At 35.1% G+C, this 115,343-nt stretch carries 101 protein-coding genes, 2 tRNA genes and 2 other RNA genes (2 of these 105 only partly in view); 66 read left to right on the top strand and 39 right to left on the bottom strand.

The genetic code is table 11. The annotated features are described in order from the left end of the window. Window positions 1-441: the 5' portion of a DNA topoisomerase IV subunit A gene (gene parC / locus AAHI99_RS02120; RefSeq protein ID WP_342228038.1), read on the bottom strand. It extends 1,821 nt beyond the left edge of the window; only the first 441 of its 2,262 coding nucleotides appear in the window; the start codon lies at window positions 439-441; its stop codon lies off the left edge, out of view. A 162-nt stretch (window positions 442-603) separates the two neighbouring features. After that, entirely contained in the window at window positions 604-1,197 is a 594-nt protein-coding gene (locus AAHI99_RS02125) for an acyloxyacyl hydrolase (protein ID WP_342228039.1), read from the bottom strand. 232 nt (window positions 1,198-1,429) lie between these two features. Between AAHI99_RS02125 and rpmE the strand changes: the two genes are divergently transcribed. Next, window positions 1,430-1,678 carry a 50S ribosomal protein L31 gene (gene rpmE, locus AAHI99_RS02130; protein ID WP_342228040.1) on the top strand — a complete coding sequence of 83 codons (249 nt, stop codon included), beginning with the start codon at window positions 1,430-1,432 and terminating at the stop codon, window positions 1,676-1,678. A 94-nt stretch (window positions 1,679-1,772) separates the two neighbouring features. Beyond that, window positions 1,773-3,086, top strand: a complete 1,314-nt coding sequence (locus AAHI99_RS02135) for an MFS transporter (protein WP_342228041.1) — start codon at window positions 1,773-1,775, stop codon at window positions 3,084-3,086. Here AAHI99_RS02135 and AAHI99_RS02140 read toward each other — a convergent pair. Further along, window positions 3,069-4,262 carry a pyridoxal phosphate-dependent aminotransferase gene (locus AAHI99_RS02140; protein ID WP_342228042.1) on the bottom strand — a complete coding sequence of 398 codons (1,194 nt, stop codon included), beginning with the start codon at window positions 4,260-4,262 and terminating at the stop codon, window positions 3,069-3,071. The genes AAHI99_RS02135 and AAHI99_RS02140 overlap by 18 nt on opposite strands. Before the next feature lie 166 nt (window positions 4,263-4,428). Here AAHI99_RS02140 and uvrB point away from each other — a divergent pair, with 166 nt between their 5' ends. The 7 genes from uvrB to AAHI99_RS02175 all read left to right on the top strand — a co-directional run bounded on the left by uvrB (window position 4,429) and on the right by AAHI99_RS02175 (window position 10,858). Then, window positions 4,429-6,438: an excinuclease ABC subunit UvrB gene (uvrB, locus tag AAHI99_RS02145; protein ID WP_342228043.1), complete on the top strand. Its 2,010-nt coding sequence runs from the start codon at window positions 4,429-4,431 to the stop codon at window positions 6,436-6,438. A gap of 71 nt (window positions 6,439-6,509) precedes the next feature. Beyond that, window positions 6,510-6,584: transfer RNA gene (locus AAHI99_RS02150), tRNA-Val, on the top strand. A 21-nt stretch (window positions 6,585-6,605) separates the two neighbouring features. Then, a complete protein-coding gene (thrS, locus tag AAHI99_RS02155; protein WP_342228044.1) occupies window positions 6,606-8,534 on the top strand; it encodes a threonine--tRNA ligase in 1,929 nt (642 codons plus the stop codon). Between the two features lie 20 nt (window positions 8,535-8,554). Next, entirely contained in the window at window positions 8,555-9,118 is a 564-nt protein-coding gene (gene infC / locus AAHI99_RS02160) for a translation initiation factor IF-3 (protein ID WP_425288729.1), read from the top strand. Window positions 9,119-9,283: 165 nt separating this feature from the next. After that, window positions 9,284-9,478, top strand: coding sequence for a 50S ribosomal protein L35 (gene rpmI, locus AAHI99_RS02165; protein ID WP_339051108.1), 195 nt, complete (start codon window positions 9,284-9,286; stop codon window positions 9,476-9,478). 35 nt (window positions 9,479-9,513) lie between these two features. After that, on the top strand, window positions 9,514-9,870 hold the full coding sequence (rplT, locus tag AAHI99_RS02170) for a 50S ribosomal protein L20 (RefSeq protein WP_342228045.1): 357 nt from the start codon (window positions 9,514-9,516) through the stop codon (window positions 9,868-9,870). A 178-nt stretch (window positions 9,871-10,048) separates the two neighbouring features. Beyond that, window positions 10,049-10,858 carry a hypothetical protein gene (locus AAHI99_RS02175; protein WP_342228046.1) on the top strand — a complete coding sequence of 270 codons (810 nt, stop codon included), beginning with the start codon at window positions 10,049-10,051 and terminating at the stop codon, window positions 10,856-10,858. Between the two features lie 54 nt (window positions 10,859-10,912). Here AAHI99_RS02175 and recR read toward each other — a convergent pair whose 3' ends face one another. The 5 genes from recR to AAHI99_RS02200 all read right to left on the bottom strand — a co-directional run bounded on the left by recR (window position 10,913) and on the right by AAHI99_RS02200 (window position 13,883). Next, window positions 10,913-11,509, bottom strand: a complete 597-nt coding sequence (gene recR, locus AAHI99_RS02180) for a recombination mediator RecR (RefSeq protein WP_339051116.1) — start codon at window positions 11,507-11,509, stop codon at window positions 10,913-10,915. Window positions 11,510-11,539: 30 nt separating this feature from the next. Beyond that, window positions 11,540-11,881, bottom strand: a complete 342-nt coding sequence (locus tag AAHI99_RS02185; RefSeq protein WP_342228047.1) for a YbaB/EbfC family nucleoid-associated protein — start codon at window positions 11,879-11,881, stop codon at window positions 11,540-11,542. Between the two features lie 50 nt (window positions 11,882-11,931). After that, window positions 11,932-13,497 carry a DNA polymerase III subunit gamma/tau gene (dnaX, locus tag AAHI99_RS02190; protein ID WP_342228048.1) on the bottom strand — a complete coding sequence of 522 codons (1,566 nt, stop codon included), beginning with the start codon at window positions 13,495-13,497 and terminating at the stop codon, window positions 11,932-11,934. Between the two features lie 189 nt (window positions 13,498-13,686). Next, window positions 13,687-13,783: signal recognition particle sRNA small type (ffs, locus tag AAHI99_RS02195), an RNA gene on the bottom strand. A 10-nt stretch (window positions 13,784-13,793) separates the two neighbouring features. After that, window positions 13,794-13,883: transfer RNA gene (locus AAHI99_RS02200), tRNA-Ser, on the bottom strand. Between the two features lie 153 nt (window positions 13,884-14,036). Between AAHI99_RS02200 and AAHI99_RS02205 the strand changes: the two genes are divergently transcribed. Next, a complete protein-coding gene (locus tag AAHI99_RS02205) occupies window positions 14,037-15,623 on the top strand; it encodes a peptide chain release factor 3 (protein WP_342228049.1) in 1,587 nt (528 codons plus the stop codon). A gap of 172 nt (window positions 15,624-15,795) precedes the next feature. Then, complete coding sequence (locus AAHI99_RS02210) at window positions 15,796-17,028, top strand: response regulator (protein WP_342228050.1); 1,233 nt, start codon at window positions 15,796-15,798, stop codon at window positions 17,026-17,028. On the opposite strand, the gene minC is transcribed toward AAHI99_RS02210, so the two are convergent. Next, window positions 17,025-17,741, bottom strand: a complete 717-nt coding sequence (minC, locus tag AAHI99_RS02215; RefSeq protein WP_342228051.1) for a septum site-determining protein MinC — start codon at window positions 17,739-17,741, stop codon at window positions 17,025-17,027. The genes AAHI99_RS02210 and minC overlap by 4 nt on opposite strands. 98 nt (window positions 17,742-17,839) lie before the next feature. Between minC and AAHI99_RS02220 the strand changes: the two genes are divergently transcribed. Beyond that, window positions 17,840-19,501, top strand: a complete 1,662-nt coding sequence (locus tag AAHI99_RS02220) for an AMP-binding protein (protein WP_342228052.1) — start codon at window positions 17,840-17,842, stop codon at window positions 19,499-19,501. Between the two features lie 175 nt (window positions 19,502-19,676). After that, complete coding sequence (locus tag AAHI99_RS02225; protein WP_342228053.1) at window positions 19,677-21,353, top strand: hypothetical protein; 1,677 nt, start codon at window positions 19,677-19,679, stop codon at window positions 21,351-21,353. A 67-nt stretch (window positions 21,354-21,420) separates the two neighbouring features. Here the strand turns inward: AAHI99_RS02225 and AAHI99_RS02230 are convergent, their stop codons facing one another. The 6 genes from AAHI99_RS02230 to AAHI99_RS02255 all read right to left on the bottom strand — a co-directional run bounded on the left by AAHI99_RS02230 (window position 21,421) and on the right by AAHI99_RS02255 (window position 30,469). Next, window positions 21,421-22,833 carry an ATP-binding protein gene (locus tag AAHI99_RS02230; RefSeq protein WP_342228054.1) on the bottom strand — a complete coding sequence of 471 codons (1,413 nt, stop codon included), beginning with the start codon at window positions 22,831-22,833 and terminating at the stop codon, window positions 21,421-21,423. Further along, the gene (locus AAHI99_RS02235) at window positions 22,833-23,504 is read right to left on the bottom strand and encodes a response regulator transcription factor (RefSeq protein ID WP_339051129.1); all 672 of its coding nucleotides are present in this window, start codon (window positions 23,502-23,504) and stop codon (window positions 22,833-22,835) included. Before AAHI99_RS02235 ends, AAHI99_RS02230 begins: the two co-directional genes overlap by 1 nt. Window positions 23,505-23,838: 334 nt before the next feature. Beyond that, window positions 23,839-25,869 (bottom strand): NAD-dependent DNA ligase LigA, encoded by a 2,031-nt coding sequence (ligA, locus tag AAHI99_RS02240; protein WP_342228055.1) that lies wholly within the window; start codon window positions 25,867-25,869, stop codon window positions 23,839-23,841. Next, complete coding sequence (locus AAHI99_RS02245; protein WP_342228056.1) at window positions 25,862-26,503, bottom strand: cell division protein ZipA C-terminal FtsZ-binding domain-containing protein; 642 nt, start codon at window positions 26,501-26,503, stop codon at window positions 25,862-25,864. The genes ligA and AAHI99_RS02245 overlap by 8 nt, the downstream gene beginning before the upstream one ends. After that, window positions 26,503-30,045 carry a chromosome segregation protein SMC gene (gene smc / locus AAHI99_RS02250; protein WP_342228057.1) on the bottom strand — a complete coding sequence of 1,181 codons (3,543 nt, stop codon included), beginning with the start codon at window positions 30,043-30,045 and terminating at the stop codon, window positions 26,503-26,505. The genes AAHI99_RS02245 and smc overlap by 1 nt, the downstream gene beginning before the upstream one ends. 184 nt (window positions 30,046-30,229) lie before the next feature. After that, window positions 30,230-30,469, bottom strand: coding sequence for a glycine zipper 2TM domain-containing protein (locus AAHI99_RS02255; RefSeq protein WP_342228058.1), 240 nt, complete (start codon window positions 30,467-30,469; stop codon window positions 30,230-30,232). A 292-nt stretch (window positions 30,470-30,761) separates the two neighbouring features. Here AAHI99_RS02255 and dut point away from each other — a divergent pair, with 292 nt between their 5' ends. Continuing rightward, entirely contained in the window at window positions 30,762-31,217 is a 456-nt protein-coding gene (gene dut / locus AAHI99_RS02260) for a dUTP diphosphatase (RefSeq protein ID WP_342228059.1), read from the top strand. A 61-nt stretch (window positions 31,218-31,278) separates the two neighbouring features. On the opposite strand, the gene AAHI99_RS02265 is transcribed toward dut, so the two are convergent. After that, the gene (locus AAHI99_RS02265) at window positions 31,279-34,257 is read right to left on the bottom strand and encodes a hypothetical protein (protein WP_342228060.1); all 2,979 of its coding nucleotides are present in this window, start codon (window positions 34,255-34,257) and stop codon (window positions 31,279-31,281) included. A gap of 89 nt (window positions 34,258-34,346) precedes the next feature. Beyond that, on the bottom strand, window positions 34,347-36,482 hold the full coding sequence (locus AAHI99_RS02270) for a hypothetical protein (RefSeq protein ID WP_342228061.1): 2,136 nt from the start codon (window positions 36,480-36,482) through the stop codon (window positions 34,347-34,349). Window positions 36,483-36,961: 479 nt separating this feature from the next. Here AAHI99_RS02270 and AAHI99_RS02275 point away from each other — a divergent pair, with 479 nt between their 5' ends. Beyond that, a complete protein-coding gene (locus AAHI99_RS02275; protein WP_342228062.1) occupies window positions 36,962-38,047 on the top strand; it encodes a hypothetical protein in 1,086 nt (361 codons plus the stop codon). Here the strand turns inward: AAHI99_RS02275 and AAHI99_RS02280 are convergent. Genes AAHI99_RS02280 through gatC form a run of 8 tightly spaced genes read right to left on the bottom strand, consistent with a single transcriptional unit; the run spans window position 38,044 to window position 46,363 of the window. Continuing rightward, window positions 38,044-39,489: an NAD-dependent succinate-semialdehyde dehydrogenase gene (locus AAHI99_RS02280; protein ID WP_342228063.1), complete on the bottom strand. Its 1,446-nt coding sequence runs from the start codon at window positions 39,487-39,489 to the stop codon at window positions 38,044-38,046. The two genes, AAHI99_RS02275 and AAHI99_RS02280, sit on opposite strands and share 4 nt — an antisense overlap. An 18-nt stretch (window positions 39,490-39,507) precedes the next feature. Further along, a complete protein-coding gene (locus AAHI99_RS02285; protein WP_342228064.1) occupies window positions 39,508-40,368 on the bottom strand; it encodes an HlyC/CorC family transporter in 861 nt (286 codons plus the stop codon). Next, window positions 40,349-40,822, bottom strand: a complete 474-nt coding sequence (ybeY, locus tag AAHI99_RS02290) for an rRNA maturation RNase YbeY (protein WP_342228065.1) — start codon at window positions 40,820-40,822, stop codon at window positions 40,349-40,351. Before ybeY ends, AAHI99_RS02285 begins: the two co-directional genes overlap by 20 nt. Next, window positions 40,788-41,768: a PhoH family protein gene (locus AAHI99_RS02295; protein ID WP_342228066.1), complete on the bottom strand. Its 981-nt coding sequence runs from the start codon at window positions 41,766-41,768 to the stop codon at window positions 40,788-40,790. The genes ybeY and AAHI99_RS02295 overlap by 35 nt, the downstream gene beginning before the upstream one ends. Continuing rightward, entirely contained in the window at window positions 41,765-43,093 is a 1,329-nt protein-coding gene (gene miaB, locus AAHI99_RS02300) for a tRNA (N6-isopentenyl adenosine(37)-C2)-methylthiotransferase MiaB (protein WP_342228067.1), read from the bottom strand. Before miaB ends, AAHI99_RS02295 begins: the two co-directional genes overlap by 4 nt. A 10-nt stretch (window positions 43,094-43,103) precedes the next feature. Further along, complete coding sequence (gene gatB / locus AAHI99_RS02305) at window positions 43,104-44,576, bottom strand: Asp-tRNA(Asn)/Glu-tRNA(Gln) amidotransferase subunit GatB (protein WP_342228339.1); 1,473 nt, start codon at window positions 44,574-44,576, stop codon at window positions 43,104-43,106. Window positions 44,577-44,599: 23 nt separating this feature from the next. Further along, entirely contained in the window at window positions 44,600-46,057 is a 1,458-nt protein-coding gene (gatA, locus tag AAHI99_RS02310) for an Asp-tRNA(Asn)/Glu-tRNA(Gln) amidotransferase subunit GatA (RefSeq protein ID WP_342228068.1), read from the bottom strand. 18 nt (window positions 46,058-46,075) lie between these two features. After that, window positions 46,076-46,363: an Asp-tRNA(Asn)/Glu-tRNA(Gln) amidotransferase subunit GatC gene (gatC, locus tag AAHI99_RS02315; RefSeq protein WP_339051156.1), complete on the bottom strand. Its 288-nt coding sequence runs from the start codon at window positions 46,361-46,363 to the stop codon at window positions 46,076-46,078. A 224-nt stretch (window positions 46,364-46,587) separates the two neighbouring features. Here gatC and AAHI99_RS02320 point away from each other — a divergent pair, with 224 nt between their 5' ends. From AAHI99_RS02320 to AAHI99_RS02355, 8 genes are all read left to right on the top strand, one after another. Next, window positions 46,588-47,628, top strand: a complete 1,041-nt coding sequence (locus AAHI99_RS02320) for a rod shape-determining protein (RefSeq protein ID WP_342228069.1) — start codon at window positions 46,588-46,590, stop codon at window positions 47,626-47,628. A gap of 12 nt (window positions 47,629-47,640) precedes the next feature. Then, window positions 47,641-48,522, top strand: a complete 882-nt coding sequence (gene mreC / locus AAHI99_RS02325; protein WP_342228340.1) for a rod shape-determining protein MreC — start codon at window positions 47,641-47,643, stop codon at window positions 48,520-48,522. A 9-nt stretch (window positions 48,523-48,531) separates the two neighbouring features. After that, entirely contained in the window at window positions 48,532-49,017 is a 486-nt protein-coding gene (gene mreD, locus AAHI99_RS02330) for a rod shape-determining protein MreD (RefSeq protein ID WP_342228070.1), read from the top strand. Window positions 49,018-49,113: 96 nt separating this feature from the next. Continuing rightward, a complete protein-coding gene (locus tag AAHI99_RS02335) occupies window positions 49,114-50,316 on the top strand; it encodes an N-acetylmuramoyl-L-alanine amidase (protein WP_342228071.1) in 1,203 nt (400 codons plus the stop codon). 617 nt (window positions 50,317-50,933) lie between these two features. Continuing rightward, on the top strand, window positions 50,934-51,185 hold the full coding sequence (locus tag AAHI99_RS02340) for a hypothetical protein (RefSeq protein WP_342228072.1): 252 nt from the start codon (window positions 50,934-50,936) through the stop codon (window positions 51,183-51,185). 1 nt (window position 51,186) lies between these two features. Further along, the gene (locus AAHI99_RS02345; RefSeq protein WP_339051167.1) at window positions 51,187-51,396 is read left to right on the top strand and encodes a hypothetical protein; all 210 of its coding nucleotides are present in this window, start codon (window positions 51,187-51,189) and stop codon (window positions 51,394-51,396) included. Window positions 51,397-51,545: 149 nt separating this feature from the next. Continuing rightward, on the top strand, window positions 51,546-52,637 hold the full coding sequence (locus AAHI99_RS02350) for a glycosyltransferase family 9 protein (RefSeq protein WP_342228073.1): 1,092 nt from the start codon (window positions 51,546-51,548) through the stop codon (window positions 52,635-52,637). A gap of 113 nt (window positions 52,638-52,750) precedes the next feature. Then, window positions 52,751-53,506 carry a glycosyltransferase family 2 protein gene (locus tag AAHI99_RS02355; RefSeq protein ID WP_342228074.1) on the top strand — a complete coding sequence of 252 codons (756 nt, stop codon included), beginning with the start codon at window positions 52,751-52,753 and terminating at the stop codon, window positions 53,504-53,506. Window positions 53,507-53,698: 192 nt separating this feature from the next. On the opposite strand, the gene AAHI99_RS02360 is transcribed toward AAHI99_RS02355, so the two are convergent. After that, on the bottom strand, window positions 53,699-54,523 hold the full coding sequence (locus tag AAHI99_RS02360; protein WP_342228075.1) for a glycosyltransferase family 2 protein: 825 nt from the start codon (window positions 54,521-54,523) through the stop codon (window positions 53,699-53,701). A gap of 224 nt (window positions 54,524-54,747) precedes the next feature. Between AAHI99_RS02360 and AAHI99_RS02365 the strand changes: the two genes are divergently transcribed. The 5 genes from AAHI99_RS02365 to AAHI99_RS02385 all read left to right on the top strand — a co-directional run bounded on the left by AAHI99_RS02365 (window position 54,748) and on the right by AAHI99_RS02385 (window position 63,182). Continuing rightward, window positions 54,748-57,771: a YhdP family protein gene (locus tag AAHI99_RS02365; protein ID WP_342228076.1), complete on the top strand. Its 3,024-nt coding sequence runs from the start codon at window positions 54,748-54,750 to the stop codon at window positions 57,769-57,771. Between the two features lie 105 nt (window positions 57,772-57,876). Next, a complete protein-coding gene (locus AAHI99_RS02370; protein ID WP_342228077.1) occupies window positions 57,877-58,701 on the top strand; it encodes a hypothetical protein in 825 nt (274 codons plus the stop codon). A 59-nt stretch (window positions 58,702-58,760) separates the two neighbouring features. Further along, entirely contained in the window at window positions 58,761-60,206 is a 1,446-nt protein-coding gene (gene tldD / locus AAHI99_RS02375) for a metalloprotease TldD (RefSeq protein ID WP_342228341.1), read from the top strand. Window positions 60,207-60,218: 12 nt separating this feature from the next. Further along, window positions 60,219-61,967: a lipid A export permease/ATP-binding protein MsbA gene (gene msbA, locus AAHI99_RS02380; RefSeq protein ID WP_342228078.1), complete on the top strand. Its 1,749-nt coding sequence runs from the start codon at window positions 60,219-60,221 to the stop codon at window positions 61,965-61,967. A gap of 174 nt (window positions 61,968-62,141) precedes the next feature. Continuing rightward, window positions 62,142-63,182 (top strand): MraY family glycosyltransferase, encoded by a 1,041-nt coding sequence (locus tag AAHI99_RS02385; protein ID WP_342228079.1) that lies wholly within the window; start codon window positions 62,142-62,144, stop codon window positions 63,180-63,182. Window positions 63,183-63,325: 143 nt separating this feature from the next. Here AAHI99_RS02385 and AAHI99_RS02390 read toward each other — a convergent pair whose 3' ends face one another. Continuing rightward, entirely contained in the window at window positions 63,326-63,529 is a 204-nt protein-coding gene (locus AAHI99_RS02390; protein WP_342228080.1) for a hypothetical protein, read from the bottom strand. Between the two features lie 201 nt (window positions 63,530-63,730). On the opposite strand from AAHI99_RS02390, the gene AAHI99_RS02395 reads away from it, so the two are divergent. The 8 genes from AAHI99_RS02395 to AAHI99_RS02430 all read left to right on the top strand — a co-directional run bounded on the left by AAHI99_RS02395 (window position 63,731) and on the right by AAHI99_RS02430 (window position 73,076). Further along, window positions 63,731-64,567 (top strand): DUF692 domain-containing protein, encoded by an 837-nt coding sequence (locus AAHI99_RS02395; protein ID WP_342228081.1) that lies wholly within the window; start codon window positions 63,731-63,733, stop codon window positions 64,565-64,567. Then, entirely contained in the window at window positions 64,551-65,333 is a 783-nt protein-coding gene (locus AAHI99_RS02400) for a DNA-binding domain-containing protein (protein WP_342228082.1), read from the top strand. Before AAHI99_RS02395 ends, AAHI99_RS02400 begins: the two co-directional genes overlap by 17 nt. Continuing rightward, window positions 65,334-67,004 carry a CTP synthase gene (locus AAHI99_RS02405; RefSeq protein WP_342228083.1) on the top strand — a complete coding sequence of 557 codons (1,671 nt, stop codon included), beginning with the start codon at window positions 65,334-65,336 and terminating at the stop codon, window positions 67,002-67,004. A 137-nt stretch (window positions 67,005-67,141) separates the two neighbouring features. Then, entirely contained in the window at window positions 67,142-67,954 is an 813-nt protein-coding gene (locus AAHI99_RS02410) for an ABC transporter permease (protein WP_342228084.1), read from the top strand. Between the two features lie 13 nt (window positions 67,955-67,967). Beyond that, entirely contained in the window at window positions 67,968-68,711 is a 744-nt protein-coding gene (locus tag AAHI99_RS02415) for an ABC transporter ATP-binding protein (RefSeq protein ID WP_342228085.1), read from the top strand. Between the two features lie 306 nt (window positions 68,712-69,017). After that, window positions 69,018-70,559: a glycosyltransferase 87 family protein gene (locus AAHI99_RS02420; RefSeq protein WP_342228086.1), complete on the top strand. Its 1,542-nt coding sequence runs from the start codon at window positions 69,018-69,020 to the stop codon at window positions 70,557-70,559. A gap of 120 nt (window positions 70,560-70,679) precedes the next feature. Further along, window positions 70,680-72,233, top strand: a complete 1,554-nt coding sequence (locus tag AAHI99_RS02425; RefSeq protein WP_342228087.1) for a hypothetical protein — start codon at window positions 70,680-70,682, stop codon at window positions 72,231-72,233. 24 nt (window positions 72,234-72,257) lie between these two features. Beyond that, window positions 72,258-73,076: a glycosyltransferase gene (locus tag AAHI99_RS02430; protein WP_342228088.1), complete on the top strand. Its 819-nt coding sequence runs from the start codon at window positions 72,258-72,260 to the stop codon at window positions 73,074-73,076. Here the strand turns inward: AAHI99_RS02430 and rfbC are convergent. Both rfbC and rfbA read right to left on the bottom strand, forming a co-directional pair. After that, window positions 73,068-73,616 carry a dTDP-4-dehydrorhamnose 3,5-epimerase gene (gene rfbC, locus AAHI99_RS02435; protein WP_342228089.1) on the bottom strand — a complete coding sequence of 183 codons (549 nt, stop codon included), beginning with the start codon at window positions 73,614-73,616 and terminating at the stop codon, window positions 73,068-73,070. The genes AAHI99_RS02430 and rfbC overlap by 9 nt on opposite strands. Then, window positions 73,613-74,485 (bottom strand): glucose-1-phosphate thymidylyltransferase RfbA, encoded by an 873-nt coding sequence (gene rfbA / locus AAHI99_RS02440; RefSeq protein WP_342228090.1) that lies wholly within the window; start codon window positions 74,483-74,485, stop codon window positions 73,613-73,615. The genes rfbC and rfbA overlap by 4 nt, the downstream gene beginning before the upstream one ends. A 105-nt stretch (window positions 74,486-74,590) precedes the next feature. Here rfbA and AAHI99_RS02445 point away from each other — a divergent pair, with 105 nt between their 5' ends. Genes AAHI99_RS02445 through rfbB form a run of 3 tightly spaced genes read left to right on the top strand, consistent with a single transcriptional unit; the run spans window position 74,591 to window position 77,384 of the window. Continuing rightward, on the top strand, window positions 74,591-75,481 hold the full coding sequence (locus AAHI99_RS02445) for a glycosyltransferase family 2 protein (RefSeq protein ID WP_342228091.1): 891 nt from the start codon (window positions 74,591-74,593) through the stop codon (window positions 75,479-75,481). Then, the gene (rfbD, locus tag AAHI99_RS02450) at window positions 75,478-76,350 is read left to right on the top strand and encodes a dTDP-4-dehydrorhamnose reductase (RefSeq protein WP_342228092.1); all 873 of its coding nucleotides are present in this window, start codon (window positions 75,478-75,480) and stop codon (window positions 76,348-76,350) included. Before AAHI99_RS02445 ends, rfbD begins: the two co-directional genes overlap by 4 nt. Then, complete coding sequence (gene rfbB / locus AAHI99_RS02455; protein WP_342228093.1) at window positions 76,347-77,384, top strand: dTDP-glucose 4,6-dehydratase; 1,038 nt, start codon at window positions 76,347-76,349, stop codon at window positions 77,382-77,384. Before rfbD ends, rfbB begins: the two co-directional genes overlap by 4 nt. On the opposite strand, the gene AAHI99_RS02460 is transcribed toward rfbB, so the two are convergent. After that, the gene (locus AAHI99_RS02460) at window positions 77,374-78,249 is read right to left on the bottom strand and encodes a class I SAM-dependent methyltransferase (RefSeq protein ID WP_342228094.1); all 876 of its coding nucleotides are present in this window, start codon (window positions 78,247-78,249) and stop codon (window positions 77,374-77,376) included. The two genes, rfbB and AAHI99_RS02460, sit on opposite strands and share 11 nt — an antisense overlap. 543 nt (window positions 78,250-78,792) lie before the next feature. On the opposite strand from AAHI99_RS02460, the gene AAHI99_RS02465 reads away from it, so the two are divergent. From AAHI99_RS02465 to AAHI99_RS02505, 10 genes are all read left to right on the top strand, one after another. Continuing rightward, window positions 78,793-80,550, top strand: a complete 1,758-nt coding sequence (locus tag AAHI99_RS02465) for a glycosyltransferase 87 family protein (RefSeq protein WP_342228342.1) — start codon at window positions 78,793-78,795, stop codon at window positions 80,548-80,550. Window positions 80,551-80,626: 76 nt separating this feature from the next. Then, entirely contained in the window at window positions 80,627-81,730 is a 1,104-nt protein-coding gene (gene rfbG / locus AAHI99_RS02470; protein ID WP_342228095.1) for a CDP-glucose 4,6-dehydratase, read from the top strand. After that, window positions 81,724-82,143 (top strand): GtrA family protein, encoded by a 420-nt coding sequence (locus AAHI99_RS07580; protein WP_425288724.1) that lies wholly within the window; start codon window positions 81,724-81,726, stop codon window positions 82,141-82,143. The genes rfbG and AAHI99_RS07580 overlap by 7 nt, the downstream gene beginning before the upstream one ends. Further along, the gene (locus AAHI99_RS02475) at window positions 82,137-83,198 is read left to right on the top strand and encodes an NAD-dependent epimerase/dehydratase family protein (RefSeq protein ID WP_342228096.1); all 1,062 of its coding nucleotides are present in this window, start codon (window positions 82,137-82,139) and stop codon (window positions 83,196-83,198) included. Before AAHI99_RS07580 ends, AAHI99_RS02475 begins: the two co-directional genes overlap by 7 nt. After that, on the top strand, window positions 83,179-84,099 hold the full coding sequence (locus tag AAHI99_RS02480) for an FkbM family methyltransferase (RefSeq protein ID WP_342228097.1): 921 nt from the start codon (window positions 83,179-83,181) through the stop codon (window positions 84,097-84,099). Before AAHI99_RS02475 ends, AAHI99_RS02480 begins: the two co-directional genes overlap by 20 nt. A 42-nt stretch (window positions 84,100-84,141) precedes the next feature. Continuing rightward, complete coding sequence (locus AAHI99_RS02485; RefSeq protein ID WP_342228098.1) at window positions 84,142-85,065, top strand: FkbM family methyltransferase; 924 nt, start codon at window positions 84,142-84,144, stop codon at window positions 85,063-85,065. 1 nt (window position 85,066) lies between these two features. Then, window positions 85,067-86,005 (top strand): glycosyltransferase family 2 protein, encoded by a 939-nt coding sequence (locus tag AAHI99_RS02490; protein WP_342228099.1) that lies wholly within the window; start codon window positions 85,067-85,069, stop codon window positions 86,003-86,005. A gap of 70 nt (window positions 86,006-86,075) precedes the next feature. Further along, on the top strand, window positions 86,076-86,912 hold the full coding sequence (locus tag AAHI99_RS02495) for an aldolase/citrate lyase family protein (RefSeq protein WP_342228100.1): 837 nt from the start codon (window positions 86,076-86,078) through the stop codon (window positions 86,910-86,912). A 22-nt stretch (window positions 86,913-86,934) separates the two neighbouring features. Further along, the gene (locus AAHI99_RS02500) at window positions 86,935-87,603 is read left to right on the top strand and encodes an SDR family oxidoreductase (protein WP_342228101.1); all 669 of its coding nucleotides are present in this window, start codon (window positions 86,935-86,937) and stop codon (window positions 87,601-87,603) included. Continuing rightward, entirely contained in the window at window positions 87,603-88,655 is a 1,053-nt protein-coding gene (locus AAHI99_RS02505; protein ID WP_342228102.1) for a 3-dehydroquinate synthase family protein, read from the top strand. The genes AAHI99_RS02500 and AAHI99_RS02505 overlap by 1 nt, the downstream gene beginning before the upstream one ends. Here the strand turns inward: AAHI99_RS02505 and AAHI99_RS02510 are convergent, their stop codons facing one another. Both AAHI99_RS02510 and AAHI99_RS02515 read right to left on the bottom strand, forming a co-directional pair. Further along, a complete protein-coding gene (locus tag AAHI99_RS02510; protein ID WP_342228103.1) occupies window positions 88,656-90,482 on the bottom strand; it encodes a thiamine pyrophosphate-binding protein in 1,827 nt (608 codons plus the stop codon). Next, window positions 90,472-91,716, bottom strand: coding sequence for an aminotransferase class I/II-fold pyridoxal phosphate-dependent enzyme (locus AAHI99_RS02515; protein ID WP_342228104.1), 1,245 nt, complete (start codon window positions 91,714-91,716; stop codon window positions 90,472-90,474). The genes AAHI99_RS02510 and AAHI99_RS02515 overlap by 11 nt, the downstream gene beginning before the upstream one ends. A gap of 746 nt (window positions 91,717-92,462) precedes the next feature. Between AAHI99_RS02515 and AAHI99_RS02520 the strand changes: the two genes are divergently transcribed. The 6 genes from AAHI99_RS02520 to AAHI99_RS02545 all read left to right on the top strand — a co-directional run bounded on the left by AAHI99_RS02520 (window position 92,463) and on the right by AAHI99_RS02545 (window position 98,976). Then, complete coding sequence (locus tag AAHI99_RS02520) at window positions 92,463-94,295, top strand: thiamine pyrophosphate-binding protein (RefSeq protein ID WP_342228105.1); 1,833 nt, start codon at window positions 92,463-92,465, stop codon at window positions 94,293-94,295. Window positions 94,296-94,379: 84 nt separating this feature from the next. Continuing rightward, complete coding sequence (gene rfbF / locus AAHI99_RS02525) at window positions 94,380-95,189, top strand: glucose-1-phosphate cytidylyltransferase (RefSeq protein WP_342228106.1); 810 nt, start codon at window positions 94,380-94,382, stop codon at window positions 95,187-95,189. A 976-nt stretch (window positions 95,190-96,165) separates the two neighbouring features. After that, complete coding sequence (locus AAHI99_RS02530) at window positions 96,166-96,363, top strand: FkbM family methyltransferase (protein ID WP_342228107.1); 198 nt, start codon at window positions 96,166-96,168, stop codon at window positions 96,361-96,363. A 130-nt stretch (window positions 96,364-96,493) separates the two neighbouring features. Beyond that, window positions 96,494-97,426 carry a glycosyltransferase family 2 protein gene (locus AAHI99_RS02535; protein ID WP_342228108.1) on the top strand — a complete coding sequence of 311 codons (933 nt, stop codon included), beginning with the start codon at window positions 96,494-96,496 and terminating at the stop codon, window positions 97,424-97,426. 7 nt (window positions 97,427-97,433) lie between these two features. Beyond that, window positions 97,434-98,195 carry a phytanoyl-CoA dioxygenase family protein gene (locus AAHI99_RS02540; protein WP_342228109.1) on the top strand — a complete coding sequence of 254 codons (762 nt, stop codon included), beginning with the start codon at window positions 97,434-97,436 and terminating at the stop codon, window positions 98,193-98,195. After that, a complete protein-coding gene (locus tag AAHI99_RS02545) occupies window positions 98,179-98,976 on the top strand; it encodes a class I SAM-dependent methyltransferase (protein ID WP_342228110.1) in 798 nt (265 codons plus the stop codon). Before AAHI99_RS02540 ends, AAHI99_RS02545 begins: the two co-directional genes overlap by 17 nt. Before the next feature lie 135 nt (window positions 98,977-99,111). Here AAHI99_RS02545 and AAHI99_RS02550 read toward each other — a convergent pair whose 3' ends face one another. From AAHI99_RS02550 to polA, 6 genes are all read right to left on the bottom strand, one after another. Then, complete coding sequence (locus AAHI99_RS02550) at window positions 99,112-100,404, bottom strand: adenylosuccinate synthase (protein ID WP_342228111.1); 1,293 nt, start codon at window positions 100,402-100,404, stop codon at window positions 99,112-99,114. An 80-nt stretch (window positions 100,405-100,484) separates the two neighbouring features. Beyond that, the gene (locus AAHI99_RS02555; protein ID WP_342228112.1) at window positions 100,485-101,396 is read right to left on the bottom strand and encodes a protease modulator HflC; all 912 of its coding nucleotides are present in this window, start codon (window positions 101,394-101,396) and stop codon (window positions 100,485-100,487) included. A gap of 2 nt (window positions 101,397-101,398) precedes the next feature. Next, window positions 101,399-102,568: an FtsH protease activity modulator HflK gene (gene hflK, locus AAHI99_RS02560; RefSeq protein WP_342228113.1), complete on the bottom strand. Its 1,170-nt coding sequence runs from the start codon at window positions 102,566-102,568 to the stop codon at window positions 101,399-101,401. A gap of 226 nt (window positions 102,569-102,794) precedes the next feature. Next, window positions 102,795-103,976: a ribosome rescue GTPase HflX gene (gene hflX, locus AAHI99_RS02565; protein ID WP_342228114.1), complete on the bottom strand. Its 1,182-nt coding sequence runs from the start codon at window positions 103,974-103,976 to the stop codon at window positions 102,795-102,797. Further along, window positions 103,969-104,250 carry an RNA chaperone Hfq gene (hfq, locus tag AAHI99_RS02570; protein WP_339051247.1) on the bottom strand — a complete coding sequence of 94 codons (282 nt, stop codon included), beginning with the start codon at window positions 104,248-104,250 and terminating at the stop codon, window positions 103,969-103,971. Before hfq ends, hflX begins: the two co-directional genes overlap by 8 nt. A gap of 321 nt (window positions 104,251-104,571) precedes the next feature. After that, entirely contained in the window at window positions 104,572-107,271 is a 2,700-nt protein-coding gene (gene polA / locus AAHI99_RS02575; protein WP_342228115.1) for a DNA polymerase I, read from the bottom strand. Window positions 107,272-107,348: 77 nt separating this feature from the next. Here polA and AAHI99_RS02580 point away from each other — a divergent pair, with 77 nt between their 5' ends. From AAHI99_RS02580 to erpA, 6 genes are all read left to right on the top strand, one after another. Continuing rightward, on the top strand, window positions 107,349-108,431 hold the full coding sequence (locus AAHI99_RS02580; RefSeq protein WP_342228116.1) for a GMP reductase: 1,083 nt from the start codon (window positions 107,349-107,351) through the stop codon (window positions 108,429-108,431). A gap of 67 nt (window positions 108,432-108,498) precedes the next feature. Continuing rightward, window positions 108,499-108,897 carry a cytochrome c maturation protein CcmE gene (ccmE, locus tag AAHI99_RS02585; protein WP_342228117.1) on the top strand — a complete coding sequence of 133 codons (399 nt, stop codon included), beginning with the start codon at window positions 108,499-108,501 and terminating at the stop codon, window positions 108,895-108,897. A 38-nt stretch (window positions 108,898-108,935) separates the two neighbouring features. Next, complete coding sequence (locus tag AAHI99_RS02590; RefSeq protein ID WP_342228118.1) at window positions 108,936-109,481, top strand: hypothetical protein; 546 nt, start codon at window positions 108,936-108,938, stop codon at window positions 109,479-109,481. 29 nt (window positions 109,482-109,510) lie between these two features. Then, window positions 109,511-109,759, top strand: coding sequence for a succinate dehydrogenase assembly factor 2 (locus tag AAHI99_RS02595; RefSeq protein ID WP_342228119.1), 249 nt, complete (start codon window positions 109,511-109,513; stop codon window positions 109,757-109,759). Further along, the gene (locus AAHI99_RS02600) at window positions 109,749-110,174 is read left to right on the top strand and encodes a protein YgfX (RefSeq protein WP_342228120.1); all 426 of its coding nucleotides are present in this window, start codon (window positions 109,749-109,751) and stop codon (window positions 110,172-110,174) included. The genes AAHI99_RS02595 and AAHI99_RS02600 overlap by 11 nt, the downstream gene beginning before the upstream one ends. Before the next feature lie 113 nt (window positions 110,175-110,287). Beyond that, entirely contained in the window at window positions 110,288-110,707 is a 420-nt protein-coding gene (erpA, locus tag AAHI99_RS02605; RefSeq protein ID WP_342228121.1) for an iron-sulfur cluster insertion protein ErpA, read from the top strand. Here the strand turns inward: erpA and AAHI99_RS02610 are convergent. After that, window positions 110,704-111,822: an anhydro-N-acetylmuramic acid kinase gene (locus AAHI99_RS02610; protein WP_342228122.1), complete on the bottom strand. Its 1,119-nt coding sequence runs from the start codon at window positions 111,820-111,822 to the stop codon at window positions 110,704-110,706. The genes erpA and AAHI99_RS02610 overlap by 4 nt on opposite strands. Before the next feature lie 157 nt (window positions 111,823-111,979). On the opposite strand from AAHI99_RS02610, the gene rnpB reads away from it, so the two are divergent. From rnpB to AAHI99_RS02635, 5 genes are all read left to right on the top strand, one after another. Continuing rightward, window positions 111,980-112,346, top strand: an RNA gene (gene rnpB / locus AAHI99_RS02615) — RNase P RNA component class A. Window positions 112,347-112,528: 182 nt separating this feature from the next. Continuing rightward, a complete protein-coding gene (gene mraZ / locus AAHI99_RS02620; RefSeq protein WP_342228123.1) occupies window positions 112,529-112,984 on the top strand; it encodes a division/cell wall cluster transcriptional repressor MraZ in 456 nt (151 codons plus the stop codon). A gap of 10 nt (window positions 112,985-112,994) precedes the next feature. After that, the gene (rsmH, locus tag AAHI99_RS02625; RefSeq protein WP_342228124.1) at window positions 112,995-113,930 is read left to right on the top strand and encodes a 16S rRNA (cytosine(1402)-N(4))-methyltransferase RsmH; all 936 of its coding nucleotides are present in this window, start codon (window positions 112,995-112,997) and stop codon (window positions 113,928-113,930) included. Beyond that, on the top strand, window positions 113,927-114,268 hold the full coding sequence (gene ftsL / locus AAHI99_RS02630; protein WP_342228125.1) for a cell division protein FtsL: 342 nt from the start codon (window positions 113,927-113,929) through the stop codon (window positions 114,266-114,268). The genes rsmH and ftsL overlap by 4 nt, the downstream gene beginning before the upstream one ends. Before the next feature lie 65 nt (window positions 114,269-114,333). Next, window positions 114,334-115,343, top strand: partial view of a penicillin-binding protein 2 gene (locus AAHI99_RS02635; RefSeq protein WP_342228126.1) — the 5' portion only. It continues 745 nt past the right edge of the window; only the first 1,010 of its 1,755 coding nucleotides appear in the window; the start codon lies at window positions 114,334-114,336; its stop codon lies off the right edge, out of view.

Below are 115,343 nucleotides of genomic sequence, written 5' to 3' on the forward strand. Positions count from 1 at the left end.
TCCATCCGACAGTTCGTTGAGCAGGGCTTGGGCATAACGTGTTAAGCGTGATTCGGTATAACGCATGGCGGCAAAAGATTTGGGATCATCTTGAGAACCCCAGTTCCCCTGCCCATCAATCAGAGGGTAACGATACGAAAAATTTTGCGCCATTAACACCATGGCTTCATAACAGGGGCCATCACCATGTGGATGAAACTTACCTAAAACATCACCGACTGTGCGCGCTGATTTTTTATATTTTGCGAGTGCGGTTAAACCTAATTCAGACATGGCATAAATAATGCGTCGCTGTACAGGTTTTAGACCATCACCGATATGCGGTAAAGCTCGATCAAGAATGACATACATGGAGTAATCAAGATAGGCTTTTTCTGTAAAAACACGCAGTGCTTGATGCTCAATGGGTGAATGTACGGATGATAATTTGCTTTTGGCCATTACTTTATAGCCTCTTAAAAAAAAAGAACCCTAGTTCATTGGCGTCTTTTTGTAAGGACGATATTGGGTGGGCATGTTGAGGACAGCTTGTGTGCAGTATAAGATGATCATGATATTTTACAATATAGTTATTAAAAAATTTTTACAGTTTTTTAATAAGCTCTAAAACTCATAACCCAGCGTAAATAAATGTTTCACATCGATGCCTTGATTGGGGGGGTATAGACTGGCGTTCGAATAATGTAGATAGTGATAACTGAATGACCATGTTGCCGCTGTGCTTTTTCGCCACCGTAAACCCAAGCCCATTAAATCTTGAAAAGCAAATTGACCGCCCAGATTTCGATGACCCAAGTGATTATTAGAAAGCCAGCTCGCACCAATTCCTAGCTCGAGATAAGCTTGGGCAGATAATAGCCAATTTTCTCGACTTTGTAAGCGTATGAGTGGCGATATGGCCAAAATACTCATAGAACGAGGCTGATTAGAAAGAGGTGGGCTAGTATGCCAATTGGCATAGCTCAGATCCCAGTAGGCAGTTAAGTTTAAGCGGGATTTTGGAAAGCCTACCCATGGCCAAAATTGTTGAATAGCGAATCGATATCCTTTTAAATGATCAGGATTCCCTGTTCCATAGGAAATTTGTAATCCGTGTGTTGCTGCAGAGCTGTTTGCTGGAATCCAACTAATCAGTATTAAATTGGCATATAGAAAAAAGAAACAATTTTTTTTAGTTAAAATAGGTGAGATTTTCAATTAAACACTCCTTGTTGCATTAATTTTGTGGGTGATAAATTTTTCTTTAGCTTATAGGCTTTTATAGTGGACAACAATGTATGCTAAAAATACCCGTATTGTACTAAAATAACTTACATTTTTTCTAATAAAAATAGAGTTTTTAGAGTAGCTTGCCCGCCAAAAATTTTGTTTTATAATTTGTTCTGTTATAATGCCGGGCTCATTCTATTCAAGGGATATAAAAATTATTATGCAGCAAGATATCCATCCAGCCTATAACATAGTTACAGTTACATGTAGTTGTGGTAATAGTTTCAAGACTCGTTCTACTTTAGGTGAGCCCGCTCTTGCCATAGAAGTATGTTCAAAATGTCACCCTTTTTACTCGGGTAAACAAAGAATTGTTGATACCAGTGGTCGTGTAGATAAATTTGAACAAAAATACGGCAAACGTACCCTTAAGGTCACCAATAAGGCTGACCCAGCAGAAGCTGCTTAATTAATCCAACTTTGGTGGCTTGCTTAAGAATTAACCTTTAATTTTCAATTCGCAGGCCAATACTCGTTTATATTTTTCTGAGGGGTATGATTTTATGCCGAGAAAACGTATTGACCTTTTTCCCTGGTTAGTATGTGGCTTAGGGGCTTTTTTTTATTGTTATGAATATTTTTTGCGAATCTTGCCGAGTGTGATGACGGAAGATTTACTAAAAATGTTCAATATCAGTGGTGTAGCATTTGGAAATTTAGTTGCTTTTTACTACTACGCATACACGCCTATGCAATTACCCGTAGGCATGATGATGGATAGGTTTGGTCCTCGAAAGCTATTAGCTTTTGCATGTTTAGTTTGTGCTATAGGTACTTATTTATTTGCTCATCATTATCTGTCCACTGCACAAGTGGGTCGTTTCTTAGTGGGATTTGGTTCTGCATTTGCTTTTGTAGGTGTATTAAAGTTGGCTGCAATCTGGTTTCCGCCTTCACGCTTTGCATTCATTGCCGGCATGGCGACCTCTCTGGGAATGATAGGTGCAATGACGGGTGATATTATTTTATCTAAGCTCGTATTTTCTCTAGGATCTAATGTAACACTCTATATTGCTGCAACCGTAGGCTTATTACTCACGGTATGTTTATGGTATATCATCCCCGAAAGCAATGGCATGAAAAGCACAGAGGAATCTGCTACATCAGCGCTTACCTATAAAGCTTTCTTTCAAGCAGTGTTGAAATTATGTAAAAATCCGCAAATGTGGTTGGTAGGGGCCATAGGAAGTCTTTTATATTTATCGCTATCTGCATTTGCTGAAGTTTGGGGAATTCCTTATTTGATTCGAACCTATGGTTTATCAAACTCAACCGCGGCGCTTAATATTTCATTTATTTTTTTAGGATGGGCCATCGGAAGCCCTCTAGTAGGTTGGATCTCTGATAAAATAGGAAATCGACGCCGTCCCATTATTATCGGTGCTTTATTAGGCGCTTGTTTGTTTACTTTATTAATTTATTTCCCTTTTATTTCTCATCATTTTCTTGGAGTTCTATTATTTAGCTTTGGTCTTTGTAGTTCTGCGCAAATTATTGTTTTTCCTATTGCTAGAGAGTTGAATGTTCAGGGACTGGCAGGAACCGCGATTGCTGTCACTAATTTGCTGGTTATGTTGGGAGGAGCTTTATCTGAGCCTTTAATTGGTAAAGCTTTAGATGTACTAACGGGTACGCATGTTAGAGGTAATTTAATGGCTTTTTCGATAGAAAGCTTTCAACATGCGTTGTCAATTATTCCTGTTGCATTTGTTATTGCTGCCATATTGGCCGTCTTTGTCAAAGAAACACGAGGTGTTGTGGTTGATGCACCATTAAATGTTGTGGATAATGCGAGACCTTTAAGTCAGATGCATTAATGCAGTTTTTAATTGGACTAATGCTTTTTCTAGGCTGGCATTATCAAGTGCAAAAGAAAGACGTAAATAACCCGGTGCGCCAAAAGCTGAGCCAGGAACGGTAGCGACGTTCGCACTATTAAGCAAGTAATTTGCTAATTCATGATCAGAAGCAAACTTTTTATCGTTTCCAATAAAGGCGTGAAACGAAGGAAAGCAATAAAAGGCTCCTTGTGCGAGTAAACAATGCACTCCAGGAATTTGATTAAGCCCTTCTGAAAAAAATGTATGGCGTTGATGATAAATCTTATTCATAGCCTGCACGCAATCTTGATTACCGGTTAAAGCAGCGATAGCTGCAAATTGGGCAATAGAATTAGGATTAGATGTACTTTGTGATTGTATATTGGACATGGCGAGTATGACTTTTTTAGGTCCAGCCGCATAACCAATTCGCCAGCCAGTCATCGCATAAGCCTTTGAACAACCATTTAAAACTAATGTTCTGTCATATAGTTCCGGACATACATTGAGAATATTTTTGAAAGGCACATTATCCCAATAAATATGCTCATAAATGTCATCAGTAAGTATAAATACGGATGGGTGACGTAATAAAACTTCAGCCAGTTCATTAAGTTCTGTATGCGTGTAGACCATGCCAGTAGGGTTAGAAGGGCTATTAATTATAAAAAGCCGAGTTTTTTCATTAATCGCTGTTTCCAATTGCTCGGGTGTAATTTTTAAGCCAGACTTAATAGAACTGGAGATAAAAACCGGCTTTGCCTCTGCGAGTAATGCCATATCTGGGTAGGAAACCCAATAGGGTGCCGGGATAATAACTTCGTCACCTGGATTTAATAAAGATTGCATCAAATTATAAATAGATTGTTTAGCACCACTCGAAACAATCACTTGATCCAATGAGTAATTTAGTTGGTTTTGCAATTTAAATTTATCAACCACCGCTTGTTTTAAACGCATGATACCGTCGACAGCAGTGTATTTCGTGTATCCCTCATCTAAAGCTAAGCGAGCCGCTTGTTTTATAGGTTCAGGCGTATCAAAATCAGGCTCACCTACGGTTAGATTAATGATAGGTTTACCGCTGGCTTTAAGTCGATTGGCTGCTGCAGACAGACTTAAAGTAGGTGAAGGTTTAATTTGAGAAACGCGATGCGAGAGATTTATATGCATAGATTAGGTCTACTTAAGCTAAACTGGTGCTAATAGGGTCTTTATTATCGGTGAGAGCTTAATAATAAAGCAAGTGTGTTTCTGGAAATAATGACTTACTCCTCATTGCGAGTGCGAAGCGCGCGGCATCTAGGAAATTACTTACAACAATTGGATTTTTGGCTATATGTCTAAACCTTTTGAATTAACTTCAAACTTTAAACCCGCAGGCGATCAACCCATTGCGATCAAAGAGTTGATTCATGGATTGGAAGCGGGCTTAGCCTACCAAACATTGTTGGGTGTAACCGGTTCGGGAAAGACGTTTAGTATTGCGCATGTTATGCAAAAAATTCAGCGCCCGGTTCTGATTTTGGCGCCTAATAAAACCTTGGCAGCGCAGTTATATGGTGAGATGCGGAGTTTTTTTCCGCATAATGCAGTGGAATATTTTGTTTCTTATTATGATTATTATCAACCTGAGGCCTATGTTCCAACGACAGATACTTTTATTGAAAAGGATGCGGCAGTTAACGAACATATCGAACAAATGCGTTTATCGGCTACCAAATCATTGTTAGAACGTCGAGATGTTGTGATTGTTGCAACGGTATCTGCTATTTATGGTTTAGGTGATCCTAATACTTACATCGATATGATGTTACATATGCGCCGAGGCGATCAAATCGATCAACGTTTTATTTTAAGGCGTTTGACGGAGTTACAATATAGTCGTAACGACATGGATTTTCGTCGGGCTACTTACCGTGTGCGTGGTGATGTGATTGATGTTTATCCGGCGGAATCAGCAGAAGAAGCGGTACGTATTGAATTACTGGATGACACGATAGAGCATCTTAGTTATTTTGACCCGTTAACGGGTGAATTACTTAGACGAGTACCGCGTTTAACTATTTATCCAAAAACTCATTATGTAACGCCGCGAGATAAAATTTTAAACGCCGTTGAATCAATTAAAATTGAATTAAAAGAACGTTTGGCACAACTACAAACGGCTAATAAATTAGTAGAATTTCAACGTTTAGAGCAGCGTACGCGTTTTGATATCGAGATGCTTTTAGAGTTAGGATATTGTAATGGAATAGAAAATTATTCCCGATATTTATCCGGACGCGATGCAGGGCAACCGCCGCCTACTTTAATGGATTATTTGCCGAAAGATGCATTGTTGGTGATTGATGAATCTCACGTTACGGTTCCACAATTGGGTGCGATGTATAAAGGTGATCGTTCCCGAAAAGAAACTTTAGTCGAGTATGGTTTTCGGTTGCCTTCTGCTTTAGATAATAGGCCCTTACAGTTCCAAGAGTTTTCTGATTTAGCCTTTCAAACTATTTATGTTTCTGCAACGCCGAGTATTTATGAAATTGAACACTCAGGTGCAGTGGTAGAACAAGTTATCAGGCCCACAGGTTTAGTTGATCCTTTGCTTGAAGTAAGACCTGTTGCGACACAAGTTGATGATTTGCTTTCTGAGATTAATCGTTGCGTTGCAAAAAACGAACGTGTTTTAGTTACAACCTTAACAAAACGTTTATCTGAAGACTTAACTGAATACCTTGCCGAACATGGGGTGAAAGTACGTTATCTGCATTCAGATATTGATACGGTCGAGCGAGTCGAAATTATTCGTGATTTGCGCTTAGGTAAATTTGATGTTTTGGTTGGAATTAATTTACTGCGCGAAGGACTGGATATGCCAGAGGTTGCACTTGTTGCAATCCTGGATGCGGATAAAGAAGGATTTTTACGTTCTGAACGTTCTTTAATTCAAACGATAGGTCGCGCAGCTCGACACATCGACGGTCGAGCAATTTTATATGCGGATAAAATAACTGGCTCGATGCAAAAAGCGATAACTGAAACCGAGAGACGTCGTACTAAGCAGCTAGCTTTTAATAAAAAACATCACATCACTCCTAAAGGAATCGCAAAAGCGGTGCATGATATTCTTGAGGGAGCGCGATCCGATGTTTCAACGAATAAACAACATTTGTTAAAAGTGGCTGAAGAGCAAGCTTATTATGCGACTTTATCCCCAGAAGAACTAGCCAAAAAAATTAAGCAATTTGAACGCGAAATGTTTAATTACGCAAAAAACTTGCAGTTTGAAGAAGCCGCTGAAGTGCGCGACCAATTAAAAAAACTTAAAGAAAAAATAATGGGAATTGATTAAGCAGTTGCGTCTCTAAATCAAGAGTGTTATTTTCTTCCTCCATTAATTTTGATTAAATCTTTGTAACCTGTAGGCACGTAGCTCAGTGGTAGAGCACCACCTTGACATGGTGGTGGTCGGTGGTTCGATCCCACTCGTGCCTACCAAACTATTTTTGGATAAGAGCTATGCCTATTATTACCTTATTAGACGGAACACAGCGTACTGTTCCTAATGGGGCTACAATTTATCAAATAGCTGAACAAATCGGGCCTGGTTTCGCAAAATCTGCTATAGCGGCAGAAGTCGATGGGCAACTTGTTGATTTATCTTATTCCATTAGAAAAAATATTAATTTAAAAATACTTACTTCGTCTGATCCTGAATCACTAGTGATTGTTCGACATTCGACAGCGCACCTACTCGCCTATGCGGTTAAACAATTATTTCCAACTGTGCAGATAGTTATTGGGCCTGCTATAGAAAATGGATTTTATCATGATTTCGCTTTATCACACACTTTTACACCGGATGATTTAATCAAGATAGAACAGCGAATGCATGAGTTGGTTAAACTAGATTTACCTATACAACGATCTACGATGTCTCGAGACGAAGCTATCAAGTTATTCCGTGATTTAGGAGAAGAATATAAAGCAGAGATGATTAATGCAATTCCAGAAAAAGAGGTATTGTCATTATACCGGGAAGGAGATTTTCTTGATCTGTGTCGTGGTCCTCATGTCCCCAGTACGGGTAAGCTTAAAGTCTTTAAATTAACGCATGTTGCAGGCGCTTATTGGCGCGGTGATGCTAAAAATGAAATGCTGCAACGTATCTATGGTACTGCTTGGTTAAAAGAAAGTGATTTAAAAGATTACTTATATCGCTTAGAAGAAGCTGAAAAGCGTGATCATCGCAAATTGGCAAAACAATTAGATTTATTTCATATCCAAGAAGAAGCGCCAGGTATGGTGTTCTGGCATCCTCATGGCTGGACGTTATATCAAATTATTGAACAATACATTCGTTCACGCTTGCAAGTAGTAGGCTATAAAGAAATACGTACACCACAATTACTTGCGCGCCAACTTTGGGAAAAATCAGGTCATTGGGATAAATTTTTTAAAGAAATGTTTACCACAGCTACGGAAAATACTGAATTTGCAATTAAGCCGATGAACTGTCCGGGACATATCCAAGTTTTTAATCAAGGTATAAAAAGTTACCGCGATCTTCCTCTGCGTTTTGCTGAATTTGGTTCTTGTCATCGTAATGAGCCCTCGGGTGCATTACATGGTTTAATGCGAGTACGTGGCTTTGTACAAGACGATGCACATATATTCTGTACCGAAGATCAGATTCAAGCGGAAGTAGCGGCTTTTATTGATTTACTTTATAGCGTCTATGCCGATTTTGGCTTTAATGAAGTTATTTTGAAATTAGCCACACGCCCAGAAGCACGTGTTGGCTCAGATGAAAGCTGGGCTAAAGCTGAAAAAGCTTTGGCGCAAGCCTTAGATGCCCGAGAAGGGGTAACATGGACTTATTCACCCGGTGAAGGGGCTTTCTATGGTCCAAAAATTGAATTTTCTTTAAAAGATTGTTTAGGCCGTATTTGGCAATGCGGCACCATTCAAGTTGATTTTTCTATGCCGGAACGATTAGGTGCTGAATATGTAAACGAGCAAGGTGAGCGTAAAACGCCGGTTATGTTGCATAGAGCTATTTTAGGCTCTATAGAGCGTTTTATAGGTATACTCATTGAGCATTATGCGGGTCATTTCCCTTTATGGTTAGCTCCTATTCAAGTGGTTATTATGACTATCACCGATAAACAACACGATTACGCCAGAAAAATAGCTCAGGAATTAGAGTGTTTAGGGCTAAGAATTAAATTGGACTTGAGAAATGAGAAGATCAGCTTTAAGATTCGCGAACATAGCTTGCAGAAGGTTCCTTATCAACTTGTGATAGGAGCTAAGGAAGTCGATACAAAACAAGTCACCATACGTAGACAAACAGGGGATGATTTGGGTAGTATGTCGGTCCATACGTTTTATCAGATGATTCGGCAGGCTATTGTGCCGCAAAGTCGAATCGATACGGAGAAATAGTTATTAGTACCGAAAAAGTTATTCAGCATCGACCAGGAGGGGCAGGGCAGCCTAGGTCAGGGGCCAACAATGCAAAAAAGGTTAGGATTAATGGCGAGATTCGCGCTCCCCAAGTCAGGTTAATAGGCCCTGAGCGTGAGCAGTTAGGCGTGGTTTCTTTAGATAAGGCATTAAGAGAGGCTGAAGAGGCTGGTCTTGACTTAGTGGAAATTGTACCGACAGCTGCTCCTCCCGTTTGTCGGATTATGAATCTTGGAAAATATGTATTTGAATTGAATAAGCAAAAATCAGCGCAAAAGAAAAAGCAAAAGCGCATTCAATTGAAAGAAATTAAGTTTCGACCCGTAACAGAAGAGGGAGATTATCAGGTCAAGCTACGCAACCTGATACGTTTCCTGCAACAGGGCGATAAAGCTAAAATTACGGTACGATTTCGAGGTCGTGAAATCGCCCACTTGCACTTAGGCGCTAAGCTTATCGAACGTTTAGAAAAGGATCTGGTTGCTTATGCCGTGATCGATGATAAACCTAAGATGGAAGGTCGGCAGATGGTGTTAGTGGTTAGCCCAAAAAAAACTAAGTAGCTCAACGATACTCATACCAATGGGATTTTTGACAAGGCGCCGCGGTAATGAAGCAACCGGAGTGTATTCATATACACGAGGATTGCGAATTGAACGGCAACACAGACAAAAATTCAAGTGCGAAGAGTATAAATATAATTAAGTAATGCGGAGTAAAACTCTATTATGCCAAAGTTAAAAAGTCACCGAGGCGCTGCAAAGCGTTTTAAGCCCACAGCGAACGGTTATAAATGTGCGCAATCACACCATAACCATATCCTTACTAAGAAAGATACTAAGCGCAAGCGTAACTTGCGTCATACAAATTTAGTTAACCCCAGTGACGTACGTGCTGTTGAACGTATGTTACAAGGTTCATAGAAAACAACGAAAGATAATTCAAGAGGTTAAAGACGATGCCAAGAGTGAAACGTGGGGTAACTGCAAGAGCCCGACATAAAAAAATCCTAAAAGCAGCTAAGGGATATAAGGGTGCGCGTAGTCGCGTCATTAGAGCAGCGAAGCAGGCAGTTACAAAAGCAGGTCAGTACGCTTATCGTGATAGAAAGCAAAAGAAGCGTGATTTTCGTGCACTGTGGATAGTACGTATTAATGCCGGAGTACGTGAACATGGTATGATTTATAGCCGCTTTATTGCGGGTCTTAGCAAAGCCGAAATCGCCGTTGATCGTAAAATTTTAGCAGATTTAGCTATTACCGATAAAGCTACTTTTGCGCAGCTCGTAGAAAAAGCTAAACAAGCTTTAGCTTAGCTCATCTTTTAATATTCTCACTTTATTAGCAACAATTAAAAAGTAATAAGGTGAGAATATATCTTTAAATTTTATTTCTTTTTTAAATTTAAATAGTTACTTTAACCTTCCCAATTTTTTTTAATTCTGTTAACATTTTTAATGTTTGATATTAACCATGTTAATAAGGATAAAAATTATGATGGATGCCTTCGATTCAGAACTCTTAGTAGATCCCTTTGAAATTTCGCATGTAAATCCAGATGGGGTTATAATTTCTTTTGGTCCAAAAAATGGATTTTTATGGCGTGGAGAAGTTGCCAATTCGGATGACTTAATAGGCAGTTTGAAAAAAGTTTTTGAAACAGGTTTTACGCCGTGTGACGAACAAAGTCCTTTGGCAAGTTTACCTTATATTCAATCTCATTCATATTTTATTTGTGCGTCAAATACCTATTGTATTATTGATGAAGATACTGGTCAAAATGAATTTACCGGTTTCGAACATGAACAAACTTCTGCTGGTGTATGTGGATATATTTATTTGATCGATACGAGCAAAAAAAATATACAAACTATACCTTTATGTCAGGAAAATTTAGATAATCCAATTTTTGTAGCTGGTTATAAAGGTGAACAACTTAGTGAAGGACCAGATTATGCTATTATTTCCCAGCTAGATTCTAAATGTATTATAGGCGCTATGCCATCTCCAGCTGTTGCATTTGCTTTAGGTCTTAAAGAAAAAAGTTTTATTAAAAATCCTGCTTATAAGGAAGTTTTTTACTGTGATAAAATAAAAGGGGCTATAGGAAAGTTTTCATTAATAGAATTAGGTTGTTTTAATAATTTCGATGAAGCTTGCAATATACAAGCAGAATCTAAAAATCAGCAAGCTAGTTTAGGTGCTTCATCTTCTCAAAATCGTCCAAGCGTTATTTTTTTTCCAAATAGTGCCGCAGATAATTCATTTTCTAATAAGGAAATGCCAGAATCACCGCGTCCGTAATGAAAACTGCGACACATCTGAATATTCAAGTTTTTATATTTAGTCAGGTATAAGTTAAACGGTTACGCGTGCAAATAGGGATCGAGCTAGTGTATGATTATCAATAAACTCTAGCTCGCTACCTAATGGAACACCATGCGCAATGCGGCTGATCTTAATCCCTTTTTGTTTAATCAATTCAGTGAGGTAGTGCGCTGTTGCTTCGCCTTCTACGGTGGGATTAGTCGCTAAAATAATTTCTTGTGGCGGCTGCGTATTAATACGATGAACAAAATGTTTTATACCTAACTCTTCAGGGCCTATGCCATCGAGTGGTGACAAGCGGCCCATCAGAACAAAATAATAACCACGATAGCTGGCCGTTTGCTCGATAGCGAGTACATCAACCGGTGTTTCAACCACACAGAGTAGACTAGTATCTCGATTTGGGCTTGAACATAATGTACAAATAGGTGTTTCGCTTAAGCTTCGACATTGTTCGCAATTTCCAACTTCTTGAATCGCTTGTTCTATAATTTTTGCTAATGCTGAACCATCCGCGCGTGCTCTTTCTAGTAAATGAAAGACCATGCGCTGAGCAGATTTAGGTCCTACTCCTGGCAAGCAACAAAATTGTGCGATCATTTGTGTGATCAAAGGGCTAAATGCCATATCGATTTACACCTATTTTCTTTAGCGTACTTATTCAGTTGTTGTCGTTGCGATATCGCTGCTAAATTTAGTTTGCATAAGACTGGTTAAGTCATTTAATTTTTGACGTGATGCTTGTTCAATTTCTTTTAATGCGGCATTAAATGCACCTACCAGCAATTCTTCGACAAATTCTTTCGGTTCCTTTAACGAAGCGGGATCTAGCCAAATGGACTTCACCGTATGTCGGCCATCCATTTCAACTTTAACCATACCGCCACCTGCTTCTCCGGTAACCACGATTTGTGCTAATTCGGCTTGAGCAGATTGCATCTTGGACTGCATGTCTTGGGCTTGTTTTAAAAGCGTGTCTAGGTCAACTTTCATATTCATCTTATTTTCCTCTTTGTAGGTTCACTTTATTGGTAAATATACAGAGATATTCAATCTTCATCCAGAAGCTGAATAGACTCAGGCTGTAGTTTAGCATCAAATGTCTGCATAATCGCTTGAATAGTAGGATCTTCTTGTAATGCGGCTGCCGTTTGTTCTAAACGTTGTGATTTGTACTGTTGTTCCAGACGTGCGGGAGTCGATAAATCGACATCACCGAGAATAATCGCTAATGTGGTGGGTTGCTTGAAATAGTCTGAAAGTACTTGCGTTAACTTGGCTTCTTGTTTAACACTGCGAAGTGCGGCTTGTCTAGGGTCTAAGCATAAAGAAATGTGGTTGTCTTGATAAGACTGTAAAGCACACTGCTGGGCGAGGGCATAGGTTAAGCCCGTTAAGTTTAATTGTTTGATAAGTGTAGGCCAGTGCAAGTTCTTTTGTTGCTTTTGTTCTATTACTTGCTCTATCTTGCGCGCAGCGTTGTGTTTTTTTTCTGTCACAATCGGTTGAATTGATTTTGTTAAGTGGTGCTCAGTCTGTTCAATCCCAGGTTTAAAAGCGAGTAGCCTAAGCAACATCATCTCAAAGCCTAGTCGAGGAGTGGGTGCCAGCGTTAGATCACGTTGACTTAATAAAACAATTTGGTAATAAAGTTGAATGTCTTCAGGTGAAAGTTTTTTGGCTAAATTAATAACAGCCTGGGGATAGTTAGTTTCGGTCTTAAACCGTTGACTCAGCGCCATATCATGTAAAAAAGTAATGAGCTCATCAATAACCCATGAAAAATCTACAGCGAGCTCGTTTAAGCTTTCGACTAAAGACCAAAGCTGCGTAGTATCTTCTAAAATTAATGCTTCAAGTAACCTAGTTACTTCGGTGTTAGCGACATGGCCGAGTAAGGTATTGATATCCTGTTTGGTAAGATTTTGATTGGTATAAGCTATCGCTTGATCCAATAAACTTAATGCGTCACGTAAACTACCCCGTGCCGCTTGCGCAAGTGGTGATAGCGCAGCGAGTTCATAAGGAATATTTTCATTTTTTAGTACGTTAGCGAGATGGTCGCTGATTTGCGCCGCTGAAATAATTTTTAAATGAAACTGTAGACACCGCGAAAGTATCGTGGCGGGTAAACGTTGCGGATCAGTCGTTGCTAATAAAAAAACGACATGGGGTGGAGGTTCTTCGAGAGTTTTTAATAAGGCATTAAAACTATGTGAAGAAAGCATATGCACTTCGTCAATAAGATATATTTTATAGCGGCCTTGGCTGGGTGCATAGTGAACATCAGCCAATAGATCACGTGTATCCTCTACTTTGGTGCGTGATGCAGCATCTACTTCAATGAGATCGGTAAAACGATTCGTATTAATCGCAAGGCATGTTGCACATTGATTACAAGGTTCAGGTGTGATCTTGGTTTGACAATTTAAACATTTAGCAAGTAAACGTGCTAAGGTTGTTTTCCCAACCCCGCGCGTGCCCGTAAAAAGGTAAGCATGATGAATTCGTTGCGTATTCAATGCATTTTTTAGGATGCGGCAAGTAGATTCTTGACCAATTAGCTGATCGAATGATTGAGGCCGATATTTTCGCGCAAGGACTTGATAACTCATAAGAACCACCTTGATCCAATCATCAGATCTTTATAGACCACTTGCATAATCTGCGTGCTAGACTTGATTTCATCGTTAAACGCTAGTCTACGGTCCTCATTTACTCATGTAAACTCCCGGTCCTCGACTATCGTTTGCCTCGAACTCAAGCCCATCACTGGGGTTATGCAAGAGGTCTAATGGAGGCGGTTATAGCAGCCACACCTCGGCACCCACATGGACAACTACCGCTGCTTCCTTCCGGATCTGACGGGGTTCGCTGCTTTGTGTTGCGAAGGGACCGATATAACCACCATTGGCGGAGAGAGCGGGATTCGAACCCGCGGTAGGGATAAACCTACACACACTTTCCAGGCGTGCTCCTTAAGCCGCTCGGACACCTCTCCCAGAAAGTTGCCAGGTTAAACTAGAATACTTAATTTGGCAATTAGCATTATCAAGGAATTGGTGAATTAGATGAAAACAGCAACGCAATTTCGTATACAATAACATCCCCTTTAAAATAATGGTTATTTTTAATATTTAATTCATGGGTTCTTATGTCAGACGCATCGTATCCGGAAGAAATTTTATCTAGAAGAACATTTGCAATTATCTCTCATCCGGATGCGGGTAAGACGACATTGACAGAAAAACTTTTGTTGTGGGGAGGTGTCATACAACTTGCGGGGACGGTTAAAGCGCGTAAAGCCGCACACCATGCTACTTCCGATTGGATGGCTTTAGAAAAAGAACGAGGAATTTCTGTCACGACTTCAGTGATGCAATTTCCATATCAAGCGTGTATTTTTAATTTACTAGATACACCAGGCCATGCGGATTTCTCTGAAGATACCTATCGTACGTTAACGGCAGTCGATTCTGCGTTAATGGTAATTGATGCGGCCAAAGGTGTGGAACCGCGTACAAAAAAATTATTAGAAATTTGTCGTTTACGGCAGATCCCCATTTTGACTTTTATAAATAAAATGGATAGAGAAGCGCGTACGCCCATTGAGTTATTAGATGATATTGAATCGACTCTCGGGATTGCCTGTGCGCCGATCACTTGGCCTATAGGTATGGGAAAACAATTTAAGGGTATCTATCATACCTTAGAGGACAAAGTTTATTTTTATGCACCTTCAAGTAATTTAAAGCGTAAAGAGAGTGAATGTTTTACAGGTCTTAATCGGCCTGAGGTAAAAGAACGAGTCGGCGTTTTATTTGATGAATTACAAGATGAATTGGCGCTGATTAGGGGGGCGAGTGCAAATTTCAATGAGCGAGATTATCTTGCAGGAAAGTTAACACCGGTTTTTTTTGGCTCAGCGATTAATAATTTTGGCGTACAAGAACTATTAGCTGCGTTTGTGAAATATGCACCCTGTCCTCAGCCAAGACGAACTGATGTTCGAGTTGTGTATCCACAAGAACCTAACTTCAGCGGATTTATATTTAAAATTCAGGCGAATATGGATCCAGCGCATCGAGATCGCGTTGCCTTCTTGCGTTTATGTTCTGGAAAATACACACCAGGTATGAAAATATTTCATGTCCGCACACAGCGTGAGGTCATGGTACATAATGCACTGACTTTTATGGCAGGTGACAGAGTGAGAGCCGAAGAAGCATGGCCAGGCGATATTATTGGTTTACATAATCATGGCACGATACAGATAGGTGATAGTTTTACCATGGGTGAGACGTTAAAATTCACTGGCATTCCCTCGTTTTCACCGGAATTATTTCAACGAGTTCGTCTAAAAGATCCATTAAAATCTAAAGCACTATTAAAAGGATTGATGCAATTATCTGAAGAAGGAGCAATACAGATATTTAAACCGTTGAACAGTAGTGAATTAATTTTAGGGGCAGTGGGAGTTTTGCAATTTGATGTGGTGGCTTACCGATTAAAACATGAATATAGAGTAGAGTGTGCCTATGAAGCAGTTAATATCGTGGCGGCGCGTTGGGTAAGCGCGGACGATAATAAGCAATTAAAAGAATTTCAACATCGAGTATCTTTAAACTTATCCCATGATGCTAAAGAAAATCTGATTTATTTGGCACCGAGTCAGGTTAATTTAAAACTAACTATGGAACGCTGGCCAGATATTCAGTTTTCACAATTGAAGGAGATTTAAACTTTTCTAAGATATTTTTCGCACTTAAGTTTTTGTCTGTGTTACCGCTCAATTCGCAATCCTTATGTATAAATAATACATTCCGGTTGCTTCACAACACGGTCCACTCCCAAAAAACCCAATTGCTGTGAATTTTGCCGCTTGAAGTACGCATGTCATAAAGGAAAAAAATATGAAAGAAGAAGCCTATCAGCATCTATTAGCAACGATTGTCAAAAATGCTAGACGTGCGGAAAATGCTAACCATGCAAAGTCGGATTTTATTTCAAATTTAAGTTATGAATTGCGTACCACCTTAGCTAACATTATTGGGATTGCGCAATTGTTAACTATGGATTGTTTACTGCCTACGCAACAACGTTATGTGACGGATATCCTTGAAGCATGTGAAACTATCTTGCCTGTAATGAACCGCATGTTGAATCTTTCTGAGTTAGAAACGCAACATATTGAATTGCAATCTTGTACTTTTAATTTAAAAAATTTGCTAGAAAAAGTGATTAGCCAATTATCCTATCAGGCAGGGATGCGTGGGTTACAGTTAATTCTCGATTATCCGAAAGATATTCCACTAATCTGGATAGGCGATCCGAATTTGATTTACCATATCTTGTTTCATTTAAGCAGTCATGCCTTAATTAATACCGAACAAGGTATTGTTATTATACAAGTTGTTAGCCTTATAAAAGAATCTGCTGCGCTGCACACCGAAATTATATGCAGTATTAAAGATACTGGAAAAGGGATGGATGAAGCTGAATTATTAGAATTAAATACCTGCTTTAAGCAATTTAATCCTCAGAAAAACCGCCGTTATAGGACATTTAATTTAGGTTTAGCTATTATCTTAAGTTATCTGCGCGTATTAAAAGCGACGTTAAAAGTTGAAAGTACGCTTGGAAAAGGAAGTCATTATATTTGTCGCATTCCTTTGCATGAACTTAAAGAAGAGCCGCGTGTTGAAACAAGAGGAACAGAAAAAAATAACTTGGCTATTTTTAATGATGTAACATTACGCATCTTGGTGGTAGAGGATAATAAAATTATTCAGCGTATTTATCGTTTGCTGTTGGAACGAAAAGAAATACTTTACGATATCGCGAGTAATGCTGAAATGGCTTTAAATTATTATATGCAAAATCACTACGATCTTATTCTCCTCGATATCGCTTTGCCGGATAGCGATGGTATTGCTATTACTCAGATAATTCGACAACAGGAAACAGATAAAGAACATATTCCTATTATTGCATTAACGGCTTACGGTCAACCAGCGGATCAACAGCAATTTCTTCAAGCCGGTATCGATGAGGTATTGGTTAAACCTATTAAGGTAGAACAAATGGATGATCTATTGGAAAAATGGATACTACTTAAAAGTAGTGAATGTTTAGATCTAACTTAAGCAAGTTGTTTTATTTGTAAACGTTCTTGATATAAAAAAATTTGTACACTGCCTTTATTTAGTGTTTGTTGTAAATCCTGCAAATCTTCACTTAACCAATAATGACCAGCAATCGCTACGAGCTCAGCTTCTAAGTTTTGACAAAAAATATGTGCGTGCTGATTTCCAGAAACTCCTGCTAATGCTCGACCTTTTAATCGACCATAAATATGGATGTTGCCATCGGCTAATAATTCTGCTCCCGGGCTGACGGAAGCAATTACAATTAAATCACTATTTTTTGCATAGATCTGTTGACCCGAGCGCACTGGCTGAGTAATCAACTTAGAGTTAATAGCAGGTGTCGGCGTATTTGGCTTAGACGGGGTCTCGTTAGCTTCTGTTTTTATATTAGCGAGGATGGCAAGCCCTGATTGTATCGCAAATGTTTGCTGCTCAGCACTGCCACCGCGTATTCCGACAGGAATTAAACCGTAGCCGCGTAAACAGCTAATAAGAGCAGGAAAATCAATAGGCCCGGTTGCTGTAGATAAAGAAAATAAATCCAAAATAATGGGTAATTGCTGGAAAAAACGTGGAGTTTGCTCAACTAAAGGTTTTAATTGTTGATGAACCAATTGTGCGTCAGCGTTTAACAAATGAAAAGTTGTTAATGTGAATAGACTGGCTTTTAATTTAAAGGCTTCTTGTGATGTTCCCATCAAACTGTGCATAAATAGTCCACCTGGTCACTATAAAATGTCGAAACAAAATAGACATTATATACTAAAACTTAATAGGGAATGCTTGCCTTTAATTTTCTAGGTGGTGAATGATGGAAAAAATTTGGTTGAATCGTTACCAGCAACAAGTTCCTGCTGAGATCAATCCTGATATTTATCAATCACTTGATCGATTATTTACAGATGCTTGCAAAAAATTTCGTTCGCTACCTGCATTGAGTTTTTTTCAGCAAACGATTAGTTATGAGCAATGGTCTGACTTGAGTCGCTGCTTAGCTGCTTATTTACAGCAGCGATTAAAATTGAATAAAGGAACAAAAGTCGCGCTAATGTTACCGAATTGTCCACAATATATGATTTCGATTTTTGCAGTGCTGCAAGCAGGAATGGTAGTTACTAACGTAAATCCTTTTTATACCTTAACTGAATTTACCCAGCTAATGGAGCATTCTCAAGCGGAGGTATTAATTATATTAAAAAATTTTTTGCCCAATATAATCCAGACACTAAAAAACACATCTATAAAATATGTCATAACAACTCATTTAGGTGATATGCTCACTTGGCCGCGGAATTGGATAGTCAATGTTTCTGCTGATTGGTTGATAAAAAACCAAAAACAAAAAAATCCGACCATTCATCTAATCGATTTCTTAGTGGCCATTAAATTTGGTCAGAATTTAACATTTTCAACGGTTGCAATCCAAAGAGAAGATCTTGCTTTTCTACAATATACTGGCGGTACTACAGGAGTTCCTAAGGGTGCGATGCTAACCCACCGTAACATGTTAGCCAATATAGAGCAGTTAACAGCGTGGGTTAGACCTATTTTGTATGAAGGCCAAGAAACATTTATTACCGCTTTACCGTTGTATCATATTTTTTCTTTGATGGTTAACGGTTTGATGTGTGTACGATTAGGCGGTAAGAATTGTTTAATTCCTGATGCACGTAATATAAAACAGCTGATTCAGGTACTTGCAAACACACCATTTAGTACCTTGTTGGGCGTTAACACTTTATTTAAAGCGCTTCTGAGGCATAAAGCCTTTACAAAATTAGATTTTACGAATTTAAAGATTGCTTTAGGAGGTGGCGCCCCAATTCAATCTACCGTTAAAATTTGCTGGAAGCAAATAACCGGAAAGTTATTATTAGAAGGTTATGGGCTGACTGAAGCATCTCCTGTAGTCTGCGCTCCACCTTGGGATTTAGTAATAGCCGGCGATCATGTCGGCTTACCACTTCCTTCGACAGATATTCGTCTCTGCGATGATAAAAAAAATGAGGTAAGGATAGGTGAAATAGGTGAATTGTGCGTAAAAGGTCCTCAAGTCATGCAAGATTATTGGATGCAAACGGCTGATATAGAATCTGCCTTAACATCAGACGGGTGGTTGTTCACCGGTGATTTAGCGCGTATTGATCATCAGGGCTTTGTGTTTATCGTCGGGCGAAAAAAAGAACTGATTTTAGTTTCAGGTTTCAATGTCTATCCTGAAGAAGTTGAACATGTTATTCAACAAAACCCAAAAGTTAAAGAGGTTGCAGTAATAGGAATACCATCCGATAAAACCGGTGAAGCGATTAAAGCCTTTGTGGTACGAAAAGATGAAAGCCTAAGCGCAGAAGAACTATTAAATTATTGCCGAGCTGCACTAACTGCTTATAAGTTACCATATGAAATTACATTTTTGAATCATCTGCCAAAATCCATGTTGGGAAAAATATTAAAAAAAGATTTGCATTAGATCTTTTTAATTAATTTCGTATTAAATATTTTTTAATTTTTAAATTTAAAATTTAAAATTTAAAATTTAAAATTTAAATTAAAAATTAAATTTTATTGACAATTTTATTTAATAAAAGTAGCCTACAATCTATAAAAAATAATACCCATAAAAAAATAATAAAAAGTAGGTATTTATGAAGATTAAAAAATTCGACGAATTATTAAATAATTATAATTCAAAATTAAATAAAATTTCTAAAACAGATATAGATTATAAAATTAAGATTAATTATGCTGTATTTATTTTTTTTAAAGAAATAAATAAATTAGATAAATCTTATATTAATTATTTTTTTAAGAATCTTGATAAGGAAAACATCGAAAAAAATGAGGTTCATAAAGACGCTTTAAACTATTTAATTCTATTAGTTATTAAAAATACGAGCACTACGGATCTATTTGTTAGATTTTTTCCTGAATATCTTGAAACAGAATCTGTTCAGAAATCAAATTGGGCAATAGTTCGTTGGTTGCAAATATTTATTTCTTGGATAATTAAACCTAAAACAAAACTTTGTAATTTAAAAGAGGCAAAAAAAATATTAAACGCTTTTAGAGATATAAAAGCACGTATAGATAATACGCGTAATGATTTATTAAATGTCCATTCGGAGCTAGTAAATTATACTGCACTTTCTCTCATTATAGAAAAAATATCTGAATACGAAATTACTTCGTTAGTTTATAGTCCCATCAATGAAGACTATGTATTTGAAGCATGGAATTCATCTTACAAAAAAAACATATACCTTGGAAATAATATTTCTGATTTCCATAAGGAACGTCTAGATATAGATATTTTACTTAAATATTTTAATAATCGAATTAAATTAATTTATAATTTAGATGAAAGAGAAATCCTATTAAAAGAAATAACTATATTGAAAGCTTTATTTTTCAAGGAAGAATTTTCTGTATTTGAAGAAAAAATTAATGAAATAATGAAATTTATAAAGAATAAGTCCGCTCATCAAAATGCAACTAAATTATTAGGCATCTATAATCTAATTGAAGGAATTAAGCAGCGATTTAAATTGATATATAAAGTAAATGCAGATGTAAATCTTATTGATTATCCACATTTAACCCCTCATTTTAAGCAATTATTAGATTTAACAATTTATAAAATTCAATTTTATTATGAATGTTATAAAGAAAATTTAGATAAGCAATATGAATTTTGTTTTGTAAGTAGTACTAACTTTTACGATATTTTAAATCACTTAGAATCGATTATTTATGTAGATAAAAATTTATTTATTAGCACTTTAAATGGTGGTTTTGATGCTACCGCTTTTACACGTTTATCGGTAGCCTTGAATACATTGCAACAGTGCGCTAAAGATCTTGAGGCTTGCACAGAAAGTATAGATCCGAATTCTTTAAAAAGTGACATGATTAAATTAAGTCAATTTATTTTAGGTGAAGTTTCATTTCTCGATACTGAGTTAGAAAAAGAAATTATGGCTATTAATTTTTCTAGGTCTTATGTTGATGAGGATGAAGCATGTGATACGGAGTGGGACGATGTCTCAGATACTTCTGAGATATCTTATGTTGAACAATTAGAGCAAGAAGAGAGCTTCAATAGAGACATTACAAGCATAGATAATCAATCAGACAGTGGCATTTCAGATGAAGATATATCTAATTTAGGTCCTACGCGACCAATTCAGCCACTTATTGCTACCCCATTTTGGCATGCTTCTAGTAGATCAGTGGATCAGTTTCGTCAATGCACAAGCGAAGCGTGCGACGACAATCCAGCTACATGGGCAAGCGCATATCTTTCGCACGCTATCACAGCATGAATTTTTTTTTGTTAATTAAAAAGATTGGGCATTATTACGATAATGCCTAATAGGGATAAAGTTACATTTATTTTGGAAAGCGAACTTCAACTTGGAGTCCGGTGCCTTCTTCAGGTGTATCTAATGCGATTGATCCTTTATGTAATTTTGCAATTTGTTCTACAATAGCAAGCCCTAAACCACTACCTTGTGCATTAGTTCCTAACACTCGAAAAAAGCGTTCAAATACACGCGCGCGTAATTTATCAGGAATACCCGAACCGTTATCTATTACTTGTAAGACAATGGAGTCAGACTTTTTAAAAATAAGTACCTTAATAATTCCTCCTATAGGGGTATAACGAATAGCATTATCGACAAGGTTGCGGATTAATACATGTAAGCCTGTAGTATTTCCTAACATCATATAGTCTGATTCTTTTGCGATTAATTCAATTTCTATCTGCTTGTGGATAGCTTGTGGTGCTAATTGAGCAATGACTTCAGCTGCTATACGTGACAAATTTACTTGTGTAAAGTGTTCCGGCATGATGGTTTCTGGACTTAAGCGACACAATGTCAGTAATTGTTGGATGATATGTGAACAACGATCAACACTGGCTATGACTTGCTTTAAGTGCATATAGCATTCTTGTGGATCGGTAGTTTTGAGAGCTACTTGTGCTTGAGTTTTTAAAGCAGCGAGAGGTGTATGTAATTCGTGAGCGGCATCCGCAGCAAAACGTTGCTCGCGTTCAAAAGCCTGTTGTAAACGTAAAAAAAGTTTATTCAATTCATCTACCAAAGGGCTTATTTCTACGGGCACTTCATTTAAATCAACGGGATCTAAGTGATCCGCAGCACGCTCAGTCATTTCTTTAGCAAAAAAACGGATACTTTTTAATCCGCTACCAATGATGAGCCAAATAAACATTCCTGATAAAGGATAAATAAAGAGAGTAAGGTAAGTATCACTGACTAACATGTCATGAATCATGGTATGACGCGCGGCGTATTGTTCCGCTAAAACTAAAATAATTCCGCGGTGGCTATCGTAAATAGTAAAAGTACGCCATTTTTTGCCATCGATAATTTTATCGCTGAGCCCTGGTTTACTGATGAGTGGCGCTGTCGGTGTTTTTTCTGAACTTAATAATAACTTGCCATCGCCATCCCATAATTGAAATTTATAACGTAATTGCTTTTGAGTGATGTCAGTTATATTAGAATGAGAATTAAAAGCGGAGTTTTTTTTAGGAATATAATTGTGGGTATTGAGTTGTGATTGAATGGCTCTAAGTGTTTCAGGTGTTAAGAAGCGTGGGTTATTAGTAACGGTTTTAAGGAGCGAGCCTGTTTCTACTAGTAAATTATCTAAACCCACATTAATAGCTTGGGTGTCTATATAATAGTTCCCAAAAGCAGTAATGATGATAGTAGCGATAACCGTGCTTAATAGATTAAACAATAAAAAACGTCTAATCGAAAAAATAGTAAACATTAATTGTTTTCCTTCTCGGCCATATAACCCACACCACGTATTGTTCGAATAAAGTTGGTATCGACTAGTTTTTTTCGTAAGTTATGGACATGCACTTCTAATGTATTACTATCAATTTCATCACCCCAGCCATAGAGGCATTGATTAAGCGAGTCGCGCGAGACAACATGGCCAGCATTTTCTAACAATTTTTGCAGTAAACTAAATTCACGACGCGACAGACTAATAGCCAATCCTTTGAGTGTGACGGTAAATGAGCTGGGGTCTAATTCGATATCGCGATACGTTAATAGAGGGGAAGCGCGATTGCTGGAGAAGCGTCGTTGTAAAGCCCGAATTCTGGCAGATAGTTCATCCAAGTCAAAAGGTTTAGTTAAGTAATCGTCAGCACCGCTATCTAAGCCCTTTATTCTATCTTCGATGGCATGGCGCGCTGTCAAGATGAGTACAGGCATAGTGATACCCGCTGCGCGCATCTCACGTAAAACACTTAACCCGGGTAGACCCGGTAAATTTAAATCAAGTAGGATGACATCAAATGTTTCTGTTTTGATAGAACTTAAGGCGGTTCGACCATCAGTGAGCCAATCAACTGTATAGCCATACTGTTTTAGACCTTTGTGAATCCCATCACCTAGTGCTCCATCATCTTCGATTAATAGAATACGCATAGTTTGCCTCATTATTGTTATTGTTTTTATATTCAGCATCGCATTGGAAGATGCGAAAATTTTTTATTATCGGGACCCCCGATTATTAATTAGCACACTTTGTGTAAAAATACCTTGTTGAGAATAGTCAGTATCGTTAAACCTCCATCGGAATCAGAAGCTAAAATGCATTAGTATAGGGAACAGTAAAACCAACGCTGATGCATAGATTCATACAAATTTTGAGCCAATAAACGGTATAGCCTAATAAATGTCAATTATAGTTGCCAGTTTTTGTTGATAATTTATACATAAGGACAAGCCTAAATGAATATTTATTACCAAAACGGTAATTTTACGATAAATTTGCTTTCTTTAATAGCTCTAGAAATTTATTTTCAGTCAGGATAGTAAGACCTAATTTTTTGGCACGGTTAAGTTTAGAGCCAGGGTCTTTGCCTATGATTACGTAATCGGTTTTTTTAGACACGCTAGAACTGACTTTTGCCCCGAGTTCTTGGAGTAAAGTGCTGGCTTGTTCACGACTTAATTCGGATAAGCTGCCGGTTAAAACGAAATTTTTTCCAGTTAAGAGGGATGGATGTTGTGGATTGTTAACGTCAGGTTTTGGCCAGGAAATCCCAGCGGCCAATAGATTTTTGATAACTTCAAGGTTGTGAGGTTCGCTAAAGAATTTTTTAACATGGGCCGCGACTACAGGGCCAATGTCGGGAATAGCTTTCAGGGATTCTTCATCCGCTTGCATGATGGATTTTAATTCTTGAAAATGTTGTGTAAGATTTAAAGCGGTTGTTATACCCACATCGCGTATTCCTAATCCATATAAGAATCGGCTTAAGCTAGTTTTTTTGCTCGCGCGTATAGCGTCGCATAATTTTCGAGCAGACTTTTCACCAAGATGCTCCAGATCGGCTAATTGTTCAGGGGTTAAATGATATAAGTCAGAAACATTTTTAATCAAATTAGTATCGACTAATTGATCAACCAGTTTATTGCCTAAACCTTCAATGTTCATGGCCTTGCGGGAGGCAAAATGTTTAATGGCTTCTTTTCGTTGTGCTGGGCAATAAAGCGCACCACTGCATCGTGCAGCAGATTCTGTTTCTAATTTGACGATATCTGAGCCACAGATAGGACAATGTTTAGGTAGTTTTAAGGCATAGCTGTTAACGGGTCTTTTTTCTTTAACGACACTGACGACTTCCGGAATAACATCTCCTGCTCTACGGATGATAACGGTATCACCTACACGTATGTCTTTACGTTTAACTTCGTCCATGTTATGTAAAGTGGCGTTGCTAATGGTAGCCCCACCAACAAATACAGGTTGTAATCGTGCTACCGGAGTTAATGCTCCGGTACGACCTACTTGAAACTCGATTGCGAGTACTTGCGTAAATTCTTCTTGAGCAGGAAATTTATGCGCCAATGCCCAGCGTGGGGCACGCGATACAAAGCCAAGCTGTTGTTGTAAGGCGATATTGTTTACTTTGTAGACAATCCCATCAATTTCATAGGGAAGTGTCGCACGTTGTTTTTCAATTTTATTATAATACGCTAAGCATGCGAGCACATTTTTGGCTGTTTGAGTTTGTGGGCAACGCGGTAAACCCCAATGTTTAAATTGGTTTAGAATTGCGGTGTGTGTAGACGCTATTTTGCCATCTTTAATTTGCCCGACACTATGTGTAAAAAAGGCTAATGAACGTTGAGCGGTAATTTTTGGATTTAACTGACGCAAACTTCCTGCTGCTGCATTACGTGGATTAACAAAAGTTTTTTCACCGGCGTCTTTTAGACGCTTGTTAAGTTGTTGAAAAGCTTTTTTGGGAATGTACACTTCTCCGCGAACTTCTAAGTAGGTGGGGTAATCTGAACCACGCAGGTGTAAGGGAATACTTAAAATTGTTCGGATATTTAAAGTAATATCTTCCCCAGTATTGCCATCGCCTCGAGTGGCGGCACAAGTTAATTGTCCTTTATAGTAGGTTAAGCTCACAGCAACACCATCTAATTTGGGCTCACAAGCATATTCTATTTCTTTCTTGGTATGTAGGCGTTCTTGTATACGCTTATTAAAGGCGAATACTTCTTTTTCAGAAAAAGCATTTTCTAAAGAAAGCATGGGGATAGTATGTTGGACTTGTTGAAAGGATGCTAATGGAGTGCTGCCAACACGTTGAGTAGGGGAGTCATTGCTAATAAGCTCGGGGTGTTGTTTTTCGAGATCTTCTAATTCACGAAAAAGCTTGTCGTAAGTTGCGTCACTGATTAATGGTTCATCGAGGATATGATAACGATAGTTGTGTTCGTTAATTTTTTTTTTAAGCTGAGCTATTTTTTTTATAATGCTATCGTTAGGCATAAGCATGAAGTTGAGAGTGATAACGCGTCAGATCGTCAATTGGTAGCAATTGACGATCGCATAATGTACCGCCTAAGTCTTGTGCGAGAGTTTGTGCTGTGTCCCACATTACATCAAATGCAGTCAGTGCGGATTTGACCTTATGAATTGACATAAATAGACATAATCCAGGGCACACTATTTCACCGGTATTATCTAAATCGAACGTTCCGGGTTCGATAGCCGAAGCTAGACTAAACAAAAGTTCTGTTTTGTTAAGAGGATCAGCATAAAAATGAAAAATATTCATTTTGCCATAATGAAAACCTGCGCTCGTTAATGTTTGAATGAGTTCATATCCTCGATAAGGTCTTTGTGTGGGAGCCATTAATTGTAAGATAATATAGTTATCAATGTCATGTTGAGTCGAGGTGTTTGTGTTTTCTTCATTTAGGCTTGATTTAGTTAAAGTAGGTTCAAGTCGCGATGTGGGTGGTTCGGTTTTAGATGGAGGCTGCGTTATTGAATGATCAGTATTTAAATTTATTTTTTCTTTTTTACTACGAAAATTTCCATGCCAAATAATAAGTATTAGGCCAAATACTCCCAGGAAAATAATGCTGGGTAAAATAATGAGTAAGTAGTCAATGTCCATTACGTGGGTACCTCCTCGGCCATAGCGATGGCTTTTTCTAGATCGACAGCGACCATCCGTGATACACCAGGTTCATGCATAGTTACACCTGCTAAGTGATGTGCCATTTCAATCGCTACTTTATTATGGCTAATAAAGATAAATTGTACTTCATTCGACATCTCTTTCACCAACTTACAAAATCTTAGAACATTCGTATCGTCTAAGGGGGCGTCAACTTCATCTAACATGCAAAAAGGAGCAGGATTTAGCTGGAAAAAAGAAAAGACTAAAGCAGTTGCGGTCAACGCTTTTTCTCCTCCGGAAAGAAGATGTATGGTGCTATTTCGTTTTCCTGGTGGTTGCGCCATGATGCAGATACCACTATTCAGCAAATCCGATTCTTGCAGTTGTAATGACGCAATACCACCGGAAAATAGTCTTGGAAATAATGTAGTAAAATTCTGATTGACCTTGTCAAAGGTCTCTTTAAAACGATTACGCGTTTCTTTATCCATTTTTTGAATGGCTGTTTGCAACATTTCTAAGGCGGCTGTTAAGTCTTTAAATTGGTCTTCTAAGTATTTTTCACGCTCAGAAACGAGTTGTTGTTCTTCTAAAGCAGCTAGATTAACTGCGCCTATCTGTTCAATACGCTGGGTTAATTTAGTGAGTTGTGCTTCACATTCTGCAATATCAATTTGCTCAGAAGGAATTTCTGCTAATAGTTTTTCCAGTTCATAACCTTCTTCTTGTAATTGTTCTTCTAAAGTTTTAGCGCGTACACGTAACTCTTGTGAAAATAAACGTTGTTGCTCTAAGGCATCACGATCTAAGTTAAGATTAGTTTCCAATGTTTGCAATTGGTCTTCAGTGTATTTAATTCTATTGTCGATGGTTTCTAATTGCGTTTGGCTTTCCTTAAGTTGTAAGCCAAGTTTATTTTTCTTATCGATATGATGATTGAGTTGTTGCTCAAGTGAGCTTATCGGGTTTTCAACAACGTTGAGGATTTTATGTAATTGGCTAAGACGTTGTTCTAATTGCAATTGTTGTTGTTTTACATTGGATAAATTGGCAAGTTCGACTTTTAATTGATGATCCGCCGCTTGTAAGTTTAACTCAAGTTGATGAAGTTCTGCTTCATAAGCTTTAGCGACACGCACTGATTCATTGAGTTGACTGTGTAGTGACTCTTTATTTTCCAAGTGTGTGAGTCGTTGATTCTCCATTTGCTGCAGCTGGTTATCTGCTATTTTTTGCTCTTCGCAGGTTTGCTGCAATTTTCCTTGCGTCGTTTCATTAAGTTGTTTGGTTTCTTGCAATTCTTGTTGTATCACTTGAATACGTTGTTTAGCTTGATTTATCTTCGCTTGTTGTACAGTTTGGCGTGCATTTAAATCTGCTTGTTGGGCAATTAATTCTGCATTGTGTTTTTGTTGTAGAGTTTGAGCATCTTCCAGTTCCTTTAATTGCTTTTGAGTGTGAAGAAAGTATGCTTGTTTCTTATCAAGCTGTTCTTGAATGTCTTGTTGTATTTTTTGTAGTTGAACTATTTCGCGTTCACGTTGTAATAAGCCTGCTTTATCATCACCTGCTGCAGTTAAACGAATCCAATGGTTACCTAAACAAACCCCTTCGCGTGTGATGATGGATTCATAGCTTTTTAATTGTTTGGTATGTTCCAGGGCTTCAGAAATAGTCTCTGCTACATAGACACCCGCTAATAAATGTTCGAGTGGCCACGGAGCTGTAAATTTACTGCTGATAGGCGCTAAGGCTAATTGATTCTGGAAGGTCGATGCAAAATGTTCACATGGCATCGATTTTGTCATTAAACTAACGGTATTCGGAGGTGGGTTAGTTAAAAAATCGTCTAAAGAATCCCGGTCGGTAAAACATACCGCTTGAATATGCTGATTTAAAGCAAGTTCTACAGCACGTTCCCAGCCTGATTCAACTTGCAATAGCTGAGCCAATCGAGGCTGCTCAGTTATATTATGCTTTTTAAACCATTGCAGTAAAGTATGTTCACGTTTGCCTAACGCTTCTTGTTGCAAGGCCATGAGTGAAGCATATTCGCCTTGAGTGATCTGTAAGCGGCTTTTTAATTGATCGAGTTCTTTAGTGACTTGTTGTAAATGAGAACGCTGCTCAAGAATTTGTTGAGCAATCTGTTCACGTTGTGTTTTACATTGAGTTTGTTTTTCTACAACTTGCGCTAAAACTTCGTTCAAATCTTCAGGTTGTTCATTCTGTGCGATTAAAATTTTAGATTGTTCATCGTGATCCTGCTGCAAACGTTCAATACGCAGGTTTAAAGTTTGTGATTGTTGTTGATGGTAATGGTTTTGTGTTGCAGCAGTATGTTGTTGTTGTTTTAGTTCAGAAAAAGAGGTTTGAATTTTTTCCCATTTTGTTTGCCATTCTACATAATTTTTTTCAGCTTCTTTTAGCAAAGATTGGCTTTGCTCAGTGGCTACTTGGAGTTCATTTTGTTTTTGTAGAAGTTCGCTAAGTGTTTGCTTGATTTGAATCTGATTAGTTTCGCTGGATTGACATTGCTGTTCAAGAACGAGTTTCTTTTTGCTTAAATCAGCTAGTTCCTGTTGATTTTGCTGAAGTTGTGTTGTTTGCGTACGTAAATTTTCTTCCAAACGTGTTATGTTATTGCCTAGTTGATAATATTCTGTTTGCAAACTACTACAATTTAGCCTTGCTTGAGTTTGTTGAGCACGATCAGTTACTATTTGTGCTGATAAATGCTGTTGTTCAAGTTGAGATGTGTGAAGTTGTTCTTCAACACATTGTATTTCAGTTAATTGAGTCTGTAGTTTTTTCTGAAAAGCTTGGTAGCGTAAGGTTTGTAGTTGAGCCTTTAGGAGCCGTTCTTCTTGCTTAAGTGTTTTATAGCGTTCTGCAGTATTGGCTTGTCGTTGTAAATGCTTAAGCTGCTTGCTAAGTTCTTCTCTTAAGTCATTTAAACGATTTAAATTTTCCTGTGTGTGTTCTAAGCGTAACTCAGTTTCACGACGCCGTTCTTTATATTTTGAGATACCGGCGGCTTCTTCGATGTAGGCGCGAAGTTCTTCGGGTTTAGCTTCTACTATTCGGGAAATCATACCTTGCTCAATGATGGCATAACTGCGCGGACCTAGGCCAGTGCCTAGGAAAATGTCACGAATATCGCGTCTGCGACAACGCGTACCATTAAGTGAATAGATTGATTGACCTTCACGTGTGATTTCACGTCGGATCGAAATTTGTGTGTAACTACTGTATTGCCCTCCTAGGCTTGCATCGGAGTTATCAAAATTTAGCTCAATTGCTGCTTTACCTAGAGGTTTACGGGTATGACAACCATTGAATATCACATCATCTAGCGATTGGCCACGGAGTTGCTTCGCAGAGCTTTCACCCATAACCCAGCGTATGGCATCGATAATATTCGATTTTCCACAGCCGTTGGGTCCTACGATAGCGGTAAGATTACTAGGAAAAGCCACCGTGGTGGGGTCAACAAAGGATTTGAATCCTGCTAATTTAATACTTTCAAGACGCATAGGGTATTAATATCGATTTAATATAGGCAAAAGTATAGCATTTATAGAAAATATAAAAGAACAATTAGCTGAATAATAACTAAAAATGAAAGTTTAACTAGTAAAAGAGGGAGATTTAATAAAAAAGCCTAAACATACGCTCATTTACGGGAACGTATATTTAGGCTTTGCAAGAAAATAGCTTCTAGTATCGATTGCCTGAACTACCTGCAAGGCTGCTTCCGGCTACTGCACCTAGTCCTGCACCGGCTATCGTAGCTATGGTTCTACCTGAACCACCACCAATTGTGTTACCTAGAAGACCACCTACTGCAGCACCACCTAAGCCACCGGCGACGCGTCTTTGATCAGGTGACATCGTATCACAAGCGGTAAGGCCTACTAATAAAACGCCTATTAAGACGAATGAATTAAATTTTTTCATATTATACCCCATGGAAAATGAAATAATTTTTGGACTTTACTCTTCGCACTTGAATTTTTGCCTGCGTTGCCATTTAATTCGCAATCCTCATGTATCTTTAATACACCCCGGTTGCTCATTCTCATGGCGTCATGTCAAAAAATCCAATTACTTTGAGTATATTTATCTATGGTTCTTAACAAAAGTATAGGCAGCGGGGGGGCTAAATACCAATTATTAGCACCAAAAACGTTTAAAAATTGAACAGTTAGATTAGGGTATAATGAGAGCCCATTTTTCCTAGGACATCCTAATGCAAAACATCCAGTTGAAAATTTTGGACTCCCGATTGGGAGAAGAATTTCCCTTGCCTAGCTATGCAACGGATGGGTCTGCGGGTCTTGATTTACGTGCTTGTACCAAGAATACCATCCAATTATTACCCAATCAGACCGAGTTAATTTCAACCGGCTTAGCTATTCATATTGCTCAACCAAATTTAGCGGCTGTGATTTTGCCACGCTCGGGTCTTGGCCACAAACATGGCATTGTACTCGGAAATCTCATCGGTCTCATTGATTCAGATTATCAAGGCGAGCTGTTGATTTCTTGTTGGAATCGTGGTCATAGCGAGTTTGCCATCCAACCAGGGGATAGAATTGCACAATTGGTATTTGTACCCGTCATTAAAACGCAGTTTGAATTGGTTCCAGAGTTTGTACAAACTGATCGCGGCGAAGGTGGTTTTGGTCACTCTGGTGTGGAATAGATCTATAAGGTTTGAAGTAATTTCTTTTAGATTTAGAATCCTCAGTAGTTAATAATATAATTTATGATGGTGATAGATTAGCATATATAGGTTCAGACGGGATTTCGTAATTATGCGTATTTTGCTTGTTCGAAGCAAAAAAAGAGGAAAAACGATTTTTAGTAATTGAATCACTTTGTAATTTACAGCGGAGGGTTTGAACAAAGGTAATTATTTTTTGGTTTAAACTATGAATCATCTTTCTAACGTCTTTGTCTCCTAATTCCACAGAACGATTTCCAAGTAATGTAAATGCATCATCAATAGATTTTAATGTGGCTTCTAAATCTCCTTTTGTGAGCTTTACTCTCTGCTGAATAGTTTCAGGTGGTTGCTCGCTACCAAAGTTTTTTTGGACAGGTTGTAGTATTCTCCTAATTTTACTTAATTCCATATATTCAAGATAATCTTTAATATGAACAATGAGCATCACATCGTACATTCCTTTATCTACCGTAATTAATTGTTTTAAAAAATCATTACTGAGTTGATTTTTCTTTTCAAGAAGATACGTGATCAAAATTTCGTATTTTTCCCATATGCATTGAATGTTATCCAGTAATATTTTTTTGAATTGGTCAGATAAATATTTTACAGGGGAGGCAGAATTAAGATTAACATTTTTTGTTGAATCTAAAAGTAAAAAACGCTGTTCGATGCATTCAATCAAAATTTTGAATGAATTAGTGCCTTGTTCCTTCTCTAATTTTCCTTGTATATAATGCAAATGCTTCCTAGCTTCGTAGTGACTAGTGTTTATTTTATCTTTTAAAGCGTTTAAGTCCCCATGAGAAATTTGATTTTGAAATAAGTTTAGGCGTTTTTCAAGAAGCCCAATTAAATGTTTAATATCTAAAAAATCTTCAGTAATTTCTACATTCTTTGAAATTAGAATTGTAATTAATGGTTGATGTTGTTCTTGTATATCTCTTGATGGAGAAGAAGTTATACGATAATAAATTTGTTTTAATCCAAAACTGGTTATTAGATTAGCAAGGGTACTCAAAATAAAAGTATAAATTTTATCTTGTAGTTCGTTTTCTTCTTTATTTTCGGAAAAACATATTAGAATGACAGGATACAAAATAAATAAATACGAAAATAAGCGACTTAATATTTTGCTATCACAAAAATTTGCTAAACACTCAAGCAAATGCATACAAAGCTCTAAGCTTAAACCCATTGCAAAGTAAATACCTGTAGGCGATATCAGACTATCGTCATTTTCGAATGCAACGATACGATCAGGATATTTAAAAGAAAACCCATAACTGGATTGTATTGCGGAATTAATAAATATTTGACTAATCTTAAGAATTAAACGTTTCGCTTTGTCTTCTTTTGGAATGAATTTTTCTTTTGATATGTCAAACACAGCTTTGGATAAACCATAAGCAAAGCCAGAGGAAGAACCTAATACTAATCTTGAAAAAAATGCGGGCGGGTGAGCAAGTGGATGTGAGGGGATGTGTGGATTATCCACAGGTATGATTTCTGTAGTAGTTTGTTTAGGATAACTTGGTTGAGTCGAATTTAATTCTTTATAATTTTTTAAGCTAGTAATAAATTGGATAAAGTGTTCATTTTCCTTTTGAATGAAATCAATTAAACATAAGCGCATGCTTTCTTTATTGTTTACAGCACATTTTAAGATTTCTGAAAGCTTATGGTTTTCTAAAAGATAAGCAGCTAGTAGAGTAGCTTGATAGTAATTTTCCGGATTCTCGGTTCTTTGTTCAATTAAGGTTTTTAAAAAAGTGTTTTCAGATTCGTTAATTTTTTCTAGATCATGAATAACGTCAAAAGCGATAGCTCCAAAATTAAAAGCTTTAAATTTTTTTGAATTTTGTGTTTGATATAAAATAAGATTTTGAATATATTCAGGAATTGACTCGCGGATAGATGGACCCAATTTATTTACATTCATTGGAACTAAGCAGTGAATCAATTCATGCGCTAAGTTGGTAATTTTCTGCAATGAAATTGCGATTGAGTTTCCTGCTATTGTCACACCTTCACTGTTAGATGGAAAACCAAAAAGATGACTATATTGTTCAAAACTTGTTTTATTTGCAAAAATAAATAGTTTAATTATTTTATTTTTGTTTATATCAAGATTAAAAGCTTGAAATGCTTTTTTATAAGTGTCTGCACATATTTTTTGGATTTCTGAGTTAAATGTTGTTTCAGATCGTATTTCAATTTTTAATAAATTAGAGCAAGCTATAGTTTCTCTAACAGGCAAAATTTCTTGTAAGGTTTTAACTTTACATAACTGAGAAAGTTCCTCACAACTTATCCTAGCTCGTTCAAATTGCCCATTAAATTTAGATAATAAAAAGTTAAGAAAGAATTCTTCTTTGTCTTTTTTTTGTAAAACAGAGATTTTTTGAAAAATTTCATTTTGTAATGCTGAATAATTTGCATGTGTATTATAAAACGTATCTAACATTTTGCTTAATTGAGCATAAATACTTACAATTCCTTTATTAGAAAGTGAATTAAATTGATTCTGTAGGTTTTCAAATTTTTTAAAATAAAAATTAATGTTATTAAAAGTTAGTGATTTTTCTGGGAAATTAGCAATGTAGTTTAAAAATAAACGTTGATAGTTGTAGATTAAATTTTTAATATTTGCATCGCTTTTTCCTTCGAGATTAGACCAATTTAAATCCAATAAATTAAGCAAAATATCTTGCTCATAGAGTTTGTAAGGAGAAAAACTAGCTTGATTCAGGATTAAAATAAATTGATTTATTAAATCAAAAGATTCATTGGGCTTTTTGATGTACAAAAAAATTAGATGAAATAAACGACCCAATCTATCTTTGTCGATCTTATTTTCATCTTGCAAATAAAAAAATAAAAAATTTAATGCTTGAATTAAATTTTGTTTATCAGATTTTTTGTTTTTAATAAATTCTTCAATACACGTTATGCAGTTTACAATATCTCTTTCAGATAAGGAGTATTTTATTTTACTTATATTACAAGGTGCCATAAAAACCTAATTTTTTAAATTTGTCATTGAATATATAAATATCTTAACTAGGATTACGCAGCCTATCCTAGTTAAGGCAAAAAATTGACTTATGGGAAAGCTCTTGCCTGCAATGGGTGGCTTTCTTCTAAAGAATTTTGAACTGTAGCATTATCATTCGATCTAAAAAAAGAAAATCGCCCTGATCTAGATGATCGATTTTGCTCATTTGAAACACATTGACTTAATAGCAAGTGTGTAAGTAAAGATGCAGCAAAATATGCTCCATATCCCAATGAGACTTGCATTGGATTATTTTGAAACTCTTCACTTGTGAATATCATTGCAATACAGTGTAAGTTAAATAGATAATTAAAAATTAACTTTATCCATTTTTTATAACTGTCATTGTCGGTGAGACGCTCCGATGCTTGCTGACCAAGTTCTATTATGAACAAGAATGGAATGCCGCTAATTAAATTTTCAGCAAAATATGCCCCTGCAGTTGCAATTGAAGATTGTGGTTTGGGTAAAAAAGTTACCGGTCCAATTCCTGGGATGCGTAGTAAATTAATCATACTACTGGCTACCAATCGTGCGGGGTAATGAACAATATTATGTATAGCTCTCTTGTGTGCGGGATATTTTTCCTGTAATTTTTTTGAAAATTTTTCTAAATAAAAAAGACTAGCTCCTTGCAGAGCTCCTATGATTGCTTCTATAACTAAAGCTTCTGGTCTAATTGTTGTTCCAACTTCTGGAAAGACGGGATTTAAAATTTCAGGAGGATTATTATGTAAGTCCGGATTAAAAGCATTTAACTCGATAGCGTATATAACGCCGTTTTTTTCTAAAGGATAAAGTTCTAAAATATTTTTAATTTGATTATGATTCTTACACTTGCTTAGAGCAAATTCGCGAAGTGTTAACTTTTTAGTTGATACAAAATCATCAAGATTTTTATAAGCTCCATTAGTTAACAGCAGTAAAACGGTCTGAATATCACAGTCATTATCAAGTACAATTTCCAATAGAGATTTATTGTTAGGATCAACAATTGCACTAATCTGATCTGTTGTTTTTCCATTTAAATAACCACGTAAAAAGCTATTATCATGTCCTAAGATTGCGGTTATTAATTCTTTGGAAGCAAGGATAGTATTTTTTGGAGTTGGAATAAAAGGATGATGTGTTGTAATTTTGGAAGTAGTTGGAGCTTCGGTTGTAGTTGGAACGACTGGTATTTGCGGATAATCCAACCCCTCTGGATTTTTCTTGCAAGAATCTTCTAAATTATCTAAGAAATTTTTGTACGCAGGCTTATTTTTTTCAAAGAAATCAACAAGTTCAGGATTAGTGGACAATAAAAGCTGTTCAATTTCAGATTTAGACAGGTTTTCTCGAACAAAAGCAGCAAAGTTTATCAATAGTGTAGAATTTAATGTGTTTAATGACAAAGATAAAGTTTTGGGATTAATTTCTAGCTGTTCTTTTGTACATTTTCCGCTGAGCAAATTTAGTGCTAGCGCACGTATCGAATTTTTATTGGTTTCACTATCCAAAAGTTGGCTAAGAAAAGCTTCCATTGTTCTCGTCTGTAGCTCCATACTATCATCTTTACAGAATTCTAAAGAAATTTGGCCATTTGAAAAACCCGTATCTGGCTCTCGGGAATTACAATTAGAAAAATCAATTTCTAAAAGTAACTGATCATTTTTAAATGGAAATTGAAAATCTTGCGGGTCTTTTAAAAATTTTTTAAATTTTAAGTAACTAGAAATAGCGTCGGAAAAAGTTTTTTTTATAAAGACATTGTCATCTTTGGGTGATTGTTCTAATTTGAATATGTCATCTTCCAGTCTTATATAATTTTTACATATATCAAAATAATTATTATTAACAGTACAAAACCATTTTGCAAATTTTTCAACCTGAGGTTTGTTGTCAAAATCAATGGCGTATTCACAATAATATCGAGATCTAAGAAGCTGATTGAGATATTTTACAATATCTTGTCCTTGCTTATGAAATAAATCCTTTAAAATATTTAATTGCTCATTGTTATTTAAGTTAAAATCTTTAGCTATATTTAATTTAACCAAAATATAATCATATTCACAGCTAAAGGTTTTACTTATTGAGTCATCATCAAATGTTTCTAGATTTTGCCTGGGAATATCTAACTTAGGGCATAATCTATTATCAGTTGGTGTGTCAAATGTTTTAATTTTCTCTATTTTTGGCACTATATTTTCTCTTAAAGTAAATGACGGCAATCTAACAGACAAATATTAAGAAATTATTAAATAAAAAATAACTTATTAAGTTTGGTAGTGATGACACTAAAAACAAAAAGCAAGAATTCACATTGTAAAAAACAATTTTTTTAAAACCAAAAAATTTATGTGTTAAAAAAATGTAGTTATCAGAAACATTTAAAGATATATCTAGGTTAGAACAAGGCCATTCTAGTTATTTATTAAATTCTGTTAACTATGCAGTAGTTATTTCGCAGTATTTGAGATTAATGATAACAACATAAATCTTTAAAAAATAACATTACTTTGCATTTAGAAAAATTAATAGAAGATGTGAGAATGCAGATATCAATATAATTGATATATTAATAAATATATTATAAATTTTTTTTCTAAATAATTTTAAGTGCTACATATTAAAATTTTTCTGTTAGACTATCTTCAACCATGCAAATAATAAAAAAATTATGACAACTTTTACTATATTTCGCTCCAATCAAATTAAGTCGACTCAAAATTTAAAAAATGAAAATAAAAAAATAAACTTCAACGAGCTTTTACAAGCAATTAAGTTAAATAGAAAGAATGTAAGATTAGAAAAATTTAAAGCATTAACTAAACAGTATAAGTTAAATTTTTCTAATTTGTCTTCTTTAATGGATTTTTTATCTCTTTTTCCCGAAAAAAATCAGTTTGAGTTGGTAAATATTCCTGAAATATGGGCTCAAATAAAAATAAAATTCGCAGAAATAGGGAAAAGACCTGGAGTGCCATATAATCATAAAGAAACTTTATTGCTTTTAAAAAAGCTAGACGAAGTTTATCATTTCCAAGATTTTTTAAGAAAATTTTCCGTTAAAAACAAAAACGATCAATTTAATTTGTTTTTACAATTTCAGAATAGCAATTTAAAATTATTAACAGAATGTCTTAAAAGCCCTCAGGGTATTATTGAATTATTTCGATGTATCTCTGAAACTCCAGTGTCTGATTATTTTAATTTACCAATTATAGATACTGCTATTAATAATGCGTTTTTCTCGTGGGATCACGTCTTAAGTATGCTAAAAACATTCGATAATCACAATGTTTATCTATTTGTTGATTATTTATTGGAAAAAAATAAACTAAACAAAACCATTGATATAGAACAGCTCAAAATACTTTTGATAGGTTTAAACTGTGATAAAAGATCGAATTTTATTGATTATCTCTATTCTAAAAAACTTATATCACCAGAGATTAAACCTGCAGATTTTATTAGATTAGGTAAGATTTGTTTTTTTAAGAATGACGATGCATTTATTCAAACTAATTTTGTGCAAGAACAATTAGCAAGAATTTCCTTTTCTGGGGAAGATATTGATGCTCTTTTTTCTAGTTTGCCTGGTTTGGAAGAATTTTTGGTCAAACAATTAAATAAGCATGAGGATCAATTGAATAATAATACTCCAAAATGCAACCTTTTTTTTGCAAATAAAGGGAAACGTCAGTTATCATTGCCTACGATAGAAGAAGAATGTTATGAAAATAAAAAGATTAAATTAGGTTAATCAGTATTTAAACAAACATATTTAATTTCTAAATAGTCTTCGATACCATATTTTGAGCCTTCGCGGCCGATACCGGATTGTTTAAAGCCACCGAAGGGCGCGACTGCATTTGAAGCGCGCCCGGTATTGGCACCGACAATACCATAATCGAGTTGTTCAGCGACATGAATAACACGATTGACGTTTTGCGTATAAAAATAGGCAGCAAGCCCGTATTCAGTGGCATTTGCTAAATGAATGACTTCTTGTTCTTCAGAGAATTTAAATAACGCGGCAATGGGACCAAAGGTTTCTTCTTTAGCGATTAACATTTTATCGGTACAATTTTTTAAAAGTGTCGGCTGAAAAAAATTTCCACCTAAAGCATGGACTTTTCCTCCGTATACCAATTCCGCGCCTTGCTGTAACGCATCTGCAATATGTTTTTCTACTTTCTTAATGGCCGCTGCATTGATCAATGGTCCTATCTGAATATTATCTTCTAAACCATTGCCCACTTTTAATTGTTGAATAGCGTGAGCTAATTTTTCCGTAAAAATCTCATAGATTTTTTCATGAATATAAAAACGATTGGTACAAATACACGTTTGGCCACTATTACGAAATTTCGATGCAATAGCGCCAAGGATTGCCTGATCAATATCGGCATCATCAAAGACAATAAAGGGTGCATTACCACCTAATTCTAAGGATATTTTTTTTACTGAGTTGGCCGCTTTTTGCATTATTAATTTACCAACCGCAGTAGAACCAGTGAAAGAAAGTTTGCGTATCGAAGGGCTGTCAGTGAAAATATTGCCTATCATTTCAGAGTCACCCGTGACGATATTAAAGACCCCGGCCGGTATTCCCGCTTTTTCTGCGAGTACCGCCAATGCCAATGCTGAAAAAGGCGTTAATACTGAAGGTTTGAGTATGATAGTACAGCCGGCGGCTAAAGCCGGCGCACATTTACGTGTAATCATGGCGTTGGGAAAATTCCAGGGTGTAATAGCGCCTACTACACCGACAGATTGTTTGCTGACAAACAAATGCTGCTTGGTTAATGGTGCAGGTATAATGTCACCGTATATGCGTTTGCCTTCTTCGGCGAACCATTGAATGAAAGAAGCACCGTAACGAATTTCTTCCATGGCTTCTTTAAGTGGTTTGCCTTGTTCTAATGTGAGTAATAGTGCTAAATCATTGATATTTTCTAAAATTAGCGTATACCAACGGTATAATAATTCACCACGCTCTAAAGCCGTTTTTGATCGCCATATCGGCCATGCTAGTTCTGCTGCGATGATTGCATCATGTATGTTTGTAGGGTCTAAATCAGGAACTGTTCCGATAATTTTTTCTGTGGCAGGATTTTTAACGTTAATCGTTTTTTTCGTGTTCGCCCATTTCCCATTGATATAACAACTTTGCTGAAACAGTGAAATATTGTTTAATTTCATATTGAGAATCCCGATTTTTCAATCTTTGGTTTTTTCAATAGTGACTTGCAATAAGCGAATAATTCGATTATCCGCACGTAAAACTTTAAAGTGAAAAGGATGAATAGTAATACTGGCACCACGTTTCGGTAAGTAACCAAAACGATTCGCGATTACGCCACCTATCGTATCAAATTGATTGGTTGCCAAATCAGAATTAAAAAAGTCATTAAAATTTTCAATAGGCATCATCGCTTTGACAATAAATTGATTCGGGTTTTGTTCCTGGATAAAAACTTCGTCATTCGCATCATATTCATCTTCAATTTCGCCAACAATTTCTTCTAAAACATCTTCAATAGTGACCAGGCCAGAAACAGCACCATATTCGTCAACAACGATAGCCATATGATAATGTTTATGTTGAAATTCTTCGAGTAAACTGTCTAAGCGTTTACTTTCGGGTATAAAAACTACAGGTCGTAGGATGTCGCGGATATTAAAGCTGCTTTGATGGGCTAAGGGATTGTATTTTAGTAAATCTTTTGCCAATAATAAACCAATGACGCGTCGTTTATCGTTGATAACCGGGAAACGCGAGTGACCAGATTCAATTACCATGGGTAACAGTTCAGCCAAATGTGCTTTTTCATGAATAACTGTAATTTTGGCATGGGGTACCATAATATCTCTGACGTGTATGTCAGAGATTTGTAATACACCTTCTAGCATTTTCAGCGCTTGTGCATTGAGTAAATTGCGTTGTTTAGCATAATACAATAACTCAATGAGTTGTTTTCTATTTCTTGGTCCTTGTTTGAAAACTTGATGAACACGTTTTAACCAGGGCTGACGATTTTTTTTAAATTTAATTTTATCGTCAGATGTAGGGGTTTTCATAACCTAATTCCTTCAATATTTGAATTTCTATAGTTTCCATTTTACTAGCATCTTTATCATGAATATGATCGTAACCTATCAAATGTAAACAACCATGAATAATAAGATGCGCCCAATGAGCTAGGCGGTTTTTTGCTGGTTGTTTAGCTTGTTGATTAACAAGGGCGGCACATATCACTAAATCGCCTAAAAAATTAGAGGAAACTTCAGGTGGCGGTTCAAAAGGAAAAGATAAAATATTAGTAGGGCCTTTTTTATGTCGATAAGTTTTATTAAGGGAAGCACTTTCCTTTTTGCTAACGAGTCGTATGTTTACTTCGTTAGGTCCAATTTGCTTTGCTAAAGCTTTGTTTACCCATCGCTGTAGGAAATAACGGCTAGGAATAAAAGTGTTACTAGCAATAATTTGTATTGTGATTTTAATGCGCTTTTCTTTGATTTTCGTTTTGCGCATAGGCTTGTAGTATGGCTTGTACCAAAGTATGTCTAACAATATCTTGCATTTGAAATTCAGTAAAGCTGATACCCTTTATATTTTTTAAAATACTTAAACAGTGACACAAGCCTGATTCTAGGCCACGTGGTAAATCGGTTTGTGTTGTATCACCACTCACAACTACTTTAGAATTAAATCCGATACGCGTTAAAAACATTTTCATTTGTTCTTTCGTCGTATTTTGCGCTTCATCTAAAATAATGAAAGCATCATTTAAGGTACGCCCGCGCATATAAGCCAATGGAACCACTTCAATAATATGTTGTTCGACGAGTTGCATTACTAACTCAAAACCGAGCATGTCATTTAATGCATCATAAAGTGGGCGAAAATAGGGGTCGAGCTTTTGTGAAAAATCGCCAGGTAAAAATCCTAATTTTTCACCGGCTTCAACAGCAGGTCTAACGAGTACTACGCGACTAATTTGTTCCTTTTCTAACGCGGCTACGGCACAAGCGACAGCTAAGTAAGTTTTTCCTGTCCCTGCTGGACCTAAACCAAAATTAATATCGTGATTTAAAATACGTTCAATATATAAACCTTGATTCGGGCTATGTGGTTTGATGGGGCCACGTTTAGTTTGAATCATTATGCCTGGAGTTTTGGGAGGCTTTAGCGTCATATGGGGATCAGTTTGAGCCGTTTGTAGCACTAAATGAATGGTATTCGAAGTCAATGTGGTTTTTTTAGTGCCGGTTTCTGCGTAAAGATGGTGCAATACTTTGGCAGCAATTTCAACAGCCACGTTAGGACCATTAATTTGAAAGTCATGACCACGATTATAGATACAAACGTTGAGTTTTTGTTCAATTTGACGTAAATGCTGATCAAATGGACCACAAAGATTCGCTAAACGATGATTGTCTTCTGGAATAAGTTGAAAAGTATAAGCTTGAGTATTCAATTTACTATTAATTCTCCTCGTAAAGAGTTTCTTAATACCTCAGTAATAGTAATAGGAACTAATTGCCCTATTAAGCGCGTGTGACCTCTGAAGTTAACCACGCGGTTATTTTCTGTGCGTCCTTGCAGTTCATTTTCATTTTTCTTAGAAGGACCTTCAACCAATATTTGATGGACCTGACCAACCATTTTTTTACTTAGGGCTTGTCCTTGAAATACTAGGAGATTTTGCAGGATCTGTAAACGTTGTTTTTTTTCTGCACTTGTTACATCATCAGAAAGCTCGGCTGCGGGTGTTCCGGGTCGACGGCTATAAATAAAACTAAATGAATTATCAAAACCTATGGACTCCACTAAATTAAGTGTGGCTTGAAAGTCAGATTCAGTTTCCCCAGGGAATCCAATAATAAAATCTGAAGATATCGCAATATCAGGTCGAACTTTGCGCAATTTACGAATTTTAGATTTAAATTCTAAGCTTGTGTAACCACGCTTCATGGCGGCTAAAACTCGATCTGAACCACTTTGCACGGGTAAATGCAAATGATCAGCTAATTTTGGTACATCAGCATACGCTTGAATGAGGCGATCTGAAAACGCTAAGGGGTGAGAAGTGGTAAATCGTATGCGTAAAATATCATCGAGTGCGGAAATATAGCGAATTAAATCGGCTAAATCTGCAGTGCCACCTTCATAGCGCGGACCTTGATAGTCATTAACATTTTGGCCTAACAAGGTAATCTCACGGACACCTTGTTCACTCAGTTGTACAATTTCTGCGAGCACATCATCTAAAGGACGGCTAATTTCTTCACCGCGTGTGTAAGGTACGACACAAAAACTACAATATTTGTTACATCCTTCCATGATAGATACAAATGCACGTGGACCTTCCGCTCTTGGAGTGGGTAAATGATCAAATTTTTCGATTTCTGGAAAGGAAATGTCCACCACGGATCGTTTTTTTTCTAAAACTTGATTGATCATATCCGGAAGTCGATGCAAAGTTTGCGGACCAAATACGATGTCCACAAAAGGTGCGCGCTGAATAATGCCTGCACCTTCTTGACTTGCGACGCAGCCACCTACCGCGATAATGATGTGGGATCGCAATGCTTTAAGTTTACGCCATTGCCCGAGCTGCGAAAAAACTTTTTCTTGCGCTTTTTCACGAATCGAACAGGTGTTTAATACAATAACATCCGCTTCGTTGGGATCTTTAGTCAAGACTAAATGATGAGAATGAAATAAAAGATTATGCATACTCGCCGAATCGTATTCATTCATCTGGCAGCCATGCGTTTCGATATAGAGCTTTTGTAACATAAATTTCTTTTTAATGATCAAGTTTTTCTTTTAATAGACTATTTAATTGTTGTGGATTTATTTTACCACCGGAAGCTTTCATCACTTGACCGACAAAAAAACCAAATAGTTTATCTTTTCCTGCTCTATAATCAGCTAATTGTTCAGGATATTTTTTTAAAATCTCATCAATAATTTTCAAGATCGCGGATTGATCCGTGACTTGCTGTAGATTTTTTTCTTGAATAATTTCATCACTGTTTTTGTTACTAACCCATAATTCTTCAAACACATCCTTGGCTATGGTGCTAGAAATAGTATGATCAGTAATGCGTTGCAGTAGACCCGCAAGTCGTTTGGCATTAATAGGAGATTCAAAAATGCTTAAATTGGATTTGTTTAGAGCGGCAGCAAGTTCTCCCATGATCCAATTAACTGCTAATTTAGCCGGAATTTTTTCTTTGACAACCTCTTCAAAATAGTCAGCTAATTCGCGAACTGATGTGAGTAAGCTCGCATCATAAGCACTTAGTTTATATTCAGTTTGAAAACGAACATGTTTTTTTTGTGGTAATTCAGGCAAGGTTTGCTTTATTTTTTCAATAAAGTCAGCATTGATGACGACAGGGCATAAGTCTGGATCGGTGAAATAGCGATAATCTTTAGCGTCTTCTTTACTACGCATGGGGCGGGTTTCTTGTTTATCCGTATCATATAAACGAGTTTCTTGATCGATACTCCCACCTATTTCTAAAACGTCAATTTGACGATTAATTTCATATTGAATAGCTTTTTCAATAAAACGAAAAGAGTTTAAATTTTTAATTTCTACACGTTTCCCCAATTGTTTTTGATTGGCTCTACGTACAGAGACATTGGCGTCACAACGAAATGAGCCTTCTTGTAAATTTCCATCTGAGATATCCAAATAGCGAACCAGTGTATGTAATGTTTTAAGATAAACAACCGCTTCTTTGGGTGAAGTTAAATCGGGTTCCGAAACAATTTCTAATAATGGAGTTCCAGCTCGATTTAAATCGATACCGCTCATATTTTCGAATCCTTCATGCAAAGATTTTCCAGCATCTTCTTCTAAATGGGCTCGTGTGATACGAATAGTTCTTTGCTCACCATTTTCTAGCGCTATCGTTAGGTGTCCTGGTCCGATAATAGGATTTTCATGTTGACTTATTTGATAGCCTTTAGGCAAATCAGGATAAAAATAATTTTTACGCGCGAAGATTGAATAATGAGGAATATTTGCTTGGATACTTAAACCAAATTTAATCGCCATATTCACTGCTTCTGCATTTAAAACGGGTAGCACACCGGGTAACGCTAAATCTACCGCACACGCTTGTGTATTGGGTTCAGCGCCATAAGCGGTAGCAGCACCTGAAAAAAGCTTTGACTGAGTTGATAATTGAACATGAACTTCAAGCCCTATAACCGATTCCCAAGTACTAGTAGGTTTCTCGGATGACTCGAGCTCATTATTGTACATGGATTTTTTGTTTTCAGCCGAGGTCATAGATTGAAATTCTCCGGTATTTTTTTATGCCAATCAGTCTCTTGTTGATAACAATGTGCGGCATTCAATAATTTTGCTTCAGTAAAAGGGCTGCCAATAAGTTGCATGCCTAAGGGAAGTCCATCAACAAATCCCGCTGGAATTGAAATGGCAGGTAGACCCGCTAGATTGATAGCAATGGTGTAAATATCCGATAGATACATACTGACCGGATCATTAGTTTTTTCACCTAATTTGAATGCAGTGGTCGGTGTGGTAGGACCTAGAAGGATATCAACTTTTTGAAACGCTTGTTTAAATTCTTCGATTAAAAGCGCGCGTATTTTTTGTGCTTTAGCGTAATAAGCATCATAAGAATCAGCGGATAAAACATAAGTGCCCATTAACAGCCGACGTTTTACTTCATTACCAAATCCTTCACCCCGAGTTCTTTCATATAAATCTTTTAAATCAGTAGGATTACTGCAACGATAACCATAGCGTACGCCATCATAGCGAGCAAGATTGGAGGAACATTCGGCTGAGGCAATAATATAATAAAGAGGAATAACTAAATGACAGTTGGGTAAACTAACACTGCTAACTTCTGCACCTAACTTTTCATAAAGTTTAATCGCTGATTGAATCGTTGCTGCTACTTTAGGGTCAAGATCTTCAGAAAAATATTCCTTGGGTAATCCAATTTTCAGGCCCGCGATTGAATCATTCAGTGTTAACATATAGTTAGGGACTGGTCGGTCAATACTTGTCGAATCTTTCTCATCAAACCCCGCCATGACATTCATTAAAAGGGCAGCATCTTCTGCTGTCTGTGTCATCGGACCGGCTTGATCTAAGCTAGAGGCAAAAGCAATGAGCCCATAGCGTGAGACACGGCCATAAGTAGGTTTAAGCCCGGTAAGATTACACAATGCGGCAGGTTGTCTTATAGATCCCCCGGTGTCTGTACCCGTTGCGGCAGGGGTTAATCGGGCAGCCACCGCGGCACTTGAGCCACCGGAAGATCCCCCGGGTACACGTGAAATATCCCAAGGGTTTTTTACTGCACCATAAAAACTGTTTTCATTGGATGAGCCCATGGCAAATTCATCCATGTTGGTTTTACCTAATAACACAGTTCCAGCTTGATTAAGCCGATTAACTAAGGTTGCGTCATAGGGAGCAACAAAGTTAGCTAACATTTTCGAAGCACAACTTGTTTTAATACCCGCGGTACAAAAAATATCTTTATGTGCGAAAGGAATACCTGTCAAGGACCCAGCGCTGCCATTTTGGTATTGTAAATCGGCCCGTTTGGCTTGTTCTAGCGCTAGGGATGGTGTGACAGTAATAAAACTATTTAAGGTTTTATCATATTTATCGATACGCGCTAAAAAAAGTTGTGTTAATTCTGTACTCGATACTTTTTTTGCTCGAAGCGCGTTAGATAACTCAGTGATCGTATAATTATGCATAGTTAGTAATCTCTAAAGTTATTCTAAAACAAGGGGGACACAATAAAGGCCTGCCTCAGTATACTCAGTGAGCTGCTGAAAATCTTTCCTATGAACAATTTCTGTGATTTTGTCAGCACGTAAGCGTTGTGTGATGCCAAAAGGGTGAGCAACAGGTTGTACTGAGGTGGTATCTACAGCATCCATTTGCGTTGCAAGCTTAAAGATGCCTTGTAGGCTCTTTAAATACTGAGCGGCTTCTTCAGGATTGATTTGTATCCTAGCTAAATCAGCAATTTTATTAACGTCTTCAAGCGTAATCACCATAATTAAGTGAAACTCCAAATCTAGTACAGTAAAAAGCTCGGTATTATACCTATTACGCTTAGATTTGCGAATCTGTAAATATTACGCGGATCGATGTGTATTCCAGCAGCTTTAATTTTTGCTATCTTATGAGGTTGCTTGCATAAAATCTTCTAGATTTGCTAAAGTGCGTAGGCACACACTATATTGTGTAGGTAAACGCTCATACGTAGGTGGTCAACTTTATGCTAAGCAAATTCCGCGGTTTATTTTCTAAAGACATTTCCATAGATTTAGGCACAGCAAATTCATTAATTTATGTTCGTGGCGAAGGAATTGTCCTTAATGAACCGTCCGTAGTCGCTATCCGTTTAGAAGATGGTAATCAACGTCGCGTACTCGCAGTAGGCTGGGAAGCTAAACGCATGCTAGGGCGTACTCCGGGTAATATTAGTGCGATACGGCCCCTAAAAGATGGTGTGATTGCTGATTTTTATGTGACTGAAAAAATGTTGCAGCATTTCATTAGTAAAGTGCATCAAAATCGTTTTTTACGTCCTGCTCCTCGAATTTTGGTATGTGTCCCTTGTGGATCTACACAAGTTGAACGTAGGGCTATTCGGGAATCGGCTTTAGGAGCCGGGGCTAGAGAGGTCTATTTGATTGAAGAGCCTATGGCTGCCGCTATTGGCGCAGGCATGCCCGTTGACGAAGCGCGCGGATCATTAGTAGTTGATATTGGTGGTGGAACAACGGAAGTTGCTGTTATTTCTTTGGGTGGGGTTGTGTATTCACAATCAGTCCGTATTGGTGGAGATCGATTTGATGAAGCGATTGTCAATTATGTTCGACGTAGTTACGGAAGTTTAATTGGTGAACCCACCGCAGAGCGAATTAAGCATGAAATTGGTACCGCTTTTTCTCTATCTGAAGTGCGCGAAATTGAAGTGCGTGGACGTAATATTTCAGAAGGTGTTCCCAGAGCTTTTGTTTTGAATAGCAATGAAATTTTAGAAGCCTTGCAAGAACCATTATCCAATATTATTGGAGCCATTCGTACTGGCTTAGAACAGACACCTCCTGAATTAGCCGCAGATATTTCGGAAAGAGGAATGGTTTTAACGGGCGGTGGTGCATTACTAAGGAATTTAGATCGATTAATTACTGAAGAAACCGGTATGCCCGTCGTGGTAGCAGAAGATCCATTAACCTGCGTTGCGCGAGGTGGTGGTCGTGCGCTCGAGATTATCGATGAAATGGGTGGAGATTTTCTAGTCAAAGATTAGCAGGTAAGCGCTATTAAACTATTATTTAACCGTGGAAAAACCTCTTTAGGGTTAAGGTTAGTTTTTTTTGTTCTTTTATCTTTGTTATTGATTCTATTAGATTATCATCACTATTTACCCTCGTTGCGTCGTGTATTAAATAACGTCGTAGCTCCTTTGCAGTATATGGTAGATGCTCCGGTACAACTGTTCCACAGTATAAAAGACAATTTTGTAACACGACAAAGAATTCAAGCTGAAAATACCACTTTAAGTACGCAACAAGTTTTATTGCAAGCCAAATTACAACGCTTTGCGGCTTTAGAAAGTGAAAATAGGCAATTGAATCAATTATTAGCTGCGACTGAACATCTAAAAAAACAACATTTTCACTTGGCACGACTATTATTGGTTAATGCTGATCCTTTACTGAATGAAGTGATAGTCGATAAAGGACAAGCGGATGGTGTTAAAATAGGTCAGCCAGTCTTGGATGCCAATGGTGTGATGGGTCAAGTCGTCAGCGTCGATTTTTTAAACAGTCGTGTACTATTACTAACCGATTTTCGTAGTGCGATTCCAGTTCAAGATGTGCGTAGTGATGTGCGTGGTATTTTAGTGGGTCGAGGACGACTCGCAAAACTTTTATTAAAAGATATTCCTGGCACAATGGATATTAAAGTAAATGATCTGTTAGTTACTTCAGGTTTAGGTGGACGTTACCCAGCAGGCTATCCTGTAGGCGTCGTCAGTGTCGTTAACACGAATGTTGCTACACAATTTGCTAGTATAGAGGTTGATCCGAGTGCACAATTAAATAGAAATCGGCCAGTATTATTAATTTCTTCAGTCAATACGCCGACTACTGAAGTTAGTTCGAAAGCTAAAACCATCCCACGAGCGCTTAAAAAGTAGGATAGCGGAATGAAACCACTTTATTTTTCTACCTTATTTCTTGTTGCGATTAGCTTTTTTGCAGCGATTATACTTAATATTATTCCATTACCGCCTGCTTTAACTCTATTTTTTCCTTTATGGTTACCATTGGTTTTAATTTATTGGATTATGGTATTGCCTGAGCATATTCATTTTACTTTAGCCTGGATACTCGGATTATTTATTGATGTCTTATATGGTAGCTGTTTGGGGGAACATAGTTTGGCTTTATGCATAGTTGCCTATTTAGCTTACCGTTTTCATTTGCAATTTCGTATGTTCCCATTACCGCAACAAATATTATTTATTTTTGTTATGCTTATGATCTATCAGGTTGTGCTGATTTTGATACAAAACTGGCTGGGATTTCCGGTTGATTTTCGTTGGGCTTGGATTCCCTTATTAGTGAGTGCCTTAGTTTGGCCATTAATGAATAATGTGCTGAGAATAAATCCTTTAGATATGCGTCATTAATTTTAATGACGAAATTTTTTATTAAACTCATTTAATTAATACAGTATACTAATTTAGATGGTAAAGAATTTTTTTATGAAAAATTAAGGAGTTTATATGAATATAACAAAAGATCTTGCAGACCCATCTAATTATGATAAACGTATTCGCTCTATCGTACTACATTATACTGTTTCAGACGAAGACGATTCTCGTGAGACACTTAAACATGGAGGCGTAAGCGCGCATTTTTTAATTCCCAAAGTAGCTAAAGCCGATGGGACTGATGTATGGCAATGCGTCGATGAAGCGGATCGTGCATGGGATGCGGGAGTTAGTGTTTGGCAAAATCGTAGTGGTCTTAATGATACATCGATAGGTATAGAAATAATTAATTATGCTTATGGGTTAGTACAGGATTCAGGAGATGTATTATTTACTTATCAAGTTGAGAGTCTGCTTAAGGAATTTATTTTACAGACTTTGCAAGAAAAAGATAAAGATTTTTTTGAGCTTTTAAATAAAGAGAAATTATTAACTGCTTTTTTATCCGACATGAGGCGTGGCTTAGTGCCGCCGCGTGATCGTGAAGCTTATAAAGAAAAGGTGTCTTCAGAATTAAAAGCTAAATACAAGCAGTTAACTAAAGAATGGCGTGAAAAAAACGATGCTTTTCAACATATTAAACAAGAAGATCTTTATCAATTAGAACAGCAAGGTAAACTCAAATGGGATGAATTTACTGAGCATCAACATCTTACATTGGTTAACTTGCTAAAAAAATTACTTGAAGATCTACAAATTAAGGATGGCGATATTATTCGTTATCAAATAGATCCTACCGCTATCATTGGGCATTCAGATATTGCCCCTGGCCGCAAGCAAGATCCCGGTCCTAAGTTTCCATGGAAATATTTAGCGGAACAAGGTATAGGCGCCTGGCCTGACGAACAAATGGTATCGACAATTGAGAAGGAGATTAAGATTGAGTATGGAATTGATTATAAATGGATACAAGATAATCTACGACATTATGGATACAAAATAGAGTCAACAGGTCAATTTGATACACAAACTCAAGATGTCATCAGAGCTTTTCAAATGCATTTTGAGCCTGAAGATTATTCTGGAGAGCCTAATGTAAAAACCATTAGCATATTAGAAGCGCTAATTAAAAAATATTACCCAGACAAGCAATCGGATTATCCACGTTCTTTTAACCCTTCTAATGAAAAAAAAAGTAGTTCTTTCTTTAAAGTGAGTCCAAACTTAGAAGCAGGTAACACAATAAGTGCTTATAATTGTTGTGTAATTAGTTAACCATCATTATCTTCATTACAATGTTGATCATACTTTATTTGGTCAACATTGTTTCTTTTAAGAATATTCTTTGCACTTAAATTTTTGTAATTTGTGTTGCCGCTCAGTTCGCATCTCATGTATCGTAATATACTCCGGTTGCTTCACAAGCCGATCTATTCCAAAAAATCAATTGCTGTGAGTCTATCTATTTTTTATCTAACAAGCTTATTGCTAATTATTTATTGTGCTTAATAATTTAATCATCAGTGCGTAACTTGTTGTATAAGCTGTGAAAAAGCCTTTGAAAACTTGTGGATAATGCAATCTTTTGCTAAAGTTGTTATACGTGATTGTATAAAATAACGTAAGTAAAATACATAATACTATATATAGTTGTTCAAAATAAAATTAACACTATATTTAGTAAGACTGGATTTTATAACTTATGCGTCAAAATTTTCAAAAAAATTTATGCTACAAAAATCTAACAAATATAAGCTTAACTCAAGTCAAATTAAAGAGCTATTAAAGCCTACTGAGTAGATTGAATATCTAGGTTGCTTAATTCCAATAATTACATATTCAAAATCAAAATATTATCAGCAATCTAAAGAAAATGGTTCCAAGGGGGATATATGTTTAGTAAAGCGAGTAATAAGCGTAGTTTATTAAGTTATTCAGGAAATGCAGCTTTTAAAAAACGTATCGCACCAAAAATAGCTGCTCGTATTCAAAGACCTATTGATGTCTCTTTAAGCGGGGAAGATGCTTGTTTAAATAAATGGCTAATGGACAATCTAAGTACCATACTGCCAATTCACATTACTTTAGCGGCAGGCCGTCCCTCAGCACAGAGGATTACAAAACCCTATCTTAAAAAGGCTTAATATGAGCAAAGTAAAGATTATATTATCTGATGGTACAGAATTTGAGCATGATTTTGGTTGTAATAACCATTATGCGGAAATGTTTCAAATTATTCGTGAGATTATTGGTATTGATTCTCGAGTAAAGTGGTTTAAAGATTTAAAAGATGAATTTTATAACATCCAATGCTTCGGTGATGTTAAAGTTGATATCTCTAAAAATAATTCTTAAAGATTGCTATTTTTTATAAAATAGTGCACGATTTGGTGTTTATAAGCGTCTAAATTAAGCACTCAATGGATGGGTACTTAACTCTATAAATGATAAACACTTTGAATTTTTCTCTGCAAAGATTTGCTGAGTGAAATATTAGTAAGGATATGCAAAAATCACCGCCAGGAAGGCTTTTAATTGTTTGTATTCGTCGTATCGGCGATGTGTTACTTGTTACACCCTTAATTCGGACCTTTAAATATCATTGGCCAAAAGCGAAAATTGATCTTTTGGTTTTTAAAGGCACGGAATCTATTCTTAATTTAAATCCTGATATAGAAAATATTATTAGCATCGATGAACGTCCTGATTTTTTCCAACATTATCAAATAATCAAAAAAATTTTTCGCGTTTACGATATGTCTGTATCCACATCGTCTGGAGATAGAGCCACACTTTATGCCTATGTTGCAGCTAACTATCGAGTAGGCATGTTAAGTACTGATAAAAGTCGGTGGTGGAAACGTCTTTTACTCTCTAAAGCTGTAGAATTTGATAGTAATTTTACGCATACCGTATTAATGAACTTACGATTGGCAGAAATTTTACAGATAAGTCCTAGTTCAGAAATTGTTATTGCTTGGCAGGAAAAAGATTCTCAGAAAGTAACGCAGCTCATTGATACGAATAAAAAACTAGCTATTTTACACCTATGCCCTAAATTTTCTTATAAAGAATGGGTTAAAGAAGGTTGGGTAAGCGTAGCCAATTGGTTATTAGGAATAGGTTATACGGTTGTGTTAACGGGAGATAAAAACGAATCAGAAAAAAAAATGGCCGCAGAATTGTTGGATAAATTACCACAAGGTGCAATTGATCTGGTCGGCAACTTAAGTTTAAATCAACTCGGTTTTTTATTAAGTAAAGCTAAAATTTATATTGGTCCAGATACGGTAGTGACGCATATGGCAGCTGCATTAGGTACTCCAACTATGGCGATATTTGGTCCAAGCAATCCTGTACAATGGGGTCCTTGGCCTAAAACATGGGGATTAAATAACCCATTTGTGCGAGTAGGATCTCAGCATCGGAATAATGTGTACTTAATGCAAGGCTCGGGAGTATGTGTTCCTTGCTTTCAAGAAGGCTGTGATCGACATATAAAAAGTCGGAGTCGTTGTTTGGAAGATTTAACCGCACAACAAGTGATTAATAAAGCCAAACTGCTCATTAATTATTCAGAAAGCCTTGCTACATAAATTTCATTCCTGTTGCAAGACATTAAAATGGATGGACGAACATCTTCCTAAACCTCCCTATTGAGTAGATGGATGATATATGATGCTAGCTTTTAAGGGTTTAAAAAAATTATATGTTAGCGTTAAGTGTGATTGTGATAGTTAAAGATGCGGCGCAGGATATCCAGCGTTGCTTGGAATCAGTAAAATGGGCTGATGAAATTATTATTTTGGATTCAGGAAGCCAAGATAACACCTTGGAGATTTGTCGAAAATATACGCAGAATATTTTTTCAACCGATTGGCCAGGATTTGGTATACAAAAGAATCGAGCTTTAGATAAAGCTCATGGTAAATGGGTATTGTCTATCGATGCGGATGAAACCTTAAGTTCAGGCTTAGTAGAAGAAATAAAACAAATTATCTCGAAAACCGAGAGTCGATATGATGCTTATACTATAAAAAGAATATCCTTTTTTTGCGGGAAAAAAATTCAATATGGTGATTGGAGCAGAGATAAAGTAGTTAGATTATTCCGTCGATTACCACCCATTCGATTTACACCCGCGATCATTCATGAGAAATTGCAGGGATATTCAAATGTTGGAAATCTAAAAGAAGTGATTTTTCATGATACCATGAAAACAATTAGCCAAGTATTACTGAAACTAGAACATTATTCTAGCTTTGCTGCGCAAAAGTCGTATCAACAACACACAAAATCTACGCTGTTAAAAGCAATTTTGCATGCGAAATGGTGTTTTATTCGTGGTTATTTTTTACGTTTAGGCTTTTTGGATGGTCGAGAAGGCTTTATATTGGCAGTTTCTAATGCATTAGGTGTTTTTTATCGTTATGTAAAATTAATATATCTTTATGAATTAGGATAAATCATGTTTGCAGATTCATTAAGTTGTTCTCGCCCTGTCTAAGAGTATTTTCATGGACTCAGTTGAGTTTTTGTGGTGCCGACTGCATTTAAACTGCTCATCTCAATCGCTGCATTGATGTTTATTTTATTTTACTACTTTATTCTTTGCAGAGTTATCTTATAAATCTGAAGAAAGTATCATATAAACTAATTAACTTACATTATTTATGCCAATTTTTGCATGAATTCGTTGGTTTTGGATTATTTGCTTTAATAAATTAAGATTTATTTGTTCTTTTTCGCGATCATTTTGTTGATGCCATAAATGAATAACAGGGACTGCAAATTTTCCTGTTTTGCGTTTAATGCCTGCGCGGATCAAGCGTATAACTAAGTCAGAGTCTTCATATCCCCATCCTATAAAACTTTCGTCAAAACCGTTGATGGTCAAAAAATCTTCTTTCCATAAACCTAAATTACAACTTTTTGCTCCTTGCCAGCGCATTGCTTGAAATTTACGTAATGTATTTAATCGGATACGAAGTAAAGGAAATAAACGATTTGACTGGTGATGAAAATAATGTAATAGCCACTGTAGAGTTGAGTCTTTATAAATAGGTATAAATTCTTTCAGGATTTTTTGTGTAAATTTTTTTTCAAGTAATAGTCGGTGACCAGAAACAAACCAATAAGATTCAGCTAATAAGCGATGTTGCTCGATAAAATCTGGAAATGGGATACAATCACCGTCCAGAAAAATAATATAATTATTATTTGCTCGTAGAACCGCTTTATTGCGGATTTTAGCGGCCTGGAAGCCTTCATCTTTTTGCCAAACATGCTTGAGAGAATAATTAAGTTGATGTTGTAATTGGTCAATTAATAGTCGAGTTGCATCAGTTGAGCCATCATCGGCTACGATGACTTCATTGGGTACTTGCGTTTGCTGTGCTAAGGCGGATAAAACTAAATATAAGGCGTCGGGACGATTGTAGGTAGTTACAATGACAGAAATAGTAGGTGATTTTAATAACATGGCGCTCTTCATCAGCTGATTAAATTTGCGTTAAAAAAAACAAAAATTTTAAAGTATTTTAAAGTATAATGAGTATATACGCATTGCACATCGAGAAGCTAATAGGGGCATACTGATGTTGCTATCATAAAAAAACAGTTATTTAGTTGTTTTTAACAGTTTCTAAATATTGATATTTTTATAGCTGCTAACACTCGATATTCATTTTTCTTGGCTTTCATCGAATGAAACACTTCCTGTATTCACTAGCGCGCTTACTCATCGTATTTTTAACAAGTAGTATCGTTTTTTTTGCCTTAGTGGTTATTACAGGCCGAATTTTAACTCCTTATTTGAATAAACAAGCACAAGGAATTTCCAACTTAGCCGCTAAAGTATTGCGCAAGCCGGTACAAATCAAGCAATTTTCTGTGGCTTGGGAGGGTCTAACGCCCATTTTTCACGGATCAGACGTGATTATTTGGGATAATACTCAAACCCATCCTATATTAAGCGTTAAACAACTTAATATAGGTATCGATATTTTTAATAGTTTACTTAGGGGAGGAATAAAATTAGGCCCTATCAGTGTGAATGGTATTGAATTAGTTGCGCACCAAACTAAAGATGATCAATTGGTTTTTTCTGGTATTAGCACATTGTTTAACCAATCTTCTGAGCTCAATTCGAATGCCATGAATGAATTAATCGCTTGGGTTTTAGCTGAACCACAATTAAGTTTAGAAAACGTGGGCTTAAAATTTTATCCGAAATCGGGTAGTGTATGGCCACCCATGCAAATAAATCTGCTATTAAAAAATAGCGGTGATCAACATCAATTAAGTGGTCGATTAAGTTTTTTACAAGAAAACTTTTCTGAATTAAATTTTAAAGTTAATTTGAATGGCCCCCCATTATCATTCTCCCAGAACCATCTGAGCGGACCAGTTTTTTTACATGGCCAAAATGTTTTTCTGGATCGGTGGTTAAAGTTATGGAAACCAAGCTGGCAACTGCAAAACGCGAGAACAAATTTTAAAATATGGGCCAATTGGGACTCTGATCATTTTACACAGTTTCAAGGATTGATTACTAATTTACATGCAGTATCAATTATAGTTAATAAACAAGCGCCCATTTCTTTTTCGCCTTTTTCGGCGCATATACTTTGGCAAAATATAAAGCAAGAGAATTGGAGCATAGACGTTATCGTCCATAATTTCGGTATGCAAACTTGGCAAAAAATCCCAGGGATCCAAGGACTAGATGCCTATCTACATATGACACCTAGCATGGGAAACCTCATTGCACATGCTAACGATTGCAGCCTAGATTTTAATAAACTATTTAAAGCGCCGATATATTTAGATAGTTTAACAAGTCAATTGAATTGGCAGCAAAAAAATGGGGAGTGGGTAATTCAAGTACCACAATTTGAAGCAGTCAATCAGGATATATCGGTTAATTCACAATTTTCTTTGTTAGTTCCAAAACGCGCTATTCAATCGCAGATTAGTTTATTAGCGCATGTAAAAATACATAAAACAACACATATTGGCTATTATTTACCACAAACTGTTTTAGGGCCAGAACTTTTACATTGGCTGAGTACAGCTATTACTAAAGGGTCAGGTATAGGAACTTTAGTGTTGCAGGGTCCTTTGAATCAGTTTCCTTTTGATCAACATAATGGAACTTTTTTAATTGATACACAAATAAAAGATGCTACTTTAAATTATGAAGGAGCTTGGCCTAGCTTGCAAAAAATTAATGGCGAACTTATTTTTGCTGGTCGGCAAATGCAAGTCTTAATCGATACTGCAGAGTTGTTGGGTACAAACTTAAAGAATATACAAGCTAGTATTCCGATTATTAAGAAAAATGTACAGGCTGTATTACATATTGTTAGTGATGAGATTCATACTCGTCTAGAAATAGGACAACGTTTTTTAATTGCTACACCATTATCTCATGGAACATTAAGTCAATTAAAAAACTTAATACTGATAGGTCCTTTACAACTTAGTCTGCAAATAGCTATCCCTCTTGAAACAGGAAAACAAAAATTAAAATTACTGGGCCTTGCTCGCACAGAAAATGCTAAACTGAAAATTCCTGCACATAACATTCAATTAGATCAGTTAACTGGACCTTTCAGCTTTAATCAGGATGGAGTATCGGCACAAAAATTGACAGGAATATTATGGAAAAAGCCCATAGAGCTGTCTATTCGTTCGACACCGAATCTGCAAATTACCATAAATTATGATGGTATCCTGACTAATTTAAAACCCGAACAAAATGGTTGGCGCTTTAGTATTGATAATCAAGCGGCAAAAGGAACTGTTTTGATTCCTAATAGTAATTTACAAGCAATTCTAGCAAATTTTGACATTATTAATTTAGACTCATCGATTGAATCTAATAAGATTAATAGTTGGAATTTCAAGCAATTACCTAAGATTAATTTAAACGCAAGAGAGGTACGTTATAAGGAGATTAATTTTGGAGCAGTGCAATTGAAGTTAAATCCTATATTAGGTGGCGTGTTAGTGAGAGAATTAAATGCGGGAAATGCAAATTATCACTTGATAGCTAATGGCGCTTGGCATACCCAAGACGGGAGCTCCACTGAACTGATGGGCCAGTTAGACAGTGCGAATTTAAGCAATTTTTTAAGAAGTTGGGGCTTGCCGGCCAGCATCATCGCTGAACAGGCACATATGCGATTTAATTTGAATTGGCAGGGTGCTCCCTATCAGGTCAGTTTTACTAAACTTAAAGGTCATTTTTCTTTTACTGCAAGTAATGGTCAGATTGTTGATATTGGATCCAGTAACGAAGCTAAATTAAATTTTGGTCGATTGCTTACTTTTTTAAGTATACAAAGCTTAACTAAACGTTTGCAGCTAGATTTTAGTGATTTAAAAACCAAAGGTTTTGATTTTACAAATATACAAGGTAATTTTATTTTACGAAATGGTAATGCTATTACTCGCGATGTCACCATCGAAGGGCCGGTTGCGAAAATAAGCATTACTGGCCGAATTGGGATGTTGAATAAAGACTATGATTTGATTATTAAGGTGCTTCCACATTTTACTTCTAGCTTACCAGTGATAGTTGGTTTGGCAGGTGGTCCGGTGGCTGGTGTTGTGACTTGGTTAGCTAATGCGGTGTTAGGTTCTACCGTACAAAAAATTGCAGAGACGTCGTATCACATTACGGGATCTTGGAGTAAACCTGATGTGGTTAAAACCTCTACTTAGGCATTCGAATTAAATAATAAAAAATAGTTTACCTTGACAATTTATTGCGATAAATTATTGCCCTTTCCATAGCAATTTAATGTCAATATAATAAGAAGGGTGATTATGTTTAATCTTTCAGCTAAAGAATTTTCTGATAAGTATTACTGTAAAGAGCGCAACCATCAATCTAATAATTATTACAGATTAGATTGTGAATCCGGTGAAGGCCTAATTAATCCTTTACTGAAAGAATTGGAAAAAAATTTTATAAAATTAAAAAAAAAACCTGCAGAACAAAGGAAAAAGGCATTTGAATTATATCTTGAATTTTTTTTAAAAAAATGTATTAACATTAATCGTAGTTTTTCTGATGCGATTCAGTTTTTGTCAATTTGGTTAAAAATATCTCCAGATATTTTTTTAACTGCACTAAAAAATAACGAATTAAAGCTGTTTTTCAATAGAACCGAATACGATCATGACGGGGATAAGTGGTATTTCCCAAAATTATTGAAAATTCTTTCGCCATTAATAAAACAAAATCTTACTACTGCCGATGAACTTTTGTTTAATATATTTGAAACTTTTGATTTTTTCGCTGAGCCGGAAATTTTTGTCAGCGAAATAATAGGTTATGATCGATTGGAATGGTGCATTAAACAAAGCCCTGCAGTTTTTAAACAAGCTTTATTGTCGAAAGTTCAAGAGTTTGTTAAGCAATACAACACTATCGATATAGGTTTGCATAGTCGCAAATATTTAAATGATGCAATTCAAGCGATTAATGGTATTCAAACAACAAAAATAGAAAGACAAACCGAGCGTCTGGAATTAGCTTCATTTCTGAAAAATAATATTTTTAGTTACCCTAGCATTAAGAACTTCAATTCATCAGATTCGTTTTTAGCTTTTCCTCGAACTAATTATAATCGAAGTAATAACTATTAAATTTGCTGAGATCACTAAAATTGCATCCTGACTTCAGCTAAGTTAGGATGACAAACATGATGAAAAATAGTCTTACTTTAGCCCGTGAAACCCTGTTAGACCCCGCTGGATTGACTGAAAACCAGTTACAGGTCATTTTAGGCCGATTATTAACGCCTAAAGTTGATATGGCCGATCTTTATTTTCAAGCAACTCAGTTAGAGAGTTGGGTATTAGAAGATAGTATCGTTAAAAATGGTAGTTTTAATATTGAGCGTGGTGTCGGTGTCCGTGCCATCAGCGGCGAAAAAACAGGTTTTGCTTATTCAGATGATATTATATTACCTGCTTTGGAATCAGCGGCGACCATGGCGGGGAGTATTGTTAGAACTGGGCAGCATGGCCAAATCCATGCTTGGCAGAAAAATTCGCTTATAAAGCCATTATATCAACCAATTAACCCTATTTCTTCCTGGACTGAACAACAGAAATTAAGTTTGCTTCGTGAAGTTGACGAAGTGGCGCGTGCTTGTGATCCCCGTATTAAACACGTGAATGTCAGTTTAATTGGTGCACAAGAAGTGGTTCTAGTGATTAATAGTGAGGGCTGTATGGCAGCCGATATTCGACCTTTAGTGCGATTAAATATTAGTGTAATTGCAGAAGATAAAGGTTTGCGCGAACAAGGTTTTGCCGGTGGTGGTGGTCGCACCGATTATAGCTATTTTATTAAAGATCTGATGGCCGCTGAGTTAGCAAAAGAAGCGGTCCGCTTAGCTATTCTGAATTTAGATGCAGTAAAAGCACCTGCCGGTACGATGCCCATCGTGTTAGGACCTGGTTGGCCTGGGGTTTTATTGCATGAAGCCGTAGGACATGGTTTAGAAGGAGACTTCAATCGCAAAGGAAGCTCAGCATTTTCAGGTCGAATCGGTGAGCGTGTCGCTTCTCCAGGATGTACCGTAGTCGATGATGGAACGATCCCTAATCGACGCGGATCGCTCACTATCGATGATGAAGGCACACCAACACAGCGCACTGTTTTAATTGAAAAAGGTATTTTAAAAGCCTATATGATGGATAAATTAAATGCGCGCTTGATGGGGACGGAATCGACAGGAAATGGTCGCCGCGAATCGTTTGCGCATTTACCGATGCCGCGCATGACCAATACCTATATGTTACCCGGTCCTTATGTACCAGAAGAAATTATAGCAACTGTTAAAAAAGGACTTTATGCTGTGAATTTTTCTGGTGGTCAGGTGGATATTACTTCAGGAAAATTTGTATTTTCTGCCTGTGAAGCTTATTTAATTGAAAATGGTCAAATAACACGGCCGGTTAAAGGAGCCACTTTAATTGGTAATGGCCCCGATGTGTTAACGCAAGTTTCCATGATCGGTAATGATCTAAAATTAGATAGCGGTATTGGCAGTTGTGGTAAAGAAGGCCAGAGCGTTCCTGTAGGAGTCGGACAACCCACATTAAAAATAGATGCTTTAACAGTAGGTGGTACTGCCATTTAACAAGAAAAAAATATGACAGAACAACATACATCGCAAAACCACAATGGTTTTTATAGTTATCGACGTTTGCTACATTATCTGCACCATTATTGGGGTTGGTTTTTATTAGGTATCATCGGAACTATTTTATTGGCGGGCACCGATGCTGGATTTGTTGGGTTTTTAAACCCATTACTTAATAAAGGTTTTGTCGCTAAAGACCAACATTTTATACGTCTTCTCCCTTTTATTTTAATCTTTGCAGTTTTAATGCGTTGCATAGCTAATTTTTTGTCCAGTTATTGCTTAGCACGTGTCGCAAGAAGTGTGGTGATGAATATACGCCAGGACATACTTATTAAATTGTTACGTTTACCCGCTAAATTTTATGACAATATGACATCTGGTCAATTGCTTTCTGCCATTATTTATAATGTGGATCAGATCGCTAATGCGAGTACTACTGCTTTAATTACTTTAGTGCAAGAAAGTTTTATTGTGCTGTGTCTGATCGGCGTTATGTTCATACAGAGTTGGCAATTGAGTCTATTATTTTTTATTGCCGTACCGACCATGATTTGGATTGCTCGCTATTCCAGCAGACGTATGCGAGGTTTGAATAATGCTGTTCAAGATTCGATGAGTGAAATGACACAAGTTGCAGAAGAAGTCATCGATGGCTATAAAGTGATCCGTACGTTTGGTGGCGAAGAATATGAAACTAAAAAATTTCAAACCTTATTAGAAAGGAATAGATTTCGTGAGTTAAAAGTCGTTGTTACTAGCTCTTTAGCAAGCGCAGGTGTTCAGCTTATTGCCGGTGGGATTGCCGTGATTACTATTTATCTGGCGGTTTCGCATTTTACGCATATTAATGCAGGTGCATTTATTGCTATGGTAACTTCAATGTTGTTGTTGTTAAAGCCAATGCGTAATTTAGCTGCGGTGAATAGCATCATACAACGTGGAATTGCTGCAGCCGGCAGTATTTTTAATTTATTAGATGAAAAGAATGAATTGGATGAAGGTACGCACACATTTAACGTCCTAAAAGGTTGTTTAGAATATCGAAATGTAAACTTTGCCTATTCATCCGAGCAACCTGTTTTACAAGATATCAATTTTACAATTAATCCTGCTGAGACCGTTGCGTTGGTGGGACGTTCAGGCAGTGGAAAATCTACGTTAGTAAATTTATTACCACGTTTCTACGATAATTATTTAGGAAAAATTTTAATAGACGGTGTTGATATCCGTGAATTAAAACTAAAAGATTTGCGTAGTCAGTTTGCTTTAGTATCTCAGCATGTAACATTATTTAATGACACCATTGCCCATAATATTGCTTATGGACAATTAAGCAATGTGAGTGAATCTATGATAATACGGGCGGCTAAGGCAGCACATGCCATGGAATTTATCGAGCAATTACCACAAGGACTAAATACTTTAATTGGTGAAAATGGTGTGTTACTATCAGGCGGTCAACGGCAACGGATTGCAATTGCACGCGCGCTACTTAAAAATTCCCCATTTTTAATTTTAGATGAAGCAACCTCTGCATTAGACACCGAAGCAGAACGTCATATACAAGCTGCGCTAGAAGAACTTATGCATAATCGTACGACGTTGGTTATTGCACACCGCCTTTCCACTGTAGAAAGGGCTAAACAGATTTTAGTGCTTGATGCAGGTCGTATTGTTGAAAGAGGGACACACCAAGAGTTACTCGCAAAAAATGGTTATTACGCCAAACTTTACAGTATGCAGTTTAGAGATTAAATAATTTTAAAAATAAACTTATTTAAAATATTATTATTTAAATCTTCTAATTTATTATATTGATTGTATTCTATAAAAAAATTAACTCGTTTTTACATAATCATCAGACTATGATTTCCAATTTATTTTTAAAAATATAATTAGAACTAGCCCAATAATAGGTAACTAATTTATATGATGAGTTTTTTTTCTATAGTAATAACTTTTTTTATTACTATATTCTGCGTCGTTCTATTATGTCCTTTAGCCCTACGGCTGGATTTAATCGATACGCCCGATATTCGAAAACAACATCAAGGAAACATTCCCTTGATAGGCGGTTTAGCGATGTTAATGGGTTTATTAGTTGGCTTATTAACCTTGCCTATTTCTCTGCAAAGTTATCGTAGTTTCATTGCTGGATCGGCTTTATTAGTCTTTGTTGGCATGTTAGATGATTTTCGAGAGCTATCACCAAAAAGTCGTTTTTTTGCACAAATTGCTGCAGTATTGTTGATGATTTTTTGGGGAAATAATTATATTACACATCTCGGTAATCTGATTTTTTTTAAAGATATTTATTTAGGTCATTATTCCAGTTTAATGGTGACCTTGATTGCCGGATTAGGAATTATTAATGCCATTAATATGATAGATGGTGTTGACGGATTGGCAGGGACATTAGTATTGGTGGAATTAATTTTATTAATTTTTGCTGCAGTGCTAACACAACATTTTTCTGCCGCAAGTATTTTGTTGTTAATGGCAGCCAGTGTTTTAGGTTTTCTTTGGTTTAATTTTCCTTTTCTCGGTCGTGCGCATGCACAGATATTCATGGGTGATGCCGGAAGTATGTTGTTAGGCTTTGGATTAGTGTGGTTTTTAATTGAACTTTCACAATGCAATTTTCGGCCAATAACACCAGTGACGATGCTATGGATAATGTCTGTACCACTTTTCGATGCTACTGCCGTAATGTTATATCGATTAATAAAAGGTCAATCGGTTACTTTTTCAGATCGACAACACGGCCATCATTTATTATTAGCTTTAAAATTTACTCCTTTACAAATTAATAGTATTTTCGGTTGTACAAATTTTGTATTAGGTTTAATTGGTTTGTGCGCTTTTTATTATCAGTTTAATGCAAGCGTTATGTTTATGAGTTTTTTACTAGTTTTTATTATTTATTTTTTTGTTGTCAATAATTGTCGCAATTCGTTAATTAAAAATTGAAAATAGATTATTTTTTGTGCGTTTATTAACTGAAAATTAAAAAATACTTGCATTCTTTTACAATTATGTATAAAAACTAAGTGTCACTAGATGTTCTATAGTGTAATGCTATAAGCAGTGGATTAGTGACAGAAAAATTTTTCTTATCCATTTTTATACAGGGGATAGATGATCATGATCATGAAAAAGTCTGGTTTAGTTATCGCTGCTACTGCAGCCGCTATATTCTTATCTGGTTGTGCAACAGGTGCGCGAAACATTCCAGAAAATACACCAATCTGTGAAACACCTTGTGCGCCACCTTGTGCTGCTCCATGTAATACATGTAAATGTATGAGCCGATGCAAGCAAGTATGTCCTCCAAAAAGACATCACCGCCGTCACCATCGTCGTTGCAGAACTGCTGAAAATGCAACCAGCCAAATGAATGGATAATAATTAATTATTAGTATGGCTATTCATTAGCTATATGACTGTGTAGAATGAAGCCGCGTAACAATACGCGGCTTTTTTTGTTATGAGATTTTTTTATAGGTTAATTCCTGATAATGGATGCTTTTCTAGGTTTTGGTCTTGGTTTACGAACCCAACATTATTCTTACATTTTAGAACATCGACCTAAAATAGATTGGTTTGAAGCGATTACTGAAGATTATTTAGTACCCGGCGGAAAACCTCTTCATTATCTTAATCGTATCCGTGAATTCTATCCATTAGCTATGCATGGTGTTTCTTTATCGGTAGGAAGTTGTGATCCGCTTAATATGGAATATTTAAAAAAAGTAAAAATATTGGCTGATAAAATACAACCGGTTTGGATCTCGGATCATTTATGTTGGACGGGAATTGATGGCTTAAATATGCACGATTTATTGCCTTTACCGTATACTGAAGAAGCGGTAAAACATGTGGTTGATCGGGTTAAACAAGTACAAGATTTTTTAGGACGACAGATCTTATTAGAAAATGTTTCTAGTTACATTGAATATCGCGATTCTAAGATCCCTGAATGGGAGTTTTTAACAGCTATCGCTGAACAAGCCGATTGTTTAATCTTACTTGATATTAATAATATTTATGTCAGCTCTGTGAACCATCATTTCGATCCATTAGACTATTTAAATGCAATCCCTATCCATAGAGTACGTCAGTTTCATTTAGCGGGACATAAAAATTGTGGGGATTATATTATTGATACACACGATGCACCCATTATCGATGGTGTTTGGTCGCTATATGCACAAGCAGTCAAAAGATATGGCAGGGTTGCCACCATGATCGAACGTGATGATGATATACCTGAGTTTCCTATTTTATTCGACGAGTTACAACAGGCCAAAAAGATAGCAAAAAACCTTTGGAAAGAAAATGTCTGCATTAGCTAATTTGCAACAGAGTTTGCAAACCCATGTCATGGGTGAAGATGAGCAAATTTTAAACCAGTTAGTGTCGCCGGTTAGAGGCACGATACACGAGCGCTTAGCCGTCTATAGTAATGCTTATGATTGGCGCTTGGTAGATGCTTTACATCAAGAATACGGGTTGCTAGCTAAACTATTAGGCGATGAAGCTTTTACCGAGCTGGCAGAAGCCTTTATCGATGCGTATCCATCACAATTTTATTCGATAGCGATGTTTAGTGAACCCTTAGCGCAATTTCTAGGCGAATATACGCCTTACTCTGAACAGGCACATTTAAGTGAATTAGCAAAATTGATTAAGGCCTTAATTGTTAGTTTAGAAGCGGCTGATGCTTCTTTCTTAAATTTTGAAGCTTTAACCAATATTGCTGAACAAAATTGGCCGTCTTTGTGTTTTAAATTTCATCCCTCGGTACAATATTTTTTCTTTAATTATAATAGCTACGCGATCTGGCAAGCCTTAGTCCAAGAAAAATCGGTACCGAATGTACAAATGACGAAGACTCATTGCGTGGTCTGGCGTAAAGGATTACAGTCCTACGCAGTTGCTTTAACCGAGGTCGAAGCATTAGTATTAAACCTCCTACAACAAGGTTCTTGCTTTGCGGATGTCTGTGAAGCAGTTTATGATAAAGGCTTTATGATTGAATCCCAAGCAGCAAGCTTTGTAGCTAATTTATTAGCAACTTGGCTAAATAATCATTTATTTTCGGAGGTTAAACTCTCTTAAATGGCGACACGATATATATTCATTACGGGTGGTGTAGTTTCTTCCTTGGGAAAAGGTATTGCTGCAGCCTCCTTGGCGGCCATTTTAGAGTCAAGAGGGCTTAAAGTTAGCTTATTAAAGTTGGATCCCTACTTGAATCTTGATCCCGGTACGATGAGTCCTTATCAGCATGGCGAAGTTTTTGTCACAGAAGATGGCGCGGAAACCGATTTGGATTTGGGTCATTATGAGCGTTTTGTACGCGCTAAAATGACTAAAGACAATAATTTTACAGCGGGGCAGATTTATGCTCGGGTATTACGTAAAGAACGCCGCGGTGATTATTTAGGTGGTACCGTGCAAGTTATTCCGCATGTTACTGATGAAATTAAACAAGCGATATTAAAAGGTGCGCATGGAGCGGATATTGCTTTAGTCGAAATTGGTGGTACGGTAGGGGATATTGAATCTTTACCGTTCCTAGAAGCGATTCGTCAATTACGTATCGAACTAGGTATTCAATTTACGTTATTTATTCATTTGACCTTAGTTCCTTATATTAGTACTGCAGGTGAAATCAAAACGAAACCAACTCAACATTCCACTAAAGAATTACGTTCAATAGGTATATCAGCCGATATGCTTATTTGTCGATCAAAAGAAGAAATCCCCGAACATGCACGAGAAAAAATCGCCTTGTTTACCAATGTTGAATTGTCTGGCGTTATTTCATTACCCGATGTGAATAATATTTATCGAGTACCTTTGTTATTACATCAACAAAGTGTGGATGAAAGGGTGTTACAACGTTTTGGTTTGAAAGATTACCCGCCTGCCGATTTAAAAGCATGGGCAGAGGTGGTTGCTGCTAAAGAAAACCCAACCGCTGAAGTGAAAATTGGCATGGTCGGTAAATATATGGGTCTTGCAGATTCCTATAAATCTCTGACCGAAGCTCTAGTGCATGCAGGAATTAAAACTCATACGCATGTGAATGTAGTATATATTGATGCTGAAGCTTTAGAACAGCAGGGCGTAAAGCTACTCGAGCCTTTAGACGCAATTTTGGTACCGGGGGGGTTTGGTAAACGCGGAATAGCAGGGAAGATTCTAGCTGCACAATATGCCCGTGAAAATAAAATTCCTTATTTAGGAATTTGTTTAGGCATGCAGACGGCCTTGATCGAGTTTGCCCGGCATGTAGCGGGATTAAATAATGCCCATAGTACAGAGTTTGATACGGATACACCTTATCCCGTTGTTGCTTTGGTAACAGAGTGGACTACAGCCGATGGTCAACGTGAAAAACGTGATAAAGATTCTGATTTGGGTGGAACGATGCGTTTAGGTGGCCAAATTTGCTGTCTAAAACAAGGCAGCAAAGCGAGAGAGTTATATGGTCGCGATAGTATTATTGAACGCCATCGACATCGTTATGAAGTTAACAATCAATTATTACCATCCTTAGAAAAGGCCGGATTAGTCGTTTCAGGCCGTTCTGAAGATGGAACATTGGTGGAGATGATCGAACTGGAAAATCATCCTTGGTTTATAGGTTGTCAATTTCATCCGGAATTTACATCGAATCCACGCGATGGTCATCCTTTATTTGTGGGTTTTGTTGAGGCAGCAAAATTGCAACATAAGCATTTAACGGAAAGTGCTGCAAATACTCCTTCTAGCTTTCTATAAAAAAATTTAATAATTAGATATTCTTTTTATCTTAAGAGTTAAACTTGGATGAAAAAAATGGGCAAGTTGACGTTCCAAGCTTAGCTGAGTATATTTATGAGCGTTTAAAAAAATTTACTTTAAAATAAAAGTTTTTGATGTTTAATTTTTCGGTATCGCATTCCAACTATCGTCTTGCATGGATCGATCTAGTCGATGCCTTTAAGTCCTGGCGAATTTGGCTCTTACTTGCTTGGCATGAAGTAAAACTACGTTATCGCCGTTCAACATTAGGACCATTTTGGATCACCATCAGTATGGCCATTACTATCTATACTATGGGCGTTCTTTATGGCCATTTATTCAAAATAGATTTAACCGTCTATTATCCTTTTCTAGCAACAGGTATTTTGGGTTGGAATTTGATTTCGTTGATCGTTAACGATGCAACGATGACGTTTGTTAATGCAGATCAATTTATAAAACAAATGAAACAACCTTATTTATTTTTTTTGTTCCAATCAGTCACGCGAAATTTTATTATATTTTTCCATAATATTTTAGTGTTGGTTCCACTGGTATTATTTTTTCATCTTAAAATTAATGCGTATACTTTATTTATAGTTATAAGCTTATTGATACTCTGGATTAATGCGGTTTCATATAGCACTATATTAGCTCTTTTGGGTACACGATTTCGGGATATACCGATATTGGTAGCCAGTTTAATTCAAGTCGTTTTTTTCTTGACGCCTATTATGTGGTCACCTACCATTTTACCTGAACGTTACCACTACATTATTGATTTGAATCCCTTTGCGCAATTCATGGAGTTATTTAGAAATCCTTTATTAGGCACGTTACCTTCAAGCTATGCGTTAGTCACAACCTTTGGTTTAACTCTCTTAGGTGTTTTTTCTGCATTTATGATATTTAGTCGTTATCGGGCTAGAATTGCATATTGGTTATAATGAGCATTTTGCTATGGCATTAATACAGCTTGATTCCTTAACTATTGATTTTCCAATCTATCATCTAAATGCACGTTCAATTAGGAAGCGTTTTCTTCGTATAACAGGTGGTGCTCTACGTAAGGAAACAGAGCATACAGTTGTTGTTAAAGCCTTAGATAGTATTACTCTCACATTAGAACATGGTGATCGGGTTGGCTTGATTGGCCATAATGGCGCAGGAAAAAGTACTTTACTACGTGTGCTAGCTAAAATATACGAACCTACCCAGGGAAATATAAGCATTGCGGGTAAAGTATCTCCTCTTTTGAACGTTATGTTAGGCATTAATCCAGAGTCAACTGGCTATGAAAATATTTTAGTACGTGGACTTTTGTTAGGTCTTAGTGAAAGAGAGATTCAAGAAAAAATGACGGAAATTGCTGACTTTACTGAATTAGGTGAATATTTATCGGTCCCTATTCGTACTTATTCTGCAGGTATGCAATTACGCTTAGCTTTTGCTGTTGCAACCTGTATTAAACCGGAAATTTTATTAATGGATGAGATGATAGAGGCTGGCGATGCAACTTTCAAGAAAAAAGCAGAAAAGCGTTTAGCAGAATTTATTGAGCAATCGAGTATCATGGTCTTAGCATCACATTCTAATGAAACTATTCAAAGGCTATGTAATAAAGTTGCGCTTTTAGAAAAAGGGGAACTTAGATATTTTGGGGCAATAGAAGAAGGGTTTGAAAGATATAATGGGCTGAATTAAAAATTGAGAAATTATTTTACGGTTTAATTTTCTATAAACCAATAACAACTCCGGATCGCATAGAGCACTATAAATTTATTTATTTTTAAAATTTGTGTACACTGTTCATACTTAATGAGAATGTTTATGAACAATATCTCTGATTGCATTATTGATACTAGCAAGCTGTGCTCTACTATTCAAGAGGATGAACCCGATTCTTTTTTTGAAAATCCTATCACGAGATGAAAACATCTCAAGCTATAAGGTGAGATGCCTTTAATATATAATGGGTTGTGGTAGCTTGTAAAAGGAATTTGCATATAAATGGAATATAACACTCTTAGTATCGAGAATCTAAAGCAAAAAAAAACTAAAATAAGTATATTTCCAATTAATTATTTAAATTTAAGTGATTACTTAATTGGAAGTTTCTTTTTTTTATTTTGTTATTTTTTTTTGGTTCATTCAGATCTATATCTAATTGGCTGGTGCTCATTAAATTTTTTATTTGGACATCCATTGGATTTTTATGAAAATTGTAAACACTTTCTAACGGGAGGGTATGCAATCGCTGCAAGCTATCCGCCTTCTACTTATGCTAGTTTTGCATTATGGCTTTATCCTTTTAAAGTAATTGGGTTGATAAAATCCCCCGCTTTTTTATCTCCCTTTCTTGTGTATTGGCTAAAAGCGTTAACCTCAATAATTTATATAATTTCTGGATTTATTTTTTATAAAATTACAGAAATTTACAGCAAGAATAACGAATGGAGAAAATTTACTACTTGGCTTTGGCTTACGTCTCCTTTGGCAATATTTTCGCAAATTATTTTTTCTCAATGTGATATTTTTTATTTATTTTTTACATTAGGGGGTTTTCTTTGTTTTTTAAAAAATAGAATATACTTGGCTTCTTTTGTATTTAGTATAGGTGTAACCTTTAAATATTTTCCAATTTTTGTTTTTTTGCCATTATTATTTTTTTTTGAAAAAAATATAATAAAAATAATTATTTCAATGATTATTTTTATTATTCCGACATTTTTAATAAAAATTTTATTTAAAAATTCACCCGCATATGTAGAAGGAGTTTTAAATTTTTTCGCATTACCACGAATTTTTTCGGCTTCGCTTAATCATGGTGATGTAAAAATATATTGTTTGTTTTTAATGTTTGCTGTATTACTAGGTATATGTTATGCATTAAATAATAAAAATGAAAGTTCTTTACAGATAGCTGCATATATATTTCTTGTCGCATCTATACTTCCATTTCTGGTTATGCTATGTCATCCTGGTTGGGTTATATTTCTTACTCCAGCAATAGTTTTAACTACCATGCTGCAAAGAAAAGATAAAATTAAAAGTTTACTTCATTTAGATTTATTTGGAATTGTCGTATTTATAATATATATATTCATATTTTTTCAAGATAGCGTAGATTCAGCAATGTTTCAAACAAATATTTTTCACATACCATTTAATAACCACTATAAAATTGCCAGTTTAATAACCAGTTGGCAAAATACGATTAAAAATACAAGTATTTATTTTTCCGGATTTGCTGCATATCTAATGTTACAAATTATCCTTAAATATCCTAACTCTAAAGTCAAGTTTTTAGATATAGGGATGTATTTTTATCGAGTAATTCGTATAAGATATTATTTTTCAATATTAATCTTTATTGTTCCAACTATCTTTGCAGTATATAAAAGTCATTTGCCAAAGTATGCAAATGCACTTACTAATAATAATGCATATTGTGTCGCATCATTAAGAAACCAGAAAGTAGGTGAAAAATTTATTGCCAGATGTCCAATCTTTAATATAGTTGTGCAGTTTTTGTCGATTGATAAAATTTAATTTATTTAAGAATTAAATAAAGAAATATACGGGATAACATCATTGATACAAATTTACTTTTTTAATTTCATAAGTATAATTGATAGATTGTAAACCTGATAAACAAAAGGATTGATTAGAATGGAAGCTTTTACACTTGACCTAGAAAGTAATTTCAGTCAAAAAAAAATAAAAAAAAAATTATTTCCCGATTTTAAATTAAGTAAAAGTGATTATTTCTTAGGAGGTTTTCTTTTCCTATTCTGTAATATTTCTTTAGTTCATGCGGATATTTATTTAATCGGGTGGAGTTCATTAAACTTTTTATTTGGAAATCCTCTTGAATTTTACGAAAATTGTAGGCATTTTTTAACAGCAGGGAGTTCTCCTGCTGCCGGTTACCCACCTACTACGTTTGCTATTTTTGCAGCATGGCTTTATCCCTTTAAAGCGCTAGGCTTAATAAAGTCACCATTATATTTACCAACTTACTTAGTTTATTGGTTAAAATCATTAACCTTTATATTTTATATAGCGACTGGAAATATTTTTTATAAAATTACGCAAATATATTGCCCAGATAAATTATGGGGAAAATATGCCACCTGGGTTTGGTTAACTGCGCCCATGGCATTATTTTCCCAGGCAATTGTTTCTCAAACTGATATCTTTTACTTATTTTTTACTTTAATGGGTTTTTTGTTTTTTTTAAGAAAAAAAATATATTTAGCATCAGTTATATTTAGCATTGCTATCACGTTTAAATATTTTCCTTTATTTGTATTTTTACCATTATTATTTTTTTATGAAAAGAAAATATTAAAATTAATATTATGTTTGTCCATTTTTTGTATACCACTTTTACTTGTTAAGCTATTATATGGGCAGTCTCCGGCCTTTGTTGAAGGAGTTCTTAATTTTTTTGCATTACCTCGAGTTTTTTCGTCTTCTATGGACGTTGGAGGAATAAAAGTATATGGCCTATTTTTATCTTTTGCGATTCTATTAGGAGTTTCATATTCATTAAATAGCGAAAATAAAAATTCATTGCGAATAGCCGCATATATTTTTTTAGTATCTAGTATTCTTCCTTTTTTATTTATGTTATGTCACCCAGGATGGGTTATATTTTTTACACCTGCGATAGTATTAACCACTATGTTGGAGAGTAAAGAAAAAATCAAACAGTTTTTTTTGCTTGATTTAATTGGTCTGCTAACATTTTTAGTGTTTATCTGGGTACTATTTCAAGATAATGTCGATTCTGCAATGTTTCAATCAAGTATTTTTCATATTTCGTTTAATAATCACTACAAATTGGCCAATTTTTTTACTTTGGATGGAAATATCTTAACTAGTGCAGGGATTTTCTTTTCTGGTTTTATTGCTTATTTATGCTTACAAATTATTTTAAAATACCCATATTCATCTATAACTAATCAAATAGATAATAAAGTTTGCTTCTATAAAAATATTAGAATTAGATATTATTTTAGCTTGTTAATATTTATTATTCCGGTTTTGTTAGTAGTATACATTAGCCATACTTCTAAATATATTCATAGTGAAACTAACTCGAATGGATTTTGTATTGCCTCCTTAAAAGATTACACAGTTGGAGATAAAATAATTGCAAGATGCCCTATATTTAGTTTGATTTCTGAATTTATTTCTAATAAAAACAAATTAAGTTAGGGAATACTTATTATTTTTGATAAAATGTCAGATAAAATTTACAATACAAAACTTTCAATTGGGATAGTAGTTTTTCAGGAAAAATTTTCTGATATAAAAGATTTTTTATTGAGTCTGGTAAATTCTATTCCAAAAAAAATAAAATATAAAATATTTATTGTAGATAATGGTTCTCGTGATTTAAATATAAATTCCGATATCGAAAATGAATTGAGTATATTTTTTCCGAAATTGCCAATTTTTTATATTTTATCTCCAAAAAATGGCGGTTATGGTTATGGCCATAATCAAGTTATATTAAAAAGTGATGCAGAGTATCATCTTATTCTAAATAATGATGTGTATTTAATGTCAGATACTTTAAAAAATGCATTAAATTTTATGCAAGAACATAAGTCTGTCGGCATGCTTGTTCCAGATGTGTATGATATGGAGGAAAAAAGGGTGTATCTCTGTCGTCATAACCCTAGCCTTTGGATTGGTTTTTTACGTCGCTTTGCGCCTCATGGTTTAAAAAAAATTTTTCAAAATAAATTAAATAAATTTGAAATGCAAGATAAAAATTATAACGAAGTTATGTTTAAGTTAAGCAATCCTACTGGTTGTTTTATGTTTTGCCGACTAGAGTTACTCAAAAATTTGGGAGGATTTGATGAAAAATTTTTTATGTATTATGATGATTCAGATTTGGGTCGGCGTATGGCAAAAATTTCTCAAATAGCCTATTCACCCACGGTAAAAATTAAACATATATGGCGACGCGCTTCCTATCAAAATAAACGTATGGCATGGATTGCAAGTAAGTCTGCCTTATACTATTCCTGGAAATGGCTACTAAAATAAGAGGTCAGACGGTATATTTTTTAAGCAAGCGTAATTTTTATCTTTGGACGATATTATCGGTGCTTGTAAAGGCCAATCAATACTCAAGTTTGGGTCAGACCAGAGTATGCCTTGTTCAGCCTTAGGATTATAGTAATCGCTGCATTTATAGTGAAAATCAGCTACTTCGCTGAGTACACAAAATCCATGCGCAAAGCCTTTGGGTATAAATAGTTGATAATGGTTTTCATCGTTTAAAATTATGCCAAACCATTGTCTATAAGTCGCAGAGTCAGTTCGGATATCAACGGCTACATCAAATATGCTTCCTCGGATGACAGTGACTAATTTATCTTGTGGCTGCTCGATCTGATAATGTAAACCGCGTAATACACCTTTACTAGAGCGAGATAAATTATCTTGAACAAAATAAATGTCTTTTTTAAGCAAGCGTTGATAGCGTTCTGCCTGGAATGCTTCTAAAAAAAACCCTCGTTCATCCTTGTGCGATTTTGGATCGATTAAAATTAAATCTTGGATGGGCGTTGAAATAATTTTCATAATTCTTTTTTAAGAATATCAAATAAATAATTACTATAACTATTATTTAGTAATTTACGTGCTGAGTTTTCGAGTGCTTCGCTGTTTATAAAACCTTTTCTCCAAGCAATTTCTTCGAGGCAAGCTATTTTTAAGCCTTGACGTTTTTCAACAACTTGTACGAAATGAGAAGCTTCTAATAAGGCATCGTGTGTTCCAGTGTCTAACCAAGTGCTTCCTCGGCCGATTAATTGATGAGAAAGCTGACCTTGAATTAAATATTGCCGATTGATGTCTGTAATTTCTAACTCGCCACGCGCGGAAGGTTTAATATTTTTAGCGATATCAATGACTTGATTATCGTAAAAATAAAGACCGGTCACAGCCCAATTGGATTTAGGGAATTTTGGTTTTTCTTCAATATCAATTAAGCTATGGTCTTTGTCAAACACAGCTACTCCATAACGTTCGGGATCATTGACAAAATAGCAGAAAATCTTAGCGCCATTTTGCTGCCCAGCAGTAGATTTTAATAGCTCTGAAAATTTTTCTCCATAGAATAGGTTATCACCAAGAATAAATGCAACAGAATCACTGCCAATAAAATGTTCTCCTATAAGAAAAGCCTGGGCTAAGCCATCAGGTTTTTTTTGGGTTAAATAACTTAGACTTATCCCCCATTCTTTACCTGATCCTAGCAAAGTCTGATATTGAGATAAAGTTTCAACAGTGGTGATGATTAATATTTCTTGAATGCCTGCCAACATTAAAACGCTGAGGGGATAGTAGATCATGGGTTTGTCATAAATCGGCAATAATTGTTTACTAACCCCTTTGGTTATAGGATGTAGGCGTGTACCTAAGCCGCCTGATAATATGATGCCTTTCACAGATAACTTTCCTTGTTAATTTCCGCTTAAATCAGAATATAGTATATGACTTTAGATTTTCTATAGTGTAAGGTATATTGTGCTTTATTAAAATAGCTTTTGAACATGATGATTAAACCAGCTGTATTAATTAATATCGTTCTTTTTCACCCTGATATAAATAAGCTATTAGATCTAATAGATGTTTGTTCTCAATATGTGAACGCTAAAATCTTCTTATTTGATAATAGTGAAAAACAACAATCTTTAGATCTAATTCTTACTCACAACCTCGTTCTATTTCAAAGTCAAAAAAATGTTGGAGTGGGAGGAGCGCATTATGCCGCTTGCAAAATGGCAGAAGCTGAAAATTTTGATTTTGTGTTATTTCTTGATCAGGATAGTCAGTTACCACCAGATTTCATAAAAGCTATGCTTTCAGGGTTTTATCGATTACAAAAATCGCATCCACGTTTGTGTGCTATTGGACCATCTTGGAAGGATCCACGATTATTTGATTGGCAACAAGCAAAAAAACTGAAAAATAAACATAGAACACGATTAAAAGCAAAACTTAGAGATAAATTAAGATTAAAAAATATTTTAATTAGTTCGGGTATGTTAATTTGTGTTGATGCTTTAAATAATATTGGTTATCCAAAAAAAGAATATTTTATTGATTTAGTCGACACGGAATGGTGTTTACGTGCGCTATCTAAAAATTATCAAGTGTTGACGTTAGCGGATGTGCATATGCAACATACGATCGGTGAGGTTAAAATAACGAGAAATTCTTTTTTACAATATCAAAAACCAATTCGCTATTATTATTCCATTCGTAATAGTTTTTATCTCTTTTCTGAAAAAAAAATATCTTTAGTTTTACGCATATTTCTTTTAGTTCGAAATATACTGGAAATTAGAAAAATTCCTTTTTTACCTAAACCTCTAACTAGTTTTATAGCGGCCGTATCTGGTTTAAAAGATGGATTATTAAAAAAAAATCTTAATTTATGAAAATTTTATTAACTGGTGCAAAAGGTCAATTAGGGCAAGAAATTGTCGATGCGGCAAAAAAATTAAATTTAAATCTTATTGCTTATACGCATCAAAACCTTAACATAACAGATATAGTTAAAATTGAAAAAATTATCTCAGAGGTAAAACCTAACTATATTATTAATGCTGCAGCTTATACAGCAGTAGATAAGGCAGAAAATGAAGAAGAGCTTGTTTTTTTAGTTAATGCCATGGGTGTAAAGTTTTTAGCACAAATAGCTAAAAAATTTAATATACCTCTACTGCATATCTCTACCGATTATATTTTTTCTGGTCAAAAAAAAACTCCCTACTTAGAAGAAGACGATCCTCAACCTTTATCTGTGTATGGTAAAAGCAAGTTGGCAGGTGAGGTTTTGCTAAAAGAAATTTGGTATAAATATATTATTTTACGAGTGAGTTGGGTATTTAGTCGATATGGAAATAACTTTGTAAAAAAGATCATTAATTTAGCCAAAGTTCGGCCCCAATTAAGCATTATTTCTGACCAAATTGGAGCTCCTACTTATGCAGGCGATATTGCACAAATTTTATTGAAAATAATAATATGCTTACAACAAGGTCAGACAGACTGGGGCACTTATCATTATACTGGAACGCCAGTGACCAATTGGTTTAATTTTGCTAAACAAATATTTTCTCAGGAAAAAATTCGACAACAATTGATATTAGCAGATATTTCGCCCATATTATCCTTAGAATATCCTAGCATTGCTCCTAGACCGCTTAATTCTGAATTAAATTGTAGCAAAATTTTGCGTGTGTTTAATATCTATCCAAGTAATTGGAATGAGGGTTTAATAAAGATTATTGAGCATTTATTATGAGTTATAAACCGTATAATATTTTAGTTACAGGAGGGGCTGGGTTTATTGGTAGTCATTTTATACGTTATTATCAAACTCAGTATCCGGATGTTTTTATTCTTAATATTGATAAATTAACCTATGCAGGTTCGTTAAGTAATTTAAAGCAGCTGCCTTACCCAGAGAAATACCGCTTTATTCAAGGAGATATCCTAGATAATAAATTAATTGCGGGTTTATTAAGAGATTTCAAAATTGATACTATTGTGCACTTTGCAGCAGAAACCCATGTTGATCGTTCCATTCATAACCCCGATATTTTTGTTCAGGCCAATATATTGGGCACATTTAACTTATTAGAAAATAGTCGTAGTTATTGGTTAGAAAAGCTAAAGCTAAATGATTCATCTTGCCGTTTTCATCATATTTCTACGGATGAGGTTTATGGAAGTTTAGATAAAAATCAACCTGCCTTTACAGAGTTAACTCCTTATCGGCCTACTTCTCCCTATTCCTCGAGTAAGGCAGCTGCAGATCATCTTGTGCGTAGTTATTATCATACCTATAAATTACCTATTAGTATAACGCATTGTTCGAATAATTACGGTCCGTTACAACATAATGAGAAGTTTATTCCAACCATTATAAATTGCTGCTTAAAACAAAAACCTATACCTGTCTATGGTGATGGCTCCAATATAAGAGATTGGATTTTTGTAGAGGATCATTGCTGTGGGATTGCGCAAGTTATCCATAAGGGTAAAGTAGGGGAAACTTACAATATTGGCGGCAATAACGAATTAAGCAATTTAGAAGTAATTTATAGAATTTGTGAATTATTAAATAAAGCTAAACCTATTGACTATTGTTATACCAAGTTAATTCATGGTGTAAAAGATCGAGCAGGGCATGATTGGCGTTATGCTATTAATATTAAAAAAATATCTAAAGCTTTCAATTGGTATCCAAAAGAATCATTTTCTTCAGGAATTTTTAAGACATTTCTTTATTATCAGCTGAAAGAAAAAAATAGTTGTTCTTTATTCAATTATTAATATGATACCAGCCTTCCATTTTAGCTTCTTCTAATACTGGAGTAACAGGTTCGAGATTACCTACAATAACCCGTTTATGGGGTATTTTTCTTGGTAATGTGCTTTTATTAATCACAATGACACTGTCTTGAAAGTTAATGGATTGAAGCCATTGTATGATATAGAAATCGGGCAACGTAAGTTTTTCGTTGAAATGAGAGTCTTTAATATGGTAAAAATTTAATATATCAATAAATTTTTTAAAAAACTCAATAGCAGAACCTTCATTTAAATAAGCTCCTCCATGACTGCTCCAATAGGAAGTATGTAAATCTTCTATAAGGTAGACTCCTCCTGGCTTTAATCTAGGAAAAAGTAGGTTAAAAGTTGTAATAATGTCAGAGCAGATATGGGACCCGTCATCAATGATGATATCAAAGGTAATGTTTTTAAAGCTTTTTTTCAAAGTCTGTTCGTCGGTAATGTCAAAATTATGAACTAATATATTTTCTTCTAAACGTAGATCGAGTACTTTAGGATTAATATCAACGCCATAAATATGAGCATTTTTAAAATATTTATTTAAGATCTGTAGGCTGCCTCCATTCTGAATGCCAATTTCAAGTACATTAGCATTAGCTTCTATAAAACGTTTAAAAAATTCATCATAGATATCAAAATAATGACTCCACTTATCAGAGACATTTTGTTTATGATTATAATACAGTTCCTTAAATGGGGTATACGGATGATTTTTAGAGGCAAGCTTAGGAGAATCTAGATTAATTTTTCTCCGAGAATAAGAATTATATTTCCTTATATACCTAGCTAATTTTACTCTTAGCATTAGGAATTTAATTAAAAAATGCTTCATATATTTATCCATTAAATATCCTTTTAACTTTCTTTGTTTCAAATAAGAAATTTAGATAATCCTATATAAACCAAACAACAAGATACTCTACAGTTGTAAATGATTCAATAGGTATTGATAAAGACTATCTGTAAATAAAGCTTATTTATAAGATTATAACATCTTAGAATAAGTTGATTGTACTAGATTAATAAAAATTGTAATTTATGTGATTTTAGTATAGGGATTTTGTTTTTGGGATATTGGCTATTTATAATCAAGAGCGGCGTAAGCCTTTAGTTGTATAGAAAGAGAGGATAAATTTAGATCGGTAATTTTACCAAAATCTTCGACATTAACCCATGAGTCTATACTATTCTGATTCAGAGTCTTAGTGTTTTGTCCTTTCTAAGGTCAATTTAAGCAATAAATATTTAATACAGATGTTATTGTATTAAATTGATAAAAATTGTAACATAGCGCTGAGATTTTGGACTTAGCGTTCTCGCTAGTTAACTAACAATGGAATTGTTGTAAGTGAAAGCTAAAGATTTATTTCCTAGCTATAAATTAAGCGTGATAGACTATCTTGTTGGTGGTTTATTGTTATTAGGCTGTTTTTTTGGTTTTTTTCAGAACGACATATATATAACCGGCTGGAATTCGCTCAATTATTTATTTGGCAATCCACTTGATTTTTATGATAATTGCAAGAAAATCCAAGGCCATGGCCTTTTTGCCATAGCCAATTATCCCCCTTCCATTTTTATAATTTTTGCAAGTTGGCTTTATCCTTTTAAGCTTCTAGGGTTAATAAAATCACCTTTGTATTTTCCAATCTATTTGGTTTACTGGCTCAAAATACTGACCTCAATTATATATGTTGCTACGGGATTTGTTTTTTATCGGGTCAGTCAAATTTATAATCACAATAAAAACTGGGGAAATTATGTTACTTGGTTATGGCTAACCACGCCATTGGCAATATTTTCCCAATTTATTTTCTCTCAATATGATATTTTTTATGTTTTTCTTTCACTTTATGGCTTTTTATCTTTTTTAAAGAGAGAGATTTATTTTGCTTCTGTTTTGTTTGGCTTGGCAATAACTTTTAAATATTTCCCTTTTTTTGTCTTTATACCAATGTTGTTTTTTTTTGAAAAAAAAATCATTAGAGTTTTTATAAATATCCTTATTTTTTTAATACCCATACTTATTATCCAGGTATTATATGGCCATTCACCTGCCTATATTGAAGGGGTAATGGGTTTTTCCGTGATAGGCCGTATTTTTTCAGCGGCTTTAGATATTAGTGGATTAAAAATTTATTATATTTTCGCTATATTTACTTTGCTTTCAGGGCTTGCATACTATATTGATGTCTCAAAAAATATTGAAAAAAATGCTGCGTATCTCTTTCTTATATCTAGTCTTTTCCCTTTTTTGTTTATCACGTGGCATCCTCAATGGTTACTATTTTTTACGCCAGCCATTGTTTTAACTACTGCTTTAAGTGCGCAACTTAAAATTAATAAATTACTTACCATAGATTTGTTTGCTATGCTACCGTTCATTGCATATGTTACGTTAGTATCTCAAAATAATGTCGATTTAACTATGTTTCAAGCAAAGTTTTTGCATATTCCTTTTGAAAATTCACATAATATAGGTAAACTATTTAAATTTTTTAAAGGATTTAGTTCTAATGTGTATCTTTCAATATTTTGGGGATATTTACTACTGCAATTTTTTATTAAATATACATTAGTTTCACACAAAGAATTGTGTATTTTTAGCAAGTATTCTTATAAATTAGTTCGATTGCGATATTATATTGGAATAGCTATTTTTCTTGTTCCAGCAATTTTAATATTTTATTTAAATTATAAAAATATGGGTCGTTATTTGCTCAATATAACGCAAGAAAAAAACTTTGGCGAACTTACATCAAAAAGAAGTTTTGAGCAAACTTTTGTAGCTACAGGGACAAGATTAACCGAAGTTGATTTACTTTTAGCTACTTTTTCAAGAATTAATAACAAAATTTTATACTTTGAAATCCTTGATAAAAATCATAAACAACTTGGTTTAGTTAAACGTTCTGCGATTGAAATTTTAGATAATAGTTGGGAATCTTTTTATTTTTCAGATGTTAAACTAAAAAAAGGGGAAAAATACATATTACGTTTAAGTTCACCTGAGAGCGCTGCAGGAAATGCTATTACTTGGTGGGCTAGTGCAAAAGCAAGTTATAAGAATGGTATTGCTATCATTGATGGTATACCAAAAAATTCTGATTTTTCATTTCGAATTAAATTTGAAAAAACAACTTAAAGTAAATAGTTTACTAGATATCAATTAGCAGCAAGGAGTATTATGAAAGCAATAATTTTAGTAGGTGATGCAGGGAATGTTTACACATAAAATTGTTACTTTAGATAAAAAGTTTTGGCAAGGAAAAAAAGTATTATTAACAGGCCATACCGGATTTAAAGGGAGTTGGCTTTCTTTGTGGTTGCAATCATTGGGTGCTAATTGTGTAGGTTTTTCTCTGGCTCCCCACACACAACCTAGTTTTTTTGAAATTGCACAACTGAATACCCGTATGGTAAGTATTTTTGGTGATATTAGAAATTTAGAATTATTAAAAAAAATATTTAAGCGATATCAACCTGAAATTGTTATTCATATGGCTGCACAAGCTTTGGTTCGCTATTCGTATCAGGAACCATTGGAAACATATATGATCAATGTAATGGGGAGCATAAATCTTTTCGAAGCTGCACGCTTAACAAATAGTGTAAAGGTTATAGCGAATGTAACTAGCGATAAATGTTATGAAAATAATGATTCTAAAAAAATATTTACTGAAGAAGATAAATTGGGGGGTGGGGATCCTTATAGTAATAGCAAAGCTTGTTCTGAATTAGTAACACAAGCTTATTATCAATCTTATTTTAAGGCTAAAAATATTGGTATGGTTTCTATGCGAGCGGGGAATGTAATAGGAGGTGGAGATTGGGCTAAGGATCGTATTGTTCCTGACATCATTAATGCCTGTATCAAAGAAGAAAATCTATTTTTACGTTATCCTAGTGCATTGCGTCCTTGGCAGCATGTATTAGAGCCTTTGTCAGCTTATCTTTTGCTGACACAAAGACTTTATGAACAGCCTGAATATTCAGGCCCTTGGAATTTCGGTCCTGATGAATATGATACTAAAGCTGTAAGTTGGATAACAAATTACATTATTAATTATTTGAGAAGCCCAATTAAATGGTTTTTAAATGAAAATGAATCCCCTTATGAATCTAGTCATCTCAAATTAGATTCTAGTAAGGCCAAAGCAAATTTAGGTTGGATGCCATGTTGGAGTATAGAAAAGTGTTTAGATAAAGCCATTAATTGGTATCAAGCTTATCAAGAAAATGAGGATATGTTTGAAATGAGCTTATCACAAATAAATGAATTCATGAAAGATTATCGAAAAATTCATGAAAGAATCAAATGCTAAGTAAAACTAATGAGATTAAAAGTCAAGTTATTCGGTTTATTTGCGTGGGTATGTTAAATACCATGGTCGGATATGGTTTATATGCTTTTTTTATATTTATTCATATACGATATTTTTTAGCATTGTTTCTTGCAACTTGCTTAGGAATAATTTTTAATTTTGTAACTATCGGAAAAATTGTATTTAAAAGAAAAAACTTAAAAAAATTTTTAAAATTTAGTTTTATGTATATTATTTTATATTTTTTAGGGTTAATTTTTATAAGTTTATTAAATAAATTAAATATAAACTTATATTTTTCTGGATTTGTTAGTATGATTTTACTTTCAGGTTTATCTTTTTTTGGAAACAAGTTTATCATTTTCAAAAATGAAAATATAAACAAAGTTAATACTAATAGGTTTGTATGTTAAATTCAATAATTAAAGAAGATGTTGAGTTAATAAGTAAAGTAAATCTCCCTTGGAAAGACTTGGCAAACAGTACAATATTAATTTCAGGTGCAAGCGGTATGTTGCCTGCCTATCTAATTGATACTTTAATGTATGTTAGTAATAAAAAAAATCTAAATATAAAAATTCTAGCAATTGTACGAAATCAAATGAAGGCAAAAGATCGGTTTAAGGCGTATAAAAATTCAAAAAATTTAAAAATTATAGAACAAGATATATGCCATGAAGTTTCTTTTAATGAAAAAATAGATTATATAGTTCATGCTGCAAGTCAAGCAAGTCCTATATTTTATAGAACCGATCCAGTTGGGACAATTTTACCTAACGTTTTAGGAACCTATTATTTATTAGAATTAGCTAAAAAAAACAAAATAAAAGGTTTCTTATATTTTAGTTCTGGAGAGGTGTATGGAGAGGTTACTAAAAAAAGCACTCCTACTAAGGAAAATATGTATGCTTATTTTGATCATTTAAATTTTCGATCATGCTATGGTCAAAGTAAAAAAATGGGTGAGACCTTATGTGCTGTCTATATGTATCAGTTTAATATTCCAACGAAAATTGTTCGTCCATACCATGTGTATGGTCCTGGGATGAAACTAAACGATGGAAGACTTTTTTCAGATTTAATAGCTGACATAATACAAAAAAGAGACATTACATTATGGAGTGAAGGAAGTGCAATCCGATCTTTTTGTTATCTATCGGATGCGACTGTAGGTTTTTTGTCTGTTTTATTAAAAGGAAACTCATCTGAAGCGTATAATATCGGAAACCCAGAGGCTACGTTATCTGTTTTAGAGCTGGCAAACCGTTTAATAGCTTTGTTTCCTGAAAGAAATATAAAAATGAATAAAAAAAACCGACCAAAGAGTAGTGTTTATGCATCTAGTAATGTTGAAATAGCTTATCCTGATGTATCTAAAGCAATGGAACTTGGCTGGAAGCCAAGCATTTCTATAGAGGAAGGGTTTGCAAGAACTGTAAGGAGTTTTAATGAGTATAGTGAATTGTGAGAAACAATATAAATCAGGTGAGATAGACATAAAAAAATATATCGAAGAAATGTATATATTGCATACTAAATTGTTTGAATATGCAAAATATATTGAGAATAGCTATATAAGCAGTATTGAAATAAAAGAAAGTTCTCTAATTTTAAAGTTAGAAGACGGTATTAATTTAATGTACCATATGCCTGATAAGCGTTCCGCTGCTTTTGATCTATTAAGCTTTAAGTCTTATGAGAAAGAAGAGTTAGATGTTATTTTAAATATAATAGAACCAAATATGGTTTTTTTTGATATTGGTGCAAATATCGGTTGGCATTCTATTAACATCGCAAAAGCTTATGAATCAATAAGCGTTTATGCATTTGAGCCAATTTTAGAAACATTTAACTTATTAAAAAATAATATTATTCTTAACAATTTAAGAAATGTTCAATTATTTAATATTGGACTTTCTAATACGTGCGAAGAGCAAGTTTTTTATTATGATAGGCATGCAACTGCTTTCACTTCTTCAAGAAATAATTTAGAAAAAGACAATATTCATAAAATTTATGCACAAGTAGAGAAAATGGATGAATTTATATGTAACAATAAAATAGATAAAGTAGATTTTATAAAATGTGATGTGGAAGGATCTGAATTACACGTCATTCAAGGAGGTAAAAAACATATCGAAAAATTTTTACCTATGGTTATGATTGAGATGGTGAGAAAATGGACTGCAAACTTTCATTATCATCCTAATCAGATTATTAAATTTTTTGCGGACTTAGAATACCAATGTTTTAGAATTCAAGATAAAAAATTAATTGATTTTCCTTTTATGGATGAAGAAACCCCTGATATTAATTTTTTATTTTTACATAAAATTAAACATGCTAATAAAATTAAAAATTATTCATAGGAATAATAGCTTAATTTAATATCAACCTAAGAGGTTCTATAAATGGATTTAATCGAATGCAAGACTAAATTTAAAGATGGATTACTTACTAAATCTGATTATATGGATCAGGTATACGACCTCCATTTAAGTCTGTTTAACTTTGCAAAATATATTAAAAATACCGATATTAGCCGGATTGAGATTAAAAATGAAAATATAGTATTTATTCTAAAAAATGGAATTAAATTGGAGTGTAATTCTCCGGATAAAGGCTCCGCTGCATTTGCAATATTAAGTTTGGAATTTTATGAAAGAAAAGAAATTAAATTTATATTAAAATTTTTAAAAAAAAATATGATTTTCTTTGATATAGGCGCCAATATAGGATTTCATTCGTTAAATGTGGCTAAACATGATGAAAGTATTACCATTCATTCATTTGAGCCTATACCTGAAATATTTTTTAATTTAAATAATAATATATTACTTAATGAGATTAAAAATATTAATACCTATAATTTTGGTATTTCTAATGAAAATAATAATGCCAGTTTTTATTTTAATCCAAATTCATCAGGTGCTACTTCTTTAAAAAAACTTTTAGATTCAAGTAAAGTGAAATTAGTACAGTCTAAAGTGGTAACATTAGACCAGTTCATGATAGACAACCGTATCCAACAGTTAGATTTTATTAAATGTGATGTAGAAGGAGCCGAAATATTAGTTATACAAGGTGGAATTGATACGATTAGAAAGCAAAAACCTATAATATTTTTAGAGATGTTGAGAAAATGGTCACATAAATTTAATTACCATCCTAATGACATTATTAAAATATTAACTGATTTAAATTATTGTTGTTTTACAATTAATGAAGAAAATTTATCGATTTTTAACGCTATGGATGAAAATACTATAGATACCAATTTCTTTTTTTTGCATGAAGATAAACATATTGAAGAAATAAAAAAATGGGTAATATGACATGAAACTTATTTCAGTCGTTACCGCATGTTTTAATGAAGAAAATAATATTTACAATATATATGAGGAAGTAAGAAAAAATTTAACTCAACTGAAACATTATCAATATGAACACATTTTTATTGATAATTCATCTACTGATAATACAGTTAAGTTGCTGAAACATATTGCTCAAACTGATAAAAATATAAAAATAATAAAAAACTCTCGAAATTTTGGTTGGCTAAGGTCCCCATATCATGGCATATTACAAGCAAAGGGTGATGCGATCATATCGATTTCGGCCGACTTACAAGATCCTCCGGAGTTAATTCTAGAGTTTATAAAAAGATGGGAAAAAGGGTTTAAGATTGTAGCGGGTATTAAAGAAAGGAGCGACGAATTCTTCATTCTTTTTTATATACGAAAATTATACTATAAACTAATCAAACAGTTAAACGACGGAGAGATAATTTGTAATTATACGGGCTTTGGTTTATATGATAAATCTATCATAAACATCCTAAAAACATTTAATGATGTAAACCCATTTTTTAGAGGTATGATTTCTGAGATTGGATTTGATGTAGCAAAAGTTTCCTATCGACAACCTAAACGTAAAAGCGGTAAATCCAGATTAAAATTGTATCGATTATATGATGTGGCAATTTTAGGTATTGTTAATCATTCGAAATTGCCTTTACGTTTAGTCACATTTCTTGGATTGAGCTTATCGAGTGTAAGTTTACTAATTGTTTTGATACATATATTTTTAAAAATATTTTTATGGAAAAATACTTACTTTAACTTTTCATCGTTATTGATAGGATCTTTTTTATTTTTTTCATTTCAAATATTATTAATGGGTATATTGGGCGAATACATATTGGCAATTCATACCCAAGTTTTAAATCGACCATTAGTTATAGAAAGTGAACGTACAAATTTTGTTGAAAATTAATATATTAAAATTTAGTTAAATTATTATTCATCATTGATTTTAAATACTGTTTTATTAAAAGGATTTTAATATGCAACATTTAGAGAAAAGTATGGTTTTACTGTTAAATGATTTAAAAAAAAATCATAATGTTGAGGGTGTTAAAGCAGAATTTGAAGCAGAAGGTACACGTATTGAAGAAGCAATGAGATTAAAAGATGTAACGTCTTTAGCAAATCTAGATCTTAATATTAAAATAGGTGGTTGTGAAGCAATTAAAGATATGTTTGATGCTATTAATCTTGGCGCGCGACGTATTATTGGCCCGATGATTGAAACACCTTATGCACTAGAAAAATATCTTAATGCTTCGCAGGTTGTTTTTAAAAATATTTTAGATTCCGTAGAACTGTTAATAAATATTGAAACATATACAGCTGCCAAGAATTTTTCAGAAATGCTTAAAGTACCTTCAATACATCTTTTAAATGGAGTAGTTATAGGTCGCGTGGATATGTGCGGTTCTCTTGGACTAGACCGAGCATATGTTAATAGTCAGGAAATTCTCGAGATAGCTCTAGAAATATCTTTTAAAGCTAAACAACAGGGGTTAACTGTGGTTATAGGTGGTGGGGTATCTTTTGACTCACTTAGCTTTTTTAATGCTTTTCCAATCGGAGGTATTGACCGTTTTGAAACACGTAAAGTAATTTTTAGTTGTCCAAATGCACTTAATAATACAAAAGAAGCGTTTATAAAAGCAGTTGAATTCGAATTACTTTGGTTACAAAATAAAAGTAATCATTATATGGCTATCTCTAATGAAGATAAAAAAAGAATTGAAATGATGGAGCAACGCTATAAGTCTTCTATTTCAGAAATTTATAAAAATAAAAAGGAGTATTTGACAGAGACAACTTATTCTTAGTTAAATTAAAAGGACTTAGTAATTGCGAACTTTATTTATTACAGGTGGTAATGGAGAAATTGGTCAGGCGATTCTCTATAAATTTAAGCAAGATCATCATCTTATTAATCCAACAAGAATTGAAATGGACTTGCTAAACATGGATTCTGTTGATACTTATCTTAATACTTTATCTGATATTGATATATTCATTCATTGTGCAGGCATTAATGAGCCTAAAGAAATTTCGAATATTTTAATAGAAGATCTAAATAAAACATTAACTATAAATGCAATTTCATTTTATAAAATTGTTAATCATTTGATCAAATATTCAAAATTAAAAGAAAATGCTTATATATTAGCTATTTCATCAATTTATGGGTTTCTATCTAGAAAAAAAAGATTTTCTTATTCAAGTTCTAAACATTGTCTTAATGGAATGGTTAAAAGTTTAGCAATCGAACTAGGTGAAAAAAATATAAAGGTTAATTCAATTTCTCCAGGTTTTGTTGATACTGAATTAACAAGGACCAATAATTCATTAGAAAAAATAAAATCTTTTATATCAAAAATTCCTTTAGGTCGCCTAGCCAATTCAGAAGATATCGCGGAAGTAGCTTATTTTATATGTTCACTATCCAATCGGTATATAACTGGTCAACAAATAGTTATTGATGGAGGTTATACTGCTGGAGGCTTTGAAGAATAATGGAAAACTATATTGAGATAATCTCCAAAAGTAAAAAATATAAGGTTACTTTTATAAATGAAATTGATGAACTAGTTTATGAATTTAATAATTTTAAAGAAGCAGTTATTATTGTTGATAACTATATTTTAAAAAAATATAGTTATCTTTTTAAAAAGATAAATCCGGACTTTTCAATTATTTCCTTAGAAGCTACTGAACAAGCTAAGACCTTATCGCAAGTTGAGTTATTGTTAAAATCATTGCAGGAAAACAATGTTACTAAATCGACGACTATTTTAGCTATTGGAGGAGGTATTATTCAAGATATTACGATTTTTATTTCTCATATCTATTATCGCGGTTTAGATATTCATTTTTTTCCAACAACGCTTTTATCAATGTGTGATAGTTGTATTGGTTCTAAATGTGGATTAAATTTTAATGGTTTTAAAAATCAATTAGGAGTTTTTCATCCTCCGAATAAAGTTATTATTTGGCTTGGATTTTTACAAAGCCTATCAACCGAAGCGTTATATTCAGGTTACGGTGAAATACTTAAATTGATGTTGATATCTGGAAAGAAAAATATTCTAGAGCTAAAATTTAATTTTTCGGAATCATTAGAAGATTTATATAATTATATTTATCAATCCCTAATTATTAAAAAAAAGTTTATTGAAAAAGATGAATATGATCGAGGTATAAGACGGTTGTTAAATTACGGACATACCTTTGGTCACGCTTTAGAACTGGCTAGTAACTATGTTATTCCTCATGGTATTGCTGTCGCTCGAGGTATGGATATTGTTAATTACACTTCTTTAAAATTGGGATTTATGTCTGATCAGGTTTATGAAAGTATTCATAATGTGATAAAAAATATTTTTTTTTCTAATTATTCTTTAGATTTCTGTTTTGACGATCTAATTAAAAATGTTAATAGAGACAAAAAGATTTATAAAGGAATCCTTAATTTAGTTCTTCTTAAAAGCCCAGGAAATTTATTTTTGCATCCTGTAGAAAGTAATAAATTAAATAATATTGTTTTTGATTATCTCCAGTTAATTTAATTAACACGATTCTGTTTCAGGTATTAAATTGATTAGCATATTTTCTGCTAATTCATCGGAACTTAAAAAAGGAGCTAAGTCTTCTAAGGGCTTAGAAATTATTTTTCCATTAATTAGCCTTTTTGAAGAAGCTTTTGGGGAAAAATTTTGTTTTTGAGTCAAAAAAATTTCACAAATGCTTGGCGAATGAGAGTGTAGAGAAAGTTCTATAGTCTTACTTAAATCAATATGTTTATCACAACAAAAATAAGGTATTCCATAAGCTGCTGAAATTTTTTTAAAATCTGGAAAGCCTAGACCACTTTCTTCACCACAACCAATAGTTTTTTTTCCAAAAAAATTATTTTGTGTTTGACGTATCGAATGGTAGCCACCATTATTTAAAATAAATATTTTGATAGGATATTGATTAAAGACTATAGTAGCTAATTCTTGCAGGTTTTGTTGAATACTACCATCGCCGGTGATACAAATGATTTTTTTCTTATTAGAACCAATATAGGCGCCAATAGCTGCGGGCAGATCATATCCCATTGAGGCACAACCTGAATTAGTATAAAGACGTTGTCCTTTTTTAATAATCATGGCTTGAAATGAAGTAACACAAGCAGTACCATTTCCTGTGACAATAATTTGATTTTTTTTTAGCTTTTCACTTAAAACATGCATGAAACAGTAAGGGTTAATCTTTGATTTAAGTTTCCAATATTCAGGTAAAACCACGGGATATTTTTTTTGACGAAATTTACACCAACTTAGCCATTCTTTTTTTTCTGAAATTGAGACATGTTCAATTTGTTGCTGTAATTTGTCTAGAAATTGCGCTAAGTCACATTCTATGCGTAAATCAATTTTTAAAGTTGGCTTGATCATTTCGAGCGGATCGATATCCACCATTATTTTAAATGCTTCCCGTGCAAAACTTTCCCAGTTATAGCCTATTTGTCTTATATTGAGTCGGGAACCTAAAACAATTAGTAAATCAGAATTTTGTACTGAAAAATTGCCACCTCTGTCTCCAATGCTTCCTGGCCTTCCCACATAATATTTATTATCATTGTTAATAAGATCATGTGCGTTCCAAGCTGTGGTGACAGGTATTTTTAATAACTTAATGAGTGATAAAAACTTTTGATGAGCATTTGCTAGTCTTATACCATTTCCCGCAATGATAATAGGCCTTTGAGCCATTTGTAGTTTATTTATCAGTTGCTCTATTTGATTATTTAATAGATTTGTATTGATTTTTTTTTCTTCTGGATAGAAGGAACGCATGTCCTTTTCTTCAATATAAGTGCCTTGAATATTTATAGGAATATCTAACCAGACAGGTCCGGGTCTACCTTCTGTTGCAATATAAACTGCTTTTTGTAATTGATATTTAATTTCGTCGGCATCAGTAATCATTACCGCATATTTAGTAAAGGAACTTACTGACTTTATAACATCACATTCTTGATCGCCGAGTTGTCGTAAATTTAATCCACTGCTTTGTACTGTAGTCTTATATGAAACTTGCCCGGATATAACCAACATTGGAAGGGAATCAGTCCAAGCTCCAAATACTCCGTTGAAAGCATTTATTCCTCCTGGGCCGGTCGTAACATTTACAACAGCTATCTTATTAGTAAGGCGCGCATAACTTTCTGCAGCCATAGCAGATGCTTGTTCATGGTGATTAAAGATTATTTGTAGATTTGGATGTTTTCCCAAAGAATCGTTTAGGTGCATAGCACCACCACCAGTTAACATAAAAACATGACGAATACCCCAATTAGCGAGAGTATTGGCTATAAAATCCGTTACCTTAATTAGATTATTGTTCATATTCACAAGAAAGCTTTTTATGGGTAGCGCTGATATGATGTGTAAATAATTTAAAAGAATCATGAATATGTTGGATCATTTCTGTGGTTAATCCATGATGAACAGCGATTAAAATTCCACCACGCATGATCTGATCGGCATAGGTATAGCCTTGGGCATTTTTTTTATGTTTAATAGCATTAAATCCAGGTTGCCTTAAAATGTTTCCTGTAAAAACAGTTCGTGTTTGGATATTCTTCTTTTCTAAGAAAATTTGCATTTGCGTACGCGTAAAAGGGGCGTTATCCTTAATTGTAAGTGGGAAAGCGAGCCAACCAGTGATTGAATTAATAAGTTGCTTTGGTAATATAAACCAATCTTCATAGGCAGAGAAAAAATCGTAGTGCTGCTTAAAATTGTGTTCTCTTAATTTTATATTTTTTTTAAGTTTGTTCAATTGGACTAAACCGAAGGCAGCACCTAACTCAGAAGGTTCAAAATTGTAGCCAATGGCCTCAAAAATAAATTTCGAATCATATTGAATTGTATCAATAGTATTATTGAAACGATGCTCAATGTTTTCGGATTCAATAAATAACGATGAACTTCTTCCCCAGCTACGTAATAATTTAGCCCGACTAGCCAGATTTTCATCATTAAGGCATAACATGCCACCATTACCTGCACAATTTATAACATGAGACCCATAAAAACTAGTTGTACTGATATCTGTAAAGCGCCCGCTAGCATATCCATTGAAAGTTGCACCTAAGGTATCAGCCGAATCTTCTATAAGAATTAAATTATAGTTATCAGCAATTTCCTTTATTTGTTGCCAATCTGGCAAATTACCTAAAAGATTTGGAATCATCATTGCCTTTGTTTTTTTTGTAATTAGTGCAAGAATTTGATTGGTGTCAATATTGTAGGTTCCAGGACAGACGTCAGCAAACACAGGGATTAGTTTATTGCGTATTAGAGGTGCAACAGTAGTAGAGAAAGTTAAGATAGGTGTAATAACTTCTGAATTTTCAGGGAGTCCCAAAATCTCAATAGCTAAGTAATTAGCTGAAGAGCCAGAATTTAGCATAACTCCAAATTTTTTATCAAATAAACAGGCTACTTTTTGTTCCATTTCTGAAACATGCTTTCCCATTTGCGTTGAAGTTTTTAATACATTAATAACAGCAGCAATTTCTTCTTCACCATGAACAGTCATCCCATAAGGTACACGTAACAATCTAGTATCATCCATATGTATTTTCCATTAAGTAAGCCTAATTCTGCTACATAGATAATTGAAAGGCAATATTTAATTGTTGAGTCATAATAACCATAAATTTTTATACTTTAAAATTTAATAAGAATCATAATAGTTTAGATATTTTATATTGAGCCTTAGAGATGAAGCGAATAGCATAGTAGCTACCAAATTCTATTTGTTTTGTACGTTTGTACACAAAGTCAAAATCAGTCCATAATTCTTTAGCAGGAAATGCTTTATCAATAAGCCAGCCAGAACGATGAAGTGTTGCTGCAGTTAAATTTAGAAATTTTCTTTTATATGGAAGAGGTATAAATAATTGGCAGTTCCATGCATTGCATTCCAATCTGTAGGAGGCCTAACATTCACTAGATTAAAATTCTGATTTACCACTTTAACAGTGTTTCTCACAATATTTTTATCTATATGAATAGTTAAGGGATATTATTGGCTATAGTACACTACCTTTAAGTTTAGTTTTATTTTTTGGAATGATTTGTTCAGGTATAAGTTTTTTATATGCATTTTGATTAGATATTCCGATGATTATGGACCAAACACTTGAAGGACCTTATTTTTTATGGTAAAAAATGTGGTAGACTCTTGAAAAACTGCTTTTGACTTCTTCTTTTTCAGTATGTTTCGTACTTAGTTTATTCATTGAGCATTAATTTAGAATTAGTTGTTTTAATAATTAGCGATAGAAAATAATTTAAACTATATTCGGAAAGGAATTCATGAAAGTAAGTGAAGTTATTGCAGATTTTTTGCATAGTAAAAAGATACGTCATGTATTTGGAATGATTGGATCCGCGAATGCCCATATATTTGATTCTATCACGGCAAAAGGGTTTACAGAGATAATTTGTGTTCATCATGAACAAGCCGCCTGTTTAGCAGCATTAGCCTATTATCGGATATGCGGTATATTATCTGCGGCCATTGTCACAAATGGTCCTGGCTCAACGAATGCTGTAACAGGAGTTGTGAGTGCTTGGATGGATTCTATACCGTGCTTAATTATCTCAGGAAATGATCATTCTAGATTTATAATTGAAACTAATGCTTTACGTACGTGGGGGACTCAGGGATACGATTCAATTTCGATGGTTAATAAAGTAACTAAATATGCGAAAAGGGTTTTAGATCCAAATGAAAGTTTAAAATGTTTAGAAATCGCTTATTATGAGTCTTTAAATGAAAGACCTGGTCCGTGTTGGGTTGATTTCCCTATGGATATACAGGCTGCACAAGTTACAGAAAGCAATTTGCTTCCATTTAACTCATTTAATGTTAAATCAAGCAACCCATTGTTGTTAACAGCTGAACATCCCCAAGTAAAGCAAGTACTAAATGAATTAAAATTGGCAAAACGGCCAGTTATTTGGTTGGGACATGGTGTACGTTTAGCGGGTGCAATTGATTTAGTTGAGACTTTCACTAATACTTTACGATGTCCAATTCTAACATCTTGGCCTGGAATAGATCTTATTGATTCAGATCATCCATTGGTTTTTGGTCGACCTGGGGTTTATGGACAAAGAGCTGCCAATTTAATTTTGCAAAATTGTGATTTTCTTTTAGCAATAGGAATTCGTCTTGCAACTTCACAAGTAGGCTATGATTTAAGTGAACTTGTTAGGGAAGCCAAATTAGCCTTAGTTGATATCGATTTAGCAGAACTTATTAAATATGGCAAAAAAATAAATATACCTATACATGCCGATGCAAAAAAATTTATGCAAGCTATATTAGATACATTTAATAATACTTCGAATAAAACTTTATCAGAAAAACATTGTTTTTGGATACAACAATGCAATTTTTATAAACAAAAGTACCCAAATTTAAATGATCAATATATCGATAAAGATGGATATATTAACTCATATCGATTTATTCATAAATTATCTAATTTTTTCAAACCTGATCAAATTATTGTTACTGATATCGGTACTGCAATGTTGACTACCCATCAATTATTACAAATAAAAAAAGGTCAACGCTTGATCACTTCCGCAGGACTGGCTGAAATGGGGTATGCGCTTCCTGCAGCAATAGGGGCTTCTTTTGCAACTAAAAAGGGAGAAGTGATATGTATTCACTGCGATGGTGGCATGATGCTTAATTTGCAAGAATTACAAACAATTGTACATCATAAGTTACCAATAAAAATTTTTATTTATAATAATGATGGATATACTATGATAAAACATACTCAAAAAGCACTATTTGGTAGATATTCTGGAACTAATAAAAATTCTGGTGTAAGCTGTCCCGATTTCTCAGCAGTTGCTAAAGCATTTGGTATTGTTTCTTTTAAAATTAAAACTTGGGATGATTTTGAGTCAGTTATACCAACATTACAAAATTTATCAGAACCAGTAATTTGTGAGATTTTTACGCATCCAGAACAACTATTCTTTCCCAAGTTATCGCTTACTTTACAAAAAGATGGTTCTATTATTTCACCACCTTTAGAGGACTTATCTCCTTTGCTTTCTAGGGAAGAGCTTCGTGAAAATATGTATATTCCCTTGCATCCAAAGTCTGAAACTTTAAAAGTTTAATTTTTTTATGAGAATTTTAAAAATAAAACAATAAGTTATTACTACCATATTTTTTCATGGAATTCACATTACTTAAGGAAGATTATGAAAGCAGTTATTTTAGCAGGTGGTACAGGGACTCGTATTAGTGAAGAAACTAGCTTACGGCCTAAGCCTATGATAGAAATTGGTGGTAAGCCAATAATTTGGCATATTATGAAAATATTTTCAGCTTTTGGAATTAATGATTTCATTATCTGTCTAGGCTATAAAGGTTATCTCATTAAAGAGTATTTTTCTAATTATTATTTACATACATCGGATATTACTTTTGATATCACTAAAAATCAGACTAAAATTCATCAGAATAATGCAGAGCCCTGGCGGGTAACATTAGTTGAAACAGGCGAACAAACGATGACAGGAGGTCGGCTGAAAAGAGCGCTTCCATATCTGGGTAGTGATAATTTCTGTTTTACCTATGGCGATGGACTTGGAAATGTTAATATTCAAGCACTTATTGACTATCATGAACAGCAAAATACATTAGCGACGTTAACTGCTGTTCAGAATTTAGGTAGATTTGGGGCATTAAGTATAGCTGAAGATAAAAAAGTAATAGCTTTTAAAGAGAAACCTCAAGGAGATGGCGCTTGGATCAATGGTGGTTTTTTTGTCCTATCACCTAAAGTTCTCCATTATATTGATAATGATTATACTATTTGGGAGCAACAACCACTTGAAACATTAGCTCAGCAGGGAGAATTGTCTGCTTTTTGTCATCAAGACTTCTGGCATCCTATGGATACGTTACGGGATAAAATTTTTTTAGAAGAACTTTGGTCTTCAGGTAAAGCACCCTGGAAAGTATGGGATAAAAAGCACAGCTTAATTGAAAATACAGTTTTGGTTTAGGCTAGGAGATTCAACAATGAGGTTTTAGCAGGGAAAAAAAGGTATTGACAACAGAGCATACGGGGTTTAATGACTGTTGGCTTTTTTTTGGAATTATATTTAATTTTTTATGAACAAATGTATTTTATGAGATCAATATTAATTGATTATACTTACTGTCAGATAAAATCAAATATTTAATAAGCTAAAAAAAATCTCTTCGTTTAGATTTAAAGCTAAGGAAATAGCAAATGTTATATAAGCAATGAAGCACAGAGTCTTGAAGCTTTTGTATTGATAATCCATATTATTTTGCTGGCGCAGTGTCCTACCCTGATACATCTCAAGTAAAGCAATTAGGTTGACAATCAAAAGTATCAGTTGATGAAGGCTATAAGAACTGTGAGGAACTTTGGTGAGTTTACTTAATTGCCGTAAACCTTTTATATTGGAAATTTAGATAAGCAGCGTTATATTGATGAAATGTATGCATTGCATAACATTTGTTCGACTATACTCATTTTATAAAAAACAAATATATCTCATATTGCTATTCAAGATGATCATTTGGTTATGACAATACGTAGCAATGGGCTAAAAATACTTTGTGAATCATTAGATAAGTGAGTAGCGCTCATAGAAATTTTAAATTTTAATTATTATGAAAAAAAATGCCGATATATTATTTAGATTAATCAAACCGTACGATATATTTTTTGATATAGGCGCTAATATTGGGTGATATACGATGAATATGGCTCATCATGAAAAAACCGTTGTTGTGCATGCGTTTGAATCTATTTCTAATACTTTTAAGTTATTGAAAAAAAAATTAATCTAAATAATCTATCGAATATTTATTCATATAATTTTGGTTTTTCAAATAAAAATAAAAAACTTAATTTTTATATAGATAAGAATTTTTCAACGAATATTTCAGAAAAAAATTGCTAGAAAATAACAATTTAAAAAAAATTAAATCCTCAATAAAAAATAGATGATTTTTTCTGAACAAAAGATGACAAAATTGGATTTTATCAAATGTGATGTGGAAGGCGCTGAACTGACGATATATACCGGAGGAATCAATGTTATTCGTGAACATAAAGCTATAATTTTTACTGAAATGTTAAGAAAATGGTCAGTAAAATTTAACTATCACCCCAATGATATTATTGCCTTATTGTTTCGCTAGGCTATCGCTGTTCAACTGCAATAGATAATAAATTTATGGAATTTTTTTATATGAATGATAATACAATCGAAACCAATTTTTTCTTTTTGGACTCAATTAAGCATTTAGAAAAAATTAAGGAACTTATAATATGAAATTAATATCAGTAATTATTTCTGCTTATAATGAAGAAAACTGTATTGTTATTTTATCTGAACGATTAAAGTCTATTTTTAAAAAAAAGGAATCACAATATCGATTTGAAGTTATTCTTGTTGACAATGGTTCGATTGATACAACATTTGAAAAAATGGTTGTGATAAATAAAAAATATCCCGAATTCAAAATTGTTCAACTTACACGTAATTTTACTGTGTTTGGTGGATTAACAGCGGGATTACACTATGCGATTGGTGACGCAGCTATCACTATGTATGCAGATTTAGAAGATCCGCCAGAATTAATTCTTTCTTTTATAGAAAAATGGGAACTAGGATTTGATAATGTTTACGGTATTACTAAAGGACGCCAAGGAAGCCTAATTCGAAATATTAATTCTTGTCTTTTTTATTCAGGGATGAATTTTCTTAGTGGTGGCTTAATCCCAAAAAATGTTGCTGATTATCGTTTAATGGATAAAAAAGTGTATACCACTTTAAACAATATGCCTGAAAAAAAACGTTTTTTAAGAGGTATGGTTGCATGGATGGGTTTCAACTCTTACGGCATAGAATACGATAGAATGCCACGCTATGCAGGGCGTTCGAAAGCAAATACATTGGCTGTATTGCGATTAGCTGTTGAGGCTGTTTTTTCGTTTTCTTATGTGCCTATTCGCTTAATTTCGGGATTAGGAATTTCTCTTTCTTTAATTTCCTTTGTTTCTTTAATTATTGTCTTTATTAATTATCTTTTTTTTGCTGGGCCTTTTAAAGGTTTTGCTACACTTTTATGCTCACTTTTTTTATTATTTGGTTTTTTATTTTGTATTTTAGGTGTGCTAGGAGAGTATATAAAAATGATATATGAGGAAGTTAAAGGAAGACCGACATTTATTGTTAATAAAGTGGTTGATTTAGAATAGGATTTTTATGGGCATTTATTTTTGTGATAAAAATTTTACGGTAACCCAAAAAATAATTCGTAGTTTTGATAAAAATGGATTTTTGATTTTAAAAAATTTTTTGACTCACGATGAAATTGTTGCTATTCAGCAGCAAATATTAGAACTTTCAACTGCGATTAATGGTAAGTATAATTTTTTGATAGGAGAACATATAGACCAACATTTGTTAAAATTATTAACTCAAAAAAAAATTAAGCAATCACAGTTGTATGATCGGTTACAACATATACCTGGCATTTTAGCATTACCATCTAACCTTAAAATTTTGAATCTAGCAAAACAGTTGTTACGTGCTAAATATTTAGGAATTTGGCCTCGAATTCAGTTGCGTTTTGATATTTTTGGTGATAGGTGGAATGTAATTAATTGGCACAATGATTACATGTATAATCGTGGCACAGAATCTTCTATTACTTTTTGGATACCTATGGTGCATATTACCAAAAAAATGGGTCCTATAAAACTTGCACGTGGTTCTCATAGACAAGAGTATATATTTATTCAAATACAGAATGCTAAGTTTGATTTTACTTTATCTCAGGAAAATATTGATTCCTTAGATTTATTAGAGCACAACGAATATTTACCTGGTGATATTTGTATTTTACATAGCAAAACGATTCATACAGGGTGTTTAAATGAGGACCAAAATCGAGCAAGATTAACCTGTATTTTTAGATTGCAAGATTTGACAAAATTAGAGCTTAACCATGAAAATGAAAGATAAAATAAACATAAATAAAAAAATAAAAACACCCGATATTCTTATAGAGTGGAATCGACAAACTCAAAATAATCTTGATGCAATAGATCAATATACGAATTTATTTGAAACATTTCCTACAACAAATTTTAATAAAATAGAAAGTTTTGCGCGTCATGTTCGTCGTCAAACGCTATCTAAATTTTTATCCCGTACCGAAATTTTTAAACAAACGTTAGATGTCTGTGGTTCTGTTGTTGAATTGGGGGTATGTAGCGGTCAGAGTTTATTTACCTGGGCCCAATTATCTGCAATATTGGAACCTTTGAACTATACTCGTCAAATCATTGGTTTTGATAGTTTTACAGGTATTCCTCATATTAGTGCAGTTGATCAAGGAAAAAAATCTTCTGAGCATATAAGAGAGGGAGGGTTTTGTTTTTCAGAAATTGACGCCCTTGAGGAAGCGATTAATGTTTACGATAACAATCGCTTTATCAATCAGATTAAAAAAATAGAGCTGGTGAAAGGTGATATTTGTGAAACATTGCCAAAATATATAAAAGAAAATCCACATCTTGTTATCAGTTTGTTACATCTTGATGCCGATGTTTATGCTCCAACTAAAACTGCACTCGAAATGGTTGTTCCTCGCATGCCGAAAGGAAGCATTATTGTATTTGACGAATTAAATCAAGTGCCTTATCCAGGTGAAACTCAGGCTTTATGTGACACATTGGGTATTTCATCCTTGAAATTACAACGTTTCACCTGGGAACCTGGAATTTGTTACGCAATACTTTAATTTATTTGCGTTGAGAATATTGAAATGAAAGGTATTCGTGGTAATTAAGTATCTTCCATATGCATATCTCCCATTAAGTGAAGCAGACTTTCCTATATTGAAGGATTTTACATAACTAACAATCAAATTGATCAGCTAATACTGAACTATCTTCTCCAACACGATGGTTTCATCTCTATCAGCACCGGTAGAAATAATGACTATTGGTACGCCCACCAATGCTTCAATTCGACGTAAATAAGCTTGTGCATTTTGTGGTAATTTGGCAAATTCTTTAATCGGCGTTGTCGATGTTTGCCATCCTGGGAGTTCTTCATACAGAGGAGTGCATTGCATGAGATCTTCTGGATTTAAAGGCAGGTCAGTTAGTACTTGTGATCCTAATCGATAAGCCGTGCAAATTTTAATTGTGGCTAGTGTATCTAATACGTCCAATTTAGTTAGACATAAACCGGAGACACTATTCAGCTGGATTGCTCGGCGCAATAACACGGTATCCAACCATCCGCAGCGACGTGGACGTTTGGTGACACTTCCATATTCATTGCCGCGATCTCTGAGATTATCACCGTCTTGATCGAGTAACTCGGTTGGAAAAACACCGTTACCGACGCGTGTACTATATGCTTTGCTAACGCCTAATACATAATCAAAACAACGGATTCCTAAACCACTACCTGTGGCTGCAGAGCCAGCAATGGTATTGGAGGAAGTGACATAGGGATAAGTGCCTTGATCGATATCTAAAAATGTACCTTGTGCGCCCTCAAATAATAAAGTTTGTTTTGCTTGATGATATTCAGCTAAAAGCGCAGGAATATCGGTAATTAAAGGAACTAACTGTTTGCCTAGTGCTAATAATTGCGTGCAAGCCTTTGCGTAATCAATAGTTTGAGTTTGATAATAGTGTTCGAGTATAAAATTGTGATAATGAAATAGTATTTTTAATTTTTCAGCGAACTGTTGTGGATGAAAAAAATCACAGAGTCGTAAGCCACGTCGTGCTACCTTATCTTCATAGGCGGGTCCAATACCGCGTTTGGTAGTGCCAATGGCATTTTTTCCGCTTTTTTCACGTGCTTCATCAAGTGCGATATGTGTGGGTAAAATAATAGGGCAGGTTGCACTAAGCTTTAGGCGTGACCGTGCAGGGATGCCTTGTTGCTCTAATTCTTCCATTTCTTTGAGTAGGGCTTCAGGTGAAATTACTACGCCATTCCCAATTAAACATTCTACGCCAGCATGCAAGATTCCAGAAGGAATTAAACGTAAGATTGTTTTTTTACCTTGGATCACTAAGGTATGTCCCGCATTGTGTCCACCTTGAAAACGCACGACAGCTTTAACATGTTGCGTTAGCAAATCAACAATTTTCCCTTTACCTTCGTCGCCCCATTGGCAACCTACAATGATGATAGTTTTTGTCATAAAATTTTTAACATAAATACTTTGATGCGCTAATTAAACTAAAGAGAAAGATTTTGCCTAATTTTATACTCTATGTGCTATTAATTGGTTAATTTGAACTTGTTTTTATTGATGCGCGCTTTTTCTAGTTTGAAGTGTTCATTTTTTGTAGTTAATAACAAAAAATTATTCATAGAAGATGGATTAAGTCCTTGTTGATAGGCTTCTAGGTTGAGATAAAAAGCAGCAAATTCTGGATTCTTATTATAGGCTTGATTATATATTTTTGCGGCTTCGGCATCTCCTTGTGCACGAATTTTTGCAGCTTGCTCTTTTGCCTTAGCCAAGATTAAGCTAGCTGAACTATCCGCATTAGCACGAATCAGTTCGGCATTGGCTTTGCCCTGGGCACGTTGGGCAATGGCAGTATTTTCTTGTTCAATACTCATATTGTCTAATATTCGCGCATTGGCATCGGCAGAGAGATCTAACTGTTTAAAGCCAATAGTGGTAAGTTTAATACCAACTGTTTTAAGTTGTTTATTAACAACAGACAAAACAGAATCTATTTGCTGAGGGGATCCATTCAGGATGAGTTGGCTAAAAGGGATAGGAGTCTTTTTATCATTAAACAAAGTTGTTATTTGCTGGCTGATTAATAATTTAATTTGCTGAAAATTATTTTTGGTTTGTTGGTAATAACGTACGGGATCACTAATGTGCCAATTGGCAAAATATTCCTTAGTAATCGATTTTTTGGGTGAATTATCCTCAGCACTGGTTTCACTGAACACTACTGTTTGCAAGCGATTATCCAGTAATATGGGTCGCATTAAGAAAGGTATTATAAAATGTAAGCCAGGTTTAAGAATCGAGTCTGAATAGGGTAGCAATTTTTCTTCAGACAATAATAAACCAGTCTGACCTTCGGGGACGATAGTAGCGCTTTGATAAAGAATAAATAATATACAGGCTAAAAAGCCTAGGATTAAATGATTTTTTTTTCTTAGCATGATCATTCATATCCTCCGGAGATATTGTAACTACTGGGGATAGAGTTATTGGTTTTAAGACTACGTTCGCGGTTATCAGTATTTTCTTTCTTATCATTATTTGTTGAGGCAGTTAATTTATCTGTGTTTACAGAAGCTGTCGTATTGGATTGATCGCGTGTTAAGGAATTGAGAGTAGAATTATTAGCGACCAGCAGTTTATTCCTGTGTGCAATCATTGTTTGTAAGGCGGCCAAATAAAGCTGTTTTTTTGTCAATGTTGGAGAAGCTTCATAAGCGGGGAGTAATGCTAAAAAGCGAATAATTTCTATGTTAGCTTTTAATATTATCTCTTGTTGGTAAGCGTTGGCATCTGCTATAAGCCGTTGAGCTAGCAATTGTGCATGTGGCTCAACTTGAGTAGCATAAACATTGGCTTGCTTTTCGAGTTGTTCTTTATCACTTTTGGCATTAGCAACATCGGTAAAAGAGGCTTGTAATTGTTCGGGTACTTGAATAGATACCAAATCAATATTTTTGACGGCTAATCCCGTTCGCTCTTTTATTAATGTATTTAGCTGTTTTTGTATACGTTCTGCCAGTGAAAAATGTGAAGTGCTTAATAGTTGATTTAAAGTGAATTGACTAAGCACACGATTTACTATGCTGTCTATGGTTTCTTGTAAGTTGAATAAAGGATGAGCGGTTGCAAAAAGAAAGTTGCGTGGATCAACAATAGAATAATCAATATTGATATTCACCGCAATTTTGTTTTCATCGCGCGTTAATAAATTAACGCTAGTAGAAAGTTTATTTATTTTTCCAGAATTGATTATTGTAGCGTGTTGGAAGGGTTTAAGGATCCAGTGATAGCCCGCACCCATCGTGGAGCTATATGCCCCAAAATGGGTAATAACCGCTGATTCATCCGCATTGACCTTATAAAAGCCGAGCGCAAACCATGCAAGCAAGCAAGAGACGGAAATCAGACCCATAGTCTTCGCATTAAGTTTTGCAGGTAAGAAAGGACGGGCAAGCGCCGTTTTTTTATGCAATATTTTTAACTTAAATAAAGCGACGATTTTTTTATATAAATCACGCAGAAATGCTTCGAGATCAGGAGGAGTCTGTTTAGGTCGTCCTGTCCACGGATCTTTGTTTTTGCTGGGATCACCCGGTTCGTTCCAGGGCATAATATGCTCCAATTGTTAGTTTTTTAAGATTTTTTTCAATCTATGGTCTTTATAATACAGTTTACTTCTTTTTAGTGCAAAGCTGTTAACCCTTACATTCCAGGTGATACTGACTCGTCATTACGTGCACGTAGCAACAATCCAGGAAATATCGTAGCTATTTAAATAGATAGCTGTAATCTTCTTAGAGGAGCATTCTAGGCATGCTGAGTCATTCGCGCAACTATTAATTCAGCGACAAGTCGTTATGGTCGGATGAAGAATTTGATAGGTCAGTGATGTGAAGATTAAGCCTATAAGATTGTTCACTGATTTTTTGATAAGTAAGGCATTCAATGATTGCTTGGCGTAATAAATCGATACCTATTCCAGACTGAGCAGATATCCAAATTTTAGACGGAAGACCTGCTGCGTTGCGTTCTAAACGCGGCGGCATATCCTCTAATAAATCAATTTTATTGATAACGATCAATTGAGTAATGTGGTCGGTGTGTATTTGTTTTAACACCTTATCTACTGCTTGGTTACATTCATTCTTCTCTGTATTAGTGGCGTCCACTACATGCAATAATAGGTCAGCTTGTTGTGTTTCTTCTAAGGTTGCTCGAAAAGACACGACCAGATGATGAGGTAGTTGACGTATGAAACCTACTGTATCGGCCAAAATGGCTATTTGTCCATCGTTTAGAGACATACGACGTATACTAGGATCTAAGGTAGCAAAAGGCTGATTGGCAACAAAAACTGTTGCGTTGGTTAAACAATTAAATAACGTAGATTTCCCGGTATTGGTATACCCAACTAAGGAAATATGCGGTAGTTGAGATTTTCTTCTTGCACGTTGGCTTTGCGCACGTTGCGCACGAACCTTTTCTAAACGTTTTTTTATAATTTTAATTTGTTGTCGAATCAAACGTTTATCGGTTTCTAATTGCGTTTCACCAGGCCCGCGTAAACCAATACCACCGCGCTGTCTTTCTAAGTGTGTCCAGCCTCGAATAAGCCGGGTGGAAAGATGTTCTAGTTGAGCCAGTTTAACCTGTAATTTTCCTTCAAAGGTACGTGCACGTTGCGCGAAAATATCTAGAATTAATCCAGTACGCCCTAATACTCGACATTGTAATTTTTGCTCTAAATTACGTTCCTGAGCTGGGCTTAGATCGTGATTAAACAAAATTAATTGTGCTCGATGAGCAGTTGCAGCGGCGATTATTTCTTCAAGTTTACCCAAGCCAATGAAATACTTTACTTGTGCTTTACGTTGTCGCCCAGTGATGAGAGCCATCGCTTGGGCACCCGCTGCTAGAGCTAGCTCCTGAAATTCTTTTACTATTTCTTCTGATTCATATTTTTTAAAATAGATATGAACTAATAGTGCTAGCTCACCGCTTTGGGGACGTTCAAGCATTACTGATTTCTAGTTCCTCGTCAGTTGCATTACAACTTTGTAGATCATTACTTTCATCAATACTTGCTAATTTAACATTCTTTGCTGGAACGACTGTTGAAATAGCATGTTTGTAGACCATCTGGCTAACTGAGTTTTTTAATAAGACTACGAACTGATCAAATGATTCTACTAAACCCTGAAGTTTAATCCCGTTAACAAGATAGATTGAAACCGGAACTTTATCTTTACGCAATGCGTTTAGAAAAGGATCTTGTAGTTGCCCTTTAGACATAATTAGCTTCTCCATGCAAATTTTAAATATAAATATAATCTCAAAAAGCCTTGGTCTTAAATTTATTTAGCTTATAACCAAGCGCAGTAAGTTTAGCATGGGAAATGCATAGGGCATAGCCCTGAACGTTAAGACTTTGTCTAATCAGAGGGAAGTCAGAGAGAATCTACGTGTGTAGTCTATAGGTCTGTCAATGCACTAATATAAGATATCTCCACAAAAAATAGTGAAAAAAAAAGAATAGTTGTATTTTTAAGACCGCACTATTTTATACCTAATAGGTAATTTTTTTGGTAATATAGGTAAGTAAACCTTTTTTGGTTAAAGGGCTTTGTCCCAATTTGAGCCTATCTGAATATCGACCATGAGTGGCACGGACAGCTGAGTGGTATTGACCATTAAATCTTCAATAAGTTGTTTTGCTGGGTTTATATCAGCATCGGCGACTTCAAATACCAATTCATCGTGTACTTGCATAATCATATGTGCTTGAAGTTTATGTTGAGTTAAAGCTTGGTCAATAGTGATCATGGCTTTTTTGATGATATCTGCTGCGCTACCTTGTAAAGGCGCATTAATGGCAGCACGTTCGCTGGCGCGACGTTGTAAAGGATCACTGGAATTAATAAAAACCAAATTTAAACGACGTCCAAATAAGGTGGTGACATAAGCCTGTTCATGCGCTTGTAAGCGCGTCCGTTCCATATACTCTTTTACACCAGGATAACGAGCAAAATAGCGATCAATATAATTTTTAGCTTCTTCACGCGAGATGCCTAATTGTTTGGCCAAGCCAAAAGCAGACATCCCATAAATGAGGCCAAAATTAACGGCTTTAGCACTGCGACGTTGTTCATGTGTGACTTGATTTAATGGAATGTTTAAAACCTCTGCGGCAGTAGCTAGGTGAATATCGAGATTTTGCGCAAATGCATCCAGTAAACCTTTATCTTGCGAAAAGTGGGCGACAATGCGTAATTCAATCTGAGAATAATCCGCTGCAATAATTTTATACCCCGATGGTGCAATAAATGCCTGGCGAATTTTTCGGCCTTCTTTAGTTCGTGCAGGAATATTTTGTAGATTAGGATCAGACGAAGAAAGTCGCCCTGTAACTACTGCGGCTTGGTGATAAGAAGTATGGATACGACCAGTTTTTACATTAATTTGTTGGGGAAGTTTATCTGTATAGGTTGATTTTAATTTACTCAAACTTCGATGTTTTAAAATGACTTTAGCGAGCGGAAATTTTATAGCAAGTGCTTGCAAAACACTTTCTGAGGTTGATGCTTGACCTTTGGGAGTTTTTTCTAAAATAGGTAAGCCTTGTTCAATAAATAATACGGTTTGTAATTGTTTAGGTGATCCTAAATTAAAAGTTTTACCCGCCAATTGATAGGCTTCTTCTTCAAGCTTTATTAAGCGTTTCGCAATAGAGCGACTTTGTTTTTGCAATAATTGTGCATCGACTAATACACCATGACGCTCGATATGAGATAATACTGAGACTAATGGCATTTCAATGTGCGTGAAAACTTTAGATAAACCTGGCAATGTATCTAATTGAGGCTTGAGTGTTTCGTGTAAGCGTAAAGCAATATCGGCATCTTCAACGGCATACGGACCTGCTTCTTGGATATCGATTTGGTTAAACGTTTTTTGTTTAGCGCCTTTGCCAGCAATTTCTTCAAAATGTATCGTTTTATGATCCAAATGTTTTATTGCTGCGCTATTCAGACTATGTGAATTACTTGCACTGTCGAGTAAATAAGATTCCAGCATGGTATCAAAACCCAATCCTTGCAGCTGGATCCCATAATTGGCAAGAACACCCATATCATATTTTAAGTTATGACCTATTTTTAATTGTTTAGGATCTTCAAAGAGCGGTTTAAGTTGTTGCAAAACCCAATTTCTATTTAATTGTTCGGGCGCTCCTATATAATCATGAGCTAAAGGAATATAAACAGGTTTTTCATCTTTTATGGCAAAAGACAGGCCGACAAGTTCTGCTTGCATGACATCTAAACTCGTCGTTTCGGTATCGAATGCCCAGATTTTTATCTTAGTTAATTGTTTCAAAAAGAGTTGAAAAGATTTTTTGTCGAGAATTAACGAATAAAGTGTTCGATTGGTTTCAGATTTATCAATAGTTTGGCTGGATGGATCCAAATTTTTTTCTAATTCTCTAATCCATCCTTTGAATTCTAGTTTCTTGTAACTTTCCATTAACGCAGAAGTATCGGGAGGTTTGGGTCGGAATTTTTCTAAGTCAAATTCCAGATCGACATCGGTTTTAATAGTGACTAATTGGCGAGATAAAGGGAGCTTATCGAGATGTGCTTTAAGATTTTCTCCTACTTTACCTTTAATTTCATCTGCATTTTTTATCAGTGATTCAAGGTTTCCATATTGATTAAGCCATTTTGCTGCGGTTTTTGGTCCTACGTTGGGAATTCCAGGAACATTATCTACAGCATCACCAATTAAACTTAAATAATCAGTTATTTGTTCTGGCCTGACGCCAAATTTATCGATGACACCTTGATGGTCTAGACGTGTGTTCGTCATGGTATTTACTAGTGTGATATCTTCGCAGACTAACTGTGCAAAGTCCTTATCGCCCGTGGAAATCAAAACCGGTAGATGTTGTTGTATGGCTTTTAAGGCTAATGTACCTATCACATCGTCAGCTTCAACGCCAGGATGGATGATAAGCGGCAATCCTAAGCCACGAACGATGGTGTATAGAGGTTCTATTTGTGGTTGTAAATCATCTGGCATGGAAGGGCGATGGGCTTTATATTCTGTATATAATTCTTCACGAAATGTTTTACCTTTAGCATCGAAAACCACCACCATATATTCTGGATTAGTATCTTTAATTAATTTGCGTAGCATATTAATGACCCCATACACGGCACCAGTAGGCTCTCCTCTGGAATTACTTAAAGGGGGAAGTGCATGAAAGGCACGATAAAGATAAGAAGTGCCATCGACTAAGACTAAGGGTTTTTTCATAAGGGTATGATAACATATGCCATCTTTATGCTAGGCATATCACTTAGACAATCTAGTCAATAAAGCAGCCAAAATTAATGAGTCATGAGGTTATTATGCGTATCGAGCAAGAAATAAGATTAGATTTTAAGGATGTATTAATTCGCCCGAAGCGTAGCACCTTGCAAACACGCGCGGATGTTGACTTAACCCGCGAATACACGTTTAAACACTCAGGATTTTCTTGGAAAGGGATACCTATTATTGCTTCAAATATGGATCATACCGGTACTTTTGCCATGGCTAAAAGTTTAGCTAAACATAAATTACTCACTGCGATTGATAAATTTGCAAGCTTACAAGATTGGAAAAAATTCTATAATCAACATCCCAAGTCTATTGCTTACTGTTTTCCAACAATAGGGATTAAAACAAAAGATATGGATATGCTGGCAAAAATAATTAAAATAGCACCAAGTCCTTTTATTTGCATCGATGTTGCCAATGGCTATACACAACGTTTTGTCGATAGTATTCGTGCCTTACGAAAAAAGTATCCGAAAAAAACTTTAATTGCAGGCAATGTGGTGACTGCTGAAATGGCCGAAGAATTAGTTTTAGCGGGCGCAGATATTGTCAAAGTAGGAATTGGTCCGGGTTCTGTTTGTACCACACGCTTGAAAACAGGTGTAGGTTATCCACAATTGTCCGCTATCATAGAATGTGCAGATGCTGTGCATGGTTTAGGCGGACTTTTATGTGCAGATGGTGGTTGCGTTTCACCGGGTGATGTCGCTAAAGCGTTTGCGGCAGGTGCCGACTTTGTTATGCTAGGAGGCATGTTGGCCGGTCATGAGGAATGCGCTGGCGAAAAAGTAGAGGAAAATGGCAAATGGTTTATGCGATTTTATGGAATGAGCTCGAGTGAAGCGATGCATAAACATCATGGTAAGATGAATGCTTATCGTGCTAGCGAAGGTCGTTCTGTCAATGTTCCTTACCGAGGTAAGGTAGAAAATACGGTACTTGATATTTTAGGTGGATTGCGTTCTACCTGTACCTATGTGGGTGCACAGCGTTTGAAAGAACTTTCTAAACGAACCACTTTTCTACGTGTTACTCAACAATTAAATGAAGTTTTTGCGGCGTTACAAGTTAACGAATTGATTAATAATAACTAGGGTGTGGTGACACAATCTCGTTAGTGCTTTCATGAAACTTCTGTGAGATTAGGACAGCAAAAATGCAATGAATGCACTCCAAAAAAAACGTTTAAATTTCATTTTACTCATGTTATTGGTGGCTGGTTTTGTTATTGGTTTATCTCTCTATGCGTTAAAACAAAACATTAATTTGTTTTATACACCCACCCAACTTGCTGAACGACATTTAACACCTGGCCGACCGTTTCGTTTAGGGGGTCAAGTTAAAAAAGGCACGGTAAAACAAAATGAGCAGCATTTGTTAGTTTCTTTTGTAGTGAGTGATGCATCGCGTAACGTTCTGGTTGAATATCAAGGTGTACTCCCGGATTTATTCCGAGAAGGACAGTCTGTGGTTATTGAAGGAAGTCTGGATCAAGCAGGTATTATGCAAGCCAACCAAGTACTTGCGAAACATGATGAACGATATCGAGCCGTTAAATAACGGTTTTTCATCTTCTGTTGTAACAATAGGGAAATAAAATGAGCAAAATGACTAGCTTAAAAGTATTGATAGCCGTTTTGTTGGTGACGATAGCCTGCCTAGCTTATATCTTATTAACCCGGTTTTTCCCGAGTGAAGAGGTGTTTTTTATGGGATCCAAAGCCCTAAATCGGGCTTTGGTGTTGGATTTAAGTATCAAAAGTAATAAAGATTATGCGACTTTTTTACCTGAAAATTCAGGATTTTTAGTAGTGCATCCCGCTCAATCCGCTGAAGATCATCGTGATGATATTCTTGAAACGCGTGATATTTTTGCTTTAGTTGAAAAAACTAACAAAAATACCTTACAAGATTCAGATCCTCTTTATCCAGAATTAGAATTACTGTTTTTAAGAAAAACACCTTTAGGAATACGTGGTAATTATGTGACTTTATCCAGTTTAGGTGTAAAAAGTATTGTTTTTAATCCTGAATATCTCCAACATTTTTTGCAAATCTATCAAGATAAACTTCCTCATGCTGCAGGCTATGCCATTATGGGTGATAGTAGCCAAAGGCAGATTCGTGATATTCTAGTGAACTAATTTTTGATAAAGCCTATGACTCCTGAGCGATGAAGAACTTGCAAGAAAAATTAAAACGTTTACGATGGCAATGCCGGCGCGGCATGCTCGAATTAGATCTTGTTTTATTAACTTTTTTAGATAAAAATTACCTAAATTTAAGCACTGCCGATCAAGAGTTATTTGAGCAATTATTAACGCATTCGGATCAAGAACTTTACTGTTATTTAATTAAACGCCAGCCTGTAGAAAATGCAGCAATGCAGATTTTGATAGAACGGGTAAGTTGTGGCCGCTAATTTCTATCGTTTAAAATCCTCTTATTATTTTGCTATTTTTCTCCTAGTGGTGCATGGTGGCGCTATTGCTTGTTTATGTTTTTTACCTTGGCCATGGTGGACTAAATTATTATTGAGCTTGGCTTGTTTAATGAGCTTTGTGGCTCTTTTTTGTCAACATATTTTATTAAATAATCCGCGTTCAGTGATTGAATTTTGGCAACAAAGTTCAGGTTCTTGGCAATTGAGAAATAATCTAGGTGAAGTAAAGTTATTTAATTTAGCGGACGATAGTATTTGTACCCGTTATTTTGTCCTACTCAACTTTGTTTCCTTAGACAAGAAAAAAAGCAAAATTTCCTTAGTTTTATTGCCGGATAGTTTAAATCCCAAGGACTTTAGACAGTTGCATAGGCAATTACACGGCGTTGGCTAAACCGTCCTTAATGTTACTTTCAAGAATGAGCCAATAACGGCAATATTCTTGCTATAGGCTTGGCACTTGGAATAATGTATAATTTTTAAGCAATTTTCACGCAGTAGGTTCTTATGTCAGAAATACTATCACCGCAAAATTTAGTTTCAGAGACGTCCTTCCCAGAGATACAGCCGGTTACGCTGACTGAAAATGCGGCTAGAAAAATAGGGGAATTGATCGCTGAGGAAGAGAATTTTCAGCTAAAATTACGTGTCTTTATTACCGGTGGTGGTTGTTCAGGTTTTCAATATGGATTTAGTTTCGATGAGACTATTAATGAAGATGATACAGTGATAAGCAAGACTATCGTTAAAAAAGATGCTGGAGATTGTGATTCTATTAAGGTTCAATTACTCGTGGATCCCATGAGTTTAGTTTATTTAGTAGGTGCAGAAATCGATTATAAATCTGACTTAACTGGGGAACAGTTTATCATTCGTAATCCAAACGCTAAAACCACTTGTGGTTGCGGCTCTTCTTTTGCTGCTTAGGCTTTTAAGTATATTCCACCCAATATGGTTGCGTTTTTAGCGCCAGTTACTTCAGGAAGATTACTGGATTTGCCCTCTAAAGTTTGTTTTGCAATCCATGCAAATGCCATCGCTTCTACCCAATCACTGGCAATGCCTCGATCATCGGTTAACAATACTTGATGCGGATGGCAATGTTGTTGGATGCGTTTTCTTAAATAGATATTCTTACTTCCTCCTCCACACATCAAAATGACGCCATGGATACTTTTAATGGTTTGGATAGCGCTGCTAATGCTGACTGCAACCAGTTCACAAAGTGTTGCTTGCACACTAGCGGGTGATACCTGTCGATTTAGCTTAGCTAAATGAGTTTGTATCCATTTAAAATTGAAATATTCAGGTCCGGTACTTTTGGGCGGTTTTAATTGAAAATAAGGATCGGATAAAAATTGGCGTAATAACACTTCGTCAAAAGTAGCACTCGCTGCCCAAACGCCATTTTCATCAAACCATTGTTGGCGGTGAGCGTGTATCCATTGATCCAGTAAACAATTTGCTGGGCCGATATCGAAACCTAAAATAGTTGCATTTAAATCGGCAGGTAAATAAGTGATATTAGCGATCCCACCAAGATTTAACACGATAGTATCTTCTTTTTCAGTGCGAAAAATAGAATTGTGAAAAGCGGGCGTTAGGGGTGCACCTTGGCCACCTGCAGCAATATCGCGTCGACGAAAATCTGCAATCGTCGTTATTCTGGTTTTTTCGGCAATAATATTCGGATCGCCAATCTGAATTGTAAAAGGGTAATTTGAAAGATGGGGATAATGAAAAACGGTTTGACCATGACTACCTATGGCTAAAATATCTTTGGCAGAAAATTGACTTTCTGCTAATAATTTTTTTATCGTTTCCACTGAAATTAATGCTATTTTTTGATCGAGTTCAGCAAATTTTTTAATGTTGATTGTGTCTGTAGTGTATAGTTTAGTGAGATCTTCACGCAAAGTATTGGATAAAGGGGATTTGTAGCTTGCAAGTAAGCTCGGTTGGTCGCTAGAAAAATCTACTAATGCAGCATCTACTGCATCCATACTCGTACCTGACATTAAACCGATGTACAATTTTTTCATTAACAGTTTTTCCTAGATTGCTTCGCGATCGCACCATCAATATGCGCAATAATTAATGATATGCAAAAAAGACTAGATTTTTAATAAGCTTTATTAGCGAAATATTTTTTAATTGTATTGCAATGCACAGCGAAAAAATAGTACGCTAAGCTTAAGTAGAGTTGGCTAGACAGTCGCTGTAGTTTCTACAGAGGAAAGTCCGGGCTCCATCGGGCAAAGTGCCAGGTAATGCCTGGGAGGCGTAAGCCTACGGAAAGTGCCACAGAAAATATACCGCCTATAACTAATTTCACCGTCTTTAGGCGAAAATAGAACGAGGTAAGGGTGAAAAGGTGTGGTAAAAGCACACCGCATCGTTGGTAACAGTGATGGCAGGGCAAACCCCACTTGGAGCAAGACCAAATAGGAACCTTTTAGGCGTGGCCCACGCTAGGTTCGGGTAGGTCGCTTGAGATGTATGGTGACGTATATCCTAGATGAATGACTGTCCACGACAGAACCCGGCTTATCGGCTGACTCTCTTTTCTAAATTATTACCATTTAGGTAATTAATCCCCCAAATTTATAGTCTCTCTGCTCGTTTTGTATTTATAAAACACATTTATTCAAGCTCCTCCAGCTAATGCTTGACAAGAAGCAATTCTAATTCCTATAGTGTAATTAAGTGGCAAAAAGTGGGTAAATGTGGGCAGAAATGGGATAAATTATGTTTCGGGGTATAAATTTGGTAGTGCTCGATGCGAAAGGCCGGATCAAGTTACCGGTGCGCTTTCGACAGTTGCTGCCTGCAGATAAAGAACCTCAGCTAGTACTCACCATCGATACCGAGTCTCCTTGTTTATTGCTTTATCCGATACAGGAATGGGAAATCATCGAAGAAAAATTGCAGGCTTTACCGAGCTTTAATCCCGCAGTACGACGTATTCAGCGTTTACTGATAGGTCATGCAACGGATTTGGATTTAGATACGAATGGTCGAATTTTATTGCCAGCACTGTTAAGAAATTATGCGCATTTAGAAAAAGAAATTATGGTCGTAGGTCAAGGTAGAAAAATTGAGTTGTGGGGCGCTAGTGAATGGGACGATTATCGTACTCAATGGATTTCAGAAACAGTTAAGCCCGGCGATATACCCGATGAGTTACAGACTCTAGCGTTGTAGGCGATTAGTGATGCAAAAACAAGAACAGCATCAACCGGTTTTACTTGCAGAGGTGATTGAATATTTAGCTATTGATGCCGATGGAATATACATTGATGCCACATTTGGGCGGGGCGGACATGCCGGAGAAATTTTACGGCATTTAGGAAAAAAGGGAAGATTAATAGCCATTGATAAAGATCCGGCAGCCGTTGTTTGTGCGCAACAGCAGTGGGGTCATGATAAACGTTTTAAGATTTATCAGGGTTCATTTAAATGTATCAAAGAAATTACTGTATCCGAAGAAATTACAGGACTGGTGTCGGGGCTTTTATTAGATTTAGGTGTTTCTTCACCCCAATTGGATCAAGCGGAAAGAGGATTTAGTTTTTTACGAGATGGGCCATTAGATATGCGTATGGATCCGAAAACAGGAATCAGCGCAGCAGAATGGCTAGCTTGTGCGCAAGAGAAGGAAATTGCACAAGTATTAAAGGATTATGGCGAAGAACGTTATGCAAAACGTATTGCTCGAGCAATAGGGGAAGAACGAAAGTTAAGACCTATTGTTACTACGGTTCATTTAGCGAATGTGGTGAAGTTAGCTCACCCGCGATGGGAAAGGCATAAACATCCTGCTACGCAAACCTTTCAGGCAATACGCATTCGAATAAATAATGAATTGGAAGATTTAAAGTCCTGCTTAGAACAAAGTTTAGAAGTGTTGAAGATAGGTGGGCGTTTGTTAGTCATTAGCTTTCATTCATTAGAAGATCGAATCGTAAAACGTTTTATTCGTCAGCATGCCCATGAAGCGGTGGAATTAAAAAAGCTACCTTTCATGCCAGCTGAATGGAGGCCTAAATTAAAAAATTTGGGTCGCGGGATTAAACCGGATGCGTATGCGATTAAAGCCAATCCACGATCGCGTAGCGCAGTGTTACGAATTGCGGAGAAAATATCATGAATATGGCGGCACGTGCTTTAACACAAAGTACCTTGACATGGGATCACAGGCAAAGCTGGGTTATTTCCTTAAAAATGATAGGACTTATTTTATTAACACTAGCAGTTTTGTCTTCAGCACTTTCAGTTATTTACATAAAAACTGTACAACGTAATTTATATAGTCAATTACAAGCAAGCCAGCAAGATTCTGATAATTTAAAAACAGAATGGAGCCAACTACTACTCGAGGAAAATACTTGGGTGGCGCCCGTTCGAATACAAACCCTAGCTCAACAAGAATTAGGAATGCGAATTCCCGAAATGAAAAACACGGTTTTATTAACGAAGTCTGTTTAAATGCTATTCGATTGTTCGCCTCCGACTCAAGCCCTTAATTTGGTTTAGCAAGAGGTGTAGTTTACATGCAGGGTCGTCAGGTCAAAAAAAATAAATCTACTTCTATTGCTACGAAATACCAATGGCGCTTAATGATCGTGATTTTCATATTAATGATCATCGCTGTGGGTTTAATTGGTCGACTGATTAATTTAACGGTTATTAACCGTCAGTTTTTGCGTAATCAAGGTAATGCAAGAACAGTACGTACTTTAAATATTCCTGCACATCGCGGTATGATTTTGGATCGCCAGGGTGTGCCTTTAGCTATCAGTACACCCGTCGATGCTGTTTGGATTGATCCTGCTTACTTTAGGCCTAATCGACAACAACTTTCTTTGTTAGGTCATTTTTTACAAATCAATCCGCAAACCATTCATGAAATACAATTACATGGTCAATTTAAAGAATTTATTTATTTAAAGCGTGGTTTGAATCCGAGTTTAGCAAAACAAATCAAGGATCTAAAAATACCGGGCGTATTTTTACAAAATGAATATCATCGTTATTACCCAGAAGGCCCAGTGATGGCGCATGTGGTTGGTTTAACCAATGTAGATGATAAGGGTCAAGAAGGTTTAGAGTTAGCTTATAATAATTGGTTAGAAGGCCAATCCGGTTTAAAGAAAGTTATCAAAGATCGATTAGGACATGTCGTGGCGGATATACGATCTATTCGTAAGCCAAGACCTGGACATGACTTACAATTAAGTATCGATAAACGTATCCAATATGTTGCCTATAGAGAATTGAAGACCGGCATTGAACGATATCAAGCCGATTCAGGATCGGTTGTTGTACTCGATGTTAAAACCGGTGAAATTTTAGCGATGGCAAATTGGCCCTCTTATAATCCTAATGACAGATTAACAGCGCAGGATGGTCATACACGTAACCGTGCATTAACTGATCTATTTGAACCAGGATCTACCATTAAAAGTTTTAGTATGGCCAGTGTATTAGCGAACGGTCAATTTACTCCTACTAGTCAAATCGATACATCACCTGGCTGGATGATTGTTGCTGGTAAGCGAAT

The organism is Rickettsiella endosymbiont of Rhagonycha lignosa (genome assembly GCF_964031165.1).
Classification (GTDB): Bacteria; Pseudomonadota; Gammaproteobacteria; order Diplorickettsiales; family Diplorickettsiaceae; genus Aquirickettsiella.

Excerpts from the sequence above, each read along its gene's own strand:
- rpmE (WP_342228040.1), top strand. The coding sequence starts at position 1,430 with ATGCAGCAAGATATCCATCCAGCCTATAACATAGTTACAGTTACATGT.
- AAHI99_RS02135 (WP_342228041.1), top strand. The coding sequence starts at position 1,773 with ATGCCGAGAAAACGTATTGACCTTTTTCCCTGGTTAGTATGTGGCTTA.
- AAHI99_RS02140 (WP_342228042.1), bottom strand. The coding sequence starts at position 4,262 with ATGCATATAAATCTCTCGCATCGCGTTTCTCAAATTAAACCTTCACCT.
- uvrB (WP_342228043.1), top strand. The coding sequence starts at position 4,429 with ATGTCTAAACCTTTTGAATTAACTTCAAACTTTAAACCCGCAGGCGAT.
- thrS (WP_342228044.1), top strand. The coding sequence starts at position 6,606 with ATGCCTATTATTACCTTATTAGACGGAACACAGCGTACTGTTCCTAAT.
- rpmI (WP_339051108.1), top strand. The coding sequence starts at position 9,284 with ATGCCAAAGTTAAAAAGTCACCGAGGCGCTGCAAAGCGTTTTAAGCCC.
- rplT (WP_342228045.1), top strand. The coding sequence starts at position 9,514 with ATGCCAAGAGTGAAACGTGGGGTAACTGCAAGAGCCCGACATAAAAAA.
- AAHI99_RS02175 (WP_342228046.1), top strand. The coding sequence starts at position 10,049 with ATGATGGATGCCTTCGATTCAGAACTCTTAGTAGATCCCTTTGAAATT.
- recR (WP_339051116.1), bottom strand. The coding sequence starts at position 11,509 with ATGGCATTTAGCCCTTTGATCACACAAATGATCGCACAATTTTGTTGC.
- AAHI99_RS02185 (WP_342228047.1), bottom strand. The coding sequence starts at position 11,881 with ATGAATATGAAAGTTGACCTAGACACGCTTTTAAAACAAGCCCAAGAC.
- dnaX (WP_342228048.1), bottom strand. The coding sequence starts at position 13,497 with ATGAGTTATCAAGTCCTTGCGCGAAAATATCGGCCTCAATCATTCGAT.
- AAHI99_RS02205 (WP_342228049.1), top strand. The coding sequence starts at position 14,037 with ATGTCAGACGCATCGTATCCGGAAGAAATTTTATCTAGAAGAACATTT.
- AAHI99_RS02210 (WP_342228050.1), top strand. The coding sequence starts at position 15,796 with ATGAAAGAAGAAGCCTATCAGCATCTATTAGCAACGATTGTCAAAAAT.
- minC (WP_342228051.1), bottom strand. The coding sequence starts at position 17,741 with ATGCACAGTTTGATGGGAACATCACAAGAAGCCTTTAAATTAAAAGCC.
- AAHI99_RS02220 (WP_342228052.1), top strand. The coding sequence starts at position 17,840 with ATGATGGAAAAAATTTGGTTGAATCGTTACCAGCAACAAGTTCCTGCT.
- AAHI99_RS02225 (WP_342228053.1), top strand. The coding sequence starts at position 19,677 with ATGAAGATTAAAAAATTCGACGAATTATTAAATAATTATAATTCAAAA.
- AAHI99_RS02230 (WP_342228054.1), bottom strand. The coding sequence starts at position 22,833 with ATGTTTACTATTTTTTCGATTAGACGTTTTTTATTGTTTAATCTATTA.
- AAHI99_RS02235 (WP_339051129.1), bottom strand. The coding sequence starts at position 23,504 with ATGCGTATTCTATTAATCGAAGATGATGGAGCACTAGGTGATGGGATT.
- ligA (WP_342228055.1), bottom strand. The coding sequence starts at position 25,869 with ATGCCTAACGATAGCATTATAAAAAAAATAGCTCAGCTTAAAAAAAAA.
- AAHI99_RS02245 (WP_342228056.1), bottom strand. The coding sequence starts at position 26,503 with ATGGACATTGACTACTTACTCATTATTTTACCCAGCATTATTTTCCTG.
- smc (WP_342228057.1), bottom strand. The coding sequence starts at position 30,045 with ATGCGTCTTGAAAGTATTAAATTAGCAGGATTCAAATCCTTTGTTGAC.
- AAHI99_RS02255 (WP_342228058.1), bottom strand. The coding sequence starts at position 30,469 with ATGAAAAAATTTAATTCATTCGTCTTAATAGGCGTTTTATTAGTAGGC.
- dut (WP_342228059.1), top strand. The coding sequence starts at position 30,762 with ATGCAAAACATCCAGTTGAAAATTTTGGACTCCCGATTGGGAGAAGAA.
- AAHI99_RS02265 (WP_342228060.1), bottom strand. The coding sequence starts at position 34,257 with ATGGCACCTTGTAATATAAGTAAAATAAAATACTCCTTATCTGAAAGA.
- AAHI99_RS02275 (WP_342228062.1), top strand. The coding sequence starts at position 36,962 with ATGACAACTTTTACTATATTTCGCTCCAATCAAATTAAGTCGACTCAA.
- AAHI99_RS02280 (WP_342228063.1), bottom strand. The coding sequence starts at position 39,489 with ATGAAATTAAACAATATTTCACTGTTTCAGCAAAGTTGTTATATCAAT.
- AAHI99_RS02285 (WP_342228064.1), bottom strand. The coding sequence starts at position 40,368 with ATGAAAACCCCTACATCTGACGATAAAATTAAATTTAAAAAAAATCGT.
- ybeY (WP_342228065.1), bottom strand. The coding sequence starts at position 40,822 with ATGCGCAAAACGAAAATCAAAGAAAAGCGCATTAAAATCACAATACAA.
- miaB (WP_342228067.1), bottom strand. The coding sequence starts at position 43,093 with ATGTTACAAAAGCTCTATATCGAAACGCATGGCTGCCAGATGAATGAA.
- gatB (WP_342228339.1), bottom strand. The coding sequence starts at position 44,576 with ATGTACAATAATGAGCTCGAGTCATCCGAGAAACCTACTAGTACTTGG.
- gatA (WP_342228068.1), bottom strand. The coding sequence starts at position 46,057 with ATGCATAATTATACGATCACTGAGTTATCTAACGCGCTTCGAGCAAAA.
- gatC (WP_339051156.1), bottom strand. The coding sequence starts at position 46,363 with ATGGTGATTACGCTTGAAGACGTTAATAAAATTGCTGATTTAGCTAGG.
- AAHI99_RS02320 (WP_342228069.1), top strand. The coding sequence starts at position 46,588 with ATGCTAAGCAAATTCCGCGGTTTATTTTCTAAAGACATTTCCATAGAT.
- mreD (WP_342228070.1), top strand. The coding sequence starts at position 48,532 with ATGAAACCACTTTATTTTTCTACCTTATTTCTTGTTGCGATTAGCTTT.
- AAHI99_RS02335 (WP_342228071.1), top strand. The coding sequence starts at position 49,114 with ATGAATATAACAAAAGATCTTGCAGACCCATCTAATTATGATAAACGT.
- AAHI99_RS02340 (WP_342228072.1), top strand. The coding sequence starts at position 50,934 with ATGTTTAGTAAAGCGAGTAATAAGCGTAGTTTATTAAGTTATTCAGGA.
- AAHI99_RS02345 (WP_339051167.1), top strand. The coding sequence starts at position 51,187 with ATGAGCAAAGTAAAGATTATATTATCTGATGGTACAGAATTTGAGCAT.
- AAHI99_RS02350 (WP_342228073.1), top strand. The coding sequence starts at position 51,546 with ATGCAAAAATCACCGCCAGGAAGGCTTTTAATTGTTTGTATTCGTCGT.
- AAHI99_RS02355 (WP_342228074.1), top strand. The coding sequence starts at position 52,751 with ATGTTAGCGTTAAGTGTGATTGTGATAGTTAAAGATGCGGCGCAGGAT.
- AAHI99_RS02360 (WP_342228075.1), bottom strand. The coding sequence starts at position 54,523 with ATGTTATTAAAATCACCTACTATTTCTGTCATTGTAACTACCTACAAT.
- AAHI99_RS02365 (WP_342228076.1), top strand. The coding sequence starts at position 54,748 with ATGAAACACTTCCTGTATTCACTAGCGCGCTTACTCATCGTATTTTTA.
- AAHI99_RS02370 (WP_342228077.1), top strand. The coding sequence starts at position 57,877 with ATGTTTAATCTTTCAGCTAAAGAATTTTCTGATAAGTATTACTGTAAA.
- tldD (WP_342228341.1), top strand. The coding sequence starts at position 58,761 with ATGAAAAATAGTCTTACTTTAGCCCGTGAAACCCTGTTAGACCCCGCT.
- msbA (WP_342228078.1), top strand. The coding sequence starts at position 60,219 with ATGACAGAACAACATACATCGCAAAACCACAATGGTTTTTATAGTTAT.
- AAHI99_RS02385 (WP_342228079.1), top strand. The coding sequence starts at position 62,142 with ATGATGAGTTTTTTTTCTATAGTAATAACTTTTTTTATTACTATATTC.
- AAHI99_RS02395 (WP_342228081.1), top strand. The coding sequence starts at position 63,731 with ATGGATGCTTTTCTAGGTTTTGGTCTTGGTTTACGAACCCAACATTAT.
- AAHI99_RS02400 (WP_342228082.1), top strand. The coding sequence starts at position 64,551 with ATGTCTGCATTAGCTAATTTGCAACAGAGTTTGCAAACCCATGTCATG.
- AAHI99_RS02405 (WP_342228083.1), top strand. The coding sequence starts at position 65,334 with ATGGCGACACGATATATATTCATTACGGGTGGTGTAGTTTCTTCCTTG.
- AAHI99_RS02410 (WP_342228084.1), top strand. The coding sequence starts at position 67,142 with ATGTTTAATTTTTCGGTATCGCATTCCAACTATCGTCTTGCATGGATC.
- AAHI99_RS02415 (WP_342228085.1), top strand. The coding sequence starts at position 67,968 with ATGGCATTAATACAGCTTGATTCCTTAACTATTGATTTTCCAATCTAT.
- AAHI99_RS02420 (WP_342228086.1), top strand. The coding sequence starts at position 69,018 with ATGGAATATAACACTCTTAGTATCGAGAATCTAAAGCAAAAAAAAACT.
- AAHI99_RS02425 (WP_342228087.1), top strand. The coding sequence starts at position 70,680 with ATGGAAGCTTTTACACTTGACCTAGAAAGTAATTTCAGTCAAAAAAAA.
- AAHI99_RS02430 (WP_342228088.1), top strand. The coding sequence starts at position 72,258 with ATGTCAGATAAAATTTACAATACAAAACTTTCAATTGGGATAGTAGTT.
- rfbC (WP_342228089.1), bottom strand. The coding sequence starts at position 73,616 with ATGAAAATTATTTCAACGCCCATCCAAGATTTAATTTTAATCGATCCA.
- AAHI99_RS02445 (WP_342228091.1), top strand. The coding sequence starts at position 74,591 with ATGATGATTAAACCAGCTGTATTAATTAATATCGTTCTTTTTCACCCT.
- rfbD (WP_342228092.1), top strand. The coding sequence starts at position 75,478 with ATGAAAATTTTATTAACTGGTGCAAAAGGTCAATTAGGGCAAGAAATT.
- rfbB (WP_342228093.1), top strand. The coding sequence starts at position 76,347 with ATGAGTTATAAACCGTATAATATTTTAGTTACAGGAGGGGCTGGGTTT.
- AAHI99_RS02460 (WP_342228094.1), bottom strand. The coding sequence starts at position 78,249 with ATGGATAAATATATGAAGCATTTTTTAATTAAATTCCTAATGCTAAGA.
- rfbG (WP_342228095.1), top strand. The coding sequence starts at position 80,627 with ATGTTTACACATAAAATTGTTACTTTAGATAAAAAGTTTTGGCAAGGA.
- AAHI99_RS07580 (WP_425288724.1), top strand. The coding sequence starts at position 81,724 with ATGCTAAGTAAAACTAATGAGATTAAAAGTCAAGTTATTCGGTTTATT.
- AAHI99_RS02475 (WP_342228096.1), top strand. The coding sequence starts at position 82,137 with ATGTTAAATTCAATAATTAAAGAAGATGTTGAGTTAATAAGTAAAGTA.
- AAHI99_RS02480 (WP_342228097.1), top strand. The coding sequence starts at position 83,179 with ATGAGTATAGTGAATTGTGAGAAACAATATAAATCAGGTGAGATAGAC.
- AAHI99_RS02485 (WP_342228098.1), top strand. The coding sequence starts at position 84,142 with ATGGATTTAATCGAATGCAAGACTAAATTTAAAGATGGATTACTTACT.
- AAHI99_RS02490 (WP_342228099.1), top strand. The coding sequence starts at position 85,067 with ATGAAACTTATTTCAGTCGTTACCGCATGTTTTAATGAAGAAAATAAT.
- AAHI99_RS02495 (WP_342228100.1), top strand. The coding sequence starts at position 86,076 with ATGCAACATTTAGAGAAAAGTATGGTTTTACTGTTAAATGATTTAAAA.
- AAHI99_RS02505 (WP_342228102.1), top strand. The coding sequence starts at position 87,603 with ATGGAAAACTATATTGAGATAATCTCCAAAAGTAAAAAATATAAGGTT.
- AAHI99_RS02510 (WP_342228103.1), bottom strand. The coding sequence starts at position 90,482 with ATGAACAATAATCTAATTAAGGTAACGGATTTTATAGCCAATACTCTC.
- AAHI99_RS02515 (WP_342228104.1), bottom strand. The coding sequence starts at position 91,716 with ATGGATGATACTAGATTGTTACGTGTACCTTATGGGATGACTGTTCAT.
- AAHI99_RS02520 (WP_342228105.1), top strand. The coding sequence starts at position 92,463 with ATGAAAGTAAGTGAAGTTATTGCAGATTTTTTGCATAGTAAAAAGATA.
- rfbF (WP_342228106.1), top strand. The coding sequence starts at position 94,380 with ATGAAAGCAGTTATTTTAGCAGGTGGTACAGGGACTCGTATTAGTGAA.
- AAHI99_RS02530 (WP_342228107.1), top strand. The coding sequence starts at position 96,166 with ATGATTTTTTCTGAACAAAAGATGACAAAATTGGATTTTATCAAATGT.
- AAHI99_RS02535 (WP_342228108.1), top strand. The coding sequence starts at position 96,494 with ATGAAATTAATATCAGTAATTATTTCTGCTTATAATGAAGAAAACTGT.
- AAHI99_RS02540 (WP_342228109.1), top strand. The coding sequence starts at position 97,434 with ATGGGCATTTATTTTTGTGATAAAAATTTTACGGTAACCCAAAAAATA.
- AAHI99_RS02545 (WP_342228110.1), top strand. The coding sequence starts at position 98,179 with ATGAAAATGAAAGATAAAATAAACATAAATAAAAAAATAAAAACACCC.
- AAHI99_RS02550 (WP_342228111.1), bottom strand. The coding sequence starts at position 100,404 with ATGACAAAAACTATCATCATTGTAGGTTGCCAATGGGGCGACGAAGGT.
- AAHI99_RS02555 (WP_342228112.1), bottom strand. The coding sequence starts at position 101,396 with ATGCTAAGAAAAAAAAATCATTTAATCCTAGGCTTTTTAGCCTGTATA.
- hflK (WP_342228113.1), bottom strand. The coding sequence starts at position 102,568 with ATGCCCTGGAACGAACCGGGTGATCCCAGCAAAAACAAAGATCCGTGG.
- hflX (WP_342228114.1), bottom strand. The coding sequence starts at position 103,976 with ATGCTTGAACGTCCCCAAAGCGGTGAGCTAGCACTATTAGTTCATATC.
- hfq (WP_339051247.1), bottom strand. The coding sequence starts at position 104,250 with ATGTCTAAAGGGCAACTACAAGATCCTTTTCTAAACGCATTGCGTAAA.
- polA (WP_342228115.1), bottom strand. The coding sequence starts at position 107,271 with ATGAAAAAACCCTTAGTCTTAGTCGATGGCACTTCTTATCTTTATCGT.
- AAHI99_RS02580 (WP_342228116.1), top strand. The coding sequence starts at position 107,349 with ATGAGTCATGAGGTTATTATGCGTATCGAGCAAGAAATAAGATTAGAT.
- ccmE (WP_342228117.1), top strand. The coding sequence starts at position 108,499 with ATGAATGCACTCCAAAAAAAACGTTTAAATTTCATTTTACTCATGTTA.
- AAHI99_RS02590 (WP_342228118.1), top strand. The coding sequence starts at position 108,936 with ATGAGCAAAATGACTAGCTTAAAAGTATTGATAGCCGTTTTGTTGGTG.
- AAHI99_RS02595 (WP_342228119.1), top strand. The coding sequence starts at position 109,511 with ATGAAGAACTTGCAAGAAAAATTAAAACGTTTACGATGGCAATGCCGG.
- erpA (WP_342228121.1), top strand. The coding sequence starts at position 110,288 with ATGTCAGAAATACTATCACCGCAAAATTTAGTTTCAGAGACGTCCTTC.
- AAHI99_RS02610 (WP_342228122.1), bottom strand. The coding sequence starts at position 111,822 with ATGAAAAAATTGTACATCGGTTTAATGTCAGGTACGAGTATGGATGCA.
- mraZ (WP_342228123.1), top strand. The coding sequence starts at position 112,529 with ATGTTTCGGGGTATAAATTTGGTAGTGCTCGATGCGAAAGGCCGGATC.
- rsmH (WP_342228124.1), top strand. The coding sequence starts at position 112,995 with ATGCAAAAACAAGAACAGCATCAACCGGTTTTACTTGCAGAGGTGATT.
- ftsL (WP_342228125.1), top strand. The coding sequence starts at position 113,927 with ATGAATATGGCGGCACGTGCTTTAACACAAAGTACCTTGACATGGGAT.